We start from the raw sequence: 115,343 nt of genomic DNA, 5'->3' as shown, positions 1-115,343 counted from the left end.
GAGGAACTCTGCCTGCAGGCACGCCGCCGGGGCGCCGAGGTGCTCTACCTGCCCTCGGTGACCGCCGTGCACACCGGTGGGGCCAGCAGCAGCGATCCCACCTGGATCTGGCCCCATCTCTACCGCAGCATGCTGGTGTTCTTCAGCCGGCACCGACCTCGGTCCCGCCACGCCGTCCGGGTCGTGGTGCTGTCCCGGGCCCTGCTCGGAATCGTCCTGGCCGCCGGGCGGCTGTTCCTGCAACCACGAGCCGGTGCCGCGCGAATGCGGGCCTGGACCCGGGTGGGCCGGATCGCGGTCACCCGACTCCACCTCGGAGGTCGACCCTGATGCATGTGCTGATCACCGTCGTCGGTGCCCGTACCGAGCACTGGACGGACCTGTTCGACGTGCTGTGCGAACGACCCGGCCTGCGACTCACCGTGCTCGCGGCCGACGTGTCGCCCGCCACGGAACGAGAGTTCGCCCGGCTCAGCCAGCGGCACGCCGGCTTCTCCGCCCGGATCCTGCCGCACCGGATGGGCGAGGGTAGGACCGGCCACATGGCATCCATCATGATCCGGCTCGGCGGACGGGCCGGACCACCGGTCCTGCCGCCGCCCGACGTCGTACACATCATCGGCGAGGCCGCTTACCTGTCGACCTGGCAGGTGCTGCGTACGTGTCGACGGCACTGGCCCACCGTACCGACGACGCTCTACGCCGCACAGAACGTCGTCACCCGTTTCCCGATGCCGTTTCCGCTGGTCGAACGCTACGCCTACCGCCACGTCGACATGATTCTGCCGATCACGCCAGCCGCCCGTCAGGTGCTGCGTGCCAAGGGTTTTCGCGGCGCGACGACCACTGTTCCGCTGGGCGTGGACACCAGGACGTTCCGGCCCCGCGCCGCAGCGGACCACACCCGCCCGTTCACGGCCGGGTTCGTCGGCCGGTTCGAGCCGCACAAGGGGGTGCCCGACCTGCTCCGGGCCGCCGAACTCGCCGACTGCGACGTGGTGCTGGTCGGCGACGGGAGTCTGGCCCCCGACATCGACCGCGCCGCGCGAGCCCGTCCCGGCCGCGTCCGGCGGTACGGGTGGTCGGGTCACACCGACCTGCCGGACCGGCTGGCCCAGCTGGATGTGCTCGTGCTGCCCGCCGTGGAGATCGTGCAGCGCAACGTCCTGCCGTGGGTCGGGATTCCGCTGCGGGAGCAGTTCGGTCGGGTCCTCGTCGAGGCGATGGCCTGCGGCATCCCGGTGATCGGCAGTGACGTCGGCGAAATCCCGTACGTCGTCGGCGACGCCGGACTGATCTTCCCGGCCGGCGACGTGGCCGCACTCGCCGAGCGGCTCGGCCAGTTGCGTGACCGGCCGGCGATGACCCGCGCGATGTCGACAAGCGGGCTGAGCAGGGCAACCGGCGAATTCGCGTGGCACCGGATCGCAGAACGACTCGACCGGCTGTGGCGACAGCTGCACGAAGACCGGACAGGTGTTCCGGTGCGGACGCCGGTCGGTCGACAGACCCGCGCCGAGGCGGACCGGGAGGTGCCCGCGTGAGAAGCGCCATCGACGGACGTGAACTGCTGGACGTGACCTGGCGCCGGATCGCGTTGCCGTTGCTCGGGCTGTGTGCCGGGCTGGCCGCCGCTCAGCTGGCGACCCCCCTGCTGCCGGTGCGGTACGAGGCACAGGCGTCGGTCCTGGTCGTCGCCGACACGCCATCGGGTGACCGGCCGGCCGAGTTGGGTGTCGTGCTCGCACAGAACCTGGCACCGACCGTCGCCAAGCTGATCAGTTCCCGGGAGGTGGCTCTCGCGGCAGCCCGCGAACTGGGGCTTGCCGAACATGTGGTCGCCGGTCACGTGCACGGCGAATTCGAACCAGGGCTGCAGATCGTCCTGGTCCGCGCCGACGCCACCTCGGCCGCCGACGCCGCCGCCATCGCCGACGCGGTGAGTCGTGTCACGGGTGGACAGCTGGAGCGCCTACGGCTCGGTGGAGACGCGGGGGTCACCACCCGGGTGGTCGACACGGCCGGCGTACCGTCCCAGCCGGCGTCTCCGAAGCCGCTGCTGAACAGCGCGTTGGGTGCACTCGTCGGGCTGCTCGTCGGCTGGGGTGCCACGGTGCTCAGGGACCGGTTCGACAGACGGCTGCGGGACACCAGGCAGCTGGAGTCACGTCTCGGTCTGCCGGTCGTCGGCTCCCTCCCGCAGCTGCCCAGGCCATCGGCCCGTCACCACGCCCGGGCGCTGTTCGGCCGGCGGGAGGTGGCGGTGTCGGCTCGGGCGACGATCTGCGCAGTCGATGTGCTCACCACGTCGGCACGGCCACGCCTGCTGGTGCTCGGCGCCCACGACGACGACGGTGCGGCGGCGGTCAGTGCACTGCTGGGACTCGCGCTGGCGACCGAGCGACGACGGGTCGCCGTGGTCGACGCCGCCGTTCGCGATCCCGCGCTCGCCGGGCTCTTCCCCGGCACCCTGTTCACCTGGCAGCAGATCCGGGCCGGTTTCCACCGGCCGGCGCGGATCGCCGGCCTGCCGGACCTCACGGTGCTACCGACCGAGCCGCAGCAGAGTCTCACCACCGGACAGGCACGCGACCTAGGGGAACTGCTCGACGTCCTGGCCGAGAGCGCGGACTGCGTGATCGTCCACGGGTCGCCCGTACTCGCCTGCTACGACACCGCCGCACTGGCCGAGCATGCCGACGCGGTGCTGCTCGTGGTGGCGGCGGGCCGGACCGACCCCAACCAGGCGGCACGGGCGGCGCGGCTGCTGCGGCGACTCGACCTGCCCCTTGTCGGCACCATCGCCGTCGGGGCGATCGACCGGCCCGCCGAGCGGGACACCGACACCGCAGTGGCGGCGGTGTTCGACCCACCGCCGCCGCCCGATCGTGCGCCGAACAGCCGATCGGCCCCCCGGCCCCTACCGGCGTCCGCCGTCGGGTTCCCGTCACGCGGCGGTGCGACCGTACCGGTGGAGGTGGTCGCCGGCAGGTGGTCCGGCCACGACCGGGGCGACCACCGGTCGCCGGCCTCCCGGAACGAAACCTCCGGCCGTGTCTACCGGTCCGGCACCGGTCCCCTACCGGACGCACCGGTGCCGGAGCGGGACCCCGCCGACATGCCCGTGGCCACCTGAGCCGCCCCGGTCGTCCGTTGCCGTGCGACGACCAACGCCGAAGTGGTACCTGCCCACGAAGGAGAACCCGATGACCGACACACTCGCCCACCTGCCATCGACCGACAGCGACCCCCGCATCATGTACTGCGACCTGCTGAAGCGGGCACTGACCCGGTACGTCTTCCAGGAGACGTGGATGCCCTACCAGCCCCGGGCCGCTTCGCTGCATGGTCGGATCTACAACCGCTACAAGCATCTGCTACGCAATCGTGGTCTGGAACTGGTGCTGAGATTCCCGTTCGACGCCGATGCCCGCGCCAACGGCCGTGACTGGCCACCGGAGGCGGACACGATGATCGGCCTACGTCGGTTGGACAACCTCGAACGGTGCCTCCGCGACGTGCTGGACCAGCAGGTGCCCGGAGACCTCATCGAGACCGGTGTTTGGCGCGGCGGTGCAGTCATCTTCATGCGTGGCATGTTGCGGGCGTACGACGATCAGGACCGCTCCGTCTGGGTGGCGGACTCCTTCCGGGGCCTGCCGAAACCCGAAGCGCACCGGACTGAGGACGTCGAGGACGCCCTCTGGACCCAGCCGTTCCTCGCGGTCTCCCTCGACCAGGTCAAGAACAACTTCCGGCGGTACGGGCTTCTCGACGAACGGGTGCAGTTCCTGCCCGGCTGGTTCCAGGACACGCTTCCCACCGCTCCGGTCGAACGGCTGTCCCTCATCCGGCTCGACGGTGATCTCTACGACTCGACGATGGTCGCACTGACCAGCCTGTACCCGAAGTTGTCAGTCGGCGGTTACGTGATCGTCGACGACTACCACGCGGTCCGGGGCTGCAAGCAGGCGGTCGACGACTTCCGCGCCGAGTACGGCATCACCGACGAGTTGCACCGGGTGGACTGGACCTGCCGGTACTGGCAGCGGACCAGGTGACCCGACCCGACCGATCCGTCAGCTGACGGCCGGTGCAGACCGTCAGGGCGTAACGCACCTCGCGGCGCAGCGCCCACCGACCATGCCGCCTCCTGCGGCCACAGCAGCAGATCCGGCACCTGGGCACCGTCGACATCCGCACCTCGGCGGAGTCCTTCCGTCGCCTCGTCCCCCACCCGACGTCCTCACCGGCTGACGGACCTACGGCCGACGCCGGCCGACCGCCTGGATCTCGATGAGCAGGTGCGGATGCGGCAGCTGATGCACGGCGACGGTGGTACGGGTGGGCCCGGTCTGGTCGAAGTACTCGGCGTAGACATCGTTGTAGCCGCCGAAGTCGTTCATGCTGACCAGGTAGCTGGTGACCTGGACCAGGTCGGTCAGCTCCGCGCCGACGGACCGCAGGATGTCGCGGATGTTCTCGATGACGGCGCGGGTCTGCGCCCGGATGTCCAGATCGGTGACACCCATCGCGTCCACGCTCGCCCCGACGATCGTGTTGTCCGGACGCCGACTGGACGTACCGGACACGAAGATCAGCTCACCGACGACCCGGACGTGCGGGAACCTGCCACGCGGGCTGGCCATTCCCGGCACGACGCCGTGGTGACTCGTGGCCCCGCTGCCGTCGGTCACGGCCCGACCCGCAACGACGCCCTGCCCAGCTTCTCGACGGTGACCCGTACGTCGGATCCGGCGCGTAGCGGCACGGCGGCCGTCGCCGCGCCCGCGAGCAGGATCGAACCGTCGGCCAGGTCGACCCCGGTGGCGTCGGCGAGCCGGACCGCGTCGGTCAGGGCCCGGCGGGGATCACCGAGGATGGCAGCCGTCGATCCGATCTGGACGGCCCGACCGTCGACCTCCAGCAACACGCCGAGGTTGTCGATCCCGTAAGGCACCGGCTGCCAGGCGCCGAGTACGAACCGGGCCGCCGAGGTGTTGTCCGCGATGACCTCCGGCAACGTGAAGCGGAAGTCGACGAACCGGGAGTCGATGATCTCGACCGCCGGGGCGACCGCCGTGACGGCACCTGCCTCGACCAGGAAGGCGACCTCCGGTTCGGCCTTCGGGTGGATGTGGTCGCCCAGGCTGACGGCGCCGCCCTCCGCGATCCGCATGCCATCGGTGAGCCGGCCCCAGATGACCTCGTCGACGCCCATCTGCGTCATCTTGGCCCGGCTGGTCAGCCCCAGCTTCAACCCCACGGGACGTTCGCCGCGGGACAGCCGGCGATCGACCACCGCCTGCTGCACCCGGTAGGCGGTGGGCACGTCGAGCCCGGCCCCGGCCGACGGGATCGCGACCCGGCTGGTCGCCGCGACGTCGAGACGTCCGGCGAACTCGTCGACGAAACTCATCGGTCTCCTCCGGTCCGGGCACCCGCCGCGACCAGATCCAGCGCGACATCGACAATCATGTCTTCCTGACCGCCGACCATCTGGCGGCGGCCCAGCTCGACGAGGATCGAGCGGACGTCGACCCGGTACCGTCGCGCGGCCCGTTCGGCGTGCCGGAGGAAACTGGAGTAGACGCCGGCGTACCCGAGGGTGAGGGTCTCCCGGTCGACCCGTACCGGCCGGTCCTGCATCGGGCGGATCAGGTCGTCGGCGGCGTCCATCAACGCGAACACGTCACAGCCGTGCTCCCACCCGTGCAGGTCGGCCACGGCGACGAACACTTCGAGGGGCGCGTTACCGGCACCGGCACCATGCCCGGCCAGGGAGGCATCGACCCGGGTGGTGCCGTGTTCGACGGCGGCGACGCTGTTCGCCACCCCGAGGGACAGGTTGTGATGCGCATGGATGCCGATCTGGGTGCCCGGGTCGAGCACCTGCCGGTACGCGTCGACACGCTCGGCCACGTCCCGGGTCAGCAGCCGGCCGCCGGAATCGGTGACGTAGACACAGTGGGCGCCGTAGGACTCCATCAGCCTGGCCTGCTGCGCGAGTGCCGTCGGGCCGGTCATGTGCGACATCATCAGGAATCCGGAGACGTCCATGCCGTTGTCACGCGCCCACCCGACGTGCTGGGCGGAGATGTCCGCCTCGGTGCAGTGCGTCGCTATCCGCACACTTGTCACACCGAGATCCCGGGCGGCCCTCAGGTCGGCGATCGTGCCGATGCCGGGAAGCAGCAGAGTGGTCAGTCGCGCGGTGGTGACCACCTCCGCCGCCGCGGCGATCCACTCCGCGTCGCGGGCGGCTCCATGCCCGTAGTTGACACTCGAACCGGCCAGGCCGTCGCCGTGGGCGACCTCGATCGCCGCGACCCCGGCCGCGTCGAGAGCGGCAGCGGTCGACCGGACCTGATCGACGGTGAACTGGTGCCGGACCGCGTGCATGCCATCGCGCAAGGTCACGTCCTGGATGTAGAGCCCGGTCATGCCGGCACCTCCCGCCCGATCCGAGCCGCCACCAGCCGCTCCGCCGTCCGCAGCGCGGCCGACGTCATGATGTCGAGGTTTCCCGCGTACGCGGGCAGGTAATGCCCGGCTCCGGACACCTCCAGGAACACCGACACCTGCACCCCGGTGAACCGCCCACCCGTCACCGGCAGGTACGTGTCGACGTCGTCGAACTGCACCCGCTGCTTCAACCGGTAGCCGGGCACGTACCCGGCGACGGTGTCGACCATCGCCTCGACCGACGCCACGACAGCCGCCCGGTCGACGTCCCGGTCCGGGCACAGGCAGTAGACGGTGTCCCGCATCATCATCGGCGGCTCCGCCGGGTTCAGCACGATGATGGCCTTGCCGTGCCGGGCACCACCGACCACCTCGATCGCCCGTGCCGTCGTCTCGGTGAACTCGTCGATGTTCGCCCGGGTGCCCGGACCCGCCGATCTCGACGCGATCGACGCCACGATCTCCGCGTACCGCACGGGTGTCACCCGGGCGACCGCCGCGACGACGGGAACGGTCGCCTGACCGCCGCAGGTCACCATGTTCACGTTCGGCTCGGTCAGGTGTTCGTCCAGGTTCACCGGCGGCACCACGTACGGGCCGACCGCCGCCGGGGTCAGATCCACCACCAGCCGGCCGAGGTCCCGCAGGAGCGCGGCGTGCCGGTGGTGGGCTCCCGCCGACGTCGCGTCGAACACCACCTGGACATCGGCGAACTGGGGCATCGCCAGTAGCCCGTCGATCCCGTCGGCGGTCGTGGCCACCCCGAACCGGCGGGCCCTCGCCAGGCCGTCGGAACCCGGATCGACACCGGCCATCGCCACCATCCGCAGCGACCCCGACAACCGCAGCACCTTGATCATCAGATCGGTGCCGATGTTGCCCGACCCGATCACCGCCACCCCTGTGGTCATGCCGTCTCCTCCACCTCGAAACAGGCTCGGACCGAACCCAGACCGGAGATCCGTGCCTCGTAGGCGGCACCGGCGACCGCCGGCACCATCGGCCCGAGCGCCCCGGACAGCACCACGTCGCCAGCGGTCAGGGGAGCACCCGCAGCGGCCAGCGTCTGCGCCAACCAGGCCACCGCGTGTACGGGATGGCCCAGACAGGCGGCGCCCGCGCCGACGGACACCGGGTCACCCGCGTGTTCGAGCACCATTCCGGCCAGCCGCAGGTCCACCTCCGTAAGCTTCCGGGGCCGGTCGCCGAGCACGAACAGGCCCGACGAAGCGTTGTCCGCGACCGTGTCCACGATCGCGACGTCCCAACCGGCGATCCTGGAGTCCACGATCTCGATCGCCGGCAGGACGTGGTCGGTCGCCCGGACGACGTCGGCGACCGTCACCTGCTCGAACGGCAGATCCGAACCCAGCACGAACGCCACCTCGGCCTCCACCCGGGGCTGCAACAGCCGACCGGAGTCGATCTCGGCACCGTCCGGCACCGCCATGTCGGCGAACAGCACCCCGAAGTCCGGCTGGAAGACGCCGAACGCTTGCTGCACCGCCACCGAGGTCAGCCCGACCTTCGCGCCGACTCGGCGGCGTCCGGCCGCTTCCCACCCGGCGACCTGCGCCTGCTGCACCTGATACGCCGCGTCGACGTCACCCACCGGCAGGACCGCGCCGCGCAGCGGCGCCACCGGTGTCCCGGTGTCGTAGGCGGTGCGGAGAAGATCCACGGCACGGGCGACATCGGTCATGACAGCTCCACGCAGACGTTCGTCAGTTCCGAGTAGAAGTTGAGTGAGTGGACGCCACCCTCCCGGCCGACACCGGACGCCTTCACCCCACCGAACGGTGTGCGCAGATCCCGCAGGAACCAGGTGTTCACCCAGACGATCCCGGCGTCCAGACGCCCGCCGGCCCGATGCGCCCGGCCCACGTCCCGCGTCCACACGGTGCCGGCGAGGCCGTACTCGCTGTCGTTCGCCAACGCGAACGCCTCGTCCTCGTCGTCGAACGGCGTCACGTGGCAGACCGGACCGAAAACTTCCTCCCGGTTGACCCGGGCGTGTGGGCCGAGGCCGGTCAGCACCGTCGGTTGAGCGTACGCGCCGCCGTCGCGGGCGTCCCCGAACCCCGGGACACCCCCACCGGCCAGGACCGTGGCACCCTCGCTGCGGGCCAGGTCGTAGTAGCCGAGGACCTTCTCCCGATGCTGGTGGGAGATCAGCGGCATGGTGGCCGTCGCCTCGTCCGCAGGCCAACCGAACGGCAGCTCGCTGGCCCGCTCCGCCAGCCGGGCCACGAACTCGTCGAACACCGGCCGCTGCACGAACAACCGTTCCGTGCACAGGCACACCTGTCCACCATTGGTGAACGACGATCGCACCGATCCCTCGACCGCGGCGTCGAGATCCGCGTCCGCGAAGACCAGGCCGGCGTTCTTGCCACCGAGTTCGAACGACACCGCCTTCACCCCGTCTGCGGCGGCCCGCATGATCGTACTCCCGGTCGCCGACTCGCCCGTGAACGTGATCGCGTCCACCTGGGGATGCCGGGTCAGGAACTCCCCCGCCGATCCTGGCCCGAACCCGTGCACCACGTTGAAGACGCCGTCGGGCACCCCGGCCGCCGCCATCACCTCCGCCAGCAGCGTCGCCGACGACGGCGTCTCCTCCGACGGCTTCACCACCACCGCGTTACCGCAGGCGAGCGCCGGGGCGACCTTCCAGGTCAACAACAGCAGCGGCAGGTTCCACGGCACGATGACCGCCACCACGCCGACCGGCTTACGCACCGCGTAGTTCAGCGCGCGTCCGCCGTCGGGCGTCGCCGACATGAACGACTCGGCCGGCGTGGTCGAGACGATCTCCGCGAAGGCTCGGAAGTTCGCCGCGCCGCGCGGGACGTCGAGTGTGCGGGCCTGCGTGATCGACTTGCCGGTGTCACCGACCTCCGCCGCCACCAGGTCGGCGAACCGGCGTTCCAGTTCGTCGGCTATCCGGTACAACACCGCCGCCCGTTCCCGCTCACCCGTTCGTCCCCACGGTCCGCGTACCGCCGACCGGGCCGCGGCGACCGCCGCGTCCACCATGGACCGGTCGGCTTCGGCGACGTACCGGATGGTGTCCCCGGTGACCGGGGAGAGTTTGGCGAAGTGCGTGCCGGAGGCGTCGAACTCGCCGTCGACGAAGTTCGGCAGCACGGTCGGCTCGCCGGCCGGGTGGCCAGCGAGCAGGCTGGGGGACCAGAGCCCGTCGGTCATCAGGCGTACCTCCAGCTCAGGCGGTGAAGGGCGCGGGATCGGGGGTCCCGGTGTCGGCGAGCAGGGCGACGACAGCGGCATCGACGGTGGACTCGCCGGCCACCGCGGCTGCTGCCTCGTCGGTGACGACGAGCACGGTGGTGCCGACGCCGACGTTCAGCGGGTCGACGGCGACCAGGTCGGGGCCGTCCGGCCGGACCCGGACCAGCACGAGTCGCCGACCCTGCAACGGGGACAGGATCCGGTCGGCCCACACCTTGCCGACGACCTCGCCGAGCACCATCAGCTCGCTCCGGGCAGGCCGGCCATGACCTCACGGATCCGGGCGGTTTCCGGGTTGTCGAGCAACGCGGCGGTGTTCGGGTGCGGCTTGGGGTAGACCTGCGAGCTGCGCAGCTCGCCGTGGGCACGGACGGCGGCCTCACCTGCGGCGACGGCCTGCCGTACCGCGGCGAGGGTGCCGCGTACGGCGACGGCGAGGTAGCCGCTGGTGACCCGTTCGACGCCGACACACCGTACGTCCGCAGTCTTGATCATGGCTTCGATGCCCGCCGAGAGGGCCACGACACCCCTGGTCTCGACGATTCCGATCGCGATGTCGGAGGACATGTCTGGTCTCCTTACCGGTGAGTCAGTTGCCGACGAGTTGGGGATCGGCCGCCAGGGCGCTGACGGCGTCGCAGGGACTCGCGAAGACGATCGAACGCACCGAGCGGCTCTTGGCCCGGGCGGTCTCCTCGCCGATGTCGACGGCTTCCTCGACGGTCGCGAGGTCACCGCGGACGGCGACGGCGACGATGCCGCCGCCGAGTCGGACGACCTTCGTCACCTCGACCTCGGTGGCCTTCACCATCGCGTCGACCGCGTCGAAGATGGGGGTGAAACCTTCGGCTTCGACGAAGCCCACAGCCATGTTCCGCATGCTGTCTCCTCTAGTGGTGATCTGGCAGGTTCCAGGACACGACGGCACCGCCGGTGCCCCAGATCGGGCCGTAGGCGTGCAGGTGTGCCGGGCCGGTGGTCGCGTCGGCGCCGCTGGCGAAGGCCAACGCCCGGAACTGACTGTCGGCCTGCGCCTGCCGGGCGAAGTCCTCGCGGACGGCGAGGACCTCGTCGACCTTGCCGGCGGTGAGCAGGTCGAGGATCCGGGTGTTCCACTGGTCGTGGCCGGGTGCGCCGATGCGGTCCTGACCGGGTTCGATCCACTGCTGGATCAACCCGGAGGACATCCCGGTCACCACCACGACCGCGGCACGCAGGCCGGCGTCGCGGGCAGCGGCGGCGCCGGCCCGGCCGACGTCGGCGAGGGTGTCGGCGTCGGCGTACAGGTTGCAGGAAACCTGTGACCAGCGCAGTTTCCGGTCCGGGTCGAGCAGCGCGGAGGTGACGATGGTGCCGGTGTCGATCGGAAACCCGTCGTAGCGGGTCCGGCGGGCCTGCACCCGCGCGGCCTGCACCCGCGCGGCCCAGCGTTCGGTGAAGTCCACGTCGAACCGCAGGTCGTAGTCGAGCAGACCGTAGTCGTAGGCGTACCAGTTCTCGTCGACGTGCTGGCCGCGCGGGTTGGGGTCGCACTGGAACTGGTGTCCGAGGACGGTGAACCACTGCGTCGACAGCAGCAGCACCACGTCGGGTTCGAGACGGCGTAGCCGGGTGCCGACGTCACGGGCCGCGTCGGCCAGCGCCGACCAGCTCGGTGCCGGCTGCTCGGCGAGCAGGTGGGGCATGCCGGGCAGCAGCGCCCCGGCGAGGATTCCGGTCCGGTCAGCCACGACGGCTCCCCTCGGGCAGCCACTCCACCACCGCGTTGCCGGTGCCGATGATCGTGCCGTAGCCGAGCACGTCGCCGCCGACCTTGGGCCAGCCCATCGCGGCGAGCATCCAGGTGAGGCTGCCGGCCTTGGTCTCCGAGGCGGTCGCCTCGATGTGTTCGGGAATCAGGTCGCGCAGCGGCGCGGTGGGTCCGCGCCGGATCGCCTCCAGCAGTTTCATGTCCCACCGGTACTGGTGGTTGTTGTACGGATGCTCCCGTTCCATGTCCTCGGGCAGCTCCGGTTCCTCGTGCCAGTGCAGGTGCGACAGCGAGTTGGAGGCGAGCAGGACCGCCCGCCGGCCGGTGGCCTCGACCGCCCGCCGGGTCGCCTCCCCCAGGACCTCCATCTCCTCCAGCGAGGCGTCGGAGTAGAAGTACGGGTTGTTGTTGGCTGACAGCGAGACCACCGGAATGTCCCAGGCCGGGTTCGCCAGGTGCAGGGCGCCGATGGTGGCGTAGTCGACGCGTACCCGTGGGTCACGCAGCGTACGGGTGACCAGCCCGAGTCCGCTCGCCTCGTCGGCGATCGCCTCGCCGAGTTCGACGTCGGAACGAAAGTCGTAGTGGTAACGGAACAGGTGCGGGAAGATCGGTTCGACGGAGGTGCCGCGCGGATTCGGTACGCAGTTGACGTGGTGACCGACCATCGTGATCCAGTGCGGGGCGTGGACGATGAGCACGTCGGGTTTGTGCACGTCACGGATCCGGGTTCGCAGCCGCTCGTACGCCCAGCGCAGTGTCTCCCAGCCGCCGGTGGAGCGGGGTTCGTTCTGCGGCGGGTTCTCGGCGTAGATGAGGTGTGGTGGGTGTGGGCTGAGGCAGCCGGCGACGATGCCGCAGCGCGGCGTGGTGGCGCTCGGCTGCGGTGTGCGTGGGGCGGTGGTGGCGCCACCCCGGGCGGGCGGCAGCGGCACCCGGAAGACTTTGCTCATGTCCATCCTTCCCCGGCGAGCACCCGCACGTGGGTACGGTCGTGCGGGGCGACACCGAGAATCTGCAGCCCGTCGTCGTCGAGGGCGAGTTCGTCAGCGGCAAGTGCCGTGTCGTGCCGCAGCCAGGCCCGTAGCGGGGCCGGGTGTGCGCCGTGGACCTCGATGAGGGTGTCCTCGGCGAGGTCGCTGCCGGCGGCGACGTACGCCAGGCGGCGCTGCCCCCGCTGGCCGGTGTAGGCCGGGTTCGCGGTGACGACGGTCCGCAACCAGCGCCGCTCGTCGCGCAGCCGTCGACGGTTGGTGGCGGTCGCGGCGGTGTCGACCCGGCCGGTCGGGCCGATCTCCACCCCGTAGCGTCGCCGGGCCTCGGCGATGCTCAGGTATTCCTGGGCGACGTCCTCGGCGACGTCCTCGGGCAGCCGCTCCAGCGGGTCACCCCACCCGCCGCCGCCGGCCGACTCCATCACCAGGACGTCGCCGGTGCGCATCGGGAAACCGGCGACCTTACCGGGGGTGGCGAAGTCGACCCGCGCGCCGTCCGCGCGCCGGACGTGGGTCACGGTGGGGGCGCCGGGCCCTCCGTTGCGCAGCCCGTACGGCGGGACCGTGGTCCGGTCGGTCTGCACCGAGTAGGACCCGCCACTGGCCAGCAGGCGGGTTGCCCGGCGGCTGCCGAGCCCACCCCGGCGGGCCCCGTCTCCACCGGAGCCGGTCCGCAGCTCGCACGATTCGACGAGGATGGGGATCTCGGTCTCCAACCGCTCGACGGACTGGATGGTGGAGATGTCGCCGAGGTCGACGGGGTTCATCGCGCTGGGCCCGTCGGCTTCGAGGAATCCGCCGTTGCCACCGGCCGGATAGTCGTAGTAGAGGTAGGGCCGACCGGTGTGCTCGTCGACGCCGCCGATGAGGTTCTGGAAGGTGGTACCGAACTGGTCGGCGGCGATGAGGTCGGGTGCCACCTGACTGAGGGCGGCCATCACGGCCGAGATGACCCGTTTGCGGACCTCGCTGTGCGCGTTGGCCGGCGCCGGGTAGCTGACGTGCACGACGGTGCCGGGCTCGGTGAGCACCCGCAGCGGCCGGAAGGCACCGTGGTTGACCAGGCCGCCGGGGTCCAGCGCCGACTTGACCGCGATGAAGACCCCGGCGACGGTCATCGCCCGCGAGGAGTTCACCACGGCCGCCACCTGTGTCGACGAGCCCCGGAAGTCGGCCTGGATCTCGTCGCCGTCGACGCTGAGCGCGCAGCGGACGATGGCGGCGTCGTAGCGGCCGTCGGTGTACAGGTCGAGGTAGTCCTCGTAGCGGTAGGTGCCGTCGGGCAGAGCCCGGATCATGGCGCGCAGCCGCTGCTCGGTGCGGTCCATGTTGGCGGCGACGCAGGTGTCGACGAGGTCGGTGCCGTGCCGGGCGACGAGTTCGCGCAGCCGGCGTTCGGCGGTGTGGCAGGCGGCGATGCTGGACTCGAGGTCACCGCGGCGCTCCTCGGCCATGCGCACGTTCGCGAAGACGATGTCGAACGCGGCCCGGTTGGGCCGGCCCTGCTCGATCAGCTTGATCGGCGGGATCCGCAGCCCCTCTTGAAGGATTTCGGTGGCCTGGCCGGAGACGCTACCGGGGGTCATCCCGCCGATGTCCGCCCAGTGCATGCGGACGCAGGGGAAGAGGAAGAGCCTCCCGTCGACGAAGACCGGGCTGATCAGGGTGACGTCGTTGAGGTGACTGCCGCCCCGGTAGGGGTCGTTGACGATGTAGAGGTCTCCCGGGCGCATCTGGTCGGCGAAGTCGGCGAAGATCTCGGCGACCGAGGCCGGCATGGCGATGACGTGACCGGGCATGTCCCGGCCCTGGGCGACCATCTGCCCCTGCGGGTCGAACAGCGCGCAGGAGAAGTCCTGCGCGTCGGCGATCACCGGCGAGTGCGCCGTACGGAAGATCGTCTGTCGCATCTCCCGGACGATCGAGATGAGACCTTCGGTGACGATTTCCAGGTCGATCGGGTTCACGGTCATGCGGATGCCTCACTGCTTCCGGCTCGATCCCGGCGGCGGGAGAACGGCCACCGGAACGGGTCACCTCGTCGGGGACCCACATCGCGTTGGACCATATTGTGGTCCTAGAGTTATATTGTGAAACCTAGCAACCGAGAAGGTGGGAAGCAAGATGTCGTACGCCACTGACCCCGGCCCGGAGGACGGGCCGGCGCCCCGCGAATCCGGCACGCAGGCCCTGGACCGCGCGCTCAGCGTGCTGCTCGCCTTCCGTGGCGTCGACGCCGAACGCAAGGTCAGCGATGTCAGCCGCGAACTCGGCCTGCACAAGTCGACCGCCAGCCGGCTGTTCCGCGCCCTGGCCGACGCCGGCTTCCTGCACCGCAACGAGGAGAACGGGAACTACCGGCTCGGAGTGACCGTCTTCGAACTCGGCGCCCGCTACCTGGCCGGCCTCGACCTGCACGCCGTCGCCCGCCCCCTGGTGCACCGGCTGGCCGAGGAGGAGGGCGAGAGCGTCAACCTCTCGGTCCTGGAAGGGCTCGACGCCATCTCGATACATGTCGTGCAGGGCACCCGAAACCTGCAGCTCGTCTCCCGGCTCGGCCGCCGCATCCCGCTGTGGTGCAGCGCCGCCGGCAAGGCACTGCTGATCGACCAGGACGACGCACAGCTGCGCAGGACACTCGCCGGAGCACCGTTCACCGCCCTCACCGACAACACGATCACCGACCTGGACACGTTCGTGTCCCGGATGGCGATCGTCCGGCAGCAGGGCTGGGCGCTCAACGACCAGGAGAGCGAGCAGGGACTCCGGGTCGTCGCCGCGCCGGTCCGCGACCGCCGCGGCCGGGTCACCGCTGCCATCAGCGTCTCCGGCCCGATCTTCCGGCTCGACGGGCCACGGGTGACGGAACTGGCCACCGCAGCCCGCCGCACCGCCGACGACCTGTCCCGGCAGCTCGGACACGGCTTCGGTGACGTCTGGGGCGACTGACCCGCTCAGAACTTCTCCTGGATCACGTCGGGGCGTACCCGCACGTGGAGCACGGCCGGCCCGGACAACGGCAACACCTCGTCGAAGGCGGCCTGCGCACCCGCGTCGTCGGTGACGGTCCACGCCGGCAACCCGAGCGCGCGGGCCACCGCGGCGAGATCCCGGCCGGGGAACCGGGCCAGGTCCGGGTCGGCCCCCCGTGGGGCGAGCTTGCGCACCTCCGCGCCGTACGCGGCATCGTCGAGCAGCACCAGCAGCACCGGTGCCCCGACCCGGGCGAGGGTGTCCAACTCGCCGAGTCCGGTGAGCAGGCTGCCGTCGCCCTCGAAGGCGACCACCGGCCGGTCGGGACGACCCACGGCGGCACCCACCGAGAACGGCAGCCCGACACCGATGCTGCCGAACTCCCACGGCGCGACGAACGACCGGTCGGTGGCGACCGAGTCGAGCAGCAGGTTCGGCCAGCCGCCGAAGTGACCGACGCCGACCACGGTGGTCCGCTCGCGTGGCAGCCGCTCGGCGCAGATCCGGATGAACGCCCGAGGATCGATCCGGTCCGTCGGGGACTCGATGCGCAGGTCCGCGAAGGGGTCGGCGGCCGCCAGCTCGGCCGGCAGGTCGGCGCTGCGCCAGTTCGGCCGGCGCGTCGGTGCCAGTACCGCCGACACCGCTCTGGCTGTCTCACCGGCGTCGCCGCGCACCCCGGCGGCCACCGGCCAGCGGGCCCCGATCGCCGCCGGGTCGACGTCCACGCTGACCACCACAGCCTCGGGGAAGAGGGCGCCGTGGTCGGTGGTCCAGCGGTTGAGCCCGGCGCCGAAGGTGACCACCAGGTCCGCACCGGCGAGCGTCCGCCGGGTCAGCGGCCGGGACAGCCCACCGGCCACCCCGAGGTCGTACGGGTGCCCGGTGAACAGGCCGGCGGCCATCAGCGTGGTGGCGAGCAGCGCCCCACTGCGGTCGGCCAGCTCCCGGATCGCGGTTGCCGCCGACTCCGCTCCCCGTCCGGCGAGCAGCACCGGGCGTCGCGCCGACCGCAACCGTCGGGCCAACGCGTCGACGTCGTCGGGGTCCGGCACCAGTGGTCGGGGCACCCGGGGCACCACGGACACCGGCGCCACCGTGCCGGGCGGCACCGTCTCGTCCGCCAGGTCGATCGGCACGTTCAGCACCACCGGGCCGGGCAGCTCCCGGGCCGACCGGAACGCCAGCCCGACGTCACGCACGGCGGTCGCGGCGGCGGCGACCGGCACGAAGGTACCCGCGGTGGCCAGGGCGTACGGTTGCTGGTCGAAATGCTGCACGTGCAGCGGATCACCGGGCGGGGTGTCACCGGCGATCAGCACCAGCGGGGTACGGGCCTGCCGGGCAATGGTCAACGCCGTCCCCGCCACCGCCAAACCCGGTCCGTGGGTGACGGTGGCGACCCCGCACCGGCCGGTGACCCGGGCGTAGCCGTCTGCCATCATCACCGCGGCGTTCTCGTTGCGGGCCGCCACGAACCGCACACCGTGCCGGTGCACCAGGTCGGCGACCAGGAACATGTTGGCGTCGCCGAGCAGGCCGAAGATGGTGTCGACGCCGTGCGCGACGACGGCGTCGCAGATCGCCTCGAAGACCTTCACCGCGTCCCCCCGTCCAGGTAGCCACCGGCCGGACGCAACGCCACGCTCAACGCGCCGAGGTAGGAGTCGTTGGCCGCCGCGTCGAAACGTGGACCGGCCAGCCGGGCCGCGCGCTTGGTCATCGACCGGCCGACCGCCGAGGTGGCGAGCAGCCGGTCGGTGACACCGGCCACGGCGGCCGGGAGTTCGTCGGCGTCGACCACGGCGGTGACCAGGCGCAGAGCCAGCATGTCGGCCGGCTCGACCCGCTCACCGAGCAGCAGCCACCGCTTCGCCAGGTCGGCACCGACCAGATCGGCGAGGATCGCCATACCACTCCAGGTCAGCGGGATACCGAAGGTCACCTCGGGGAAGGTGAAGTACGCGCTCGCGGCGGCCACCCGCAGGTCACTGGCGAGCCCCAGCACGGCACCCGAGCCGATCGCCGGCCCGTTGAAGGCAGCGACGGTGGTCTGCTCCAACCGGTACCAGCGTTCGACGAGTTCAGCGGTACGCCGCTGCACGTGCATGGTGGTTTCCGCGTCGAGACCGGCCAGCTCGTGCAGGTCGGTGCCGGCGCAGAACGCCGTGCCCGCGCCGGTCAACACCACCACCTCGACCGTGCGGTCGCGGCCGAGCTCGTGCAGCACGTCCTCGAAGCGGGAGAGCATCGCGAGGTCGAAACTGTTGCGCCGGTCCGGCCGGTGCAGGACCACCCGGGCCAACCGGCCGTCCCGTTGCAGCAGCACCGTCTGTTCACGTGTCATGGGGACTCCGAAGTCAGGAGGGCTCGGTCGACGAGCGCGGCGGCGTGGCCGACGTACGACACCGGGTCGAGCAGTCCGGCCAGGTCGGCGCCGGGCAGAGCGGCGGCGACCTGCGGATCAGCCCGCAGCACCTCGGCGAACTGCCGGTTCTGCTCCAGGCTGTCGCGGACGATCCGCATCACCAGGTGGTGGGCCTGCTCCCGGCCCAGTGATCCGGCGAGTCGGAGCATGACCGCCTCGGACAGCACCAGCCCGCCGGTGACGTCCAGGTTGGCGCGCATCCGGTCCGGATTGACACCGAGATCACCGAAGACCTCGACCAGCCGGTCCAGGCCACCGCCGATGAGGATGAAACACTCCGGCAGCAGCTTCCACAGCGTCATGCCGACGCCCATGTCGCGGTCGTCCTGGGCCACCATCGTCTGTAGGGCCAGGGGCACCTGGGCGCGCAGGGTGCCGGCGGCGGCGATCACGGCCTCACACCGGATCGGGTTGCGTTTGTGCGGCATGGTGCTGCTGCCCACCTGGGTGGCCCGCTGCGGCTCGTACGCCTCGCCGACCTCGGTACGACCGAGGAAGTAGATCTCCCGGGCCAGCTTCTCGGCGCTGGCGGCGACCATCCCGAGAACCATCAGGCACTCGGCGAACCGGTCCGAGGTGGCGTGCCACGGGGTGTCCGCGACACCGAGACCGAGTTCGTCGGCCACCGCGCGCTCCAGCGCGAACGCCTGCGGCCCGTACCCGGCCATGGTGCCGGCGGCCCCACCCATGCTGGTCACCAGCAGTCGTTCGCGAAGCTGAGCCAGCCGGGCCCGGTGCCGTTGCAGCTCGCCCTGCCAGACCGCGCAGCGCAGGCCGAACGTGGTCGGCAACGCCTGCTGACCGTGCGTACGGGCCGGCATCGGGGTGGCACGGTGGCGCAGGGCCAGCCGGCGCAGGATGCGCACCAGATCGTCCACCTGACGCTGTACGACGTCCAGACCGGCCCGGGTCCGCAGTACGAAACCGGTGTCCATCACGTCCTGGGTGGTCGCGCCGAGATGGACGTACCGGCCGGCGTCGCCGTGACACGCGGCGGTCAGTGCCCGGATCAACGGCACCAGCGGGTGCACGGTGTCGGCGGCGTCGGCGGCGAGCACCGCCGTGTCGAGCCGGTCGAGCCGGGCCGCTTCGGTGATCGCATCAGCCGCCGCCGACGGAATGATCCCGAGACCGGCCTGGGCACGGGCCAGCGCCGCCTCGACGTCGAGCCAGGACTGCATGAGCTGGCGGTCGTTGAAGATCCCGCGCATCTCGGCGTTGCCGAAGAAGCTGGTGACGGTCAACGAGTCCAGGAAGCACGATCCGAGCTGCATCAGTGTTCCTCCTCGCCGGTGAGCAGGCCGAGCGCGGCACGCCTGTCGACCTTGCCGGACGGCAGCAGCGGCAGGCCCGCGACCGTACGGACACGTGTCGGCACCTTGTGTCGGGCCAGCCGGTCGGCGGCCACCCCGGCGAGCCGGTCGGGGTCGATCCGACTGCCCGCGACGGCGACGACGAGGGCACCCACCTCCTCGCCCCAGCGGGGCGACGGCACGCCGAGTACGCACACCTGGGCCACGGCCGGATCGTCGAGCAACGCCGCCTCGACCTCGGCCGGGCTGACGTTCTCGCCACCGCGGATGATCAGTTCCTTGACCCGGCCGGTGAGGGTGAAGATCCGATCGGCGCTGAGCGCGCCCAGGTCACCGGTGCGCAACCAACCGTCGCCGGTTAGCGTGGCCCGGGTCGCGGCCGGATCGTCGACGTAGCCGGCGGTCACCGACTCACCGCGCACCAGCAGCTCACCGGTTCGCCCGGCGGACAGTTCGGTCCGGGTGCCGGGAGCGACCACGACAGCGGACAGGTCCGGCACGATCCGGCCGACCGTGTCACCGGGGTGGCCGCAGGTTCCGTCGCCGGGATCGACACTGATCGTCGGTCCGGCCTCGGTCTGCCCGTAGACCACGGCGACGCGGTCCAGCCCGAGCACCCGCCGGGTCCGGGCGAGCAACGCCGGTGCGCAGGGCGCGCCGCCGAGGAATCCGACCCGCAGTGAGGTCAGGTCGTAGCGGTCCGGTGCGGCCTCGACGGTGTCGGCGAGCATCGTCGCCATCGTCGGTACCGCCTGGAGCACGGTGCAGCGGAGCCGGGCGATCTGGTCCAGCACCGGGCCGGACCTAAACCGGCGCGCCGACACCCACAACGCCCCGGTGGCCAGGGCCAGGACGGCACCGCTGCCGAGGCCAGCTGCGTGTGCCAGCGGCAGCGGCGAAGCGATCCGGTCGCCGGCACCGAGGCCGGCGGCGTCGGCCGTCCACCGCGCGTTGGCGATCAGGTTCCGGGCGCTGAGCGCGACCATCTTGGCCGGGCCGGTCGAACCCGAGGTGAACTGGATGTTGAGCACGGCGTCGGGGTCGCCGGCCGGTACCGGCACCGAGCCCGCCGCGTCACCCAGCCCGGCCAGGTCGTCGCCGAACGCATGCCAGCCGTCCGGGCGGGCGTCGGGCCGCAGCCCGGCGACGGCCTGCTCGGCGGTCGCCGGGCCGTCGCGGTCCCGTACCTGGTCGGCGACGAAGAGCCGGCGTGGGTGACTGCGGGTCAGCGCCGAACTCAGCTCCGCGGTGCTCAGACCGGGGTGCAGGGTGACCAACGCGGCACCCCGCCACGCGGCGGCGGCCAGCAGGACCAGCCAGCCCAGGCTGTTCTCGGCCCACACCGCGATCCGGTCACCGGGACCGACCCCCAGCGCGGCCAGCGTCGCCGCTGCCCGGCCCGCCAGGTCGGCGAACTCCCCCGCCGACACCTGTCGGTCCAGCTCGTCGAAGGCGTACAGCGGACGCTCCGGTTCCCGGGCGGCGCGGTCCAGGACGAGGGCGTCGAGGGCGAGGGGTGTCACCGGATCACTCCTTGACCAGCAGCAGGTTTCCGTGGTCGTCGACGGTGGCGGTCCAGCCGGCACCGACCACCGTGGTGCTGCCGTTCTCGCGGATGACCGCCGGTCCGGACACCGCTTCGCCGCCGGCCAGGTCGGTACGCCGCCAGACGGTGGCGTCGACCCAACCGTCCGAGCCGTAGATTCGGGTGCGGTCAGGCTGCGGCGTGGAACCCGACGGGGATGCGAACCGTACGGCGGGTCGGGGGCCGAACGCGGTCAGCCGACAGTTGACGATCTCGGCGGGGTGTCCGGACCGGGCGTACGCGTACCGCTCGGCGTAGGCGGCGTGGAACGTCGCCACCAGCTCCTCGGCCGTCGCCGGCAGCTCCTCGACGGCTACGGCGAGGTCGAAGGACTGGCCCCGGAAGCGCATGCCGACCGACAGGCCGAAGGTGACCTGGTCGGGTTCGACACCGTCCTCCGCCTTGAGCTGTGCCCGCGCCGCGTCGCGCAGTTCGGCCACCACGGCACGCACCGTGCCCAGCCCTGCCTCGTCGGCGGGGACCAGCACCGTTCGGACGTAGTCGTGCCGGGCCTGCGCGGTGACGAATCCGAGCGCGGAGAAGTTGCCTGGCACCGGTGGCACCAGCACCCGGCGGATGCCCAGTTCGTCGGCGAGTGCGGTGGCGTGCATCGGCCCGGCGCCGCCGAAGGGCAGCAGCACGAAGTCCCGGGGATCGTGACCACAGGCGACCGAGATCTCCTTGATCGCACTGGTCATCTTGGTGGTGGCGATGGTGATGATGCCGTGGGCCAGCGCGAGGTCGTCCAGCCCGAACTCGACGGCGAGGCGGTGCACGGCGGCCCGGGCGGCGGCGACGTCGAGGCGTACCTCGCCACCCAGGCTCTCCTGTGCGTCGAGATGACCGACGACCAGGTGCGCGTCGGTGGTCGTCGGCTCGGTGCCGCCCCGCCCGTAGGCGGCGGGTCCGGGGGTCGAGCCGGCGCTGCGGGGCCCGATCCGCAGTTCACCGCCGAGGTCCCGCCAGGCGATCGAGCCGCCACCGGCACCGATCGTGTTGATCTCGACCTGGAAGGTGCGGTTCGGGTAACCGGCGATCTTCCCGTCGTTCGTCATCAACGGGGTGCCGTTCTTGATCAGGCAGACGTCGGTGCTGGTGCCACCGATGTCACAGGTGATCACGTTCGGGTAGCCGGCCAGTCCGGCGACGTGGACACTGGCGGCGACTCCCCCAGCCGGACCGGACAGCGCCAGGTTGATCGGCAGCCGGCCGGCCTCCTCCGTGGAGACGATCCCACCACTGCTGGTCATGATCGAAAGCGGGTGGGCGTAGCCGCCGGCCGCGAGCGTGGTGCCCAGCTGCCGCAGGTAGTCGGCGACCGTCGACCGGACACTCGCGTTGAGCAGGGTGGTGGTGAACCGCTCGTACTCACCCTGCTCCGGCACCACGTCGGAGGAGATCGTGCAGACCAGACCGGGGTGCCGCTCAGCGAGCCGGGAGGCCGCCGCCCGTTCGTGCGCCGGGTTGCGGTAGGAGTGCAGCAGGCACACGGCGACGGCCGTCGGACCGGCGGCGGCCACCCGGTCCAACACGGCATCGAGGTCGGCGGGGTCCAGCGGCTGCACCACGCTGCCGTCGGCGCCGATACGTTCCCGCAGCACGTGCCGCAGCCGTCGCGGGGCCAGCGGAGGACGTGCCACCTCCTTGACGCTGTAGAGCTGCGGCCGGTGTCCCAGGCCCATCTCCAGCACGTCACGGAAGCCCTCCGTGGCCACCACGCTGACCGGCTCACCGGAACCCTCCAGCAGCGCGTTGGTGACCCGGGTGGTGCCGTGGACGAACCGGCCGACCTCGTCGAGGCGTACCCCGAGCTTGGCCAGGCCCTCGAAGATGGCCGCCGCCGGGTCGTCCGGCGTGGAGAGGGTCTTGGCCTCGGCGAGCCGGGCGGTGGCCGGCTCGTACACGATGACGTCGGTGAAGGTGCCACCGATGTCGACGCCGATGCACAGCATGGCGAGCCTTTCGGTAGTGACGGGCGCGCTGAAGCGGGCGGTGTGGCCGGCCCCGTCGTCGAGGCCGGCGTGGGTCAGAAGGTGACGCCGTAGCGACGCAGGGTCCTGCTGCTGACGACCCGGAGAATCCAGTCGAAGAGGTAACCGAGCATGCCCAGGGCGATGATGCCGACGAAGACCCACTCGGTCTTGGCGTAGTTACGGGCGGTCCAGATCAGCGAACCGAGGCCGCTCTGTGCGGCCACGATCTCGGCGGAGACGATCGTCAGGAACGAGTTGCCCATCGCCAGCCGGGCACCGGTCACGACGTGCGGCACGGTCGAGGGCAGCACCACCGACACCAGGGTGCGGGCCGGGTTCGCGCCGAGCGCCCGGGCGGCGCGCAGCCGCAGCTCGTCGACGGACAGAACCCCGGCGAGCGTGTTGAGCGCAACGATGAAGACGGTGGTGTAGAAGATCAGCGCGACCTTCGACGCCTCGCCCGGCCCGAGCCAGATGATCGCCAGCGTGACGAAGGCGATCGGCGGCACGAACCGGAAGAACTGGATGTACGGGTCCAGCATCAGCCGCAGCCACGGCACGCAGCCCATCAGCAGCCCGACCGGCACACCGATGACGACGCCCAGCGCCCAGCCGGTCAGGATCCGGGTCGACGAGGCGCTCACCGAGTCCCACAGGGTGCCGTCCTGGACCAGCTCGACCGCGCCGCGCCAGGTGAGCAGCGGCGACGGCAGGAAGAACGCCGTGTAGTTGCGGCTCACCAGGTCCCAGACGACGATGCCGAGCACCACCGACAGAACCGACAACGCCACCCGCGCCAGCCGGGGCCGGCGCCGACGGGCTGGTCGGGGCGCGGTCGGGTTGGTCTTCTCCGCGACGCTACGGACGTCCACGCTCATCGTCGTGCCTTCCTGTCGCCACCGGCGTTCCGCTCACCGCCGTTGCCGGGTCCCGTTGCGTCGTGCCCGTCGTCGAGGCCCTGTGCCCGCAGGGTCCGGGCCACCTCCGCGCCGATGTCCTCGCGCAGCCGGCGGAAGAGCGCGGCGCTCGCCGGGTCGGTCAGGTCGCGCGGCCGGGGCAGGTCGCACGGATAAACGTTCTTGATCGCCGCCGACGGGCCGGCGGTCATGGTGACGATTCGGTCGCCGAGCAGGATCGCCTCGCCGATATCGTGGGTGACGAAGACGATGGTGGCGCCGGTGTCCCGCCAGATCCGGTCGAGTTCGACCTGCATCACCAGCCGGGTCTGCGCGTCCAGCGCCCCGAACGGCTCGTCCATCAGCACGATCGACGGCTCGTTGGCCAGTACCCGGGCCAGCTGCGCACGCTGACGCATGCCGCCGGAGAGCTGGCCGGGGAACCGGTCGGCGCTGTGGCTGAGCCCGACCATGGCCAGGTACCGGTCGACTGCGGCGGACCGCTGCGCCCTGCCGACGCCGCGCATCCGGGGGCCGAAGTCGACGTTCTGGCGCACGGTCAGCCACGGGAAGAGCGCCTCGGCGCTCTGGAACACCACGCCGCGGGACACGTCGGGGCCGGTGACCCGCGCATCGGCGCAGGTCACCTCCCCGCCGACCGGCTTGACGAAGCCGGCGATGGCGTTGAGCAGTGTCGACTTCCCGCAGCCGCTGGGGCCGAGCAGGCAGACGAACTCCCCACCGGCGATGTCCAGGTTCGCCTGGCGGACCGCCACGAAGTCGTCGAAGCGGATGTCGACGTCGCGTACGGAGACCGGGGAGCCGGAGCGGTTCACACCACTCCCCTGACCATGACCGCCGCCGGGTCGGCCTTCTGGTCCACAATCTTGCTGTCCTGCTGGAACTGGGCGATCTCCTGGTAGCGCGCGATGTCCTCGTCGGTGAAGTCCCGGACCTGGCACTGCACGCCCTCCAGCAGGGACTGCGCCTCGGCGGCCGGTACCTTGATCGCGGTCTCGGTGACCGTGCCGGCCTTGGCCGGATCGGCCGTCAGCTGCTCGCACGCCTGCCCGATGGTGTCGACGACCTTCTTCGCCGTTTCCTTGTTCGCCTCGTACCAGGCACCGTCGACGCCGACGATCAGGTTGTAGACGTAGCCGATGTCGCCGCTTGTCAACAGGACCGTGCCGCCGTTGGCGACGCCGCGCGACGGCCACGGCTCCCACATGATGTAGCCGTCGACGTCGCCGCGTTGCAGCAGTGCCGGCATCTCGGCGGGCGAGGCGTTGACGAACTCGACAGCGTCCCGGCTGATGCCCTCACTGGCGAGCACCTTGTTGGTGGCGTACTCGTTCACGGTTCCCGGCACGACGCCGTACTTCTTGATACCCGCGACGTCGCTGATGCCGGACCGGGCGACGAGCTTGATGAAGCTGGGCGACTGGGAGAAGACCGCCAGCCCTTTGATGTCACCGCGGGTCGCCCGGTTGAGCAGGCTCGACTCGGTGCTGGCCGTGACCTGGCCTTGTTTGGCCAGGATCGCGTCGAGCCCGCCGGTGCCCTCCTGGTACTGGGTGACGGTCACGTCGATTCCGGCCTGGTCGAAGAGGTTCTCCTGGTCGGCGAGGTAGATCGGCGAGTAGGCGGGGTCGACACCGACACCGAAGTCGACGGCGGCGGCGGGGGCGGCGCTGTCGCTGTCGGGTTCCCCGGAGGGGGTCTGGTTCTCGGAACATGCCGCCACGGAGACGGTCATCAACAGGGCTGCGGTCGCGGCCCGCACTCGCATTCTCATGGCTACCCCAGACTTAGCGGCTCATATTGTGGTCTTGGTTTCTTAATATGGGACGCTACTGTGAGGCGGTTGACATCGTCAAGGGTGTCGAGCACCGGGCTATCAGCACAGACAGTAGCCAGCTGCAGCCGGGTGTCCCCAGCTCGCCCATCCCGACGCAAGCCGACCTCGACCATGAAGTGCCTGAAAGAACCACTTGGTACGGCGAATCCGAAATCTCGTCGGTGACGCCGTCCAACGAAGGTCAGTCACGGAACGTGTCGGTGCCTTTCGAGACCGAAGTGGCCTTCGACCGGACGGATGATCCGCGCGCCGGCACCATCAGCCGAACTCGGCGACGCTCGCCCCACAGCCACCGCCAGGGCCGCGACCGGTCGACGACGCTGCCCGCGGAGCCCGATGCCCGCGCAGCGCGTAGCCGACCCCAGCGGCGGTACGCGGCGTCAGCCGACCGGCGACCGGACGAGTGACGCGACAGACTGGTGGGTGCGCGGCGACGAAGGGGATCCGGCGGTACGGCGAGGGCGAAGCAGGTCGTCGTGTCCGCCGGTCGCCACTTCCTCGATCAACCGGGCCACCACGGCGCCGGTCCACTGGTTCGACGGCCGGTCCACTTCGACGACCGGGACGGCACCAGCCAGGGCTGCCACCCAGCGCAGATGCGCCTCACGCTGGAGGATGCAGAAGTAGGGCCGCAGCGTGTTGGTGATGAGAGCCGTGAGGGTCGCAGGGCCCGTCGCACCGTGGACGGCCGGTGCCACCTCGCCGGGCACCGGGCGGAGGACGACAACCACGTCCAAGGGCAGCTCGTCGTGCGCGGTGGCGACCAGGGGAAAACCGAGCTTGCCCGTCCCGATGATCTCCTCACCGCCGGCGTGGCCCAGGCCGAGACGCTCCACGGTCTCCCGCCGCAGTCTCAACCGACGACCGGACGGGCAGACGGTGGGGACGACGCCCCCCTCCCGAACGACGAGGTCGACCGCGGTCACCTCGTCGGTGACGATGGCGTGGCCCCGGCTGGCCAGGAGCGCGGCGGTCGTCGACTTGCCGGCGCCGCTTGACCCGGCCACGGCCACCAGGCGCCCATCGACGCGGACGGTCGAGGCGTGCAGGGCGAATCGACACTGCTGGATCAGCACGAGCGAGGCGACCATACCTTCGAGCCACATGCGGATCACCGAGGCCGGCACCCCGGACATCGCCTCGACCCGGACGCGGCGCCCCTGCCAGACGTGGAATCTGGCGGCTCCGGGGACTTCCAGCACCGCCTCCGACGCATCCGCCGTCAACCAGGGCGTGGCGATGATCGGCTCCGGAACCCGACGGTCCACCCGACCGGCGGTCACCTCCGCCCCGAACACCGCCGTTTCCGCCGCGAACGGTCGACCCAGATGCGCCTCCATAGCCCCTTTTCTAGCATATAAGCGACATACAGCCTTTAAGGTTACAAATATGTTCCGGGGTTCGCGCCGATCCACGGCGGCCATCAGCGACTGGTTCCGCTCCGCCCATGCGGACGTCCGCTCCGGTGGAGTCAAGCTCGCCGCACTCGCCGGCCTGGGCCTCGTCAAAGGCATCGTCGAAACAGCCCTGATCATCCAGCTGGTGACGCTGGCCGTGGCGGTGACCGACGACACCGGCAGATCCACGACGCATCCCCTCATCGGCCTCTACCAGCTCCCACTTCCCTACGCGGTGGCCGCCCTGGCCACGTCCACCCTGCTCGCGGGCTACCTGCACTGGCTGTCCGAACGCCTCATTTCGGCCGTCTGCACCGAGGCCACCGTCACCGTCCGGTCACGACTGCTGTCCTCGTACTGCGCGGCGGGGTGGCACCAGCAGGCCACCGAGCGACCCGGATCCCTCCAGGAACTCGTCGGCAACTGTGCCGTTACGGTCAGCCAGGGGATGCTCACCGCATCGTCAGCGCTCGTCGCCACCGCGCAGCTGGCCGTACTCACCGCCGCCGCCGTGGTAATCAGCCCGGTGGCCGCCCTCGCCATCGTCACGGTCGGCACGGCAGGCCTGGTCGTCGCCCACCCGTTCCGGGTCCGGACCCGTCGGCTCGCGCGCGACGCCGTCCACGCGAACGACGACCTGACCGCCATCATCGGCGAAACCACCCTGCTCAGCAGGGACATGTGGGCCAACGGCGTGCACACGATCGGTCCCCACAGGGCGCGCGGACCGATGGAACAGGCCGCGCGGCTCACCGCCCGTGTCCGGTTCGAATCGAGGATCGTACCCGCGTTCTCCCGAGACCTCACCGTTCTCGGCGTGGGTTTGGCCCTTGCCGTGGTCAGCCAAACCTCGGTGATCACTGTCGGCTCGATCGGCGCCATCGTGCTGTTGGTGGTGCGGGCGGTCGGTTTCGGACAACAGATCTCCACGGCCCTGCAGGGTCTCTCCGACCGCCAGGCCAGCCTCGACCGGATCAGCACCACGGTCGAGCGCTACCGGCGGGCCGCACCGACCACCGCCGGGTGCCCCGCGCCACGCCTGGAGGTGGTGCGGTTCACGGATGTCTGGTTCACCTACCCGTCGGCTGGCGAACCCACCCTGACCGGGGTCGACCTGACGCTGCGCCCAGGGGAGGTGGTGGGCATCGTCGGCGGCAGCGCCGCCGGCAAGTCGACGCTTCTCCACCTGTTGCTCCGGCTCGCCCAACCCACCCGAGGCCGGATCACCGTCAACGGGGTCGACATCGGCGGCGTCTCACTCGCCAGCTGGCTCAGCCAGGTGTCGCTGGTACCACAGGACCCCGGTCTGCTCGACGGGACGATAGCGGAAAATGTTCGCTTCCTCCGCAGCGACATCAGCGACGCCGACGTACGCAGGGCCGTCCGGGCCGCCGGCCTGGACGAGGATCTCCGCAACTGGCCGCAGGGACTGGCGCAGCAGGTCGGCCCCCTCGGTCGGGCACTCTCCGGTGGGCAACGCCAGCGAGTCGCCCTGGCCCGCGCGCTGGCGGGTCAGCCACGACTGCTCGTACTCGACGAACCGACCAGCGCACTCGACGCCCACACCGAGGCGATCGTGCGGCACACCATCGAACAGGTCCGCCAGCACGCAGCGGTGCTCGTCGTCACCCATCGCGCCAGCACCCTGTCGGCCTGCGACCGGGTGCTGGAGTTGCGGGACGGACGTCTGACCGAGCAGGCCGACACCACCCACGACGACGGCGTACTGATCGACGGATGACGGAGCAACCGACTCACCGGGCCCACGAGCGCGCGGCCCGCCGCCAGGCGCGGACCGCCGCCGGCAGCTGCGCGGCCATCCAGACCGGCCGAAGCAGATAGCACACGACGAGCCAGCGGGAGCCCCGGGCGGCGAGCGGCATCGACCGCCGCAGCATCGCCCTCGACGGAAAAAGACGCTGCACGACAAACAGGGGACGTCGCCACGCAGGGACGCTGCGCAGTGCGTTCAGGGTGCCTGTGCCGCGCACCTCGGTCAGGGCCCGTACCGCCAGCTCCGCCGGCACCCGCACCCCCGAGCCGAACTCCGCCGCCAGGCTGGACGCCTCCGAAACCAGGCGCAGCCCCGCCACGAACGTGGGCATGGCGCCGAGTTGCCGGGCCAGGGCCGCCGCCATCCGCATCGTGTCGTCGCCCAGCAGCTGCAGACCGCGCCGGAGGTCGCCCAGTGGCTTGGTGTCCTTCAGGCCGGTACGCCCTGCGTGCATCGCGAGGTGACAGGCGAGCGCCACGTCGTCGAGCACGGCCACCTCGGTCGTCCCGATCGTCGATCGCCGACTGTGCTGCCGCAGCAGCGACCAGACCCTCACCGCAGGCGCGTCGCAGCCGGCAAGTGTGACGTGCAGGTCCACGGTCGCCCGGTCGGAGACCCGGCGCCAGGTGGAGGCGTGTAGCGAGCGCTCGCCGCTTCGGGCACCGGCCATCAGGTCGACGAAACCCAGGTCCGTCAGGATGGCCTCGGCGTCGGCGTACTGCCGTGGGTCGACGAGCAGGTCGACGTCACGGTAGCTGCGGTTGACCACCTTGCCGTCGTACAGCCGGTCCACGATGCTGCGTCCCTTGAGCAGGATCGAGTCGATTCCGTGCTGTCGGAACTCCGCGACCAGGCGCGCACCGACCGCGTCCAGCATCAGGCACCGCAACAGTTTCCGATCGAGGAACATCGCGACTGGGACTGTCTTGTCCGGATCGGTTCGAGGTATGTGTGGGTGATCGTGCGTCTGCATCTTGAATGACCTTTCACAGGTCGCCGCCGGGATGGCCGAAACCATGATCTCGACCATCCTGGCGACACCTATGAACGAGATTCGCACCAGCTCCGGCTTGACCGCATCCCGCAGTCACGGCCTCGGGAACGCAGATTCAAGCCACCGGCCGGGACTAGGAGTCCAGGCCGATCAGTGAGTCGAGGATCAGCAACACACCGCTGGCCGTGGCGCCTGCCGCCAGGCGATCCAGGCGCGGTGTCGACCAGACCCGCCTGCCCTCGCCGCTCGACAGACCGTTCTCCGGTTCACGTGGATGTGACATGCTCATCTTTCCTCCTGCTGCATCTGCGGCTCGAATAGCCCGCTTCCCGATTCTTCGGCGTTGACGCCACTGCGATTCTGACATTCCACATCGACCTTACGCAGGAAATTCGCCAGCCCGTAAGACACCGAATTTCCCAGATCGAACAGGGCGGGTCGAGGTCGAGAATGCCGTCGCCGAACGACCTCCGGACGCCACTTTCCGGCGCTTCTTGACGGCGGTGTCGGCTGACCGACCCGAGCATTCCACCCTCGCCGAAGGCGAAGGTTCCTCCGCTACGAACAGGGTCACGGCGCGAGGTGCGGTGCCCGGCTACGGAACTGCGACGGACGCGCCGCGACGGTTCGTGGGCGAACCGTTCGGTGGTGATCCAGCCAACGGAGGTACTTGCTCGTCGCCAGCGCTCGGGGTAGCAGCAGGGTGTAGTCCCGCACCACCGACGGATCGCCAGCCCGATCGGGAGTTGGCCAGTCGCGTACGAGCGCGTCGAGACGCGACAGGTCCATCAGCTCCTGGGTGGCCGGGTCGGCCCGCGCGGCGGCGAACTCGTCACGGATCTCGTCGCGCCGATCGGTGAGCCGGTCGTACCAGTCGGGCAGTTGGGCACCGCGGACCTCACGCAGTCTGATGCCGTCCGGCACCCGCCCCGCCATGCTGGCACGGGCGCCGGCCCGGCCCCGTCCACGGTGACGCCGTGCCCAGCCCGGCTGCCCGGCGGAGAGCTCGATCAGGGCAAGGTCGGCGGTGGGGTCCACGACGCGCCCACCGCACCGCACGTCGAGGGTGGCCATCACCTCCGCGTGTTGGGCGTTGTCGTCGAGGAACCGGCCGAGGCCGGAGATCCTGCGGTAGGCGTCGATACCGCCGGCGATGCGTGCGGCGAGCGCGGTCGTGGCCAGGTGGGGCCGCAGCGGACTCGCGGCCAGCCACTGGGCCGCCACCGACCGGGAGCCACGCCGTACCTCGATCAGGCGCTGCACGGGATCGGGCAGCATCGGTCGCACCACACCCTGGATCAGGGTCTCGCGCCAGCCGCGCCGAGCCGACCAGGCGGTTGCCTCGCGCCACGTCTCGACCAGGCGCCCGGCGCGCATCAGGTCCACCAACCACCGAGGCTCGTCCCGGGAGAAGGTCAGGTTGCCGATGCCGCCGGTGAACAGCACGGAGACGTTGTCGGCCGCGGCACGGTGGTGGATGGCCCTGACCCACATCATGTTGAGCGTGTTGCGGACCGGTGTTCCCCCGGCCGCGAAGTAGGCGTCGTCACCGTCGACGGCGTAGGCGCCGACGGCGTCGACGAAGCTCGGTTCGACGTGCGGATGCACGTCGGACAGCAGCCGGACCAGGACGGACTCGTCGGCGTCGCGTCCGTTCGCCGATCCCGCCCAGCCCACCGGCGGCACCGAGGTGTAGGTCCGAATTCGCGCCGAGGAGACCTGTTCGGCGAGGGTCGCCGCCACGGCGGTCGAATCCAGGCCACCGCTGAGCATCACACCTAGCCCACCTCGGTGCCGAAGCTGGGCGCGTACCGCCTGGTCCATGGCGCCGCGCAACTCCTCGGCGTGCTCGGCGGCGGATCCGGACCGCCGGGGCGTGACGTCAAGCGACCAGTAGCGTCGGTGCTGCGTCCGCTCCCGAGTGATCCAGACGGAACTGGCCGCCGGTACGGGAGTGACGTCCCGGATCCAGCTGCGCCGGGTGTCCTGCGCGACGGCCAGGAACTCCACGGCCCGGTCGAGGTCCGGTTCCAGCGGTACCTGTGGCGACGCGGCGACTGCGAGCGCGGTGCTACCGAAGCCGAGCCAGCCGACCCCCCGGTACAGGTGCAGCGGTCGCCGTCCGAGGTGGTCGCGGGCGAGGAGTACTCCCCCGCGCCGCCCGTCGATGACCGCGAAGGCGAAGTCGCCGCGCAGTCGGCGGCAGCAGTCGGCTCCCCACCGGGCGTAGGCGCGGGCGATCAGCAAGGAGTCCGGTAGCGCCGCCGCACCGTGCAGGTGCAGCATCCGGCACAGCTCCGCCCGGTTCGTCAGCACCGCGTCGGCGACCACCACCGTCCCGGTTTCGGCGGACACCCATGGTTGATGGTCGTCGTCGTCCTCGGGAACGCGGTGGTGCACGACCGACGCCACTGCCGCCGTGAGCGCACCTGTTCTACCGGACCAGCCTCCGTACGCGTCCGCACCGAGCGCGGTCAGCACCGTGGCCGCCCCATCCAGGTCACGCTCGCCGTACGGTCGGCCGTCCAGCCCTACCAGGCCCGCGAAGCCCGTCATACGTTCACCCGTCTTCACCCGAAAGGCGCGCTTACCCGAGCGACGGTATGGCACTATTTGTCCCGTGTCAGTCACTTTGTCATCTGAGGTCGTGCGCAGTTCCGCCGCGCTGACCGCCACCGTCAACGACGAGATCGTCATGCTCGACCCCGAGCAGGGTGCCTACTTCGGTCTCAGCCCGGTGGCCTCCCGCATCTGGGAACTCATGGCCGAACCCACCAGCGTCGAGGGCATCTGCGCCACCCTGCGCACCGAGTACGGCGTAGAGCCGGACACCTGCCACCAGGACGTGACCGCGTTCCTGGACGACCTGGTACGGGCACGTCTGATCACCGTCACCCCGTGACCAGGCCGAGCACGGTCGCCCTCGCCCTGGAGGCCGCCGCCCGGCTCACGAGCGCCCAGATCCTCGTCGCCGTGTGTTCGGGACCACGACTCATGCGCCTGCTCGGCACGGTCGCCCGGTCCGCCGACACGCCGAAGGACGCCGACCCACGCTGGCCTGCGGCACGCCGTGTCGCCCGCGTGGTGGACCGGGTCGGGAACCTGCTGCCCTGGCACCCCGTGTGCCTGCCACGGGCCATGACCACCCGGGCCATGCTGCGGCGCCGCGAAATCCCGTGCGAACTCCACCTCGGTGTCACCAGCACAGCGCCCCTGGCCGCCCACGCCTGGGTGACGGTCGGCGGCCGGGTGGTCCAGGGCGGGCCGGTCGCCAAAGTCACGCCGCTGGCCACACTGCGTTAGCCAGCCGGACCGGATCCGTGACCTTCCGCACCGCAGGCGGCAGCTCTGTCGGCCGCCCTCGCTATGGTGTCCGCGCTGTCAGTCCACAGTGGTAGATCCGGACGGACCGCGAGCGCGTGTCGTCCGGTGGGAGGTCCTCCGCGTTCAGCACCAACAGCTGGATCTGCAGTCCATCTCCAAGCTGGGGTTCACTCACAGTAGAACGCCGGGGGCGCGGTGGGCGATCTTCGTACCGCCCACCGCGCCCCTCGACCAGCCTCCCGGCGTCACACCGGCCCCTGCCACACGCCCCGGGACCGGGGTGAGGTCAGCCGACGACGACGTCGCAGTCGGCCTGCCCGGTCGCCTTAAGCGCGTCGTAGCTGACCTCGATGAACGGCTCGTACGCGCCGGCGTTGAGGCTACGGGTCTTCTTGCCCGGCACCCACCTGGTGCCGGTCGACTTCCGCAGGTCCGACGAACCGAGCGTCAGGTCGCAGATCCAGTGCGCGTTGCGGCCGAGCAGGTTCCCGTTCCGAGCGTTCGCCTCGATCGCCCAGTTGCCGTCCCGGTTGATCGTGAACGCGATGTTCCCGCTGACATTGCGGCTGCTGTCGCTGGTGGTGAAGGTGACGGAGTTGCCGTCGGAGGCGACCGTCTTGGTGGTCGCGTTGGCGTGCGCCGGCACGGCTCCGAACAGCACGGCGCCGCCCACCGTCCCGGCCGCGACGACGAGTGCCAGGCTTCGAGCGCGACGGAGGACCGCGGCCGTACCGGAGTTGTTGTTCTGCATTTCACTACCCCACTTCTCTGTCCCACGACGGATGTCTACTGCTGTCGCGACGCTTCCTACCGCCATCGACATGAACCAGTATCCGGCCCTACGTGGACCTATCCATGAGGGAGAAATGAGGAAAAGAGAGGGAATCATTGAGATCACACGAACGCGCCCAAGTACGACAGCAACTCGGACCGAAACCCGACAATCACAGACTTGACCTGTGCGGGAGGCGTCGACTAGGCAATTCAGACGGCAAGGGAGATGGATTTCAACGACAGGTATTCGTCGATACCTTCCGGGCCACCTTCACGCCCGAAGCCGGACTGCTTGACCCCACCGAACGGCGCCGCCGCACTGGACACCATCCCCTGGTTTATCCCGACCATCCCCACATCGAGACGTTCGGCGATCTGGACCGCCCGTGATAAATCCCGAGTGAACAGGTACGCAGCCAGGCCGTACTCCGAGTCGTTGGCGATCGTGAGCGCCTCACTCTCAGCGGTGAATGTGGTGATCGGAGCGACCGGGCCGAAGATCTCCTTGCGAGTCAGAGTGGTGTCGGCGGGTACTCCGGTGAGCACTGTCGGGGCATAGAAGTAGCCGTTCTCGCCGATCGCGGAACCTCCGGTCAGCACCGTCGCCCCCCGGTCTCTGGCGTCGTCGACGAGGTCGGCGACGCGCCGCCGAGCGGCGGCGTCGATCAGCGGCCCGACAGTCACCCCCGCGTCGGTGCCCCGACCGACGACACCGGCGGCCATCCTGGTCGTGAGCTGTGCCGCGAACTGCTCGGCTACCGACTCGTGCACCAAGAATCGGTTCGCTGCCGTGCATGCCTCCCCCATGTTGCGCATCTTCGCCAGCATCGCCGCGTCGACAGCCCGGCCGAGGTCCGCGTCCGCGAAGACCAGGAACGGGGCGTCGCCACCAAGTTCCATCGAGGTTCGCAACAGCGTCCCGGCGGCCTGTCGCATCAGGTGCCGGCCCACCGCCGTCGATCCGGTGAAGGTGAGCTTGCGCAACCGCGGATCGGCGAACAGCGGGGCGGTCACCTCGGCCGCGCGGGTGGTGGCGACGACGTTCACCACACCTGGGGGTATCCCGACGGTGGTCAGCAGATCCGCCAGCGCGAGCATGGTCAACGGAGTCTGCGCGGCCGGCTTCACCACCATCGTGCAGCCGGCCGCGAGTGCCGGGGCCATCTTGCGGGCTCCCATCGCCAGTGGAAAGTTCCACGGCGTGATCATCAGTGTCGGCCCGACCGGGTGTTTCGTGGTGACAAGTCGGCTGGCGCCTTCCGGAGCGAGGCCCCAGCGACCAGAAATCCGCACCGCCTCCTCGGAGAACCAGCGGAGGAACTCCGCCCCGTAGGTGACCTCGCTCCGGGCCTGAGCCAGTGGCTTACCCATCTCCAGTGTCATCAACAGGGCGAACTCCTCCGTCCGCGCGACGAGTTGCTCGTATGCGGCTCGCAGCAACTCCGCGCGGTACCGAGGTGCGGTGGCTGCCCAATCCGTTTGCGCTGCCACCGCGGCGTCCAGGGCAGCGCGACCGTCCATGGCGGTGCCGTCCGCAACGGTGCGTAGGATCGCTTCGGTCGCCGGGTCCTCGACGGGGAAGGTTCGGCCGTCGGCGGATTCGCGCCACCGGCCGCCAACGAACACCCCGCAGGGCACATGGTCGAGCACCGCGCGTTCCACCGGATCGTCGACAGTGGACCGGCTCGACGTATCGGGCGCTGCGGACGACCACGCCGGGTTCATCGGGCCTGCGCCCCGTGAAGAGCGGCCTCGAAGATGCCGAGGCCTTCCTCGAGGACCGTGTCGGGCGCGTCCAGGGGCGGTAGGAAACGAAACACGTTGCCGTAGGTGCCGCAGGTCAGGGTTACCAGACCAGCGCGGTGGCAGCGGGCGTTGACCGCAGCGGTGAGCATCGGGTTCGGGGTCAGGTCGTCCGCACCGGTAACCAGCTCGACCGCCAGCATCGCACCTCGCCCACGTACCTCGCCGATGACGCCGTACCGTCGCCGTAGGTCCTCCAGGCGGGGGCGGAACAGACGTTCCACCTGCCGGGCGCGACCGCACAAGTCCTCGTCGATCATGGTTTCGATCGCGGCGAGCGCGGCGGCGCACGCGATCGGATTGCCCCCGTAGGTGCCACCGAGCCCGCCCGGGCTGACAGCGTCCATCACCTCGGCACGGCCGGTCACCGCCGCCAGCGGCAGGCCACCGGCGATGCCCTTGGCCGTGGCGACGAGGTCCGGTACGACCTGTTCATGCTCTGCGGCGAACCAGTCGCCGGTCCGGCAGAAGCCGGTCTGGATTTCGTCGGCGATCAGCAGGATGCCATGTTTTCGGCACCACTCGGCCACCCGCCTGAGCCAGCCCACGGCCGGCACGATGAATCCACCCTCGCCCTGAATCGGTTCGACCATCACGGCTGCGGTGCGGGAAGCGCCTACCTGCGACTCGACTAGGTCGACGAAGGCCGCGAACGCCTGCTCGGCACAGGCTTGCGCACCTCCCGGCCAGCGCAGCGGATACGCCATCGGCGCCCGATACACTTCCCCGGCGAAGGGGCCGAATCCGTCCTTGTACGGTCGGGCCTTGGCGGTCAGGGCCAGGGCCAGGTTGGTCCGGCCGTGGTAGGCGTGATCGAAGGTGACGACCGCAGGCCGACCGGTGGCGTAGCGGGCGATCTTGATGGCGTTCTCCACCGCCTCCGCGCCGGAGTTGCACAACATCGAACGCTTCTCGTGACCGCCCGGGGTCAGTGTGTTGAGCTGCTCGCAGACCGCCACGTACCCTTCGTACGGGGTCACCATGAAACAGGTGTGAGTGAAGTTGGCGGCCTGGTCGGCCACTGCGGCGACCACCCGGGGAGCCGCGTTGCCGACCGTGGTCACGGCGATGCCGGAGCCGAAGTCGATGAGCTGGTTGCCGTCCACGTCTACGAGGACCCCGCCACCGGCCCGGGTCACGTAGACCGGCAGGCCGATACCCACTCCGGCGGAAACGGCCGCAGCCGTGCGGCGGTGCGCGAGGACCGAGTTGGGACCGGGTATCTGGGTGCGGAGCAGGCGGTTCCTCGGGGCAGCGGTCATGCGCTCATCCTGTGCGGCCGCTGCCATGTTGTCGAATGCCTGTTCCGACTAGGGTCCATGCTCTCCAGGCATAGGGAGGGCGCCTCGTGGAACTGCGTACGCTCCGATACCTGCTGGCCGTGGTCGACGCCGGATCGGTCTCGGCCGCAGCGCGGCAGGTGCACGTCAGCCAGCCGGCGCTGTCCCGGCAGTTGCACAGGCTGGAGCAGAGCCTCGGCATCCGGATGTTCGACCAGCGGGACGGCCGGCTGACCCTGAACTCCGCCGGGCTGGAGTTTCTGCCCATCGCCCGGGACCTCGTCGCCCGCGCCGACCTTGCCTTGCAGGCTGCGGCGGCGATCCGGACGGGCACGTTGACCAGCGTCACGATTAGCTGCCCGGGTACCACGTTGACCGATGTGATCGCACCGTTCCTGGCCACCTGGGACTCGACAGATCCACTGCCACGGGTGTGGGAGGAGTCCCCGCCAGCGATCTACGCCTCGCTGCAGCGGGGCGCGGATCTGGCGATCGGCACTGAGCCGCCTCCGCGCGAGCTTTCCTGCACGCCGATCGCGACCCTGCCGGTCTGGGCGTACGTGAACGGCACACACCGGTGGCGCGACCGCCAGGTCGTCCAGGTGGTCGACGTCGTAGCCGAGCACCTGCTCCTGTTGTCTCCGGCGCAGCACGCCCGACGGGCCCTGGACCGGGCGGTCGGGTCGGCCGGGCTCGGCTACCGGCAGGTCACCGAGTTCGGCACGCCGGAGGTGGCGCAGGCCGTCGCGGCGGCGGGGCGCGGTGTCGCGGTGGTCTCCGACGACACTCGGTTCGGTCTTCACCCGGTCGCGATCGCGGCGGGCCGTGCCCGGCTGAGTATCAGCCTCTACGCCGCCTGGCCGCGTGGGCACCACGCCGACGCCGCGCTCCGGCTGATCGCCAACCGGCTGTCCGGCTTCTGCACGTCCCGCTACCGCAGGCCTGCCCACTGACCTGCGTGTTTCTGAGGTGTAAAACTCGCGTCCGGCTGGTGGACCATCCACTGTTGGGATGTTGACACCCTCACCTGGCTCGTGCATCTTGGATCCAATCTCCAACCAGCCGGGCTACCCCGCGGCTGACAAAGGGGTGGGAGGTGGGTCCTTGACTTACGCCATCGGTTCCCCATGCATCGACGTACGCGATCGCTCTTGCGTGTCGGTCTGCCCCGTCGACTGCATCTACGAAGGTACGCGGAAGCTTTACATCCAACCCGACGAGTGCATCGACTGCGGTGCATGCATGACGGAGTGCCCGACCGGCGCCGTCGTGCGCCTCACGGATGCCACCGGCCACGAGGCCGAATTCGCCCACGACAATCGTCGGTTCTTCGAAGACGTTTTGACCGGCCGCGACCAGCCGCTCGGCTCACCCGGAGAAGCAAGCTCCACCGGGCCGATCACCAGCGACACCGAACTCGTCCGCGCATTCAGACGTGCACCTTGAGGAGAAAAATAGTGATCAGGACAAGTGACGCGCTCGGCGGTGGCCGTCGGGCCGTCGTCGCCGCGGTTGCGACGCTTCCGCTGCTCGCCCTCGCCGCCTGTCAGGGCAGCGACGCCGAGGCTGACGGTGGGCCGATCCGCATCGGCGTGTTGGCCCCGACCAGCGGCAGCGTCTCCGCCGACGGCGAAGGGATGGTCCGGGCCAGCCAGCTCGTGGTCGACCGAGTCAACAACGAGGGCGGCATCGGTGGCCGGCAGGTCGAATTGGTGGTAGCCGATGATGCCTGCGAGGCGCAGGCCGGAACCCAGGCCGCCCAGAAGCTGATCAACGACAAGGTCGTCGCGATCGTCGGCGGCTTCTGTTCCTCGGCGACCCTGCCCGCCATCGAGTTGTTCCACCGCAACGGGGATCTACCCTTCGTGGTCGCCGTCTCCAGCAACCCGAAGGTCACCGACGCCGGTTATCCAAACATCACCCGCTACATCGGCCGCGATGACCAGGAAGCCCCTGTCGCGACCCAGTACGTCCTCACGCAGCTGAAGAGCACCAAGCTCGCGATCATGAATGACAACTCCGAGTTCTCCCGCTCGGTGGCCGAAAACGTGACGACGAACGTCGCGGCCGCAGGCACCGCCGAGATCGTCTACAACGACTCCATCCAACCAGGTCAGAACGACTACCGTGCCGCCCTGGAGCGGGTCCGGACCACAGGTGCGGACACTCTGCTCTACACCGGTTTCTACCCGGAGTTCGGCATCCTCGCCAAGCAGTGGAAGTCCCTCGACCTGCCGTACCAGCTGGTCGGCGGCGCGTCCTCCATCGACCTCAGCGTCATCGAGTCCTCGCCGGAGGCAGCTCGGGACGACCGGTTCAGCATCGTCACCTACCCGACCGCCTCACTACTGGACAACCCCAACGCCACCGCGTTCCGGGAGGCATACCAAAAGCAGTACAACGCCGAACCGGCACAGTACGACGTCTTCCAGTACGACGCCACCGAGGGACTCGTGGCCGCACTCAAGGAGGACCCGGACGACCTGTCCACCGAGGCGCTCAACGAGCGGCTACGGGCGCTGACCTTCGAGGGCGTCACCGGCCAGATCTCCTTCGACGATCGGGGAGACCGTAAGGCATTCCCGTTCCTCGCCGTCAGGGCCGGCACCGACGGCACCTTCGCACCCGTCTTCCAGTTCGCGCCGAACGGCGGCTGGGCCGCGGTGGGCCAGTAGGCAATCAGACGGAACCGGACTGATGGAAACACTCGTGCAGGTACTGATCATCGGCGGCACCGTCGGCTCGTTCTACGCACTGGTCGCGCTGGGCTACACGATGGTGTACGGGATCGTACGTCTGATCAATTTTGCCCACGGTGATCTGGTCATGGTGGCCTCCTTCATCGGCTGGGTGATGCTCGAACAGGCGTGGGTCCAGGCGATGCCGACGCTGCTGGGAATCCTGCTGGCCGCGGGTGTTGCCATCGCTGGGACCGCCCTACTGTCGTTGACCCTGCTCCGCCTGCTGTACGCCCGCCTCATCGGCCGCTCGACCCTGGGATTCCTGCTAGTGACGCTGAGTGTGGCGTTCGCCATGGAGGAGATCATCAAACTGATCTTCGGCGCCCGGGAACGGGCCTACCCGAACTACTCCCTGGCCACCGAGACGATCACCATCGGTGCAATTCGCCTCGCCGGCATGGACCTGGTCGTGATCGGGCTGGCCGGCACGCTGATGGTCGGAATGATCTGGTTCGCACAGCGGACCATGACCGGCGCCGCGATGCGGGCCCTGGCCATCGACCACGACGCCGCCAGGTTGATGGGTGTCAATGTTACTGCGCTCATCGCTGCGGCGTTCGCCATCGGCGCGGCGCTGGCCGCGGTGACCGGCGTGTTGTCCGGGGTGTACTACGGCCGGATCTCCTTCGACATGGGCTTCATGTTGGGCCTGAAGGCGTTCACCGCGGCCGTGGTCGGCGGTATCGGCAACATCGGCGGCGCGGTTCTGGGCGGGCTGGTCATCGGGGTGCTCGAAGCGCTCGTCCAGGGCTACCTCGCCGGGGCCTGGTCGGACGCCTTCATCTTCGGCGCCCTGATCCTGGTGCTGTACCTGCGACCGCAGGGCATCCTCGGCGAACGGGTGGCGGTGCGGGCCTGATGACACGAACCCTGCTGAACCGGTCGCGGCGACACGTCGCCACCACCTGGCCCACTTCCGTGCTGGCCATCCTCGGCCTGGCGCTGGCCGGCGTCGCCCTGTTGAACGCCTACGGCTCGGACTACGTCACCACCGTCGCCGTCGGTGTCGCCACCTACGCGGTGCTCGGACTCGGCCTGAACGTAGTGATGGGCTACGCCGGCCTGCTGGACATGGGATACGCCGCGTTCTTCGCCATCGGCGCGTACACCTCGGCGATCTGCGGCGTGCACCTCGGCCTCGACTTCTTCGCCTCCATCCCGATCGCCATCGCCGTCACTGCCCTGGCCGGGGTGTTGATCGGCTATCCCACCCTGCGACTACGCCCCGACTACCTGGCGATCGTCACTATCGGCTTCGGAGAACTGGTCCGGACCATCGCCAACAACTGGGATTACGTCGGAGCCAGCCGCGGCCTCTACCCGCTGCCCATCCCGGAGCTGTTCGGGTTCACCTTCCACAGTCCGATCCGCCAGGCACTGCTCGCGTTCGCGCTACTCGCTGTCGCGGTCGTGTTGGTCAACCGGCTCGGTCGTTCGCACATCGGTCGGGCCTGGCGGGCGATCCGGGACGACGACTTCGTCACCGAGTCGGTCGGCCTACCCACCCTCCGTCTCAAGATCGGCGCCTATGTCGCCGGCGGCGCGGTCGGCGCCCTCGCCGGATCGATCTTCGCCGCCCGGTCGGTGGCGATCGACCCCACCAACTTCGAACTGATGCTCTCCGTTCAGTTGATCATGGTGGTGGTCCTGGGTGGCCTTGGTAGCACCGTCGGTGTTCTCGGCGCGTCCCTGGTCTTCGTCGCCCTGCCGGAGATCCTGCGTTCCATCCAGGACTATCGGCTACTCGTCTTCTCCGTCGCCGTCATCATCCTGATCGAACTTCGCCCGAGAGGGCTGGTCCCGGAACGATCCGTCCTCCCGCCGGCCGCCGCCCTGGCAGCAGCGAGAACGACGCCCGCCACTACGACCAGCCCTCCCTCAGCGGCCGCGACGCAGGCCACCACCGCCACACCCGAAGAACCCGCACCACTGCTGAGGGCGACAGGCATCACGAAACGCTTCGCCGGGCTCGTCGCGTTGGACGACGTCAGCCTCACCGTCGAGGCGGGCCGGGTCGTCGGCATCATCGGACCCAACGGCGCCGGCAAGTCGACGCTGATCAACGCGATCACCGGAGTGCACCGCGCCACCAGTGGTCGAGTCGAACTACGCGGCCGCGACATCACCCGACTCGCTCCACACCGCATCGCCCGGCTGGGCGTGTCCCGCACCTTCCAGACCACCCGGTTGATCGACCAGATGGCCGTGCTGGACAACGTCACCGTGGCCGCCTACGCGACCACCGACCTCGGCCTACGGCACGCGTTGTTCGCCCCCCGGACGGTGCGCCACCGCGACTTCACCGCCGCCGTCCGGGCCTGGCACCAACTCGACCAGGTGGGGCTGACCGAGGCGGCCGCCCGTCGCCCCGGCAGCCTCTCCTACGCCGACCGTCGCCGGGTCGAACTGGCTCGCGCCATGATCATGGAGCCCAGCCTGCTGATCCTCGACGAACCGGCGGCGGGTATGAACCCGAAAGAGAAGGCCGACCTGACCCGGCTCCTACGGACCGTGGCCGCCTCCGGAGTGGCCGTGCTGCTGATCGAACACGACATGCCACTGGTAACCGCTGCCGCCGACGAGGTGGTCGTGCTCGATCAGGGGCGGATCCTCGCCACCGGCGCCCCCACCGAGGTCCTTGCCCTGCCCGAGGTGATCGAGGCATACCTCGGGCACCCGACCGACGACGAGGAGCCCGACCGATGACGATCCTGTCCGCTACGGGCCTGCATCTGGGCTACCACGGCCTGGCAGTCGTCCACGATGTCAGCTTCGACCTGCGGCGCGGCGAGGTAGTCGCGCTACTCGGCCCCAACGGCGCCGGCAAAACCACCATCATGAAGGCGATCTCCGGTCTCATCCGGCCATCACACGGACGCATCCTGCTTGATGGGATCGACCTCGCCGGCCTGCCGGCGCACCGGATCGTCTCACTCGGACTCCGCCACGTACCAGAGGGTCGGCGGGTCTTCGGGTCGATGAGCGTGGCCGAGAACCTGCGCCTGGGCGGCTACACCATGCGTCGTCACCCCGCCGACATCCGGGACCGCATCGACGAGGTCTACCAGCTGTTCCCGATCCTCGGGCAGCGCGCACAGCAACTCGCCGGCACCCTCTCCGGCGGAGAGCAGCAGATGCTCGCCGTCGGCCGGGCCTTGATCACCCGTCCACTGGTGCTCGCACTGGACGAACCATCCCTCGGCCTGTCCCCTCGGATGTCCCAAGAGATCCTGTCCACCGCCCGACGACTGGCCCGGAACGGCACAGCGGTGCTGCTGGTGGAGCAGAACATTCGCGAGGCGCTGCGCATCGCCGACCGTGCCCACGTGTTGGAACTTGGTCGGATCGTGCTCAGCGGCACCGGCGCGGACCTGGCCCGAGACCCCCGGGTCGAGGCCACCTACCTGGGTGGACAGTCAGCCGGCGACGTCAGTCCCGGCCCCGACACCACACCGGAGGAACCACGATGAGCACTGTGACCGTCGCCCTGGTCGGCTGCGGTGGGATGGGTCTGCGCCACCTCAAGGCGTACGCCGCGCTGCACGCCGCCGGCAACACCGACGTCCGGTTGACCGCGCTCTGCGACGGTGACGAGCACCGCCGGGAAGCGGCCGTCACCGAATACCTCGACCTGACCGGAGAAACTCTGCCCAGCGTCGCGGCCATCGAGGACCTTCCTGCCCTGGGGCAGCAGGTCGACGCGGTGGACATCGCCGTCCCGACCCATCTGCACGCACCGCTGGCTGCCCTGGCCTTCGACCAGGGCCACCACGTCCTGGTGGAGAAGCCCATCGCGTTGACCATCTCCGACGCCCGTGCCATGGCCACGGCGGCACAGCGAGCCGGCCGGGTCCTCGCCGTCGCAGAGAACTTTCGCCGGGTCGCCGGCAACCGCGCCGTGCAGGACTTCATCGCCTCTGGCCTGATCGGCACGCCGTACTTCACCACCGCACAGTTGTCACTGCCGGCCTCGCTGCTCCACCCGCAGGGCGGCGGTGAATGGTACCGCGACCGATCGAGGTCCGGCTCACTCGTCGCGCTGGAGATGGGCGTGCACGAGATGGATCTGCTCCAGTACTGGTTTGGTCCGGCGGTGACGGTCTCCGCCTCGGTGCACACCTACGAACCGCAGGCCGTCCTGGCGGACGGGCGTCGGGTGCCGGTCACCAGCGAGGACAGCTGCTTCGGTCACGTCTCGTTCGCCGCAGGGGTGCACGCCCAGATCGTCCTCACCATGGCCGGTCACGGTGAGGTGATCGGTAACCGCCTGTTGGTGGGCTCCACCGGCAGCCTCACCTCGACCTGCTGGGAGAACTGGCAGGGTGGCTGGCTCACCACCGACGACGGTTCCCGCCACCGCATCGACGACCGCATCCGGCAGTGGGTCGCCACGCTACCCGCCGGCACCCGGACACGCCTCTTTCCCACCGGCACGTGGAACCCGGCGGACCTCACCGTCGACGTGACAGATCCGGTCCGATACGGCATCGCTCACGAGATCGTCGACTTCGCGCACGCGATACGCACCGGCAGCCCACCGGAGACCGGCGCACCCGAAGCCATCCAGGCACTCGCGGGCGCTGTCGCTCTCCTTGAGTCATCGGCCGCCCGTGCCGAGGTCGCCGTCGCCGATGTTCTCGACGGCACCGTCGCGGCCTGGCAGCGGTCACTGGATCGCATAGCCATCCCAACCGTCTGACCCACTGGGCCGCACAGCGGCCACCACCCTCACGGAGCCCGAGAATGTCAAGCCCCTCACCGGAATCCATTGCCGGCTACCTGTCCGCGATGCGACCGTTCTGGCACCCGGTCCTGCGGTCGGTGGATCTGACCGACCGACCCATACACGTCGTCCTACTCACCGAGTCGATCGTCCTATCCCGGCTCGACGGCGAGGTCAGCGCGCTGACGAACGTGTGCCGGCACCTCGGCGCGGCGCTGACCCTCGGCGACATCGTCGACGGTCGGGTGTTGCGCTGCCGGTACCACGGTTGGCAGTACGACCGCACCGGCCGCTGCGTGGACATCCCCCTGCGCGGCGAGGAGAAGATCCCCGCTCAGGCCCGTGTCCGGCGCTACCACGCTCAGGAGCGATACGGCCTCATCTGGCTCTGCCTGGCCGACGAACCACAGGGCGACCTGCCGCCGTACCCAGAGTTCGAGGATCCCGAGTTCCACCGCAACGAGCTGGTGCAGCATGCCGAGTGGCGGGCTAGTGTGCCGCGCCTGGTGATGGCGGCCCTCGACGACACACACTTCTCCTGGGTCCATCCGGACGTACTGGGCCTGGCCGGTCAGCCCCGCCTGCCCCAGCGGTTGGGCGACCGACCGGTGGTGGTGTCCGAGGCAGGAGTGCTCACCTCGCGGTACCGCACCAGCATGCCGGAGAGCCCGATGGTCGCCGAGAGCCGAGCCGATCGCGGTCCACTACGCACCGTGGACGTCGAGTTCACGAACGTCGCCACGGTGAACTCGATGAAGAACGTCATCTACTCCGATGCCGGTGTCTCGGTCACCTGGAACGTCTACCAGCCGGTGTCCCACGACCGGACCATCTCCTTCACCCAGCTGTCCCGCACCTACGACCAAGACCCGGCCCACGACGGGCTGTGGGAGGAGTTCAACCTCGGCATCAAGGAACAGGATCGGGCGATCGTGGAAAGCCAGCAGCCCTGGCTGCTACCCCCACTCAAGGCACAGATGATCCTCTACCTGCGCCCGGAGGACATCCCGTTGGTCGAATTCCAGAAGCTGATGGAGCGGCTCGATGTCCCCCAGATCTGAACCGCCGATCACCGCTCTGGTCCTCCGCGGTGGCCAGGTCGCCACAGAGCACGGCACGGCGCGAGCGGACGTACTCGTGGTCGGTGACCGGATCGCGACGGTCGACGCGGACCTGGGCCGGATCGACCTGCCCGGAGTTCCGGTCGTCGAACACGACGTTACCGGCAAGCTCGTCCTGCCCGCCCTCGTCGACCAGCACTCCCACCCCACCGGCGGGGGCGGTGGAGGCGGTCCCCACACCCAGAGCCTGCCGATCCTGTTCGATCGCTACACCATCGCCGGCATCGGTACGGTGGTCGGCTGCCTGGGGCACGACACCGTGGTACGCGGCCACGAAACGCTGCTGGCCCGGGTTCACGCGCTACGGGCACAGGGCCTCAACGCCTACTTGTTCACCGGCGAGATCGGTCACCCGCCCAGGACCCTGACCGGCACGATCCGCCGCGACCTCGCCCTGTTCACCGAGGTACGCGGAGTCAAGGCGGCCGTCGGTGAGGTCGGTGCCGTCGGCACCGTCGACGAGTTGCGGCTACTGGCCGGTGAGGTCGCCCGGGGCAGCAGAACCGGCGGCAAGCCCGCCGTGCTGCATCTGCACCTCGGTGCTGAACCGGCCGCCGTCACCTTGATCAGCCGGGCAGTCGCCGACGGTACGGTACCCGCCGCGATGCTCACCGTCACCCACGTCAACTGGAACCCGCGGGTGCTCGCCGCAGCGACCGACCTGGCGCACTGCGGCGTCAACGTCGATGTCACGGCCTGCATCACCCCGGACTATTTCCCCGGTGCGGTACCCCCACACCGCGCCGTCGCTGAACTTCTCGAACAGGTGCCGGCGGACCAGATCACCGTGACCTCCGACGCCGGAGGCTCACACCCGCACGACGGCACCCTGGTCCCCCACCAACCGGCTCTACTGCTCGACGTACTACGCCGCTGCCTCGCCGAACGGATCGTCCCGGCACATGTGCTGGCCGGCATCTTCGCCGGCCACGCGGCCCGCCGGCTGGGCCTGACCGGCATCGGAGCCTGCGTACCGGGCTCCCGCGCCGACCTGCTCGTCCTCGACGACACCGGCCAGCACCCCATTTCGCTGCTGCTCGCGGGGCGGCTGGTCGTGCGGTGCGGTGTCGCCACCGTCACCGACCCCGTCGGAGAGGCAATCTCACCGGAAACCGCGGAGGCCATGGCATGACCGACGAACCGACCCGGACTGTCCCGGTACACGTGTACCAGGACCGGATCGCGCGCATCCGGAGGGAGTGTGCCGAGCAGGGACTCGCCGGCCTCCTGCTGGTCGACCAGGCGTCGCTGTTCTACCTGTTCGGCTATGACCAGATCGGCTATTGGGTCTTCCAGGTCGTCTACCTGCCGGCCGAGCAGGCCCTGCCTCCTGGAGCGATCTGCCGCGCCCCGGACGAGCACATGATCCGGGGCACCGGCCTGATCGACGACGTGCGCGTCTGGTACGACGAGTCGCCACGGACCCCCGGGCAGCTCGTCGCCGACCTGTTACGCGACCGGCAGGTTCCGTCCGGCGCGCGAGTCGGCATCGAGCTGTTCAGTCACGCGCTGCTGCCCGGCTACCACGAGGACCTCCGCCGGTACCTCGACGGACGCATCGTGCTTACCGACGCCTCACGCGTCGTGGGTGACCTGCGAGTGATCAAGGACGACCATGAGATCGCCTGGTTCCGGCAGGCCGCCCACCAGCTCGACGCGGCTTTCCGGGTCACCGGCAACGTAGTAGGTGCCGGCGTTCCGGAGACTGAGGTGCACCGCGCCATCGTCGACGAACTGTACCGGCTCGGGGGTGACCCACCAGCGATTCCACCACCAATCGCCTCCGGCCCCCGCACCCTGACCCAGACCCACGGGGCGGCTACCACCCGCCGGATTCGAGCCGGAGAGTCGGTAGTGGTGGAGATCGGTGCGGCGTCCAATCGCTACCATGCGGTCGGCGCCTTCAGTTACTGCCTCGGCCCACCTGATCCATCGGTCGCACATCTGCACGACGTCATGGTGGAGTCCCTCGAAGCCGGTTTCGCCGCGTTCGTACCGGGACAACCGATCGCAGAAGTCAGCCGACTCGTTCAAAGCCAACTCACCACGCGAGGTGTGTCCCGTGCCGGTCGGCACGTAGGCTACGGCACCGGCGTCGGATTCCCGCCCACCTGGCTGGAGAACCTCCGGATCAAGGTCACTGAATCACGCGTGTTCGCGCCAGGCATGACCTTCTTCTACTTCATCGGACTGCCCGGCCCCGACGGAGGCAGCCTCTACATCGGAGAACCGGTGCTCATCACCCCGACCGGTCACGAACGGGTGGCACCGCTGGACTACGAGAACTGGATCCGGTGAACGACGAGGTCACGACACGCCGCGCGGTGCACTCCGTACCCGAACCGGGGTTCGGCGAGTACCAGACCACCTGCCTGATCGCGGCACGGCTGGGTGAGCTCGGCGCCGACATCGGGCTCGGGTGCGAGATCCTGGTCCCCGAGCTACGCATGGGAATCCCCGACGATGTCGACCGGCGGTGGCAACAGGCCCTCGACGACGGCTGCGACCCGGAGATCATGGCGGCGCTCGTGGGCGGCTTGACCGGGGTGGTCGGCACATTCCACGGCCAACGGCCAGGTCGCGTCGTAGCGGTGCGCGCCGACATCGACGCGTTGCCACTGACCGAGAGCGACAGTGACGACCATCTCCCGCACCGGCTCGGGTTCGCCTCCACCCGGCCGACGGCCATGCACGCCTGCGGACACGACGGCAACACCGCTATCGTTCTCGGCCTGGCCCGCCGACTCGCCGACCGGAACTTCGCCGGCACCATCAAGCTGCTCTTTCAACCCGCCGAGGAAGGTTTACGGGGTGGTCGTGCGATGGCCGCATCGGGTGTGCTCGACGACGTCGACGATCTCATCTGCATTCACCTGGGACTTGGTGCGGCAACCGGCACCGTGTATCCACGAACCGACGGAGCGCTCGCCTCGGTCAAGCTGCGGGCCACCTTCACCGGCATCGCCGCGCACGCCGGCCTGGCCCCGGAAAGGGGGCGCAGCGCCCTACTCGCCGCCGCAGCAGCAGCATTGTCGGTGCACTCCGTCGGCCAGCACGGCCGCGCCACCACCCGGGTCAACGTGGGAGCATTGCACTGTCCGGGCGGGTCGAACATCGTGCCGGCGACAGCCACGCTGCTGCTGGAGGCACGCGCCGACGACACCGAGGCCTGCGACCTGTTGGTCACCCGCATCACCGCAGCGCTACAGGGCAGTGCGACGGCCTACGGGGTGACCTGTGCGCTGGAGACCGTCGGGCAGGCCCCAGCGGTGCGCTGCGACGCCGACCTCGCCGCTCGGGTGGCGGAGGCAGCCCGACAGGTCTCCAGCGTGACCCGGGTCGGTGACTCCCTCACCGACCGGGCCAGCGACGACGCCGCCTGGCTGTTGGACCGGGTTCGAACCCATGGCGGGCGCGGGACCTACGTCGTCATCGGCTCAGACCTGGCCGGCGGTCACCACGAACCCAGTTTCGACTTTGACGAGTCGGCGCTGCGGATCGGTGTCGACTTGCTTGACCGGGTGGTCCGGACGCTGGGCGAGCCGTGACCACCCGGCTCCGGCCGGGCCACCGGCACCAGCGCGATCTCTGCCGTTCAGGTGGTCTCGACCGTCCGGCCCGCGCCCGCCATAGCCCGCCACCTGTTGGCGGACAGTTCCTGCGCACCGGGGAAACGATCAGCGAGCATCCGCAGCAGGGCCTTCAGCTCGCCGTCTCGGTGGGCGTTCTGCAGCAGGACGACCCGCGCGACGTCACCCTCGGCGGCGGCGTCAACGATCGCGTCGTGCTCGCTGGCGCTTGCTGCTGCGCTGTCGAGATCCCTCAGATAGAGGGCCCGGTACGCATCGGCGTTCCACGCCTGCCGGATCGAGGTCACCAACTGCTCGTGTCCGGGCGACTCGAACAGCCGGAAGTGCAGTTCACGGTTGGCGTAGGTGGCGGTCACCCGGTTGCCCTCTGCAAGCGCACGGGTCACCACCTCGGCCGAGGCGCGCAGTCCGGCAATGTCGGCCGGGGTGAGCGTCGGCACGGCGAGCGCGGCGGCTTCCGACTCCAGCAATTCCCGAATGCGGTACAGGTCGAAAAGGTCCTCCAGGCGCATCTCCGGGACGCAGTAGCCCCGATGCGGCTCGTAGATGACCTGCTGCTCGCCCTCAAGAATGCGCAGGGCATCACGGACCGGTGCCCGGCTAACCCCGAGCGTCTTGGAGATGCCGTCGACATTGAGGCGAGATCCGGCCGGATAGTCACCCTCCAGCAGCGCCCGCCGCAGCTCCGACAGCACCGCCTCGACCTGGGTCGGCGGCTTCTGGAAGGGCCTGCTCGACATCGGAACTCCTCCAATTGATCGACGACGCAAGATTGAATCCTGGATCCAAAGGAGCATATCAGTGAACAGCGATAGAGTCGCCCTCCGAGTCGCCGATATGAGCTTCGACGCCATTCCGCAGGCCGCCCGTCAACGTGCCAGGGAACGACTGCTAGACACGATCGGCACCGCCCTCGGTGGCGCCGCCACCAAGGCCGCCCGGATGGCTGCTGCAGCCATGACCGATCCGGGCGAGGCGAGTACCCTCATTCCGGGTGCTCCGACTCGGACCGAAACCGCCGCCGCCTTCGTCAGCGCCGTCTCTGCCAGCGCCCTCGACTACGACGACGGGCACTACCTGGGCGGGGCTATCCACCCCTCGTCGGTCATCGTCCCCACAGTTCTCGTGGCGGCCTCCACGCGCCCGGTGGACCTGCCCACCTTCCTCGCCGCGCAAGTCGCCGGCTTCGAGGTCGCGGTCCGTGCCGCGCATCTGCTCTGGCCGCGCCACGAGACCAATCGCTGGTTCTGCACCGGTACCGCCGGGGCGGTGGGCGCGGCGGCGGCAGCCGCGAAGGTACGCGGCGGCGACGCCGACACCATCCGCCGCGCGATGCTGATCGCCTGGGCCCACGCCCCCATCTCGGCACTCCAGTGGCCAACGGTCAAAGAAGCGATCGGGTGGTCCGCCGCGACCGCGGTCACCGCGTGCCGGTTGGCCGAACAGGGTTGGATGGCGATACCGCACGAGACCGCTCCAGCCCTCGCACCGACCATCTTCCCACCCACACCGTTCGACGAGCCACACGCGGCCGGCGACCCGTTCGTGGACTCCCTCGGCAGCACCTTCGAGATCGAACGCTCCTACCTGAAACCGCACGCAGCCTGCCGCTACACCCACACCGCCGCAGATGCGTTGAACGACCTGCTCGCCGACGGGCTACGCGCCCACCACATCCACTCCATCAGGGTGGCCACCCACCACTGGGCCACCTTCCTCACCCACCGCCGTCCACCTTCGCTGGAACACGCGCAGTACAGCTACCCCTTCGTGCTCGCCGCACTCGCCGTCCACGGCCAGGCCGGACCGGACCAGATCGCCGAGCACCGCCTCCACGATCCAGCGATTCTCGACATCGCCTCCCGGGTCAAGGTCGTCCACGACCCGGAGCTCGACGTTCACCTGCCCCAGCACTACGGCACCCAACTCGACATCCATCTCACCGACGGCACGACGATGCGGCTTGAGCCTCGTCTGGTCGCCAGGGGCGATCCCGCCGACCCGATGAGCACGGCCGAGCAGGACGACAAGTTCGCCGGCCTGGTCACACCACTGTCGACTGTCGCGACGGACCGCCTCCGGCAGGCCCTCGCCGATGGCAGCGACACCACCGTCTTCTGGCGCGCCATCGCCCGTGCCGGGCGCGAGCAGTGAGCACGCTGCGCCTTGCCGTCGTGGGCGCCGGCCCCGCCGGCGCCTACACCACGGCCGCGTTGCTCGCTCAGCTCGGCGGTGACCTCGAGGTCGACCTGCTCGACCGGCTGCCCACCCCCTGGGGGCTGGTGCGTTCCGGTGTGGCCCCCGACCACCCGCAGATTCGAACCGTCAGCCGGGTCTTCGAACGCACCCTCGACCACCCCGCCGTGCGGTTCCTCGGCGGCGTCGAGGCCGGCCCACTGCTCACACACGACGATCTCCGTGAGCACTACGACGCCGTTGTCTACGCCACCGGCGCACCCTCCGACCGGCAGCCAGACATTCCCGGCGTCGAGCTGCCCGGCAGCATCACCGCCGGCCGCCTCGCCCGCTGGTACAACGCACACCCGGCCGCCGCAGACGAACGGCTCGACCTCGACGTCGACCAGGCCGTCGTCGTCGGCAACGGCAACGTCGCGCTCGACTGCGCCCGTATCCTCGTCCGCGATCCGGTCCAACTGCAGAGCACCGACATCGCCGATCCGGCTCTCTCCGCTCTCGCCGGTAGCCGGATCCGGCACGTGGTGGTGCTCGGTCGCCGCGCTCCCGCCCACGCCGCATTCACCCACGCCGAACTCCAGGAGTTGGGCCGGCTGCCCGGTGTCGACGTCACCATCGACGCACCGTCGCTCGACGGCACCGGCCCGTCGCTCGACACCCTGCGCGCGCTCGCCAACCGGCCGGGCTCTCCCCACAACCGCCGACTCACCCTGCGCTTCCAGGTCGCACCGGTCGCGGTCCGCGGAGACGCCCGTGTCGACGCCCTCGACATCGTCCACACCGAACTACGCGACGGGCAGTTTCATCCCACCGACAGAACAGAACGGCTTGACTGCGGACTTGTCGTGCACGCTGTCGGATTCCGCGGCCGCCCAATTCCCGGCCTGCCCTTCGACGACCGGCTGGGCCGGATCCCACACACCGCCGGCCGCGTCGCCCCTGGAACCTACGTGGCGGGTTGGGCGAAGCGGGGTCCGGCCGGCGTCGTCGGTTCCAACAAGCGCTGTGCCGTCGAGACCGTCGCAGCCGTCCTCGAGGACCTGCGCACCGGCAACCTTCGCGCCCATGGCCACGACCGGGAAGTCACACTCGCGTTCCTCCGGGACCGCAACCCCTATCTGACCACCCGCGAGGGCTGGCGGCGCATCGACGCGGCGGAGGTGGCCGCCGGGGTGAGCACCGGCCGACCCCGGGTGCGTTTCCCCACCCTCTCCGGGCTGCTGGCCGCTGCCGGGCGCTACTAAGAGGTCGCGCAGATAGGTGGTTCATGGCCGGCGGGTGGGGCGGGTGTCCCACCGGTACAGGATCCACGCTTGACGGATGAGGCCACGGATGGTGATGACGGCGTCCAACTGGGTCCACTCGTCGCGGCGGTTGCGGATCGTGGTGGCCGAGCAGGTCGAGTGATGAGATCCAGGTCTGCCCATGCATCGATCCACCTCCGTTCTCACCCGCGCCGAGTAGCACCTGGGCGCGACGGTCTCGCCGTGGTCGAGAAACCAGCACGTCATCTCGGTGCAGTCCTCAGGACACAAGAGCATGCTCGTTCCATTGCCGAACGTCCATGGCCACTGATAGCGTTGTTCCCACCTCTACAGTAAATCGATACACTGCGGAGTTGACCTCGTGCACAAGAGACCTGCGGCTGCTGTGGCAACGACCTGGGCGGTCGGGCCCCCGGTGACGACCCGCGCGGTTCGACCCGGTCGTCGTGAGGTCCCGGCACACCACCACCACACCAGAAGGGCAACCACCCCGTGAGAACAGCCCGAATCCGGACGCGGCTCGTCGCGCGCGCCACCGTCATCGGTCTCCTCGCCACCGCCGCGTTCGGCACCATCGCCACCACCGCCAACGCCGGCACCGTCACTCTGGAGAACCCCGGCTTCGAGCAGGGCTACTTCGCTGGCTGGCAGATCGGCCCACCCGACGACGTCGCCCTGTCCGACGTCGGAAGAACCGGTGACCACTCGGCGAAGATCGACGGTAGGCGCGGCCAGATCCGACAGGAAGTCGAGGTCACGCCGCGCACCGACTACACGCTGACCGCCCAGGTACGCGGCCGAGGGATCATCGGAGTCACCGTCGGCGGCCAGGACGTCACCGCCTCCGGTGGCGGTCGCGACTTCGAGAAGGTCAGTGTCGAGTTCAACTCCGGCAACGCCGGTTCCGTCGTGGTCTTCGCGGCCTACGGTGGCAAGACCGGGCGTTTCGACGACTTCACCCTCGACGCGGGCGGCACGGCCCCCACGCCGACGCCCACGCCGACCCCGTCCCCGGGCACCGGCTTCGACCCCACCGTCTGGGACGACTCGGAGGCGGGCGACTACATCCGGTCCAGCGATCCCTACGTGCTCAGCTTCGACGGGCTGGAGCAGTTCACGGTCACCGGCAGTGGCGGAGGCCCCCGCGACGAGCTGAAGACGCCCCAGGCGGCCCGCGTCGCGTCGGATGAGATCTACGAAGCCTTCTCGGCCGACATGACCTTCGACCTCGACGCCGGGGTCAAGCTCATCGCCCACCAGATCCACGCCGGCACCGGCGCGGGATTCTCCACCCAGTTCAAGCTCTACGTCCAGGACTCCAGCCCGCTCGGCATCTTCAAGGGAGAGGGTGAGGGCGGCTTCAGCATCGCCGACTACCCCCTGCTCGAGGGCATTCCCAGCAACGGCGTCTTCGACGTGTACGCCCGGGTGCAGATCCCGGGCTTCGTCAGCGGCGACGGCGAGATCAACGAGGAGATCATCGACCTCGGCACCATCAACAGCGGCGACACCATCCACTACGACTTCGTCAACGACCACGGAGTGATCACGGTCGGCTCGACGATCGGCCAGACGTCTGTCACCTTCACGTACGACATGCAGGATTCTGCCGCGTCGTACATGAAGTTCGGTAGCTACGTCCAGGCCCAGGACGCCGAGAGCGGCTGCAACGTCACGAACGACCTCAACTGCACCTACCCGGGCTGGGAGCCGTACGGCACCGCCACCAACCCGGCGGAGGCAGAGGCGCTGTGGCGGGAGTACTTCGCCGACTCCGACATCGACCGTGCCCAGGTCACCTTCCGCAACGTGGTGCACCGGGGAGGGCCGCTGCAGTAGCGGGCCAGGACAGATGGTGGGGGCGGCGCACGGCACCCGCTTCCGTCCCCACCATCGGCACCCGCCGGTCGCATGCCACGACGACCGCTGGAAGTCGGCACCACCGCCTCTGACTGACTGGGCAGTCAGAGGCGCCCGGCCGTCGTCGACGGAGCCGATGATGGGCTACGGTAGCCGGCGTGACGAGACGTTCCGCCGAGGTACGCCTGGACTCGTTACTGCGAATCGCGTGCGACGTCTTCGTGGAACGCGGCATGGCCAACACCCGCACCGCCGACGTGGCCCGGGCCGCCGGGGTGAGCCAGTCGCTCGTCTTCTACCACTTCGCGACGAAGGAACGTCTGCTCGCCCAGGCCTTCAACTACGCCGCCGAGCAGGAGCTGGCCCGGCTCGAAGAGGTGGTCGTATCCAGCGCCGCGCCGCTGGCCAAGCTCCGGAAAATCCTGAAGCTGTACGCGCCGACCGGCCGTTCGAAGGCCTGGGCGATGTGGATCGACGGCTGGGCGGAGTCGCTGCGGGTGCCGGAGCTGGAGAAGGTGTCCCGGCGGCTGGACCTGCGATGGAAGGAAGCCCTCGAACAGGTCATCACGGCCGGTGTCCTCGACGGCAGCTTCACCTGCGACGATCCGAACGGCGCTGCGTGGCGGATCAACGCCCTCATCGACGGACTGGCCGTCCAGGTCGCCGTCCACGAACGGGTCGTCTCCCGCAAGCAGACCGCCGCCTGGGTACGGCTCAGCGTGTCCCGCGAACTCGGGCTGGCACCCGAACAGCTCGGCTGACCTGGGGTGTCCCGGTCGCCCAACTGCTCCGGCACCCGGTGCGCACCCGACCGGCGCGATCCGGTTGACCTGGTCACAGCCGGTCAGGCCGGCACCGCCCGGTCCGCCGCCGGTCCCGCGTCGGCCGGATCCACCGAGCCGTCAGGTTCGCTAGAGCGGGCCAGCAGGCACGCAGCCGTGTGACCGGCCGCTGCCGGCAACATCCGCAGCGGTTCGGAGCGGCACCGGTCGGCGATCCCCGCCCGGCCGGCCGACCCGTCGCCGAGCGCCGGGCAGCGCGGATGGAACCGGCAGCCGGACGGCACCCGGCTCGGATCGGGTGCCTCGCCGCGTAGGACCACCGGCGCCCGGTGGGTCGACTCGGGAAGCACCGACAACAACGCGCCCGTGTACGGATGCCGGGGCGCGCCGAGGACCTGCTCGGTCGGGCCGGACTCGATGATCCGGCCCAGGTACATCACGGCCAGCCGATCGGCGATGTTCCAGGCCAGCCCGAGATCGTGGGTGACCACGAGCACCGAGAGCCCGAGCTGCTCACGCAGGGACAGCAGCAACGCCAGAATCTCCCCACGGACCGAGGCGTCCAGCGCGGAGACCGGCTCGTCGGCGACGATCACCGCCGGGTCCAGCACGAGCGCACCGGCGATGACGACACGTTGTCGTTGACCACCGGAAAGCTCGTGCGGGTAACGGCTGAAGAAGCGTTCCGCGGGACGCAGCCCCGCCAGTGAGAGCGCCCGGGCCACCTGGTCCCGTTCGTCGCCGGGCAGCCGGTGGATGCGCAGCCCTTCGGCGACCGCCTCGTAGACCGTCCGGCGGGGGTTCAGCGCGCCGCTGGGATCCTGGAGCACCAACTGCACCTGGCGGCGGTACCCACGCAACGCGCGGGTGCCGTACCGCAGTGGTTGGCCGTGCTGGAGCACCTGTCCGCGCCATGGTCGTTCCAGGCCGAGCAACGCGCGGGCCAGGGTGGTCTTCCCGCAGCCGGACTCACCGGCGAGCGCGACGATCTCCCCGCGCCCGATGGCCAGTTCGACGCCGTCGACCGCTCTGATCGGTGGCTGCCCGCTCCGGGTGGTCGCGCCGAACCCCACGTGCAGGTCACGCGCCTCGATGACCGCGCCGTCCGAGGCCGTGTCGACCTGCCGGCTTCTCATCGGATGCCCTCCCTCTCCTGCGTCACGCCGACGTGCACGCAGGCCGCTGTCCGGTCCGGCCCGGCTTCGCGCAGCCGTACGTCGGTTTCCCCGCACACCACCACCGCGTCCGGGCAGCGCGGGTGGAACGGGCAGCCGGACGGCAGCTCCCGCGGGTCGGGCGGATCTCCGGGCAGACCGCGCGGCGCCATCCGGGACGCCGGGTCACCGATCACCGGGAACGCGGCGGCGAGGGCCCTGGCGTACGGGTGGGTGGCGTCGGTGAACAGCCGCCCGCCCGGCCCCTGCTCGACGACCCGGCCGGCGTACATCACGGCCACCCGGTCACACAGGTCGGCGAGCACCGACAGGTCGTGGCTGATCATCAGCAGGCCGACCCCGCGTTCCCGAACCAGGTCGCGTAGCAGGTTCAGAACCTGCGCCTGGACCATCACGTCGAGCGCGGTGGTCGGCTCGTCGGCGACGATCAGCTGCGGGTCGCAAGCCAACGCCATGGCGATCATGACGCGCTGGCGTTGGCCACCGGACAACTCGTGCGGGTACGACCGGACCCGCCAGGCCGGCACGCCCACCTGCTCCAGCAGCTCCGCCGCGCGGGCGGCAGCCCGTCGCGTACCGGCTGCCGGCTCGTGTACCAGGATCGGCTCGGCGATCTGCTGCCCGATCCGGCGGACCGGGTTGAGGCCGTGCATCGCCGCCTGGAACACGATGGAGGCGGTGTTCCAACGCACCGCGCGTAACCGCCCCCACGACATGCTCAGCACGTCCTCGCCGGCCAACCTGACCTGGCCGGTGACCCTCGTCCCGTTCGGCAGCAGCCGCAGTACGGCGCCGGCCAGGGTGGACTTCCCGCAGCCCGACTCCCCGGCGATGCCGACCGTCTCACCGGCCTGTACGTCGAGGTCGACGCCGCGTACGGCGGGCAGGTCCTCGCCGTTGATGCGGTAGGACACCCGAAGGTCCCTGATCTCCAGCAGGTTCATGCCCGTCCCTTCAGCCGCGGGTCCAAGATGCGTTCGGTGGCCCGGCCGCAGAGGTTGAACGCCAACACGGTGGACGCCACCGCCACGCCCGGGAAGATCGCCCACCACCAGGCACCCCGACTGATCGCACCGGCGGAGTAGGCACCGTCGAGGACGGTGCCCCAGGACGGGCGCAGCGGATCACCGAGACCGAGGAAGGACAGGGTGGTTTCGGCCAGGATCGCCAGCGACACGCTGAGCGTGGTGTTGGCGAAGACCACCGGTAGGACGTTGGGCAGCACGTGCCGGGCGATCTGGTGCCAGTGGCCGCCGCCGAGGGCCCGGGCCCGCTCCAGGTAGGGACGTCCCTCGACCGCCATCGCCTGAGCGCGGACGAGTCGGGCCGTACCCGGCCAGGAGGTGATGCCGATGACCACGATCACCGCGATGACCTGCGGCACCGTGGGCCAGCGCACCCGCAGCACCGTGGCCAGCACGATCGCCAACGGCAGGAACGGGATCACCAGGAAGAAGTCGGTGACCCGGTCGAGCAGGCCGCCGGGCCGGCCACGGAAGTGACCGGCGGTGACTCCGACCAGGGTGCCGATCACCATCGAGATGACCGTGGCGGCGAGACCGACCAGCAGCGAGACCCGACTGCCCCAGATGATCAACGCGAGCAGGGACCGCCCGTCCTCGTCGGTGCCGAGCGGATGGTCCACCGAGGGTGCGGCCAGCGGCGGCCCGGACGCCTGGGTGACCCGCAACGACTCCGCGTCCACGAGTACCGGAGCGGTGAGCGCCAGGACCACCCAGCCCAGCATGAGGACCAGGCCGATCATGCCCTCGACGTCCCGACGGTAGGCCGTCCAGAAATGACGAAGGGCGGCCCGGCGACGCTGCCGGGCCAGGGCACGCGCCGTGGGCGGCACGGCCGGCGCGGCGTTCACGACAGCCTGACCCGGGGGTCGAGCAGCGGGTAGAGCAGATCGGCGAGCAGGTTCATCAGGATCACCGTGACCGAGAAGACGAGGAACAGCCCCTGCAGCAGCGGGATGTCCGGGCCGCTGAGCGCCTCGTAGGACAACAGGCCCAGACCGGGCCAGCTGTAGACGGTCTCCACCGTGATCGCGCCGGAGACCACGAATCCGAGGCTGAGGAAGAACAGGGTGAGGGTGGGCAGCAGCGCGTTGGGCAGCGCGTGTCGGGTGAGCACCTGGTCGTCGCGCAGCCCTTTGGCACGGGCGGTGGTGAGGTACTCGGCGTAGCGCTCGTCGAGCACCGACGAGCGCATGATCAGGGCGTACTGGGCAATGTAGACAAGGGTCAACGTGGTGCACGGCAGCACCAGATGCCAGAGCGTGTCCAGGACGGGATCCACCCCGCCACGCGGGTCGGTCATGCCGCCACCCGGAAAGATGTTCAGTCCGGCGGGTGAGGCGAACACGAGTAACAGCAGCAGCCCCAGCCACCACTCGGGTAGCGAGTACAACCCGATCGCCACACCGGTACTGCCCTTGTCGAACGCCTGGCCGTGTCGCCAGCCGGACCGGGCCCCGAGCCAGATGCCGACCAGCGCAGCGAGCACCAGGGCGGTGCCGGACAGCAGCAGCGTGGGCCACAGCCGGTCGGCGATGAGCTCGACGACCGGTCGGTTGCCCTGGGACCAGGAGTCGCCGAGGTTGCCCCGCAGCGTCTCCCGGAGGTACTTGCCGAACTGCACCGGCCAGGGGTCGTCGAGGCCGAGTTCGTCGCGTAGCTGCGCCAGGCGCTCCGGGTTGGCCTGCCGCCCACGCAGGAAGGTCTTCGCGGGGTCGCCGGGCATCATCCGGAACAGCACGAAGTTGAAGACCAGGACGAAACCGAGGGTGAGGCTCGCGCCGACGAGTTTGCGCAGCACCCAACGGCCGGTGCCGGCCCGGAGGCGACGCCGTGGGGCACCGCCTCCGGGCTGCGCGCCGGGAGCCGCGTCGGCGTCGGTCGCCGTGCTCGCCACCGGCTACTCCCGCTCGTCCGCGCTCGCCCGGCGACGGTGCCGCAGCAGCCAGACGACCGCTCCGGCCAGCACCACCGCCCCGGCGCCGAGGGCGAGATGACGGCCGAGGCCGCGGTCACCGTCCCCGCCGGTCGCGGCGACCGGCTCGATCATTCGGTATGTGTACGTGCCGTGCTGGAAGGCGATCGAACCACCGTCGGTCGGCTGCCGTTGGAAACCGGTGAACCGGTCGTCGCGGTACGCCTCAAGGTTGTCGTACGACCAGATGACCGAGTAGACGACGTCGTCGTAGAGCAGCTTCTGGGCGGCCCTGACGACATCTGCCCGGGCCTCGGGGTCGAGGATCGTCTTCTGCTCGACGTACAGCGCGTCGTAGTCGGGGTTGCAGTAGAAGCTGTCCGACCAGCCGGCGGCCACCTCGCCACCGTCGGTGTACGAACGCTGGTCGCAGGTGAAGACCGAGAGCTGGAAGTCGGGGTCGGGGTCGACGACCCATCCCCACTGGAACATGTCGTACTCGCCCTGCCCGACCAGCTCGGTCAGGTTGTCCTCGGACATGATCTGCACATTGACCGTGATGCCGATTTCGCCCAGCCAGTCACGCACGTACTCGACGGTTTTCTTGCTCTCCTCGGAGTTCTCCCGGCCGAAGAGGCGGAACTCCAACCGTCGGCCGTCCTTGGCCCGGACTCCGTCGGCGCCCCGGGCGTAGCCGGCGGTGTCGAGGATCCCATTGGCCCGGGCCAGGTCGAAGGGACGCTGGTCGGGACCGGGGTCGTAGCGCAGGTTCGGGTAGATCGGCGGAATCACGCTGGCGGTCGCCGTGCCGTGGTTGTGCAGCACCTTCTCCAGCAGTGTCTGCCGGTCGATCGCGTGGTCGATGGCGAGCCGGACCTGCCTGTCCCGCAGCGCCGGGTGTCCGTCGCCGATCGCCGTACCCTCGACGGTCTCGGCGCCGAGGTTGTAGGCGATCTCGGCGAAGCCGGAGTACCTCGACGAGCTGGCGGTGATGCCCGGGACGTTCTCCAGCGACTCGAAGACGCCGGAGTTGATGTCGTTGAGCATGTCGATCTCGCCCTTCTTCAGGGCGTTGGCCATGGCCTCGTCGTTGGCGAAGACCCGGATGATCAGCTCGTCGATCTTCGCGGGCCCGTTCCAGTAGTTCGGGTTCGCCGCGAACCGGTAGTACTGCCCCTTGTTCGCCTCGACCAGCCGGAAGGGGCCGCTGCCCACCGGCGACTCGGTGTTGGCGAAGTCCTTGACCTGCTCTGTGGGGATGTCCCGCCAGACGTGCTCGGGCACGATCGGCAGCCCCATGCGCAGCATGTTCGGCGTCGGTTCGCTGGTCTGCACCACCACCGTCGCCTCGTCGGGCGCCTCCACCGAGGTCACGGTGGTGACGAAGTTGCCGTACGCGGTGTTCTCCTGTTCACCGTCGGTCACCCGGTTGATCGAGTACGCGACGTCCCGGGCGGTCAGCGGCTGCCCGTCGGACCAGGTGACCCCGGAGCGGATGTGGAAGGTCCAGGTCTTGCCGTCGGCACTTGTCTCCCACCGCTCGGCCAGCCCCGGCTCCGGCGAGAAGTCCGCCTGGCTGGTGCCGGTGAGCTGGTCGTACATCAGCTGGTACGCCTCGAACGCCGAGATGGTCAGGCCGACGAACGGGTTGAGTGAGTCGATGTCCTGCTTGATGCCGAGCACGAAGGTGGTGCGTGGGGCACCGCCACCGTCGTCGGCAGATGGTGCCGGTGTCGCCGTGACCGGGCCGGCGGGCAGGAACAGCGCGGTGGCGACGAGTACCGCCACCGCCACCCGCCGCGGCCACCCGCGCCGGGAACCGGGGCGGGTGATTCGGATACTGGCTGACTGGGCAGTCAGCCCATTAGGTGGAAGGCTGCTCATCGGTTCCTCCGTTGGACGGCCGGGTACGGGCCGTTAGGGTCCGGTCATGCCGGACGACACCATGCCGAACGATCTCGTCAGCCTCGCTGCCCCACCGGTCGCCCCCACCGTCCGCACCGTCCGTGAGCTGCACGGACAGCGATGGACCGACGAGTACGCGTGGATGGGTGATCGCGACAGCCCACGCCTCACCGCTCACCTGCGCGCGGAGCGCCGGCACTACGACGACGCCACCAGCCATCTGGAGGACCTCCGGGGTGCGCTGTTTGCCGAGGTGGAGCGGCGCATCCCGTCGACTGATTCATCAGTCAGTTGGAAGCGTGGTGACTTTTTCTACTACACGCAGACCATCGCCGGTAGTGAGTACGGGCAGTTCATGTCAACCCGTGACCCACGGCAGCCGGGCACGGTCCTGCTCGACGAGGCCCAGCTGACCGAACCGGGCGGCTACGTGGAGATAGGGGTCCGGGAGATCAGCCCGAACGGCCGATTGCTCGCCTACTCGGTCGACAACCTGGGCGACGAGGTCTACCGGCTCCGATTCCGGGACCTCACCACCCTGACCGACCTACCGGACTCGGTACCGCGCACCTACTACACCGGGGCGTGGAGCGCGGACTCGGCGACCTTCTTCTACACCGTCCACGACGATCTGTTCCGCCCACACCAGGTCTGGCGACACGCCGTCGGCACCTCCACCACCGAGGACGTGCTCGTCTACACCGAGGACGACCCGCGTTACGCGGTGACCGTGCACACCACCCACAGCGGCGCCTACATCATGATCCAGAGTGCCTGCCGCGACACCACCGAGGTGCGTCTGGTCCCGGCGGCCGACCCGACCGCCCCGGCAGCCGTGGTCCGACCCCGTCGTACCGGCATCGAGTACCGCGTCGACCACGCACCGGAAACCGCCGAGCTGTTCATCGTCACGAACGACGGCGCCGAGGAGTTCCAGCTGATGCGAGCCCCGGTCAGCGCCACCGACGACAGCGACTGGCGGGTCGCCCTGCCGGCGCGGGCCGGTGAACGGCTGCACGCCTGCCACGTTCTCGCCGACGTCCTCCTGCTCGACCTGCGCCGCGACGGCTTCCCCTTGCTGCGGATCGTCGACCGGGCCACCGGCGCCGAGCGGGAGGTCACCGCCGGAGTCCCGGCCGGCACCGTGCGCCTCACCCGGCCCGTCGAATACGACGCCGACGCCATCACCGTCCAGGTCGAGTCGCTCGTCGAACCACCGGCGTGGTACTCCGTCGAGCTCTCCACCGGCGAACGGACGCTGCGCCGCCGACAGACCGTCGGCGGCTACCGACCAGCGGCGTACCGCACCGAGCGGCGGCACGCCACCGCACCGGACGGCACCCGTGTGCCGTACACCCTGGCCTGGCGGGCGGACACGCCCCTGGACGGCACCGCACCGGCCCTGCTCTGGGGTTACGGCGCCTACGAATCGTGCGACGACCCGGCATTCGACCCGATGCTGCCGAGCCTGCTCGACCGGGGAGTGGTCTACGCCCTCACCCATCCACGCGGCGGCGGCGAGAACGGCCGCCGGTGGTGGCTCGACGGTCGACTCAGTCGCAAGACGAACACCTTCACCGACCATCTGGCGGTGGCCGACGCGCTCGCCGGTGACCATCCGGGCGGTCTCCCCGTGGTCGACGGCGCGCGGATCGCCACCCGGGGCCTGTCCGCCGGCGGCCTGCTCCAGGCGGCCGTGCTCGCCGCCCGGCCGCAGCGCTGGCGCGCGGTGGTCGCGGAGGTCCCTTTCGTCGACGTCGTCACCACCATGCTCGACCCGGACATTCCGCTGACCGCAAACGAGTGGGACGAGTGGGGCGACCCACGACAGCCGGCTGCATTCACCTGGATGCGGGCGTACTCACCGTACGACAATCCACCTGGCGGACCGCGACCGGCGATGGTGGTGACCGGGGCGATTCACGACCCGCGGGTGATGGTTCACGAACCGGCCAAGTGGGTGGCACGACTGCGCGCGACTGCGAAACCCGACGACGGGCCGCTGCTGTTCCGTGTCGAACTCGGCGTCGGATCCCACACCGGCCCGGCCGGCCGGTACGCCCACCTGCGCTACGAGGCCGAGATCCTCGCCTTCGTGCTCGACCTCCTCGTGTCGGACGCTGGTCGACCCGCGGTGGCGATCGGGCGTCACGGTGCAACCGGTAATGCCGACGCCGCCGCAGCTGACGGCGAATCGCTGCGGCAATAGCCGATACATTTGCAGAACGACGGCTTTCGCATGCGAATGACGACAGGCGAAGGAAAGTCTTACCTAAGGAAGGTAAGGCTATCTTCACCAGCGTGGCGACAGAAAGAGTGCGACCGACCGGGCGCCGACGACCTTTCATTGCTAGAGTGGTCGCGATTGGGGAATCAGCCGTTCGAGGTTTTACTCTCGCCTCGAAGGAAATAAGAGTCTGCACAGTCGAGTTCGCAGTGCTGGGCGATCCATCACCCGGCGACCCTCACGGTACGGAGGCACCCATGAAGACCCTGTTGCAGTCACCGCCGGTACGCGAGTGCGCCGCCACCGCATGCAGTTTCAACGACAGTGGCTGTCACGCTCCGGCCATCACCGTGGCATCGACCGGCACGGCCGCTTCCTGCGCCACCTACGTCGAGTCATCGATGCAGGGCGGAATGGCCGAGATCACCGGCTCGGTGGGCGCGTGCGCGCGTTCCGAGTGCGTCTACAACACCAACCTGGCCTGTACGGCCGAGTCCATCACCGTCGGCGCCGGCGCCACCGCCAGCGACTGCCTCACCTACCAGTCGGCCTGAGCACGGCCCCGAGAGGCGGTCGGCTCGACCCGAGACACCGATGGGCCACCTCTGGGTGAATCCACCCGGAGGTGGCCCATCTTGGCAAGGTAAGGCTTACCTACTAAGGTCACCCTTGGGCACATTCACCTGCACTTCGATGCCGAGGGGACTGGTATGGCGTTCCATCCGGCCGGGCGGCCAGCGGACCTGACACCCGCGGCGCCCGCCGTCGACGGGTCGGCAGCAGCGGGCGGTCACGCCGACGCCGTACTGGCACGCTCAGCCCTGTCCACCGCCTCGTCCCTGCGGCTGCACCTCGACGACACGGCCGTCGACCTCATCGCATCGCACGCCCTACTTCCCGACGGGACGGTGGTCCTCGCCGTCGATGCGATGACACCGACCGGTGGTCTGCTGGTCGCCGCCCGTGGGCGGCCGGGGGCGACGCGGATCGACGTGACGCACCTCATCCCTGTTGCCGCACGGTCCCGGGTACGAGCCAAGATCTACATTTTGGGGACCGCACGTCGCTTCGACCCCGCGAGCCTGGACTTCTCCGACAGCGACACCGCCATGTCCCTGCTCGACCTGCCGCCCGTCGCGCTGTGGGCGGTCGAACCGGTCCGGGTCGGCCTCACCCACGACGGCGCCGACACCACGATCGGCATCGGCGCCTACCGCACGGCCCGACCGGACCCGCTCGCCGCCGCCGAAGCCGGCCACCTTCAGCATCTCCAGCAGCGGCACGGCGACCTCCTGGGCCGGCTCGCGAATCTGCTCGATCCCGCTTTGACCGCCGCGTCGACGCGGATCCTTCCGGTCGCGGTCGACGCCGACGGCATCGTGTTACGCGCCGAGGAACCACACCGGCACACCGATGTCCGGCTGACGTTCCGCCGCCGCGCCGCCAGCAGCTCCGGTCTCGCCGAAGAACTACGTACGCTCCTTGCCCAGGCGGCGCCACACCGACAGCAGGGTTCGGTCCGCGCAGTCGACCCGCAGCGCACGGCGATCGCCGCGTGCCGGTGCGACCTGCACTCCTGGTGACCCGCCACTGATGGGCGGCCACCGGGGAACGGCAGTGGTCGCCACCGACACGCGGCGGCGTCCGGCACCGGTCGGTGGGGCACGGCGGTACCCGCCTCCTCGGCAGCGTCGCCGGTGCTCCCCGGTCGCGGTCCCTGGACGGTGACCACCACCAGCAGCACCGCCAGGACGCCGACGCACCGCAGTTGCGGACACACGAGGGCTACGACTGGGTCTACGTCCTCGACGGCACGCTCCGTCTCCACGTCCGCGCCGCCCCGCGGGCGCGCTGACCGGAGAACCGTGTGGACGCGCCGTTCGCGTGACGACGTGGCAAAGTCGAACTCGATGTCATCCGCCGATCCGCGGCCGGTGTAGGGTGTGCGCCCGTGGCGGTCCGCATCGACGTTGAGGCGTTTCGTGATTCGATCCCCGAAGCGGTCGGGAAGTCGGCGGCGCGGTTGCTGAGCGGCGGCGGTGTCGGCGAGCTGGAGTCCTCCGGTGGCGGGGTCCAGGCGGTGGTCCGCGACCGGGGCGGCTACTTCCAGCCCTGGGTGGGCATCGTCGGGGGGATCTTCATCGGCGATTGTGACTGCGGGATCACCGGCGACGACCTGTGCGCGCACGCGGTGGCCACCGCGCTGACCGCGTTCGACGTGGGGACCACCTTCTCCGGGGCCGCGACGCCACCCGGTGCCGCACCCGTCGAGCCCGACCATGCCCACTACCGTCAGGCGGCGGCGCTTCTGTCACCCCGTCAACTCACCGAACTGGTGGCGGGTCACGCGGTCCGGGACCGTCTGTTCGCCACCCTGCTGCTCGGCGAGGCGGGCATGCTCGCCACCGCCGACACGTCCAGTCTCACCGACTTCCGAGCCGCCGTCGCGGATGCCGCCGCAGCGACCAGCGGCAGCAGGTGGCAGATTTCCGACGTGGAAGCCGCCGGGCGCCGCCTCGTTGCCGAGGTCGAGATCCTGTGCGCCCATCCGGCGAGCACCGAGACGCTCACGCTCGTCGAAGAGGCCATCGTCGTCTGGGACGAGTTGTCCGGGCATCTGCGCGACGCGTACGACATCACCCGGACCGAGCCGGAGGAGATCGCCGAGCCGCTCGTGGATACGCACCGCGACCTGTGTGACCGCCTCGACCTGGACCCCGACGACGTCGCTGAACGACTGAACCGGCTGCTCGCACGCTGCCACTACGACACCGTGGACGTCGACCTCTACACCGACCTGCTCGGCGAACACGCCAAGACACTCACCGCACCCACCCGCTGGTAGCCGATCGGCGGACACGGTGGTCGCCACAACGACTCCCCCGTACCAGACGTCGGCCGTCATATCCACAGTGGACACCTCACCCACAAAGTTCTCTAACTCACTGCGACCAAGGGCTAGCGCATTGCTCTCCGTCGTTGGATGATGGCCGCCAGCGCGATTCCGATCCCCGGGGCCGGCGCAAGACGGAGGGCTTGTTCTGTGAAGCACGACCATTCACCCGTCCTGCCAGGTCACGGCGCCACCGACTATGCGCGTTACATGCGAACGGACACTCTGCTCGATCTGCAACGGTCGGCAGACGAGGCAATTCATCGCGACGAGCTCCTTTTCCAGGTGGTGCATCAGTCGACCGAACTGTGGCTGAAACTCGCGACGGCGGAGCTGACGGAGGCGAGCACCGAAGTGTCCGCCGGTCGGTTGCCGGTCGCGGAGGCTCTGCTGGCGCGGGCGACGCTCGCGGTCCGCTTGGTGACCGACCAGCTGGAGATGCTGAGCCATATGTCCCCAGTGGACTTTGCAGCCATGCAGCCCGCACTCGGCAACGGTACTGGCGCGGAGTCGCCGGGATGGCGGGGCGTCCAGGCCGCCAGCCGACAACTCGGCCGGGCGTTCGACGGACGACTCACCACGCAAGGAATCACGGTGGCGGACCTCCACCCGGCGGGTACGGCGGATCCGCTGGACCGGCTCGCCGAGGCGATGGTGGAGTGGGATGAACGAGTGTCGGTGTGGCGGGTCCGCCATTACCAGGTGGCACTGCGCACCGGTGGCTACCCCCCGGCCGGCCAGCCCGGCACCCCCGCGAACATGCTCGCAAAACTCGCCGAGCACCGATTCTTTCCCGAGTTGTGGCAGGCGAGGATCCGACCCTCCGCCGCGAGATAGTTCCGCCCGACCCCGGTGTCTCAATTCGGTTCGCCTCGAGCGAATCGTCAGGTCAATGTCGAGGGGTGGCACGTGCAGGCGTTGATTCAATGGTTGTCCGGCCCGGCTGTACCGAACACCTTTCCGTACTCACCGGTGCTGCACGAATTTCACCTGTCCGGGAAACACTTCGTCGACAAGAGCCTCCTGTCGCTGCTGGACAGTGCCCGGCGGACAGTCGCCGGCCAGCCTCCGGGCAGCGACGACGCCACCAGTCGGGAGCTCACCGACTTCCTGGACGTCGCGCTCGACAAGTGGGACGGCCGGTACGACTACCGCAGCTACCTGGCCCTGCGCCTGCTCCGGCTGCCCTGCGGAGCAGGTGAGCAGACCCTCGGCGCGCAGCCCGCGGACGCCCGGCGGGCCCGGGATCAGCTGCTCGTCCGCCTGGTCGCCGACACGCTGGCGTTCGAGTTGGCCGCCGCCGCGCACACCACCGAGCTGCTTCCACAGGACAGACCTGGACCTGAGGTGGTCGTCAAGCGCTGCCGACTGGGCATCCGGGCCGTCACCCCGGCGCTTACCCGTCTCGGTGTCGCCGACTCGATCGCCACCGGCCACCCGACCGTGGTCGCCGCCAGCCTTCACACCATCGCCGATGACCTGGCGGGCCCAGGTGATCCGTCACTACGGCTGAGCATGTTGCCGGTCCACGTCACGCACGACGAGTACCTGTTCATCAGGGTGCTCCAAGGCTACGAATGCCTGTTCGCCGGAGTCGCCGACGAACTCCGCGCGGCAGTCACCACGCTGGCCGGGAAGACGCCGTCGGCCGCCGCCGACCGGCTCGGGTACGCCAGTGACCTGCTGCGCACCGCGGGTCCGCTCTTCTCCCTCCTGGCCACCATGCGGTCCGAGTCGTTCCGTACCTTCCGCCAGTACACCGAAGGGGCCAGCGCGATTCAGTCCCGCTCGTACAAGATGATCGAATCCCTGTGTCGTGCCCCGCAGGCGGAACGGCTGGACTCGGTGGCTTACCTGTCGGTGCCGGAGGTACAGGCCCAGGTACGTGGTGGCCAGCCGACCATCGACGAGACGTACCGCTCAGCGGTGTCCGACGGCCGGCTCACCGGTGCCGCCGACATCCTGGTGCAACGGCAGATGGCTGCCTTCGCCGATGCGTTGACACAGTGGCGTCGTACGCATCTCCGGGTCGCTGTGCGGATGCTCGGTTCCCGGCCCGGGACCGGCTACACCGAGGGCACGCCCTATCTGGCAGCGGTCAGCACCCTACCGGTCTTCACCACCGTCACCACCGAGAAACCCGGCGCCGACCAGAGCTAGAGGCATCGCCCGTGAGTCAGCCTGACCCGCGTCCCCATGTCTCGACGCCGACACCCACGCCGCCCTCCGCGCCGAGTTTCCCCTGCTGGACTGGGCGTGCGGCCGCTACGGCGCACAGCTCGACGTGGTCGGCACCGGTGGTCCTCACCTCGACCAGGACATGCTCGAAGCCAGGATTGACGAGCGGACGCTGCTGGTGTGTGTACCACCGGGTGGCAGTGTTCGCCGGCACCTGGGAGGTCGTCATCGCGTACAAGCCGACCCGGTGACGGCACGAACAGGAACGAGACGGCCGATGCCCGGTGGTGGGCGTGTTCCCCACCACCGGGCATCGGCGTCGTTGCTACTTGCCGCCGGTCAGGGCGACCAGTGCGCTGGCGGTGCGGAAGTACGGGTTGCGGCCGAGATCGCCGACCGTGGTGATGTTGAAAGCATCCTTGAGCAGCTTGGCGTCGCCGTCGCTGACCCCAGCGAGGGCGGACACCGGGGCATCGACGATCTCGGTGAGGTTCTTGTCCTGGTAGGCCTTGTCGACCAGCTTGGTGAGATCGGCGGTGGCGGGCATGCACACTCCTTCACGATCCGACCGGAATATCCGGTCAGAGATGGACAAACCTGATGAATTAGATCATGACTTACTCTGCAGGTCCACTGTGGACCCTGGGCGTCAGCCTTCCTCTTCGCCGCCCTCGTCGTCACCGAAGGAGTCGAAGACCTCCTCGGCCACCATGCCGCCGACGAAGCCGAGTGCAGCGCCACCGACCACACCGGCAGCCACGGCACCCATACCGGAGCCGCCATGGTCGTCGTGGTGCTGGTCACCCTTGTAGTGGCCACCGGGGTGACCGTAGCCGGGCGGCGGGTAGCCGGCAGCGCCGTAACCCGGCACAGGCGGGGCGTAGCCGTGGCCGGCACGCAGACTCTGGTAACCATCGAGAGCCTGACGGATCCACGCGTCGACCTGGGTCACCCAGTCGACACTGTCGGCGTCGGCGTGCCCGGCACGGTAACGGCCGAAGGAGTCGTGCCCGCCGGTGAACAGACCACCGTGCTTGTCGAACTCCAGCACGACGTCCACACCGTGCTCGTTCGCGACGAAGGTCAACTCGACCTCGTTGACCCCGTGGGCGTACTGCGGCGCGGCGTAGAACTCGATCTCCTGGTAGAACGGCAGCGTCTGGTGCACCCCGGCGATGTGGCCGCGCTCGAGATCCGCGGCCTTGAACTGGAAACCGAGCCGACCGAACGCGTCGAGGATGCGCTCCTGCACCGGCAGCGGGTGAACGTGCACCGGATCGAGGTCACCCTTGTCCACCGCGCCACGAATGGCCACCTCGGTACGCAGGCCCAGCGTCATCCCGTGCAGGTGCTGCCCGTACAGGTTGGTGACCGGCGTTTCCCACGGGATCGGCATCTGGAACGGCAGCGACAGGTGCTGCCCCTCGCGCAGGATCAGGCCACCCGCGACACCGACGCGGTGGAACTCGATGAGGGCGTCGTACTCCTCCTCCGCGCCGTCGATCTCCACGCGGGTGACCAACCCGACGGTCACGTGCTCGATCTCCACATCATGGCTACCGCCAGTGAGATTCACCTGCCCACCGAGCATCAGCCCCGGTCGGGTACCCGGATTGGACAGGATCGTGTCGACGCTCGGACCGCCCACACCGAACGCGCCTAGCATCTTCTTGAACACCACGCACATCTCCCTCGACAACCGCACACACGACACGTGGCGCCTCGTGGAACTTCCACGTCGAACCCTTGTGTCGCAACACAAACGGGCCCGTCCATACTGGACTCCGTCGAGGGCGAAACCTACCAACCCCAGCTGAGTAGTTGCTGAGAGTATCCACACAACTACCCGGCGGCAAGACAGCGTCCACGACCTGCGCGGGCGGCAACTGCCGGAGTCAGCCCTCCTCGACGACCTCGACGTCCTTCCAGAACGCGACCCGGTCGCGGATCATCTCCGCTTCCGGCAGCGGCTGCGGATAGAACCAGACCGCGTCCGCGCTGCTCCGCCCGTCGTGCGCCAACGTGTAGTACGACGCGGTGCCCTTCCACGGACAGACCGTGTGGGTGTCCGATTCCCGCAGCAGGTCCTCACTCAGCGCCGAACGGGGAAAATAATGGTTGCCCTCGACCACCACGGTGTCCGCGCTCTCGGCGATGACCAGGTCGTTCCAGATAGCTTTCGGCATGTTGCCAGACTATGCCGGCTGCGGCCTACGTGGCACTCGGTGCAGAGTGACCGCGTCGAGTCGCCCGTCGGCCACCACGGCGGTGAGATAGGTAGCGTGCGGCTGGCGACGCCGGTCAGTCGGCGAACCGGGGTTCAGCAACCGCAGGCCACCAGGGGCCTCGCTGTCCCAGGGGATGTGGGAGTGGCCGAAGACGAGCAGGTCGCAGTCGGGAAAACGGGCCGCGCACCGCCGTTCCCGACCACCTGCCGGCCCGGTATCGTGCACCACCGCGGCAGGTGGGTGTCCGCCATCAGGAGCAGCCGCACCCGGTCAGCGTAACCCTGCCCGGGTGCGGACGGTGCGCCCTTCATGCCGCCGGTCGCGCACCGGACTGCTCGCCGAACAGCACACCGCCGTAAAGGGCGGTGAGGACGCGGTGGCGCAAGATCTCGTACTGCTGGCGGCAGCGTCGAGGTGGGCCCGGCGGACGGTGCTGGACCTGGCCGCCGACAACGACTTCCGGGTGCTGGAACTGGACCGCTGTCAGATCGACCTCGCGGCCGTCGGCCAGTCGATTCCAGTAGTGGTAGCCGACCTTGACGTCTTCAGCGTGAACCTCGCCGAGGATCAGCTCCCCGCCGAGCAGATCCTGAACGATCAGCGCCGTCACCCCGCACTGGCCACGTGCGGCGTTACCGGCATGCCAGTCCCGCGCATCATGCGGATCGCAGGTATCCGCTCCCCAACTGCTACGCAGCACCGGTCCCAGCACCTCCAGGTCGATCGCGACAGAGACAGATCGTGAATCGCACTCTTCGAACGTCATGCAGCAAGAGTCGTCCCTCAGGCAGGTCGAGAGTCAAGGACCTCCCCCGCCCACGGATCGTCGCCGAGCTGATCGACGCGGCCCGGGAGTGGGGAGTTGCCGTCCTGGCCGGCCACCGATAGCGCTCCGGTTCAGGGAAGTTCGAAGGGCAGGGTGATGCCGTCCAGGCTGTGCGGGCACGGGCAGCCGCGCTGCACCGGGAGTGCGGCGACCGCGTCGAGCAGCAGGCCCCGCAGCCGTCCGGTGTTCTCGCCGAAGACCCGGAACACCTCCTGCTGGGTCACCCCGTGGCCGCGCTCCACCCCGGCATCCAGGTCGGTGACCAGAGCGATCGAGCTGTAGCAGAGGGCCAACTCCCGGGCGAGGACCGCCTCGGGATGGCCGGTCATGTTGATGACGGAGCCCCCGATCGCCGTGTACCACCGGGACTCGGCGCGGGTGGAGAAGCGTGGCCCCTCCACCACCACCATGGTCCCGCCGTCGTACGCGTCCACCGACCGGCCGTCGGCAGCCGTCAGCAGACTACGGCGCCCGACCGGGCAGTACGGGTCGGCGAAGGAGACGTGCACCGCCCCCTGCTCGTAGTACGTCTGCACCCGGCCGCTGGTCCGGTCGATGAGCTGGTCGGGTACGACGAACGTGCCGGGCCCGAACTCCGGCCGCAGACCACCCACCGCGCACGGCGCGACCACCTGGCGTACCCCGAGGGACCGTAACGCCCACAGGTTGGCCCGGTACGGGATCCGGTGTGCCGGGTGCCGATGGTCACGGCCGTGCCGGGGCAGGAACGCCACCGTACGCCCACCGACCTCGGCGATCGTCACCGCGTCGGAGGGAGCGCCGTACGGCGTCTGGACGACGTGTTCGGTGGCGCCGTCGAGCAGCGCGTAGAGACCCGAGCCGCCGATGACGGCCAGTTCTGCGGTAGGGGACACGGTCACCTTCCCATCGTTCGAAGCGGACCGCCTACCAGGTCGTCAGCAGCAGGTGGTTGATCGCGAGGGCGACCGCTGCCTGTGCGGTGAGCCAGGTCCGACGGTCGGTGGCGGGGATGAGGGCGGCACCGGCCATCAGCCACCCGGTGAAGGGCAGCCAGATGCGTTCGACCTCGGCCTTGCTGTAACCGGACAGGTCCGCGGCGACGATCGCCGCCGCGGCGGCGATCGTCAGCAGCCAGCAGGCGTGAGCGGCGCTGCCCCCGGGGAGCCGGAAGCCGGAGCGCGGCCGCAACGACGAGACCACCGGCCATCCGGCGAGGGCTGCCCGGCGCAGGATGACAGCGGCCGCCGGTCCGGCGGCGACGGTCAGGATCGCCAGGTTGGCCCACACCCAGTAGCCGTACGCGCGTCGACTGGCGATGCCCTGGTAGTAGCGCTCGATAACCAGGTCGTAGCCGGTCAGCCAGTCGAATCCGGCTACCGTGAAGGCACCCACGACCAGCATCGCACCCCCGAGGGCCCACCCGACGACGGACCGGTGCCGGTGGCCCAGGATCACCACGGCAACCGCGATCGGGACCAGCAGCACCAGACCGTAGGACAGGTAGCAGCCGAAGCCGAGCAGCACGCCGCCCGCGAACCCGCCGAGCGCGCTGGCCCGGGCCAGGCCGTACGCCAGAAGCGCGACGCCGGCGGCGGTCACCCCGGCGAACAGGCCGTCGGCGGACACGCCGAACCAGACCGCCCCCGGGAACACCACCGTGAACGGCAGTACCGCCCGCGCCGCGTCGTCGCCGCCGAGCAGCCGCACCGTCTGTGGTATCGCGACGGCGGTGAGTGCCGCCGCCAGGATGCACAGGACACCCGCCCAACCGCCACCGCCCAGTCCGGCCCGGTCGAGCCAGACGAACACCAGCAGCGCGCCGGGCGGGTGACCGGACACGTGGGTGGTCCAGGAGTCCGGTTGGAAGTCGAGAATCCGGGTGGTGAAGGTACCCAGCATCGCGGGAACGTCGGTGACGCCGGGAACCTCGTGCAGGTATTCGTGACTGGTGACCAGCCGGCCGGCGATACCGCGCTGCCAGCCGTCGATCAACGCCAGCGACAACGTCCAGGCCACGGCGGTGACGTAGGACAGGACCAGCAGCCGCCGCCAGGGCAGCCGCGCGGCGAGCGCGGGTCCGCGCCAGCAAACCAGGACGGCCACCGCCACCGCCAGCGGGGTGCCCCAGCCGACGTGCGGCCGCCACTGGGCGAACAGCGGTGCCGCGCTGGCGTGCACCGGCCGCCCCAGCAGGTGCAGCAGGGCACCGACAGCGGCGGCGGCGGCGAACAACCCGACGGCGACCAGGACGGCGATCCGGTCGGCCCGGGCCGTGGTGCGCCGCGGCCGGGCGAGAACCAGTGTCCTCATCCGCGCAGCGGTGCGTCGGCGAACTCCCTGACCCCGTCGGCCAGGTGCACCGCCGCGCGGAAACCGAGTTCGGTACGGGCCCGCACCGGTGAGGCGATGACGTGGCGTACGTCGCCGAGGCGGAACTCGCCGGTGACCACCGGGGTGGGCCCACCGGTGACCCGGGCTAGTTCGGCGGCCATCTCACCGATGCTGGCCGGACGGCCGGAGGCGATGTTGTAGGCCCGCCAGCCGGTGCGGCCACCGGTGGCTGTCACCGCGGCGACATTGGCCGCCGCCACATCGTCGACGTGCACGAAATCGCGGCGCTGCCGGCCATCCTCGAACACGCGCGGGGCACGTCCCGCCGCCAGCGCGGACCGGAAGATCGCCGCGACGCCACTGTACGGCGTGTCACGCGGCATGCCCGGCCCGTACACGTTGTGGTAGCGCAACGCCACCACCGTGCCACCGGTCTGCCGGCACCAGGCGGCCGTGAGGTGTTCCTGGGCCACCTTCGTGGCGGCGTAGACGCTGCGCGGGTCCAGTGGCGCCTCCTCATCGACGAGGCCCGGTTCCAGAGCGGCACCGCAGGCGGCGCAGGCCGACTCGAACCGCCCGGCGGCGAGATCGGCGCCGGCGCGCGGGCCGGGGCGTACCGGGCCGTGTGCCGGGCAGGTGTACGCACCTTCGCCGTAGACGACCATCGAGCTGGCCAGCACGAGGCGGTGGACGCCCACCCGAGCCATCTCGGCGAGGAGTACCGCGGTGCCGAGATCGTTGCAGCCGACGTACTCCGGCAGGTCGTTGAGGTCCACGCCGAGCCCGACCATGGCTGCCTGGTGCACGACCACGTCGACGCCGGTCAGGGCGTCGGCGACGGCGTACCGGTCGCGCAGGTCGACCCGGCGCAGCGGCGCACCGGCGACCGTGTCCGGCGGTGGTGCGCGGTGCGCGCCCGGGTGGCCGACGTCCACGACGGACACCTGGTGACCGGCACGGTGCAGGGCGACGACGACATGGGTCCCGATGAAACCGGCTCCGCCGGTGACGAGTACGTGGGTCACGCGACGACGCTAGAACCAGCCGGGCACCGACGGCGGCCGTGACCGGTAGCCGTCAGCGTCTCGTAAGACTTCATCATCGGCTGGTAATACCTGCCCCGCGCGAACCTGGTTAGCGTCCGCGACATGACCGATGTGGTTCTTCCCTGCCGCAACGAGGCACCGGCACTGCCCGGCCTGCTGACCCGGATACCGGCCGGCTACCGGGCGATCGTGGTGGACAACGGCTCGAACGACGGCACGGCCGAGGTGGCTCACGCCCACGGCGCGGAGGTGATCAGCGTCGCCGAGCCCGGCTACGGTGCCGCCGTGCACGCCGGTGTACTGGCGGCAGCACCCGCCGACGGGGTGGTGTGTGTAATGGATGCCGACGGCTCGTTCGACCCGGCGCAGCTACCCGCGTTGGCCGACCACGTGCGTACCGGTCAGGTGCACTTGGCCACCGGCCGGCGTCGACCGGTCGACCGGAAGGTGTGGCCGTTGCACGCGAGGGCCGCCAACGCCGTCCTCGCCCACCGGCTGCGTCGCACGACCGGCCTACGCGTGCACGACATCGGCCCGATGCGGGCGGTCCGCCGCGACGACCTGTTGGCGTTGGGACTGACCGACCGCCGGTTCGGCTACCCGTTGGAGTTGCTGATCGCCGCGGACCGGGCTGGCTGGCGGGTGGTCGAGGTGGACGTCGACTACCACCCGAGGGCTGCCGGCACCCGCTCGAAGGTGACCGGAACCCTGCTCGGCACCGCCCGTGCCGTCCGGGACATGAGCACGGTGCTGGCCCGGTGAGCGCCTTCCAGATCCTGGTGCTGGCCAAGGCGCCGAGGCCCGGACGGGTCAAGACACGGCTCTGCCCACCCTGCACTCCGGAGCAGGCGGCCCGGGTCGCCGCCGCCGCCCTGGCCGACACCCTCGACACCGTCAGCAACGCCGCCGCGAGTTCACGCGTGCTCGTCCTCGACGGCGACCACCCGGCACCGCCGGGATGGGCGACCCTCCCCCAGCGTGGAGATTCCCTCGGCGACCGGCTGGGCAACGCGTTCGCCGACGCCCGCCCGACCGACGGCCCGGCCGTGCTGATCGGCATGGACACTCCACAACTGCCCGTCACGCACCTCGACGCAGCCCGGGTACTGCTCACCGCGGCGGGCGGCCCGGACGCGGTGCTCGGCCCCGCCACCGACGGCGGATGGTGGACGTTGGGCTTGCGTGACCCGGGCCACGCCGAGGTACTACGCGGCATCGCCACCTCCACGACGACCACCGGCCGCTGCACCCTGGCGGCCCTGCACCGTCGTGGACTGCGGGTGCACCTGCTACCTGAGTTGTCCGACGTGGACACCGCCGACAACGCCCGTGCCGTGGCCACCTGGTGCCCACCGGGCAGCCGGTTCGCCCGCGCCGTCGCCACCGAAGTCCCGCAGCCCGCATCGGTCGGCCGGTGAACGCCGTCGCGGTCTTCGACACCGCGATCGACCGGGCCGCGTCCGGCATCCCGGCCGCCTTCACGGCCCGGCACGCCAGCGGCGGGGTGCACCGGTTCGATCCGGCCGCCTGGTGCGGTGACGTGATCGCCGGCGACGATGCGCTCATCGGGTGCTGCACCGGCAGCACCCTCGATGTCGGCTGCGGCCCCGGCCGGCTCACCAGCGCCCTCGTCGGCGCCGGGCTGCCGGCCCTCGGCATCGACGTCAGCGCCAGTGCGGTGAGGCTGGCCCGCCGTCGTGGCGCACCCGCCCTGCGACGCGACGTCTTCGGTCCGGTGCCCGCTGCCGGGCGCTGGCGACACCTGCTGCTGGCCGACGGCAACATCGGTATCGGCGGTGACCCGTACCGGCTGCTTCGCCGATGCCGCCAGCTGCTTGTCGCCGACGGGCGCCTGCATGCGGAGCTGGCACCGGCGGGTACACCGGCCTGGTCGGGAACCGCGACGGTGCAGGCCGCGGACGGCACCGACCGGGCGTTGCCCTGGGCCTGCGTGCCGCCCGACGATCTTCCGGTGCTGGCCGACGGCACGGCGATGCGCGTGCTCGACACCTGGACGGAGGCGGGTCGATGGTTCGCCACCCTGGCCCCCCGGTGACCGGCGGCGTGGCGGTGCTGCGGCGCCTCGTCCGGTGGTGCCTGGCACCGTTGCCGGAACCACCGACGGCACTACGACGGGGACCCATGCGCGCCGGGGTGTTCCGGTCCCGGCTGCGTTCGGCCCGGCTGACCAGTCAGCTCGGCGTCGCCCTCGGTGTGGTGTTCGGCAGCTGCTTCGTCACCGGTCTGCTCAGTCACCTCATCCAGCACCCGCCGGGTTGGTTCTGGTGGCCGGCCCAGCCGGTCGGGCTCTACAGGTTCACCCAGGGTCTGCACGTGGCGACCGGACTCGCCTCGGTGCCGCTGCTCGGCGCCAAGCTGTGGTCGGTGTACCCGCACCTGTTCAGCTGGCCACCGGCCCGTTCCGTGGCGCACGCCGCCGAGCGGGCCGGCACCGGGCTACTGGTCGGCGCGGCACTGTTCCTGCTGGTCAGCGGCGTCCTCAACGTCGCCCGTTGGTACGCACCGATGCCGTTCTTCTTCACCGCCGGGCACTACTGGGCGGCCTGGCTGTCCGTCGGCGGGCTCCTGGTGCACATCGGCGTACACCTTCCAGCGGTCCGCGCCGCGCTCGCCCGTCCGACCAGCGAGTCACGGCCGGACGGGCTGAACCGGCGGACGCTGCTCGGTGGCGTCGCCGCCGCCTCCGGGTTGATCACCTTGACCACGGTCGGGCAGACGTTCCGACCGTTGACCGGTGTCGCCGTGCTCGCCCCGCGCCGTCCTGACGTGGGACCGCAGGGCCTTCCGGTCAACCGGACCGCGGACGGTGCCGGAGTGCGCGCCGCCGCCCTCGATCCGGCGTACCGGCTGCTGGTCGTCGGACCGGGCCGCAGCGTCAGCCTGGACCTCGCCGCCCTCAACCGGCTTCCGCAGTACACCGCGGAGCTGCCGATCGCCTGCGTGGAGGGTTGGAGTGCCACCGGGACGTGGACCGGCGTCCGGCTGGGCGATCTGGTCGCGCTCGTGGGTGCCGATCCACGGCGCTCGTCGGCCCTGGTCGAGTCACTTCAGGTCGGCGGACGATACCGGGCCTGTACGGTGCCGCCGGAACACGTGGGTGACCCATTGAGCCTGGTCGCGCTGCGGCTCGGCGGCGAACCGCTGCACCTCGATCACGGCTATCCGGCCCGGTTGATCGCACCCAACCGTCCCGGCGTGCTACAGACCAAGTGGATCAGCCGGATCACCGTACCGGGGTCACCGTGAAGACCCGTACGGTGCTTGTCGCCGGAGGCTGCCTGATCATGGCGTACGCCGTCGTCGGCGCCGGGACCGACGCGGACCTGGCATCGGGCGGGGCGCTGCTCTTCCTCGCCGCCGTACTGGTGGGCCACGACGTGGTCTGGATGGCGGCGGTGCTGACCGTCGGCGCCGCACTGACCCGCCTCCCGCTACGGTACGGTCCGCCGGTTCGCGCCGCCGCGATCGTCGCCGCAGCAGTCACCGTGGTGGGGCTTCCCCTCGCTCTGGGCTTCGGCCGCCCCGCCGACAACCCCTCGGTCCTGCCACTGCCGTACGGCAGGAACCTCGTCGCCGTTCTGCTCGCCGTCGCCGGTGCGGCCCTGCTGTCCTGCCTGCTCCGGTGGCGCAGGGCGGTGGCCGGCCGTAAGAAGTCCGAAAGGCTGTCCGAAGGACGTCCCGTCGTCCCCGGTCGATAGCGTGGTGGGAATGGGACACCGAGTGCTAGTGGTCGACGACGACCTGACGGTCAGCGACGTCGTTCGGCGTTACCTGGAACAGGCCGGCTGCGACGTCGAACTCGCCACCGACGGCGCCGACGGTCTGGCCGCCATCGCGGCCCAGCGCCCCGACCTGGTGGTACTCGACCTGATGATGCCCGGCATCGACGGCCTTGAGGTTTGCCGCCGCATCCGGCGGCAGCTGCCCGACCTTCCGGTGATCATGCTCACCGCGCTCGGCGAGGAGGCCGACCGGGTCCTCGGTCTCGAGGTCGGCGCCGACGACTACGTCACCAAGCCCTTCTCTCCCCGTGAACTGGTGTTGCGGATCCGCTCGGTGCTGCGCCGCGCCTCCGCCCACGCCGCCCACCCCACCGCCTCGGCGAAGCTGACCGACGCGACGCTTACCGTGGACGCCGCCCGCCGCGTCGCGACCATGGGTGGCGCACCGTTGTCACTCACCGCCCGGGAGATCGATCTTCTGATCTTCTTCATGCGCCATCCGGGGCAGGCATGGTCCCGCAGCGACCTGCTGGACAAGGTCTGGGGTTGGCAGTTCGGCGACCAGTCGACGGTCACCGTCCACGTCCGGCGGCTACGCGAGAAGATCGAGGACGATCCGGCCGATCCACGGCGCATCCGCACCGTCTGGGGTGTCGGATACCGCTACGACCCACTCGATGAGGAAGCTGGCACATGACCGACACGCTGCTCATCGGGCTCTACGCTCTCACCGCCGGCGGCGTCGTCGGTTTGGCCGGCGCCGCGGTGCTGCGGCTGCTCCACGGTCGGTCGATCCTCGTGCACATCCTGGTGTTGCTCGCCGTCACCGTCCTCGCCGTGGTCGCCGGAGTCGCCACCGTCGCACAGGCGATGTTCCTGTCGGCGCACGACCTGTGGGTCGTCCTCGTCACGGTCAGCGCCTCTGCGGTGATCAGCCTCGCCGTCGGGGCCGTCTTCGGTAGCCGGCTGGCCGCTGCCGCGGTGTGGGCCCGCGCCGCCCGGGAACGCGAACGCCGACTGGAGGCCGGCCGCCGCGAACTCGTCGCCTGGGTGTCCCACGACCTGCGTACCCCCCTGGCTGGGCTACGGGCCATGGCCGAGGCCCTCGAGGACGGCATCATCCACGACCCGGCCGTCGTCGACGAGTACCACAGGCGGATCCGGGTGGAGACCGACCGGATGACCCGACTCGTCGACGACCTGTTCGAGCTGTCCCGCATCAACGCCGGTGCGCTACGGCTCATGCCCACCACGGTGCCGCTGGGTGACGTGGTGTCCGACGCCATCGCCGGCGTCGCGCCGCTGGCCGCCCATCGCCGCATCCACCTGTTCGCGGCGGACAGCGGCTGGCCCAAGGTCCGGGCCGGCGAACGTGAACTCGCCCGGATCGTCAGCAACCTGCTGATCAACTCCGTCCGTTACACGCCCGAGGACGGCAGCGTGCACATCGCCGCCGGCCACGAGACCGACAACGTGTGGTTGGCCGTCTCCGACACCTGCGGAGGCATTCCCGGCGAGGATCTGGACCGGGTCTTCGACGTCGCGTTCCGTGGCGCACGCGCCCGCACCCCCGAAGCGGCCGACTCAGGCGGCGGTGGCGGGCTCGGCCTGGCCATCGTGCGGGGTCTCGTCGAGGCGCACGGCGGTCGGGTGAACGTCCGTAACACCGACCGCGGCTGCCGATTCGAGGTACGCCTACCCGCCACCTGAACCACGTCGCTCCTTCCGATGGCCGATCCGCGTCAGCCCTGTCTGCGCCCGGCACGCTCGTGGCGGTCCACCGCCCGAGCGTGCGCTATCGCCAGCAGCCGGTCGATCTCGGGCAGCATCTGCGGGCCGGGCATGATGATGCTGCCGAAGCCGTACCGTGCGTAGCCGGGATTCGGCACGAGGGTGTCCAGCCGGGCGTAGTCGAACTCGTGCCGGTGGTCCTCGAAGTCCCCGGGCGGGAAGCCGAACCGGCTTTCGAACTCGACGCGGCCCAGTTCCAGGTTGAGGCGGAAGACACCGGGGCGGTCGAGCTGGGAGGCCTCGTCGAAGCCAGGGACGTCGTGTTCGACGATGGTGGCGAAGGGCTGACGACGGTCCGGGCCGACGTAGAAGAACCGATCACCCCACGAACCCTCGGGTGACCCGTTCTCCTCGCTAGCCACGATCTGCTCGACGCCGGGCAGGGCGAGTATCCGGTCGGCGAGCCCAGCGGCGTCGACGCCGGTCGGAACGTGCAGCACCGCGTCGGCGTGTTCCACGGTGGCCTGGGTCAGCGGGAAGTAACGGTAGTCGTGGGTACGCTGCTCGCCAGCCGCAATGTCGGCAGCCCGGACGTAACGGGGAAGGGCGCTGCCCTGTTGCAGCCCGCCCTCGAAGGTCGACGGCGGCGGTGCCGGGATGCCGAGCACGGGGCTCGCGCCGAGGCTACCGACGCACACCGCGTACCGGTCGTGCAGCAGCGACGCGACGATCGCGCCAGCGCCAGCCCACGAGACGTCCGTCCCGGCCATGGTCATCGTGGCCGGATGGCGCTGCAGGTGTGAGTTGTGCGCGAAGACCAGCGTCGGTCCCCGGTGTGCCTCGATCGACCGGATCGCGAGCAGATTCTCTGCCATCAGTGCGGCGCGGACCCTGATCAGCCGGGCGAGGCGCTCTTCCTGCTCCAACGGCGCGGCGGCTGCGGCGTGGTAGCGCAGTACCGCGACCGCGGCGGTGGCCCGCACGAGCGCCGCCTGCCAGCCCTCGGATCGGCGGGCTGCCTGCACGTACAGTTCGGTCAGCAGGTCGTCGGCGATCACCCGCAGGCGCTGGGCGTCGGTCGATCCTCCGATCGACCTGCCGGGCTCCCAGATCGCCGCAGTGTCGCTCCACCGGGCCTCGTCGCCGACCAGGTCGTCGATCTCCCCGGACCGGTCGAGATCGAGGAAGTCACAGACCTGGATGAGGTGACGCCGTGGGCTCGGGACACTCTCGATCTCCAGCGGCGCGTCGAAGCCGTGGAACGTCAGGCGCTCGGCGGCCGACCGCCCGTCGTTCCACTCGCGCATCCGCACCAGCAGGTCGCGGTTGGCCGGGGCGGTACCGGATCCGTGGCTGAATCCCTCGGTGAGCGCACGCTCCAGATCGACGGTGGCGCGACCTCGGACGAACTCGTCGACGATCAGTCCCGCCGCCCGGTCGCTCTCCAGCGCGATCGACCGGTAGCCCCGCTCGGCCAGCGCCATGAAGGTGTCGTTGCGGATCTGCAGGAAGGCGGACTCGCCATGGGTCGGCTCGCCGAGCGCAAGCAGCGTCGGTGGTGCGGCAAACAGGTCAAGAAGGTTCGTCATTGCATCAACCGTATCGTTGAACCAGCGGTTGAGACCTGCAGGCAATGGAGCGCGATGGCAGCCAGTAAACCCTCAAACCACAGGTTCCGACGACCGGTCGACCTCGCACGTCGGCACGGACTCTGCGCGCAGGCAGTGCGCAACTACGAACGAGCCGGTTTCCTGCCGCAGGCTGAGCGCAGCCCGGCCGGGTACCGCCTGTTCACCGACGTACACGAAAGGGCGCTGAACGCCTACCTCGCCCTGATCGCAGGCCACGGCTACGCGGCCAGCGGCGACATCATGCGTGCGGTCAACCAGGGCAGGATCGACACCGCACTACGCACGATCGACCACAGCCACGCCCTGCTGCAACGCGACCGGGAAACCCTCGACGCGGTCGAGTCGGCCGTCGCTGTGCTCACCGGCACGCAGCGACGACCGCAGAGCAGCAAACCCGTACCGATCAGCGTGCTGGCCCACCGCCTCGACGTCCGGCCCGCGACCCTGCGCAAGTGGGAGCGGGCTGGGCTCCTGCGGCCGGCACGCGACCCGGCCACCGGCTATCGAAGCTACTCACCGGCTGACGTCCTCGACGCCGAACTCGCTCACCTGCTGCGCCGGGGCGGATACCGGCTCGACCACATCGCCGGGGTGCTGGGCCAGGTACGCGAGGCCGGCGGCAGCGAACCGCTCGCCGCCGCACTGCGTCGGTGGCGGGAACAGCTCACCGGACGCGGCCGGGCCATGCTCACCGGGGCCGCCCGGCTCGCCGAGTACCTCGAATGCCAGCCCGACGGCGCAGGCCTGCTCGTCGGTACCACCGGACCCCGACACGACGGTCTCAGTCTGTCGAGTTCCAGCCCGCGCCGCTGAGAGTCAGCCGGTACGTACGTACGCTGTCGCCGTCCGGTGTGGGTCGCTCATGACCCGCGTCCCACCCCAGCCGCTCGTAGAACCCGGTCGCGCCGAGTGGCCCGGTGGAGGTCTGTGCCTCGGCCCACCTCGCGCCGGCACGGCGCACCGACTCGACGAAACGTGCGGCCAGCAGTACCCCGATGCCGCTCTTGCGCCAGTCCGGCCGCACCGCCAACGCGGTCATGACCGCCACATGTGGGGTCGACGACGGCTCGGCCCTCGCCCGTGCGGGTGCGGTGGCGCGACCGGGCACCACCCGACGGGCCCACGGCCGGACCCGTGTCCGCACCACCCGCAGAGCGGCCCGGGGCCGCAGCAGCAACGCGACGAGCCCGGTGAAGGCAAGGGCGGCCATGGCCCGCCGGTCGTTCGTGAGCGCGGTGGTGTATGCGGCCTGGTCGGTGGTTCCCAGCACGAACCCGACAATCTTCTCCGACGCGGCAGCGGTGTCGACGACCACCACGCCCACCCCGTACGGCGAGGTCAGGAACGTGCGATGCCAGCGACGCACGAAACGGGCACCGAGCGACGGGAACAGCCCGATCGGGAGCAACTCGACGTGAGCGCGGGACATCGCCGGAAGATCCTCGCGTCGGGCCGGCCGCAGCACGAGCCGGCCGGCGGTGTGATCGGTGGCCGACGGCACGACCACACTCCCCCGCAGGTCGTTGATCATGATTCGAGGTACACGCATGGCATCAGCCCCACTGTCGGGGGCAGGAACCCTGCCCGAGAGCCCCGACCGCGCTCCAGGTGACCCGGTGACCGTTCGTCGCACACGACCCTGTCCGGCGCGGACCGGGACGCCGCCTCGGCGGTCACCACGCGGGTCGGGGAGGACCACTGCACCGATCGCAGCCCGTCCTCGGCAACGTCTACCCGTCCAGCACGCCGCGACACCCGCAGCGCCTGCGTTCCGCAACCCGTTCGGCGATCACCGGCCAGGCTCGGGGCCAGCAGGTGCGAGCCGCCCCCGGGACCGGCCGGTTGCGCCTCCGTCCCGGACCCTGTCGCTCGTGCCGTGACGCCGACCAACCAGCCCGCCTCAGGCGGCAGTACGTCGAGCGGTTGACTCCCGCTCATACCACGGTGGGAGCGGGGTCTTCCGCCCGAGCCGGTTGTGTCCTTTCAGGATCTCCGCGAGCATGTCGGTATGCCACGCCCTCTTCGGACCCTGAAGATCCTGGTCACCAGCGTCGCGCTGGTGACCACCATAGCCGCCGTACCCGCATCCGCCACCGCGCGGCCGGACCCGTCGAGAGGGCCCGCCGCCGATCGAACGGCACTACGCGCCGCCCTCGACGCGGTACCCGAAGCCGGCGTACCGGGGGTGCTGATCGCCGTACGCGACGGCCAGCACGACTGGCGTGCCGCCGCCGGCCAGGCCACCCTGACCGGTCCTCGACCGATGCGACCACAGATGCACCACCGGATCGGCAGCATCACCAAGACGTTCATCGCCACCACCGTGCTCCAACTCGTCGACGAGCAGCGGCTGGGCCTCGACGACCCCATCGGGGAGTGGCTGCCCGACACCGTCCCCGGTGAATCCGGCAACCGGATCACCGTCCGGATGCTGCTGAACCACACGAGCGGCATCGGCAACTACACCAACGCGATCATCGACTCGTACGCGGCGATCAGCCGGATGCAGGTCACCACGTACACTCCGCAGGACCTGGTCGCCATCGGTCTGGCCATGCCGCCGACGAACGCTCCCGGTGCCCGGTACAGCTACTCGAACACCAACTACATCCTGGCCGGAATGCTCATCGAGGCGATCACCGGCCAGGATGCGGCGACCGAGGTGCAGCGACGCATCCTGCGACCGCTGAAGCTCACCGGGACCTCGTTCCCCGGCACCGACCCGAAGATCCACGGCCGCCACGGCGGCGGGTACTTCGCTCCGTTCGGCGTACGCGACATCAGCGAGTTCAACATGAGCTGGGCCGGGACGGCGGGTGAGATGATCGCCACCACCGAGGATCTGAACACGTTCTTCCGGGCGCTGCTCGGCGGCGACCTGCTCGGCCCGGCCACTCTCGACCAGATGCTCACTGCCGTGCCGGTACTGCCGGGACAGCCCGCCGCCGGCAGCTACGGTCTGGGCATCTTCTCGCTGCCCACCCCGTGCGGCGAGTTCTGGGGCCATGACGGCGCGGTCCTCGGTCACCTGGCGTTCTCGATGCACAGTCGCGACGGCGTTCGGCAGGTCTCGTCCGGCATCACCATCAGCGGCTACCAGATCGGTCTGCCCGATCCCCACCCGATCGACATCGCCTGGAGCACGCTGCTGCTCACCGCGATGTGCCCGACCGTCGAGGTGAGCGGTCGCTCGACGGTAGTCGTTCCGCCGCTGCCGGGTACGACCCGGACGCCGGGCAACGACGCAGCGGTGGCGGTGCCCTGACCCGGTGCTCCCCTACTCGGCACGGTCCTCCCGTAACCGTACCGGCAATGGCCCGAGTTCCGGCCGCTACGCGTTCCGGTGGGCGGTGACGGTCTCTAGCATCGGGACATGCCCACTATCGACACTGGTGCACCGCCCCGATCGACGGTCGCGACCCGGCAACCGGCACCGCCCCGGAGCAAGCCATGATCGCAGCCATCCTGCCGGCCGGCACCGTAGCGGTGGACACCTTCACCGACGCACCCGGCACGTTCCTGTTCCCCGAGGAGGAGAGCATCGTCCGCGGGGCAGTCGACAAGCGGCGGCGGGAGTTCGCCACCGGCCGCTGGTGCGCCCGACAGGCGATGGTCCGCCTCGGCCGGGCTCCGACGCCGGTACTGCCCGGGCCGCGGGGCGAGCCGCGATGGCCGGCCGGCCTGATCGGCAGCATCACGCACTGTGACGGCTACCGCGCCGCGGTGCTCGCCAACTCCGATGTCATCACCACCATCGGCATCGACGCCGAGCCGAACGCACCTCTTTTCGACGACGTACTGCCGGCGGTGTCGCTGCCTCAGGAGCGAGACCGGATCGAACTGCTCCGACGCACGCATCCCGACGTGTGCTGGGACCGGTTGCTGTTCAGCGCGAAGGAAACCGTCTACAAGGCCTGGTTTCCGCTCACCGCACGCTGGCTGGACTTCGAGGACGCCGACGTCACCTTTGATCCGCTGGCCGGCACCTTCGACGCCCGGATCCTGGCGGTGGGAGCGCAGCTGCACGGCCGCCGGCTAACCGGCTTCAAGGGGCGCTGGCTGGCGAGGCAGGGCCTGGTCGTGACCGCCATCGCGGTGGCGTCCCCGCACCGACCGCCAGGCGTTCCGCACCTTCGACCACCATGGCAGAAGGTCGCACCCACTGAGTGCGACCTTCCAGCTGCCACCGGTCCCGCCGCTCAGACGCTAGCCGAATAGTCCGGGCTCAGGCTCGCCGGCAGATCGCCACGGCGGGCGACGTTCAACTTACGGTACGTACGGGTCAGGTGCTGCTCGACGGTACTGACCGTGATGTAGAGCTTCTCGGAGATCTCCCGGTTGCTGTAGCCGGCCGCCGCCAGGGCGGCGACGCGATGCTCGGCCTCGCTCAGGACTGCCACCGCCACGATCGGACTGATCGCATCCGCGCTTTCCTCCTCGTCCCAGCCCGCCTCCATCTTCAGCCCGTTGAGCAGCGGTAGCGCACCCACCTTCTCAGCGGTGGCACGGGCCCGCCGGGCGATCAGGCGGACCCGCCGCGACTCACCGAGTGCCCGGAGCGCCTCAGTCAGGTCGACAAGCGTACGGGCCAGCTCGTAGTCGTCACCGCCGTTGTGCAGATCGGCGGACTGGCGCAGGAACATCGGCCGGTGCCGGAGTTCACCGCAGGCGGCGTACAGGCGCAGTGCCATCGCGCGTACCCGCGGCTGTCCGTCCCCGCACCGGTTCAGTTGCTCCGCGACCAACTGCTGAGCCTGCTCCGGCGAGTTCATCCGGAGCAGTGTCTCGGCCGCGTCGACCCGCCACGGCACCAGGCCAGGCGTGTCCATACCCCACTGGGCAGCCAGTTGGCCGCAGCGCCTGAAGTCGCGCAGCGCCAACGGCAACTCGCCGATGGCGAGGCTGTGACGGCCCCGCGCGTACAGGTAGTGCAGCCCGAACCTGGTCTGGAACATCTCCTCCGGCACCGGCTGGTCCAGGTGGTCGCGGACCGTACCGAAGTCACCGGTAGCGGTGTTCGCCATGATCAGTACAGCGAGCGGGCCGCCGACCGCGACACCCCAACTACTCGATGGCAGCACCGTCAACGCGTCGGTGGCGCGCTGCCGCGCCCCGACCAGGTCACCCAGGCGCATCGAGATTTCCGCGCGGATGGCGGCCAGCCGGGCCTGCCGGCTCGGCGAACGCCGCATACGCGCCTCGTCGACGAACGTGTCGCACCAGCCCGCTGCGCTGGCCGGGCAGCCACCGTAGGTGAGCGTCAGTAGTGCACTCTCCACCGTGTCCAGGCTCATCTCGTCCAGACGCGAGTTGCGTAGGATCCGTTCGGCGACCGTTGTCGCCCGCTCCGACGGGCCGTCACGCAGCACCCCGGCCAGCGCGGTGGCCGCCGAGAGCCGATGGCTCGTCGACACCGTCGGCATCGCCACCGGCGGCTGCGTGCCGGGGTGCAGCAACGGCCGGAACGACGGGTACGTCGCCAGCATCAGCGGCCGGGTGATGACCAGCTCGGCACGGGTCTCCGCGTCGGCATCGCCGTGGTGCGCACCGATCAGCTCGAATGCCTCCCGGGCTTCGGCGAACTGGCCGTGCCAGAGCAGCGCCTTGGTCAACACCAACGCGTCCACACCGCGCAGCTGCCCACCGCGCAGGGCGGCGGCCAGCTCCGGCAGATAGCCGGTCGGCGCGCTCGGGTTGATCCGCCATTCGGCGCGTACCAGCGCCGCGGTGATCCGCGCGCGACGCTGGCTGTCGGTGCAGGCCCGCAGCGCGAGTTGCAGGTAACGCACCGCAGCGGCCACCTGGCCCTCCCGTAGTGACTGCCGGGCCGCGTCCTCCAACACCGGCAGGGCCCATACTCCGTTCACCTCACCGGCACCGACCAGGTGCGCGGCGACCACCGTGCTGCAGGCACCACCGCGGTGGGCGAGCACGGCAGCCCTGCCGAACAGATCGACGCGGTCCAGCTCGTCGAGATCGGCCAGCACCGCCGCGCGGGCAGCCGGGTGTCTGAAGGCCCCGCCGGACAGCACGCCGATGGTGGTGAGTGTGCGTACCGCCTGACTGATCTGTGCGTCGTCGACCTGGACCAGTTGATCGAGCAGCGTGACATCGGCGCAGACCGCCAGCCCCTGGGCCACCCGCCGCACGCGAACGTTCGTGCGATGCAGACAGGAGACGACAGCCCGGGCGAAATGCTCCCCGGTCACCGGCTCGCTGCCGGCCGCAGTTACGGCAGCGGGCGCCTCACGGTGATCGTCGAGCAGGCCGCGCAGCAGCATCGGGCTACCACCGCTGAGGTGCTGCCAGGCCGGTACCAGGCGCTCGGCGTCAGCTTCGCCGACCTGGCTGGCGGCCAGTTCCCGTACCGCTTCGGCCGACAGGGCCGGCAGGACGATCCGCGAGCCGTGCGGCGGTCGCCAGAGCGCCTCCATCTCGAATCCGATCTCGTCGCGGCGGCCCTGCTCGGTCTGGGTGAACAGCAGCAGTATCGGCGCGAAGCGCGCCCGCCTGGCCAGGTAGGACAGGCAGACGAGGGACTGCCGGTCGGCCCGGTCGATGTCGTCGACCGCGACGATCAGTGGATATCGGTGAGACAGCTCCAGCAGGATCGTGCCGAGGGCGTGCACGATCTGCGGGTCGATCTTGTGGTCGCAGTCGTCGGCGCGGGCCCCTTCGTACAGCAGGTTCATCGCACGTTGTTGCTCCTCGGCAACCAGCGGTGCGTCGAGGAGCAGCTGGGTGAGCACACCGAACGGCAGGTCGCGCTCGGTGTCCGCACCGATCGCGGTGATCGCCAGGGCATCGCGGTCCACCGCCCGGTCGGCGTACGTGTGCAACAACTCGGTCTTGCCGGACGCCACCGCACCCGCTATGACGGCGATCCGTCCCTTGCCGCAGACGGCGGAGGCAAGGAGGCCGTCCAGCGTGGCGATCGCATCCGCGCGCTCGACCAGCTTCATGATCATCCTTTCGTTACGATCGCGGCTCCGGCTCGCTGACCTGGACCAGGCCGGCACCCCGGACGCTACGGACGGCCGCTGTCGTACCCCTATCGGCACGCCATCCGCCGGTCACGCTCACCCGACCCGGGCGTAGCGCGACGGGACGACGGATGCCGGTTGCGGTCTCGCCACCGGTGCCGTCGCGGTCCGGCCGACCCGGGCCGCCGCCGAACGGACCGCGGCCGACACCGCCGCCGACAGCTCGGCTTCGACGCCGACACCCCACGATGTCTCGTCGCCGACCCGGAGCTCCGCGTACGCGACCAGGCCGGTGGAGTCGGCCAGGCCGGTGCCGGTACGGTGCACCGCGCGTACCTCCACGCCCCAACGGGCCAGCCCCCGCCCGATTCGTTCCAGCGTGTCGGTACGGTGCCCCCCGACGACGAACGCGGCACCGTCGATGTGCAGGTGGACCGGCACCGGGTGGGCGGTCGCCAGCGGTACCACCGTCAGAGACCGGGACACGTACTCGTCGCGGAACAGCGCACACACCCGCTCGGGGGCGATCTCGCCGCCCTCGGCGTCGGCACGGGACTGCACCAGGCCGGCGAACTCCACCTGCAGGTCCCGCGGCAGGTGCAGCCCGAGCCGAGAACTCAGCACGTACGCCACCCCACCCTTGCCGGACTGGCTGTTGATCCGCACGACACTCTCGTAGGCACGGCCCACGTCCCGCGGGTCGATCGGCAGGTAGGGGATCTCCCAGGCGACCCCGTCGACCGCGGTGCCCCGCTCGCCTGCCAGCCGGCTCTGCTCCGCGAAGCCCTTGTTGATGGCGTCCTGGTGGGAACCGGAGAAGGCGGTGTAGACGAGATCCCCGGCGTACGGATGCCGGGGGTGGACGGGAAGTTCGGTGCAACGCTCGACGGTCCGCCGGACCCGGTCCAGACCGGAGAAGTCGATACCCGGGTCGACTCCCTGACTGAAAAGGTTGAGCCCGAGCGTCACCAGATCGACGTTGCCGGCCCGTTCACCGTTGCCGAACAGGCAGCCTTCGACGCGCTCGGCACCGGCGAGCACCGCCATCTCTGCAGTGGCCACGCCGGTCCCCCGGTCGTTGTGCGGATGCACCGACAGGCACAGGTGTTCCCGACGACTCAGGTGCCGGTCCATCCACTCGATGCGGTCGGCGAAGACGTTGGGCATGCTGCGTTCGACGGTGGTCGGGAAGTTCAGGATGATCGGGCGGCCGGGTTCCGGCTGCCACACGTCCATCACCGCTTCGCAGACCTCCAGGGAGAAGTCCGCCTCCGTGTCGTTGAACAACTCGGGCGAGTACTGGTAGCCAAGGTCGCAGTCGGGAAGGCTTTCCTCGGCGTACTTCATCATCAGCTGCGTGCCGTGCACGGCGAGTTGCCGGCACCCGTCCCGGTCGACACCGAGCACCATCCGGCGGAACAGCGGTGAGGTCGCGTTGTAGAGGTGCACGGTGGCACGGGGCGCGCCGGCCAGACTCCGCACCGTCCGCCGGATCAGGTCGTCGCGGGCCTGGACCAGCACGGTGATGCGGACGTCATCGGGAATCAGGTCCTTCTCGATGAGCAGCCGCAGAAAATCATGGTCGTCCCTACTCGCCGCCGGGAATCCCACCTCGATCTCCCGGTACCCCATTTTCACCAGCAGCCGGAACATCCGCAACTTGCTCATCGGGCTCATCGGGTTGACCAACGACTGGTTGCCGTCGCGTAGGTCGGTCGAGAGCCAGCGGGGAGCCGCCGCAATGACCCGGTCCGGCCAGGTGCGGTCCCGCAGCGGTTCGTGGGCGGCCGGCTGGTATCGCTGCACCGCGGTGCGGAAGGAATGCACGATGTCCTCCTCAGTCGTCGCCGCCGCGCGAGGGTCGCCGCGGCGGTTCAGCTAGATGACGCGCGTGGCACACGCATGGGGTTGCCAGCTGCAGGAGCCGACGATCATCGAGCACGAGTACGGCGCCAGCAGTGCCTGGATCTGGTGGACGTCCGTGAACTAAGATCCCCCACCCTGCGGCGATCATCTGATCGACCGTTATCACCGCACATTCGAATGTCTATTGCCGCGACCGTCAACCAGATCGACCGCCAGAAAGAACTTCGATAATGCGTTAATGGGCCCGGCACGTAACTTCGTTCCCAGACCCGCTACCGCACATCGAGGAGGTAGCCGGTAATCCACTACGGAACGAGGATTCATTATGCGTTCACCCGCCGCACACGTCGCAAAAATAGCCGTCGCCGGTGTTGTCGGTATCGGCCTGACCCTGATCGGTGCCTCCGCCGTACACGCCGACAGCGCACCCACCACCGACGAGACGGTCACGCTCTCGACCACACTGGACAACTGGCCCTGGACCTGATCGCGACGCACCCCAGAACGGAATGCAGAATCAGTTCACGGTCAGCTCGCGGTGGGCCGGCATGGTCGACGCCTCGCCCACCGCCGCTTCGGCGCACGACTGGCCGCCACCACCCGCAGCCGCGTACGCCTCGCTGAGCGTTGCCAGCACCTGGGACTCGAAGATCGGCGCCTGGATGCTGCGGAACAGGTGCAGCGCACGGTGCAGGTGCACCACCGCCTGCGGTGCCCTACCGGCGGCCAGGTCCAACTCGCCCAGCGTGCGCTCGACCCGCGCCTCGATCAACCGTTCGCCGGTGCTGGAAGCCAACGCACACGCTGCGTGAAGTGCGGTGGCTGCCTGTGCGTGGTCGCCGCGGTTGAGGTGAGCCAAGCCCAGCCCGTGCAACGCGTACGCCTGGCCGATCGGATCAGCCAGCTCACGGACCACCGTCAGGGTCTCGTCGAAGACCGCCACCGCCGCCGCGTGATCCCCGACGCCCAGGTGCGCGTCGGCCAGCCGGTGCAGCACCTGCGCCTCGACACGCCGGCTACCGGCCCGCCGGCTCAGCTCCAACGCGCGTGGCAGCATCCGCTTGGCCTCCTCGGGACGGCCACGTTCCAGCGCGGTCTGCGCCATGCTGTGCAGAACGTAGGCTGCCGCGGTCAGGTCCTCAGCGGCGAGCAGCACCTCCAACGCACTCTCGTACCGGCGCGTCGCGTTCTCGAAGTCGCTGCCGATCCGATCCAGGTAGGCCAGTTGACGACTGACCAGGGCGACCCCGTGCTCGGCACCGATCTGCCTGAACAGCGACTCGGCCTGCTCCAGGCTCAACCGCGCGTCGTTGAAGTGTTTCTCGACGATCCCCAACGAACCGGTGGAGTAGAGCATCACCGCCTCGCCGCGCTGATCGCCGACGGATCGACACGCGGCCAGGGCCACCCGGTGGGTCTCCCGCCAGTCGTCGAGGTAGATCCGCGACTCGAACAGGGTCACCGCGGTGAACGCGAGATCCCAGCACAACGCGACCAGGCCCGCCTTGACGGTCTGCCGCACGGCGGCGACCAGGTTCAGGCGCTCGCGCTCCAACCAGCTCAACGGATCACGGATGACCCGCGTCACCACCTCGGGGGCGAACGTCCACCGCTCGGCCTGACTGTGCAGCTGCGGGCTGTCCGTGCCGTGCAGTCGTCCGTGCGCCTGCTCGGCGAGGTAGAGAAGTCCGCCGAGCACCCGCGACAGTGCCGCACCTCGGTCGGCGGCGCCCTCCTCCGCTGTCAGCCGTTCCCGGGCGAAGACCCGAATGAGATCGTGGAGCCGATATTGGGTACGCACGCCACCCTCAGCGCCGGTGATTTCGACCAGTTGGGCGTCGACCAGCTCGTCGAGTAGGTCCTGCGCGTCGACGAGCGGCTGGTCGAGCAGCGCGGCACTGACCCAGCCACCGAAGGCCGGGAAGTCGAGCAGGGCCAGCCGGCGGAACAGCCGGCGCGCTTCCTCGGCCAGATTGTCGTACGTGAGCGAGATGCTCACCCGTATTCCGAGGGCGCCGTGCTTGAGTTCGTCCAGGCGGCGTGACTCGTTCTCCAGTCGGCTGGCGAGTTGCTCCACCGTCCAGTGCGGACGTGCTGACAGTCGTGCGCCGGCGATACGCAACGCCAGCGGCAACTGCCCGCAGAGCTCGGCCAGCTCGGCTGCAGCGTCCGCCTCGGCCTGTACCCGGTCGCCCCCGGCGATCCGCGACAACAGCGCGATGGACTGCACCGAGTCGAAGACGTCGACCTCGATGTGCACCGCGCCCGGCAGCCCCGCCAAGCGTCGCCGGCTGGTCACCAGCACCGCGGCGCTGGGGTTGCCGGGCAGCAGCGGCAGTAGCTGCGTCTCACTGCCGGCGTTGTCCAGCACGACCAGGATGCGTCGGTCGGCGAGCAGGCCACGGTATGTCTCGGCGCGCTCCTCCAGGTCGTCCGGGATCGCGTTGCCCGGCAGGCCGAGGGTGCGCAGGAACCGTTCCAACACCTGTGTCGGGCTGGCCTGTCGGGAGGCTCCGCCGTGCAGGTCCGCGAAGAGTTGACCGTCCGGATAACGCCAGGCGAGCCGATGCGCCACGTGTACGCACAGCGACGTCTTGCCGATACCGGGCTTGCCGGCCACCACGACGATCGGTACCGCCAGCTGTGCCGGGTCCTCCGCGGCTTCGGCGAGCCGCTCCTGGATGTCGCATATCTGTCTGGTGCGGCCGGTGAAGTCCGCGATGTCGGTGGGCAGCAGGCTCGGACCAGCGTTGACCGACGGAACCGAGTTGTCGCCGGGGACCGGCAGGCTCGGGCCGACACCGGTGACCTGCGCCTGCTCGGTGATCGCAGCTGGTGGTGAGAACGCGACCGGCTCAGCCGCAGGGGGTGTGGCGAACCCGACCGTCGGTGGCATCGGCGCGCTCAGCCCGACGTCGGACCCGAGGATGGAGCGTTCCAACCGTTGTAGCCGCTCGCTGGGTTCCAGACCGAGATCCTCGATCAGGATCCGGCGGGCCGAGCGGTAACAGTCCAGGGCCTCGGCCTGCCGGCCACACCGGTAGAGCGCGAGCATCAGCTGTCCCCGCAACCGCTCGCGCAACGGGTGGGCGGCGACCAACCCGGTCAACTCGGCGATCAGGTCATCGTGCCGGCCGAGGGAGAGCTCGAAGTCGATGCACTCCTCGATGGCGGCCAACCGGCGCTCGACGAGCCGGTCGGCGGCCACCCGCAGCGGTTCGCTGTCCAGGCCCTCCAACGGCATGCCGCGCCACAGGCGCAGCGCCTCGCGGTAGAGCCGCACGGCCTCGTTCTTGTCGGTGGCGGCACCTGCCCGGGAGAGCAGCGATTCGTAGCGCTGCAGGTCGACCTCGTCGTCGGGCACCTCCAGGGCGTACCCCTGGTGACGGGTGACGATCGCCTCCGGTCGCCCGTGGACGGTCAGCAGCCGGCGCAGCGCCGAAACGCAGATCTGCACCTGGGCGCGGGCGCTGTTGGGCAACCGCTCGCCGTAGACCGCGGTCACCAGTCGTCCGACGGAGATCACCCGCCCGCACTCCAGCGCAAGGCTGGCGAGCACGATGTGCTGACGATGGCCGCCCAGGTCGATGCGGCGCCCGTCGTCGTCGACCGCTTCCAGCGCACCGAGTACCCGGAACTCCATCAATCCGCCATCCCTGCGCCACCACGGCGAATCCGTCCCGCTGGGATGGCAATACTCACGGCTCGTCGACGCCCGCACTTCGAATCAGCATATTTTCCCCCATTCCGGCGGCCAAAGCCACTATCAACTCCCACCCCTGTGTCACACAAAGGTTACGAACATGTCCACCGGCGCCGCTACCCCCGGCCACGGCGCTTCGTCCAATCAGGACTGTCCGTTCAATCGATTGCGCCGGCAGCAGAGGACGCGGACCTACCGACCTCGCCCGTCCTGATCGCTTGATTGCGGCAGCGAACCTGAATGGAAGCCGTAAACCCTTAGGAGCCCCGAATTCTCCGCCAGGCGGTAAAAAGGGGTGCCACCGGCATCAGACCCGCACTTAGCGTAGCGGTCATGCAGGATCAAACGGCGACAGCTCTCGTGGTGCGGTATCTCAATAGCGTGGCCGATCCACACGGTGCCGGTCAGGTGACCCGCGACGACGTCGACACCGCGATGCGTCTCGGGGGCGGCCTGCCGCAGGGTCCACTCGCCGGTCTCGACGAACTCGGCATCGACGTCGCTCTCGCCTTCCTCGGCGAACCCTGTCTCGTTCCCCCGCCGGCGCTGACCGCACATGTCACCGCCGGTCGGCTCGGGCGCGAGACCGACTGCGGTCTTCTCAGCGGACTTCACCGGGAGCAGGTATCCCCGACAGTGGCGACCGGCACCGCCGCCGCGGCGAGAGACGCCCGATGAACAGCCACTTCGCCGAAGACGTCGTCGCCGCCCCGAACGCCGCCGCGGTCACCGCGCTGCCGGTGCCGGAGTACCACCGGGCTGCCGTACTGCTCGAAGAGGACCAGCACATGTTCGACGACGTCCCGATCGCCGATCGTGAGCCGACCAAGGCACTGCACCTGCGAGACGTACCGACCCCGCAGCCAGGGCCGGGTGAGGCGCTCATCGCGGTGATGGCCAGTGCGGTCAACTACAACACCGTGTGGAGTTCGCTGTTCGCACCGGTGCCCACCTTCACCTTTCTGCGCCGCTACGCCCGCACCGGGGATCTCGCCGCCCGGCACGCCCAGCCGTACCACGTCATCGGCTCCGACCTCGCGGGAATCGTTCTGCGCACCGGGTCGGGTGTGCAACGTTGGCGCCCGGGCGACCGGGTGGTCGCGCACTGTCTGTCGGTACAGCTGCAGCATCCGGACGGCCACGACGACAGCATGCTGGATCCCGAGCAGCGCATCTGGGGATACGAGACGAACTTCGGCGGGCTCGCGGACCTGGCGTTGGTGAAAGCGAACCAGCTCATGCCGAAGGCGGCCCACCTGACCTGGGAAGAGGCCGCATCGCCCGGTCTGGTCAACTCGACGGTCTACCGGCAGTTGGTGTCGCCACACGGTGCCGGTATGCGCCTTGGTGACAACGTGCTGATCTGGGGCGCGGCGGGCGGGCTCGGCTCGTTCGCCGTGCAGTACGCCCTCTGCGGGGGTGCCACTCCGATCTGCGTGGTCTCCAGCGCCGAGAAGGCCGAGGTGTGCCGGCGCATGGGCGCGGAGGCGGTGATCGACCGGCAGGCCGAGGACTACCGGTTCTGGCGCGACGAGACCACCCAGGATCCGCGCGAGTGGCGCCGGTTCGGCCAGCGCATCCGGGAACTCACCGCCGGGGAGGACGCCGACATCGTGTTCGAACATCCCGGGCGCGACACGTTCGGCGCGTCCGTCTACGTGGCCCGGCGTGGCGGCACGATCGTGACCTGCGCCTCGACGAGTGGCTACGAGCACCAGTTCGACAACCGTCACCTGTGGATGAACCTGAAGCGGATCGTCGGGACCCACTTCGCCAACTACCGTGAGGCGTGGCAGGCCAACCGTCTCATCGTGCGGGGCCGCGTCCACCCGACACTGTCCGTCACCTACCCGCTCGACGAGGTCGGCCGGGCGGTCGACGACCTGCACCGTAACCGACACCAGGGCAAGGTTGGCGTGCTCTGCCTGGCTTCCGCCGAGGGAGGTGGGGTCGAGGACCCTGAGCTGAGGGAGCGGCATCTGACGGCGATCAACCGGTTCCGGTCACCGGCAGGATGCTCAGCATGAACGGTCCCGACACGCGTTGGTTGAGGCGATACCACCGTAGGGCGCGAACCGAGGTCACGCTCGTCTGCCTACCGCACGCGGGCGGCTCGGCCAGCTTCTTCTACCCGTTCTCGGCGGCGCTGTCCGACTCGGTCGACGTGGTTGCCGTGCAGTACCCGGGCCGCCAGGACCGCCACGACGAGCCGCAGGTGGGCAGCGTCGCCGCACTCGCCGCGGCGGTTGCCGAACAGGTGGCCGCCCTCGGCCGGCGACCGGTCGCGCTGTTCGGGCACAGCATGGGCGCGCTCGTGGGCTACGAGACCACTCTGCTTCTGGAACAGGCGGGCCACCCACCGACGCACCTGTTCGCCTCCGGCCGGCGGGCTCCGTCGACGAGCCGGGCGGAAACCGTCCATCAGCTCAGCGACGACCGGCTGGTCGCTCACGTCCAGCAGCTCGACGGCGACGCCAACATCGCCGAGGCGCTGAACGATCCCGACGTACGCACCATGGCACTGCCCGCGCTGCGCACCGACTACCGTGCCGTGGAGACCTATCCGGTCACGACGGGTCCACCGGTGCGCTGCCCGATCACCGTGCTCACCGGCCGCGACGACCCGGTGGTCAGCGCCGCCGAAGCGGCCGCGTGGATGGGCCACACTCTCGGCCACTTCGAGTGCCTGATCTTTCCCGGCCGCCACTTCTTCGTGGCCACCCATCGGGAAAGTGTCGTCACCGAGGTCGAACGCCGGCTCGTGGCGGTGCCGAGCACACCCGGCTGACGCCGCGGGGGCCGCTGGCGACGAGCCGCCTGATCCGGGTTGGTGGGGGCCGCGATGCTCAACAGTCGTGGTCCCGGTTGGCCTCGATCCTGGTGTGCAGGATCTCACGGGCCTGACTCGCCGCCCGGGCGATGTTCTCGGAGACGAAGTCGACGAAGCGGGCGATGTTCTCCAGGCGGGTGGCGGCCGGTGTGCCGCGGCCCAGCACTTCCACACCCTGCCGGGCGATCTCGCCGAGATGGGCGGTGGCCCGGGCGCTCGCCATCACCGACTCGTACAGCACGTCGTCGTCTACGACGTAGCGTTCACGACGGCGTTCGTCGCGTTCTCGACGTACCAGGCCCTGACTCTCCAGAAAGGCTACCGCTTTGGAGACCGACGCCGGACTGACCCGCAGGCGCCCGACCAGCTCGGAGGCGCTCAGGCTGCCGGTGTCGGTCGTGTAGAGGCAGGCCAGTGTCCGGGCCGTCATCCTCGGCAGGCCCGACTGCATGAAGACCGCGGCGAAGGTCTCCTCGTACTCCTGCACGGCCGCGAAGTCACGACCGTGCGGCTGCGGCGGTGTGTCGGCACGTCCGGGTGTGGCGCTCCGGCGGCGCCGGATCCGGCGCTCGGTGGCGTGGTGAGCGAGGTCGGCGCGGTAGGCGGTGGGGCCGCCGTTGCGCATGACCTCACGCGTGATCGTCGAGGTGGGACGATCGAGGCGCCGGGCGATCGCTGCGTAGGCCAGGCCGTCGGCCAGCCCGAGGGCGATCTGCTGACGCTCGGGCTGGGTGAGCCGGCCTCCTGGCATGGCGGCTTCCTCCAATGGTCGGTGGTGCGCCCCAGCATAGCGTTCACCCACACTCCATTGCAACGAATGCGAATCGCGCGTTGCGTTGAATCTCTCGCCATTGCAATGAAAAACCAGCATTGAGCTGGACAAACGCGGACTCGATGCAACATCGTCGTTGCTGGATCAATGAAGGCAACGTAGTGTTTCCTACACAGGAAACAGCAGACAAGAGGAGTCAAGATGCAGAAGTTCGACACCCCCACCGCGATCTCGGCCGTACTCGACATTCCCGCGGGACGTATCCAGCTCATCGCGGCCGACCGCACCGACACGACCGTCGAGATCCTGCCCACCGACGGCGCCAAGTCCCGGGACGTGACGGCGGCCGAGCGCATCAAGGTCACCTACGACGCCGGTGTCCTGCGCGTGCAGGCGGCCGAGCCGGCGAGGCGGTTCCTCGGCTCGTCCGGCTCCGTCGAGGTAACCGTGCAACTGCCCGCCGGCTCACGGGTCGAGGCGGAGGCCGCGAGCGTCGAGTTCCGGGGCGTCGGACGCCTCGGAGACGTCACCTTCGACGGCGCGGACGGCGCGGTCAAGCTCGACGAGACCGCTCAGGCCCGCCTGACCCTGCAGTCGGGGGACATCACCGTCGGACGCCTGAACGGCCCCGCACAGATCAGCACCCAGCGAGGCAACCTGACCATCACCGAGGCCGTCGCCGGCGCCGTCACCCTCCGCACCGAGCAGGGCGACATCACGATCGGCGCCACCCGCGACGCCTCAGCCACCCTCGACGCCGGCACCACGTACGGCCGCGTGCGCAACGAACTGAGGAACACCGACGGTGCGGGCGCCGGACTGGCCATCAAGGCGACCACCGCCCACGGTGACATCGTCGCCCGCAGCCTCTGACAGCGCCACCACTGTCCACTTCCCCCGCCCGGCGGCGTACCCCGACACCACGGTCCGGGGGTACGCCGCCACCGGCGCCTCCAAACGTCGATCGAGGCCCATTTTGCTGCTCAGGCTGCTCCGGGCACCAGCAGGCGGGCCGCTGCTCGCGGCCCCGGGTCGGCCACCAGCGCCCGGGCGAAGGCACCGACGAAGGCGTCGGCCTGCTCCTCGGTGAGCACCAGGGGTGGTGCGAGCCGGATCACGGCGGGCTGTACCGCGTCGACCAGGAACCCGGCCGCCCGCAGCCAGTCGGTCACCGGCACGGCGACCGGTTCGGTGAAGGCGATGCCGAGCAGCAGCCCCGCACCGCGTACTTCGTCGAGAAGCGGATGCGCAACCGCCTCGATGCCGGTACGCAGTCGGTCACCGATCCGCTTGACGTGGTCGAGCAGACCCGTCCCGGCAATGGTGCGGACAACAGCCAACCCGGCCGCGCAGCTGAGCGGGCTGCCACCGACCGTCGTTCCATGGGCACCGGTGGCCAGCAGGTCCGCCGCCGCCCCGAACGCCAGGCAGGCTCCGAGCGGCAAACCGCCGCCGAGCCCCTGGGCAAGGGTCACGAAGTCCGGCGCGATGCCTTCGCTCTGATGGTGGAACCAGTGACCGGTGCGCCCCAGGGCCGTCTGCGCCTCGTCGAGCACCAGCAACGCCCCGGCCGCCGTGCAGATCGTCCGGGCCGCCGCGAGGTATCCGGGCGGCGGCACCACCACACCGTTCTCCCCCTGGATCGCCTCCAGGATGACCATCGCCGTGGCGTCGCTGACAGCGGTGCGCAAGGCCTGCACATCACCGAACGGGACCTGGGTGACCGTGTCCGGCAGCGTCCGGAACGGGTGCGTCGATCCTGGCTGACCGGTGAACGCCAACGTCCCCATCGTCCGGCCGTGGAAGGCCCCGGTCGTCGCGACGACCTGGGACCGCCCGGTGAGTCGAGAGACCTGGAACGCCGTCTCGTTCGCCTCGGCGCCCGAATCGGTGAACACCACCCGCCCCGGCCCGGTCAAGGCCAGCAGTAGTTCGCCGAGCAGAACGGTCGACTCGGCCACGTCCCGGCTGGAGACCTGACCGAGCGTCGCGGCCTGGGTGGACACCGCGTTCACGACGGCGGGATGGGCATGCCCCAGCACGTTCGCCAAGCCGCCACCCACCAGGTCGAGGTACGACCGCCCGGTGTCGTCGACGACCGTCGCGCCGGCGCCCCTGACCAGTGCAAGTCCGGGCGTGCCGTAACTGCTGCCCGTCGTACGCGACCAGCGTTCGGTGAGTGCTCTACGACCACAGTCGTCATCGCGAACCGCCATCACGGCCTCCCCGCGCCCCGAACCCGCGCCAGGTCAGCCAACAGCCCGGCCTCCTCGTCCCGAAGGTAGAAATGCCCACCGGGAAACACCCGGAGCCGGAAGGGACCGCGGGTGACGTCCGCCCACCCGCGCATCTGGTCCGGGCTGATCGCGGTGTCCTGCGCACCCAGGTAACCGAACACCGGGCAGTCGAGCAGCGGCCGCCGCCCGCCACGGTAGTTGTTGACCAGTTCGAGGTCCGCACGGATGGCCGGCAGCGCGAACTCGCGTAGTTCAAGGTCGGCGAAGACCTCGGCACGACTCGCGTCATGGCGGACGACCTCCGCGATGATCTCGTCGTCGCTGCCGGTTATCGGTGGCTGGTCCGCCAGCGCCGTAGGCGCAAGCCGGGCGGACACGCACAGCGCGGCCGGCGGACGCCCTCGTCGGTGCAGGCGCACCGCCACCTCGTGCGCCACCGACGCCCCCATACTGTGCCCGAACAGCACCACCCGGTGGCCGACCAAGGCGTCGAGCACGTCGGCCACGTCGTCCGCCAGCGCCTCGATGCTCGGCGGGAACGGCTCATCGAGCCGGTCCTCCCGTCCCGGATACCGGATTCCCAGCACACCGACGTCCGCCGGCAGGCTCGCCGGCCACGTGCGGTATGCGCTCGCCCAGCCACCCGCGTGGGGAAAACAGACCAGCTTCGTCGTGCACTTTCCGTCATCGTGGAAGCGGCGTATCCACCGCTGCCCGGTCAGCGTCCTCATCGAACATCTCCCTCCGTACCGCAGCGGCCGTCGGCAACGATCAGGGCGGCTCTCCCGAGTCGCGTCGAACCGCGCGGAGACCACGCGGCGATCCGGCGCGGACGGCGAAGAATCCGCAGGACCGGGCGCGCCCCGTCACCGTTCGGACACCGCGCTAGCGCAGGCCGGCGGCCCCGGCGTACAGCGACCGCTGGTAGTCACCTCCGGCACCTCGGGCGACGATCGAGTCGACGATCTCACCGCTTCGTACGGCGATGTTGGACAGCAACGATGAGCTGAGGCCGTGGGTGTGCTCCGTGCCGCCCTGGAGGTAGATGCCGCACGGCACATCCGGCGTGGTGACGACGCGGTAGTCGCGTTCCATCCGAAGCCGGCCGGCTTCGTCACGCAGACAGTGCTCGTCGAGATCACGGAGCAGTTCCGTCGGCTCCATGGAGTCGTAACCGGTCGCGCAGACCAGGGCATCCACGTCGATCTCAGCCTGCTCGCCGCCCGGACCCCCCTGAAGATGGACACGGGTCTCGGCGCCGGCACGTTTCACCCCGTCGACCCTCGTCAGGTTGAGGAAACGGAGCCGATCGGTGCCGCGTACCTCGTCGTCGTACGCCCTCCGGTAGAGATCCCGGATGACCTCGTCGTCGACGACCGCGTAGTTGGTGTTGCGGTGATACCGCCAGAACGCCTCACGCGTCTGTTCGGAGCCGAAATAGTAGTGGTCGACAGCCCTCGGGTCGAAGATCTGGTTGGCGAACGGGGTGGCGTCGGCGATGGAGTAGCCGTAGGACGGGATGATCGCGCAGACCTCGGCCTGCGGGAGTTCGTCGTACAGGAATCTGGTGATCTCGGCAGCGCTCTGGCCGGCCCCGACCACCGCCACCCGACGCAGCTCACGCGGATCCATGCCGCGGAACTTCTGAAGGAACTCCGAACTGTGCCAGACCCGCTCGTCGCTGACGACCCCATCGAGCATCTTCGGCACCAGGCCAGTCGAGATCACCACGTTTCGGGCCTCGACCCTCCGGCAACCCTGACCCGTGACATCCGCGACGGCCAGTTGCAGCCGGTCCGACGCCGCCCCGGTGGAGGCCAGACGGAGCGAGGTCACGGCGGAGCCGTAGGAGACGCGTGCGGCCACCCGTGCCTGCGCCCATTCGAGATACTGGTGGAACTCCCGACGGGTCGGAAAGAAGTCCTGGTTGTTGACGAACTGCGGTAGCCGCCCCACCGCGTGCAGGAAGGAGATGAAGCTGAAGCTCGACGTCGGGTTACGGAAGGTCACCAGGTCCTTGAGAAAGGAGATCTGCATCGTCGCCGAGGGCAGCAACATGTCGCGGTGCCAACCGAAACGCGGCTGACGCTCGAAGAAGTGATTGCTCAGCGCACGTTCCGGTTCGTCGAACGCGCGCTCCTCCAATGCGATGGAAAGCGACAGGTTGGACGGTCCGAACCCGATGCCGACCACGTCGTAGATCTCATGTTCCCGATTCGTCATGGATACTCTCCCGCTGGCATGGCCGCACGACGCGCTGTTCGTGTCTCGGCTGGCGATAGTGGCTCTGCGGGATCCCCGGCGAGCGACCGCCCGCCGGGGATCCCCGGTGTCAGTGAGCGAAGTTCGGTACCTGACAGGAACTGACGAGCAGCGACGACACGTTCGTCACCTGACGCAGGACGACTCGGACACCACGCTGGCTCCACCCGCCGCGGCGCCCAGGCTCACCGCCGCCTGCACGGTGAAGGCGTTCCTGGCGGTCTTGGTGATCGTGGTGGTCAACGGAAGCGAGGTACCGTCCGGCTGGATCAGGACACCGGTCGAGGTCAGCACGTTGCCGACCCAACCAGGGGTCGTCTGCGCGCCGCGCTGTCCGGAGTTGTCGAAGCGGTCCGCCGTGAACTGGCCCTGCTGGGCGTCCCAACCCCAGATGTACTCCGCCGAGGCGATCGGCGTACCGTCGATGCTGTTCGTTTCCTGCCAGCGCATGAAGTTGCCGTCAAGGATGAACCTGGCGGTCGAGGAGGTGTCGAACGTCAGCTGGCTGCCGTCCGGAAGAGTAGTCGTCCCGGTGCAGGTCCAATTTCCGGTCAGCTTCCGCAACGGCTGGAGCGCGGAGGTGGGTGCCACTCGCTGAGCCGACAGACCGGACGATACCGTCGCCTGGGCGACGGCCGGGCTCAGCACCGCCGCGGTGAGGAGCGCCAGGGCTGTGACGGTAGCTGTGGTAGGAGAAATCTTCATTCGCATCACGTACTCCTATGTTGTAGCGCCATCGTGATGTCGATGTCGCTGGGATGTGATCCGAATGAGCGGACAAATACCCGCTCAGACGATTGCTCCGCCTTTCGTCCGCCGGCGCAGTGCGGGCCTGCTCGACTTGTTGAGGTTCTCCCAACGCTGCGACAGGCCGGCGACGGTGCGGGCGGCGAACAATGTGCGGATGGAAACTTCCAGGTGCAGCTCCGCGCGGATCAACCCGACGAGTCTGATCGCCCGCAGGGAGTTGCCCCCGAGGTCGAAGAAGTCATCGTCGATTCCGACCCGGTGGAGATCGAGCACGTCGGCGAAGAGCTTCGCCAGGACCTGCTCGGTATGGTTACGCGGTGCCCGGTAGGACCCGTCGCGGAAATCGGGCTCCGGTAGCCGGGTCCGGTCCACCCGCCCACCGGCGGTGACCGGCAGTCGGTCGAGCAGCACGAAGGCCGAGGGCACCAGGGACTCTGGTACCCGCCCGGCGACGAACCGGCTCAGTTCCTCATGGAAGCTGTCGGTGCGACAGCCGTCGGATCCGGCACACGTCGCATCGCGTTCAGCCAGCGGGACCACGTACGCCACCAGGCGCTGCCGACCGGTGGGATCCACACCGACGGCCACGCACGACCGGGCGAGTCGCGGATGCTCGGCGAGCACCTCCTCGAGGTGGCTAACGTCGACCTCGACACCGCCGACACGTGCCGGGCCACCGGCCAAGCCGACGTACTCCAGCCGGCCGTCGGCGCCCCACCGCACCCGGTCCCCGGTGCGGTACATCAGCCCGCCCGCCGGACCGAGCGGACAGGCCACGAACCGCTGCGCGGTGTGCCCGGGCCGCCTGTGGTATCCCCGGCCGACCGCCGACCCGGCCACGTACAGCTCGCCGACCACACCAGCCGGGACCGGTGCCAGCCCGGGACCCAGCACATGGCAGACGGCACCGTCGGTCAGTCCGGCGACGGCGGCCGGGGGCCGCTGCTCCGTCGCCCCGCCGCGGGCACGGAGCAGCGTGGTGGTGCCGACCGGACCATGCCCGTTGACGATGGACAGTCCGGGGCAGGCCGCTCGTACCCGCTGTACAGCGGTCACGGTCACCTGGTCCGCCGGGGTCCACACCTCACGCACGCCGGCCAGGACATCGGGACGCCCGGCGGAGACAGCGCAGAACAACTCCGCGCTCAGCCACAGCACGGAGATCCGGTGGGCTCCCCGCATCTCGGCGAGCGCGTCGCCGTCCTGCCCGGCCACGACGACCCGGCCACCACGGAGCAGCGGCATCCACAGTTCGAGCGCGAGCGCGTCGGTGGCCGGGGAGGTGTGCCACAGGACGGTGTCGTCACTGTCGCGCCGCCAGTGCCGGTCCAACGCGAACCGCGCCAGGTTCCGATGGGTGACCACGACTGCTGTGCCCGGGTCGGCCGACGCGTGGCCGTACGTCACGGCGACCGCGTTGTCGGGATGAGCCGGAACCGCCTCGCCGCCACCGGGAACGCAGGTCGACCCGCCCCCACCGGCGGCTTCCGCCTCGAGATCGTGGCATGTCCGCACCGACGTGCGCAGTTCGCTCCGGAGTCGTTCGGCCGATGCGACATCGACGATCAGCATGCCGGCTTCGGTGTTGTCGAGCTGGGAGCTGAGCTGCTCAGCCGGTAGGCCCGGCTCGGTGGGCAGGTAGGCAGCACCGGACCTGACCACCCCCAGCAGCGCCACGGCCAGGTCCACCGACGGGGGCATCGCCACCGCCACGACAGTCTCAGGCCCGACACCACAGCCTCTCAGCGCCGCGGCCACCCGAGCTGATCGCTCATCCAGGGCCCGGTAGGAGATTTCCGACTCGCCGGCCACCAGGGCGACGGCGTCAGGTTTCCGGGCGACCCGCTCGGCGAACAGGTCCGCGATCGTCGGATCCGACGTCCTCGTGGAATCCGACGTCGTCGCCAGCCCGACCCACTCGGTGTCGCCGGTCACGGCCAGCGCACCGACCGGCTGCCCACCGGCGGCGGCCACCGCCCGGATGAACCCGATGAGGTCCTCGCCGATCAGGCGCAGTTCCGCCCGCGTGTACAGGCTCTCGGCCGCGTCCAACCGGATGAAGAGATCGCTGTCGGGAGTCCCGTCGCGGTAGACGCCTATCGAGAGTTCGGTGAAGCTTCCGGTCGTCGCTCCGGAGTAGCGCGCCGGGTGGTCGGCGAAGTGAATCTGGTCGACGAAGTCGATGACGTTCATGACGACACCGAAATTGCCGCGTTCACTGGGCGCCGCCGCGATTACGCGTTGAATGTCCGAATAGTGGCGGCGGGTGTGCCCGGAGATCTCGCAGATGTTCTCGACGATCGCGTCGGCCAACTCGACGACTGTCGCGCTCATCGGTACGCGGATCCGCACCGGCACCACGTTGACGGCCAGCCCGGGGGTCGTTCCCGCCGATCCGCTCCGGTTGCCGGTGGCCACGCTGAGCAGGAACTCCGGAAGGTCGCAGCGGTGCCGCAGGAGTGCCGCCGCCGCAGTGGTCAGCATCGAAGACGTCCACACGCCCATCGACTCGGCGGCGGCGGCCCATGCGTCGGCCTCGGCACGCGGGACGGTGAGCGTACGACTGGCCATGCCGATCGCGCCGGCCACCTCGGCCCACCTGTCCGCGCTGCTCACCGGGGCGTCGAGGGCGGGCCGGAGGGCGTCGGGGACGACGATCCGGGGAACCTGTGCCGGTGGAGGCGTCTCCTTCAGATAGTCGCGCCAGAACTCCGCGTCCGCCGCGGACTGCTCCGAGGCGAGGTAGTCGGTGGACATCGCCGCGAACGACTCGGCGTCCCAGCGGTGCGGATTCGGCGGGATGCCGTGCCCCCGTACCAGCGCCGTGTACACCTCGGCCAGACGCCGGGACAACAGGCCGCCGGCGCCGTAACCGTCGGCGACGAGGTGATGGTAGGCGATCACCAGGAGTGAACGATTCGTGGCGAGCCTGACCACTCCCAGCCGGAACAACAGATCCCGCGTCACGTCGAACGGCTGACTGATCATCTCGGCCAAGGCGTCCCGGGCGGCCTGCTCGGGATCGTCGCTGGTCGAGAAATCCAGAAAGAACGGCTGCCAGTCGCCCAGTTCCCGGGGCACCAACCGTAGCCCGTCGCCATTGTCGACGAAATTCACTCGCAGGATCTCTGCCTCGTCGAGAACGTGCCGGAAGGCAGACGTGATGGCTGTCTCGTCCAGCGCACCGGCCACGTCCCACATGGTCAGCGCATGGTTCAGCGTGGCAGAGGACATTCCGTCCGCCAACCACAGTCCCTTATGTGCGGGCGTCGCATCGAACGAGCGCACACGAATCACCCCTCAGCAATGCTCGGGAAGCAAAAATGCCGTCGACCACCCCCACATTCCGTCAGGTGATCCAGCTTTGCAAGACCTCCGGAGGCAGCGGCGGCAAGGGCCGCACCATCGTTCCCGTCGCGTCCCGCCGGCGGGACAATCGTCGACCCCGAAAGTCAGCAGGTACCGCAGAAGCTTACTTCGGATCACCGTTCGTAATCGTGGAGACGATGTGCCCGGCGACCATTCGTGGCGACGGGTGACGCAGCACCAGGTTCGCCCGGAGTTTAATACCGGTCGAGGTGGTGAGGCGCTTACTCAACTCCATGGAAAGCAGCGAATCGAACCCGATCTCCTTGAACTGCTGATCCGGATCGATGGTCGTAGCGCAGCTGCGGCCCAACACGACGGCCACCTTGTCGAGAACGTGTGCGAGTACGAGAGCCGTCGCGTCCTTCGCGGGCAGGGCGGAGATCAGGTCGGACAGCGGCGCCTGGCGGTCGTCGGCCGTCGCCGGCACACTCAACGGCCGCTCCGGCACGGCCTCGTGGCGTACGGAGTTCACCCAGTACCGTTGCCGCTGGAAGGCGTAGGTCGGCAGGTCCACCCGACGCCTCGGCTCGACCAGGGCGGTCCAGTCCACCGGCCCACCCCGGACGTGTAGGTGGGCCAGCGAGCCGAGCAGCGCAGCCACCTCTCCGCGATCACGGCGGGTCGACGACAGGACCAATGCGTCATCGAGATCCTCGACGATCTCCTGCACCGGAACGGTGAGCACCGGATGTGGGCTCATCTCGACGAAGAGGCGGAAACCGTCCTCGGTCGCACGTCGAACGGCGGAGTCGAAGAGCACCCTTTCACGCAGGTTCTCGTACCAGTAACTTCCGTCGAGCTCGGCGGTGTCCAGAAGCGTGCCGTGCAGTGTCGAATAGAGGGGCACCGGGGCGGTCACCGGCGCCACGCCGTCCAGGGCCGCGAGCACCTTCTCGCGGACCCCGGTCACCTGGTGGGAATGCGACGCGTAATCTACGGAGATCCTCCGCGCCTGGATGTCGTCGGCCTTCATCGCGTCGATGAATTCGTCGAGCGCGTCCGGCTCGCCGGACACCACCACCGAGCGGGGGCCGTTGACGACAGCGATACCGATCCGCCCCTGCCACGGAGTCAGGCGCTGCGCCACGACATCGGCGCCGGCCACGACCGAGCCCATGCCGCCGTGGCCGACAAGGTCCACCAGAGCCTGGCTGCGCAGCGCCACGATCCTGGTGGAGTCACGCAGGGACAGGGCGCCACAGACATGAGCCGCAGCGATCTCGCCCTGGCTGTGTCCAATCACCGCAGCCGGTTCGACCCCGCATGATCGCCACAGTGCGGCCATGGACACCATCACGGAGAAGAGCACCGGTTGCACCACGTCGACCCGTTGCAGGGTCGGCGCACCGGCAACACCACGCATGACATCCAGCAGCGACCAGTCGACCCACTCGGCCATCGCCGCCGCGCACTCGTCGAACGCCGCGGCGAACGGCGGGAACGAGTCATACAGCTCCCGACCCATGCCGACCCACTGGGAACCCTGCCCCGGGAACAGGAACACGGCCCCGCCGAGTTTGCCGGCGACACCCTGCACCACGGCTGGAGAGTCCGCGCCGTCCCGTACCGCCGCCAAACCCTCACGCAGTTCGTCCCGGTCCCGGCCCACCACGACCGCCCGGTGCGAGAACTGTGTGCGGTGCGAGAGCAGGGACCAGGCGATGTCGGCGACGTCCACGGCGGTTTCGCCGCCGACGAAGTCCCTGAGCCTGTCCGCCTGCTGCGCGACGGCGGCGGCGTTGCGGCCCGACACCAGCCACGGCACCAGCCGGGCGGACACGACGGCACCCGGCCGGCGGACGGGCGCCAGCGCCGCCGGTACCGGCGTCTCCTCCAGGATGACGTGCGCGTTGGTGCCGCTTACTCCGAACGACGACACCGCGGCCCGTCGCGGCCCGACCGCCCGCTCCCAGTCACGCCCCTCGACGAGTAGCCGGACCGCACCGGAGGACCAGTCGACGTGCGATGACGGTGCGCCGACGTGCAACGTCTTGGGCAGGTACCGGTTGCGCACGGCCAGCACAGCCTTCATGACACCGGCGACGCCGGCCGCGGCCTGGGCGTGTCCGATGTTGGACTTCAGGGAACCCAGCCAGAGCGGACGGTCCGTTGCCCGGTCCCGGCCGTAGGTCGCGAGCAGCGCCCCGGCCTCGATCGGGTCACCCAGCACCGTCCCCGTTCCGTGTGCTTCGACGAGGTCCACCTCGGCGGCGGACACTCCGGCGTTGGTCAGTGCCCGGCGGATGACCTCCTCCTGAGCCCGGCCGTTGGGCGCGGTCAACCCGTTGCTGGCGCCGTCCTGGTTGACTGCGGAGCCGCGGAGTACGGCGAGCACCGGGTGACCGTTGCGGTGCGCGTCCGACAGTCGCTCCAGGAGCAGCACACCCACTCCTTCGGCCCAGCCGGTCCCGTCGGCGCCGTCGGCGAAAGACTTGCACCGGCCGTCGGGTGCCAGCCCGCGTTGTCGGGAGAACTCCACGAAAATGGCCGGCGTCGACATCACCAACGCCCCGCCGGCCAGCGCGAGCGAGCACTCGCCCGCGCGCAGCGACTGCGCCGCCAGGTGCAGGGCCACCAGCGACGAGGAGCAGGCGGTGTCGATCGACACGGCCGGTCCGGTCAGCCCCAGCTCGTACGCCACCCGCCCGGACGCGACACTCAGGGTGCTGCCCTGCAACAGGTAGCCCTCCAGTTCGCTGGGCCCGTCCAGCAGTCGTGACCCGTACTCCGACGAGCTGATCCCGGTGAAGACGCCGACCTCGGTCCCGCGTACCTGCGCGGGCACGATGCCCGCCCGCTCGAACACCTCCCACGACGTCTCCAGCAGCAGGCGTTGCTGCGGATCGACGGCGAGCGCCTCACGCGGAGAAACGCCGAAGAAGTCGGCGTCGAATCCGGCCATGTCGGTGAGGAACCCGCCCTGCCGCACGTACGAGCTGCCGGCGGTGTCCGGATCGGGGTGGTAGATGTCGCGCCATCCGCGGTCGGTAGGGAAGTCCGCCACCACGTCCCGGCCGGTACGGATCACCTCCCACAGTTCTTCCGGTGAGGACACACCGCCCGGATAGCGGCAGGCCATCGACACCACCGCGATCGGCTCACCACGGCCGGCTCTCAGCGCCTCGTTCTCCTGGCGGAGCCGGTCGCGTTCGGCCAGCAGGGTACGAAGCGCCTGTTGGATCCGGTCCCCGCCGACCACGGCCGAACCGTCAGAGGTGTCACTCATGTCAGTTGTTCCTCCCGTCGAGAGCCAGGTCCAGCAGCGCCTCCAGGGCCAGGCCCGCCAGTTCGTCCGGTTCGGCACCGGCCGCCGGGACCTCACCATCCGGTTGGTCCGGTCGGGCGCAGGCCAGGATCTGTTCGAGGATGCCCAGGTCACGGAGCCGGGCGATGGGTACCGTGCGCAGTACCTCGCGGACCGCCTCGTCGTCGTTCCCAGCCTCGTGCGGGTCGGGCGGTGACACCGGGCGCAGCAGGTCGTGCAGGTGCCGACCCAGTTCGTCCGGGGTGGGATAGCTGAACACGAGGGTGGAAGGCAGCCGTAGCCCGGTTGCGGACGCGAGGCGGTTGCACAGTTCCACCGAGGTCAGCGAGTCGAAACCGAGCACGGTGAACGGTTGGTCCGCATCGATGACCGCATCGGCCGGATGACCGAGCACGACGGCGACCTGCTGACAGAGCCACTCCCGTACCGCCGCCTGCGCCCCGTCGGCGTCAAGTGTCGCCAACCGGTCGAGCAGTCCACGAGGTCCGCTGTCGGGAGCACGGCGGGAGCCGGAGCGGACCGGTCGGCCACCGCCGGCGAGTTCCCGCAGTACCGGCGGCGTTTCGTCGAGGGGCCGACCGCGCAGCGCGGTCACCTCCAGTCGCGCCGGGATGAGCACCGGCGTGTCGAGCGCGGACGCAGCGTCGAAGAGGGCAAGAGCCTGCGCCGTCGGCAGCGGACCGACACTGATCCGCCGCAACCGGGACAGATCGGCCTGGTCCAGGTTCTCGGTCATGCCGCTGCGCTGCTCCCACCACCCCCAGCACAGCGAGGTCGCGACGAGGCCACGGGTCCGACGCCACGACGCCAACCCGTCCAGGAAGGCGTTCGCCGCCGCGTAGTTTGCCTGCCCTGCGGTACCCAGCGTGCCAGCGAGAGCGGAGAACTGGATGAACGCCGACAACGGGCGCCCCTCGGTCAGCTCGTGCAGGTGCATCGCACCACCGACCTTGGCCCGGAGCGCCCGGTCGAGGCTGCTCCGGTCCATTGACTCGACGGTGCCGTCCGCCAGTTCTCCGGCCGCGTGCACGACCGCCGTCAGCGGGTACCGGCCCGGCACGGTGGACAGCAGATCCGCCACGGCCCGCCGGTCGGCGACATCACACGCAACGACCCGGACCGACGCCCCGGCGTCTTCCAGGTCCGCGACCAGTTGCCCGACGCCGTCGGCCGCCGCGCCGCGGCGACTCGCCAGCAGCAGGCTGCGTACCCCGTGCTCGGCGACGAGATGCCGCGCCAGCAATGCGCCCACTCCCCCGGTGCCGCCGGTGACCAGCACGGTGCCGCCGCCCATCGCGCCGCCCACCTCAAGGACCAGCTTGCCGACGTGGCGACCCTGGCTCATCTCGCGGAACGCTCGTCGTGCGGCCCGGACGTTGCGCACGGACACCGGGTTCAGCCGTACCCGCCCGTCGGCGAACAACTGCATGACCTTCCCGAACATGTCCCTGATCGCGTCCGGGCCCGCCTCGTAGAGGTCGAAGGCCGTGTAGTCGACGCCTGGGTGCCCGGCAGCCACGCGGTCGGCGTCCCGAATGTCCGTCTTACCCATCTCGATGAAGGTTCCGCCGCGGGACAGCAGCCGCAGTGAGGCGTCCACGAAGTCGTGCGCGAGAGAGTTGAGGACGACGTCCAGCCCACCGCCGCCGGTGGCGTCCATGAAGGTCGTCGCGAACTCCAGATCGCGGGACGACGCCAGGTGCTCGTCGTCGATTCCGAGCGCCCGCAGCGCGGGCCACTTGCCGGGGCTCGCGGTGGCGTAGACCTCGGCACCAACGTGCCGGGCCAACTGCACGGCGGCCATGCCCACGCCACCGGCGCCGGCGTGGACCAGGATGCGCTGTCCAGCGCAGAGCCCGGTCACGTGGAAAAGCGCGTAGTAGGCCGTCAGGAAGGCGCTCGGCACCGACGCCGCCTCGGCGAAACTCCACCCGTCGGGGATGGCGGTGAGCAGGCGGTGGTCCGCCACGGCCACCGGCGCGAAGGCGCCAGGGAAGATGCCCAGCACCCGGTCACCCGGCGCGAGGCCGCTCACGTCGTCCGCCACGTCGAGTACGACGCCGGCACCCTCACTACCGAGCCCGGCGTCGAAGGCGGTTCGTTCCACCAACCCCAGCGCCAGGGTGACGTCCCGGAAGTTGAGGCCGGCGGCCTGCACCGCGACCCGTACCTGCCCACTGGTCAGGGGTGCCACCGCCGCCGGGCCCGGGATCCAGGTCAGGTTCTCGAGCGTTCCGGCGCTGGACATACCCAGCCGGTGTGCCCGGTCCGGTGGCGGTTCGAGCTGTTGGTCCGCCGGCGTGACCGCAGCCACCCGGGGGACGAGACACACGCCGTCGCGTACCGCCAGCTGGTCGTCAGCCACGGCGAGCACGACCGGAAGGCAGATCCGCGAGGCCGGTTCGTCGTCGACGTCCACGATCCGGAACCGGCCGGGGTGCTCCGTCTGGGCGGACCGGACTAGGCCCCACACCGATGCGCCGGGCAGGCTCTCGACCCCCTCGCCGGTGTCCACCGCCGACCGGGTGAGCACCACGAGCGTCGTGGCGGCCAACCGCTCCTCGGCCACGAATCGCTTGATCAGCGCGAGTACGCCGTTGGTCGTGGCGCTGACCTGCGCCACCCGGTCGACACCGGCGACCAGGTCGTCCACTGCGCACACGAGGTGTCGCGGGGCACCGGCCTCGATCGCCGCGTCGATCGACTCGTGCCGGCTGACCCCTTCCTCGACGTCCTCCAGGCGAGCGGCCAGGCCATCCGCTGCCCCCAGCAGTGCCCACCGCCCTCGCTGAGGTGTCACGCCGGACAGTTCCACCGGACGCCACCTGAGTTCGAACAGTGACGGCTGGGCAGTTCCCGCCGCCGAGCGCACCTGCTCCGCGCTGACTCGGCGGAACGTCAACGCGTCGACGTGGGCGACCTCGCGGCCTCGATCGTCGACGACCGTGACCGAGAAGACGCCCTCGCCGACCGGGGACAGCCGGACCCGGACCGCTGGTCCGCAATCACCGCGGAGCCGGACGCCGGACCAGGCGAACGGCATCCAGCCCTGCTCGCCCCGCACCTCGATGGCGCCGCCGGCCACCAGAGCGTGCAGCACGGTGTCCAACAGCGCCGGGTGCAACGCGAACCCGGCACCGGAGGAAGCCGTCGCGGCCTCGGGAAGTGTGGCGGCAGCGACCAGGTCGGCACCGTCCTGCCACACCTCGTCCAGACCCCGAAACGCCGGACCGTAGTCGAATCCCGCGTCGGCGAGGGAGTCGTACAGGTCGTGTAGCTCCAGCCGGCGAGCGCCAGCCGGGGGCCACGACAGGCTGCGGCGAGCTGACGGCGACGCGGTGGCCGGAACCAGTCGACCGAAGGCGTGGCGGGTCCACGCCGCTGCCGGCTGATCGTCGTCGGGACACGAGTGGACGGTCACCGTACGGCCTCCGGCCTCGTCGGGTGCGCCGGCCACCAGCCGCACCCGTACGTCGGCGGCGTCCGGAAGTACCAACGGAACTTCCAGCGAAAGTTCCTCGACCACGGCGCAGCCGAGCTGGTCGCCGACCCACAACGCCAGGTCCAGGTACGCCGTCGCCGGCACGACGACCTGGCCGTACACCGTGTGATCGGCAAGCCACTCGTGGGTACGCGCCGACCACCGGTCGCTGAACATGACCTCACCGGTGTCGGGATGGTCGACCACCGCGCCGAGCAGCGGATGATCTGGTGCCGCCAGGCCGGCGGTGGTCACGTCGGCGCGTGTTCCGGCCTGGAAGTCCAGCCAGTAGCGCCGACGCTGGAAGGCGTACGTGGGCAGCTCGACCCACCGACGCGTACCGACCAGTGGGGTCCAGTCCACGGCGGCGCCCCGGACGTGCAACTGCGCCAACGCGTCGGCCAGCCCCTCCGCCACTCCGCGACCACGCCGCGTCGACGACACCACGAGCGCGTCGGCGACGGCCTCGGCGGCGAAGGCCTCCCTGGTCATGCTGGCCAACGTCGAGCCCGGTCCCACCTCGAAGAAGACGTCGGTGCCGGTGGCGCGGGCCCGTTGGACCGCGGCGTGGAAACGGACCGGTTCGCGTACGTGCTGCACCCAGTGCTCGACGGAGGTCAGGTCGGCCAGGGTGGCTTCCCGGCCGAGCCGGGTCGACAGGACCGGTGTCGTCATCGTGCCCGGCGACAGCTCGTGGACCGTTTCGGCGAACTCGTCCAGGACCGGATCCATCAGCGGGGAGTGAAACGCGTGGTCGACATCGAGCAGCTTTGCCGACAGGCCACGGGCGACGAGCCGGTCGCGCAGGTCGTGCACGTCGGCACGGGTACCGGAGGCCACCACCGAGTCCGGGCCGTTGATCGCGGCGATGGCCACGCGGTCGTAGCGGTCGAGCAGCTCGCTGACGGTGTCCTGGTCAGCGCGTACGGCCAGCATGGCGCCCCGCTCGCGGACCTTCTGCATGATCAGCCCCCGGGCGGCCACGAGTCGGGTGGCGTCGTCGAGGTTGAGCGCCCCGCTCACGTGTGCCGCGGCGATCTCGCCGACGGAGTGACCGATCAGGTGTCTCGGTCGTGGACCGTGCCGGGTGACCAGCCGGTACAGGCTGACCTGGAGGGCGAACAGGGCCGGTTGGGCGATGTCCGTCCGGTGGTGATCCGCGGGTTCCGTCGCGAGGAGAACGGGTTTGAGAGCGAAAGGCAGGTGCGCGTCGAAGTGTGCGCAGACGTCGTCGAGGCTCTGCGCGAAGTCGGGGTAGGTTTCGTACCACTGCCGCGCCACCCCGGACCAAGGCGCGCCCTGGCCGGGGAACATGAAGGTGACGTCGGCGGATTCCGTGGCAACGCCGCGTACGACTGCTGTGGTCTCCGCTCCGTCCGCGAGCGAGTCCAGCCCGGCGAGGAGTTCGGTGCGGTCCCGGCCCAGAACCACCGCCCGATGCTCGAACAACGACCGCGTCGACAACAACGAAAAACCAACATCAGCAACATCCACATCCGGCAAACCCACCACAAAATCCCGCAACCGCCCCGCCTGCGCCCGCAACGCCAACTCCGAACGCCCCGACACCACCCACGGCACCACACCACCAACCACCGGCACCGGACCCACACCCACCACCCCCGACGCCGGCGCCTCCTCCACAATCACATGCGCATTCGTCCCACTGGCGCCGAACGCCGACACACCCGCACGCCGAACCCGCCCCCCACCACCAACCCACGACCGCGCCTCAGTCAACAACTCCACCCCACCAACTGACCAATCCACATGCGACGACGGCCGATCAACATGCAACGTCCGCGGCAACACCCCACGCCGCAACGCCATCACCATCTTGATCACACCAGCCACACCCGCCGCCGCCTGCGTATGACCAA

99 protein-coding genes and 2 pseudogenes (1 of these 101 running past the window's edge) are annotated in these 115,343 nt (G+C 69.9%); 45 read left to right on the top strand and 56 right to left on the bottom strand.

What is annotated here, in order from left to right:
• The 4 genes from HCA58_RS09120 to HCA58_RS09105 all read left to right on the top strand — a co-directional run.
• On the top strand, positions 1 to 330 hold the 3' end of the coding sequence (locus HCA58_RS09120; protein WP_169597337.1) for a glycosyltransferase family 2 protein. The gene continues 618 nt to the left of window position 1, outside the view; only the last 330 of its 948 coding nucleotides appear in the window; its start codon lies off the left edge, out of view; it ends in the stop codon at positions 328 to 330.
• Positions 330 to 1,544 carry a glycosyltransferase family 4 protein gene (locus HCA58_RS09115; RefSeq protein WP_169597336.1) on the top strand — a complete coding sequence of 405 codons (1,215 nt, stop codon included), beginning with the start codon at positions 330 to 332 and terminating at the stop codon, positions 1,542 to 1,544. Before HCA58_RS09120 ends, HCA58_RS09115 begins: the two co-directional genes overlap by 1 nt.
• A complete protein-coding gene (locus HCA58_RS09110) occupies positions 1,541 to 3,136 on the top strand; it encodes a hypothetical protein (protein ID WP_169597335.1) in 1,596 nt (531 codons plus the stop codon). Before HCA58_RS09115 ends, HCA58_RS09110 begins: the two co-directional genes overlap by 4 nt.
• Before the next feature lie 70 nt (positions 3,137 to 3,206).
• Entirely contained in the window at positions 3,207 to 4,061 is an 855-nt protein-coding gene (locus HCA58_RS09105; protein ID WP_205808112.1) for a TylF/MycF/NovP-related O-methyltransferase, read from the top strand.
• Between the two features lie 201 nt (positions 4,062 to 4,262).
• On the opposite strand, the gene HCA58_RS09100 is transcribed toward HCA58_RS09105, so the two are convergent.
• The 12 genes from HCA58_RS09100 to HCA58_RS09045 are packed head-to-tail and all read right to left on the bottom strand — an operon-like array spanning position 4,263 to position 14,435.
• On the bottom strand, positions 4,263 to 4,649 hold the full coding sequence (locus HCA58_RS09100) for a RidA family protein (protein ID WP_169597468.1): 387 nt from the start codon (positions 4,647 to 4,649) through the stop codon (positions 4,263 to 4,265).
• Between the two features lie 44 nt (positions 4,650 to 4,693).
• Complete coding sequence (locus HCA58_RS09095; RefSeq protein ID WP_169597334.1) at positions 4,694 to 5,419, bottom strand: 4-oxalocrotonate decarboxylase; 726 nt, start codon at positions 5,417 to 5,419, stop codon at positions 4,694 to 4,696.
• The gene (dmpG, locus tag HCA58_RS09090) at positions 5,416 to 6,444 is read right to left on the bottom strand and encodes a 4-hydroxy-2-oxovalerate aldolase (protein WP_169597333.1); all 1,029 of its coding nucleotides are present in this window, start codon (positions 6,442 to 6,444) and stop codon (positions 5,416 to 5,418) included. The genes HCA58_RS09095 and dmpG overlap by 4 nt, the downstream gene beginning before the upstream one ends.
• On the bottom strand, positions 6,441 to 7,376 hold the full coding sequence (locus tag HCA58_RS09085) for an acetaldehyde dehydrogenase (acetylating) (protein ID WP_169597332.1): 936 nt from the start codon (positions 7,374 to 7,376) through the stop codon (positions 6,441 to 6,443). The genes dmpG and HCA58_RS09085 overlap by 4 nt, the downstream gene beginning before the upstream one ends.
• Entirely contained in the window at positions 7,373 to 8,167 is a 795-nt protein-coding gene (locus HCA58_RS09080) for a fumarylacetoacetate hydrolase family protein (protein WP_169597331.1), read from the bottom strand. Before HCA58_RS09080 ends, HCA58_RS09085 begins: the two co-directional genes overlap by 4 nt.
• On the bottom strand, positions 8,164 to 9,675 hold the full coding sequence (locus tag HCA58_RS09075; protein WP_169597330.1) for a 2-hydroxymuconic semialdehyde dehydrogenase: 1,512 nt from the start codon (positions 9,673 to 9,675) through the stop codon (positions 8,164 to 8,166). Before HCA58_RS09075 ends, HCA58_RS09080 begins: the two co-directional genes overlap by 4 nt.
• A 16-nt stretch (positions 9,676 to 9,691) precedes the next feature.
• Entirely contained in the window at positions 9,692 to 9,958 is a 267-nt protein-coding gene (locus HCA58_RS09070; protein ID WP_169597329.1) for a EutN/CcmL family microcompartment protein, read from the bottom strand.
• Complete coding sequence (locus tag HCA58_RS09065; RefSeq protein ID WP_169597328.1) at positions 9,958 to 10,284, bottom strand: BMC domain-containing protein; 327 nt, start codon at positions 10,282 to 10,284, stop codon at positions 9,958 to 9,960. The genes HCA58_RS09070 and HCA58_RS09065 overlap by 1 nt, the downstream gene beginning before the upstream one ends.
• Before the next feature lie 22 nt (positions 10,285 to 10,306).
• On the bottom strand, positions 10,307 to 10,597 hold the full coding sequence (locus HCA58_RS09060) for a BMC domain-containing protein (protein WP_093408679.1): 291 nt from the start codon (positions 10,595 to 10,597) through the stop codon (positions 10,307 to 10,309).
• A gap of 10 nt (positions 10,598 to 10,607) precedes the next feature.
• Positions 10,608 to 11,447, bottom strand: a complete 840-nt coding sequence (locus HCA58_RS09055; RefSeq protein WP_169597327.1) for a 2-amino-5-chlorophenol 1,6-dioxygenase subunit alpha — start codon at positions 11,445 to 11,447, stop codon at positions 10,608 to 10,610.
• Complete coding sequence (locus HCA58_RS09050) at positions 11,440 to 12,420, bottom strand: tRNA U-34 5-methylaminomethyl-2-thiouridine biosynthesis protein (protein WP_205808110.1); 981 nt, start codon at positions 12,418 to 12,420, stop codon at positions 11,440 to 11,442. The genes HCA58_RS09055 and HCA58_RS09050 overlap by 8 nt, the downstream gene beginning before the upstream one ends.
• Entirely contained in the window at positions 12,417 to 14,435 is a 2,019-nt protein-coding gene (locus tag HCA58_RS09045) for a hydantoinase B/oxoprolinase family protein (protein WP_169597326.1), read from the bottom strand. Before HCA58_RS09045 ends, HCA58_RS09050 begins: the two co-directional genes overlap by 4 nt.
• A gap of 139 nt (positions 14,436 to 14,574) precedes the next feature.
• On the opposite strand from HCA58_RS09045, the gene HCA58_RS09040 reads away from it, so the two are divergent.
• A complete protein-coding gene (locus tag HCA58_RS09040; protein WP_169597325.1) occupies positions 14,575 to 15,411 on the top strand; it encodes an IclR family transcriptional regulator in 837 nt (278 codons plus the stop codon).
• Between the two features lie 5 nt (positions 15,412 to 15,416).
• On the opposite strand, the gene HCA58_RS24010 is transcribed toward HCA58_RS09040, so the two are convergent.
• From HCA58_RS24010 to HCA58_RS08995, 9 genes are all read right to left on the bottom strand, one after another.
• Positions 15,417 to 17,036, bottom strand: a complete 1,620-nt coding sequence (locus HCA58_RS24010) for a thiamine pyrophosphate-binding protein (protein ID WP_169597324.1) — start codon at positions 17,034 to 17,036, stop codon at positions 15,417 to 15,419.
• On the bottom strand, positions 17,033 to 17,782 hold the full coding sequence (locus tag HCA58_RS09030) for an enoyl-CoA hydratase/isomerase family protein (RefSeq protein WP_205808108.1): 750 nt from the start codon (positions 17,780 to 17,782) through the stop codon (positions 17,033 to 17,035). Before HCA58_RS09030 ends, HCA58_RS24010 begins: the two co-directional genes overlap by 4 nt.
• Positions 17,779 to 19,137, bottom strand: coding sequence for an adenylosuccinate lyase (gene purB, locus HCA58_RS09025; protein ID WP_169597323.1), 1,359 nt, complete (start codon positions 19,135 to 19,137; stop codon positions 17,779 to 17,781). The genes HCA58_RS09030 and purB overlap by 4 nt, the downstream gene beginning before the upstream one ends.
• Positions 19,137 to 20,699 (bottom strand): class I adenylate-forming enzyme family protein, encoded by a 1,563-nt coding sequence (locus HCA58_RS09020; RefSeq protein ID WP_169597322.1) that lies wholly within the window; start codon positions 20,697 to 20,699, stop codon positions 19,137 to 19,139. The genes purB and HCA58_RS09020 overlap by 1 nt, the downstream gene beginning before the upstream one ends.
• Positions 20,700 to 20,703: 4 nt before the next feature.
• Positions 20,704 to 22,713 (bottom strand): hydantoinase/oxoprolinase family protein, encoded by a 2,010-nt coding sequence (locus HCA58_RS09015; RefSeq protein ID WP_169597321.1) that lies wholly within the window; start codon positions 22,711 to 22,713, stop codon positions 20,704 to 20,706.
• A 74-nt stretch (positions 22,714 to 22,787) separates the two neighbouring features.
• Positions 22,788 to 23,612 (bottom strand): ABC transporter permease, encoded by an 825-nt coding sequence (locus HCA58_RS09010; protein WP_169597320.1) that lies wholly within the window; start codon positions 23,610 to 23,612, stop codon positions 22,788 to 22,790.
• Positions 23,609 to 24,466, bottom strand: a complete 858-nt coding sequence (locus tag HCA58_RS09005) for an ABC transporter ATP-binding protein (protein WP_346775924.1) — start codon at positions 24,464 to 24,466, stop codon at positions 23,609 to 23,611. Before HCA58_RS09005 ends, HCA58_RS09010 begins: the two co-directional genes overlap by 4 nt.
• Positions 24,463 to 25,425 carry an ABC transporter substrate-binding protein gene (locus HCA58_RS09000; RefSeq protein ID WP_169597319.1) on the bottom strand — a complete coding sequence of 321 codons (963 nt, stop codon included), beginning with the start codon at positions 25,423 to 25,425 and terminating at the stop codon, positions 24,463 to 24,465. Before HCA58_RS09000 ends, HCA58_RS09005 begins: the two co-directional genes overlap by 4 nt.
• Positions 25,426 to 25,868: 443 nt before the next feature.
• On the bottom strand, positions 25,869 to 26,828 hold the full coding sequence (locus HCA58_RS08995) for a hypothetical protein (RefSeq protein WP_169597318.1): 960 nt from the start codon (positions 26,826 to 26,828) through the stop codon (positions 25,869 to 25,871).
• A gap of 49 nt (positions 26,829 to 26,877) precedes the next feature.
• Between HCA58_RS08995 and HCA58_RS08990 the strand changes: the two genes are divergently transcribed.
• Positions 26,878 to 28,626, top strand: coding sequence for an ABC transporter ATP-binding protein (locus HCA58_RS08990; protein WP_169597317.1), 1,749 nt, complete (start codon positions 26,878 to 26,880; stop codon positions 28,624 to 28,626).
• A gap of 13 nt (positions 28,627 to 28,639) precedes the next feature.
• On the opposite strand, the gene HCA58_RS08985 is transcribed toward HCA58_RS08990, so the two are convergent.
• From HCA58_RS08985 to HCA58_RS08975, 3 genes are all read right to left on the bottom strand, one after another.
• On the bottom strand, positions 28,640 to 29,569 hold the full coding sequence (locus tag HCA58_RS08985) for a nucleotidyltransferase family protein (protein ID WP_169597316.1): 930 nt from the start codon (positions 29,567 to 29,569) through the stop codon (positions 28,640 to 28,642).
• A gap of 217 nt (positions 29,570 to 29,786) precedes the next feature.
• The gene (locus tag HCA58_RS08980; RefSeq protein WP_169597315.1) at positions 29,787 to 29,942 is read right to left on the bottom strand and encodes a hypothetical protein; all 156 of its coding nucleotides are present in this window, start codon (positions 29,940 to 29,942) and stop codon (positions 29,787 to 29,789) included.
• 281 nt (positions 29,943 to 30,223) lie between these two features.
• Entirely contained in the window at positions 30,224 to 32,209 is a 1,986-nt protein-coding gene (locus tag HCA58_RS08975) for an asparagine synthase-related protein (RefSeq protein WP_169597314.1), read from the bottom strand.
• A gap of 91 nt (positions 32,210 to 32,300) precedes the next feature.
• Between HCA58_RS08975 and HCA58_RS08970 the strand changes: the two genes are divergently transcribed.
• Entirely contained in the window at positions 32,301 to 32,555 is a 255-nt protein-coding gene (locus HCA58_RS08970; RefSeq protein ID WP_169597313.1) for a PqqD family protein, read from the top strand.
• Positions 32,552 to 32,956 carry a lasso peptide biosynthesis B2 protein gene (locus tag HCA58_RS08965; protein WP_169597312.1) on the top strand — a complete coding sequence of 135 codons (405 nt, stop codon included), beginning with the start codon at positions 32,552 to 32,554 and terminating at the stop codon, positions 32,954 to 32,956. Before HCA58_RS08970 ends, HCA58_RS08965 begins: the two co-directional genes overlap by 4 nt.
• A 307-nt stretch (positions 32,957 to 33,263) precedes the next feature.
• On the opposite strand, the gene HCA58_RS08960 is transcribed toward HCA58_RS08965, so the two are convergent.
• The 3 genes from HCA58_RS08960 to gabT all read right to left on the bottom strand — a co-directional run bounded on the left by HCA58_RS08960 (position 33,264) and on the right by gabT (position 36,816).
• Positions 33,264 to 33,728: a hypothetical protein gene (locus HCA58_RS08960; RefSeq protein ID WP_169597311.1), complete on the bottom strand. Its 465-nt coding sequence runs from the start codon at positions 33,726 to 33,728 to the stop codon at positions 33,264 to 33,266.
• Positions 33,729 to 33,961: 233 nt separating this feature from the next.
• Positions 33,962 to 35,476, bottom strand: coding sequence for an NAD-dependent succinate-semialdehyde dehydrogenase (locus HCA58_RS08955; protein ID WP_169597310.1), 1,515 nt, complete (start codon positions 35,474 to 35,476; stop codon positions 33,962 to 33,964).
• Positions 35,473 to 36,816, bottom strand: a complete 1,344-nt coding sequence (gene gabT, locus HCA58_RS08950; protein ID WP_169597309.1) for a 4-aminobutyrate--2-oxoglutarate transaminase — start codon at positions 36,814 to 36,816, stop codon at positions 35,473 to 35,475. The genes HCA58_RS08955 and gabT overlap by 4 nt, the downstream gene beginning before the upstream one ends.
• 86 nt (positions 36,817 to 36,902) lie before the next feature.
• Here gabT and HCA58_RS08945 point away from each other — a divergent pair, with 86 nt between their 5' ends.
• From HCA58_RS08945 to HCA58_RS08895, 11 genes are all read left to right on the top strand, one after another.
• A complete protein-coding gene (locus HCA58_RS08945; protein WP_169597308.1) occupies positions 36,903 to 37,787 on the top strand; it encodes a LysR family transcriptional regulator in 885 nt (294 codons plus the stop codon).
• Positions 37,788 to 37,938: 151 nt separating this feature from the next.
• Positions 37,939 to 38,280 carry a ferredoxin gene (gene fdxA, locus HCA58_RS08940; RefSeq protein ID WP_169597307.1) on the top strand — a complete coding sequence of 114 codons (342 nt, stop codon included), beginning with the start codon at positions 37,939 to 37,941 and terminating at the stop codon, positions 38,278 to 38,280.
• Between the two features lie 11 nt (positions 38,281 to 38,291).
• Complete coding sequence (locus HCA58_RS08935) at positions 38,292 to 39,509, top strand: branched-chain amino acid ABC transporter substrate-binding protein (protein ID WP_169597306.1); 1,218 nt, start codon at positions 38,292 to 38,294, stop codon at positions 39,507 to 39,509.
• 22 nt (positions 39,510 to 39,531) lie between these two features.
• On the top strand, positions 39,532 to 40,434 hold the full coding sequence (locus HCA58_RS08930) for a branched-chain amino acid ABC transporter permease (RefSeq protein WP_169597305.1): 903 nt from the start codon (positions 39,532 to 39,534) through the stop codon (positions 40,432 to 40,434).
• Positions 40,434 to 42,281: a branched-chain amino acid ABC transporter ATP-binding protein/permease gene (locus tag HCA58_RS08925; RefSeq protein ID WP_169597304.1), complete on the top strand. Its 1,848-nt coding sequence runs from the start codon at positions 40,434 to 40,436 to the stop codon at positions 42,279 to 42,281. The genes HCA58_RS08930 and HCA58_RS08925 overlap by 1 nt, the downstream gene beginning before the upstream one ends.
• The gene (locus HCA58_RS08920) at positions 42,278 to 43,045 is read left to right on the top strand and encodes an ABC transporter ATP-binding protein (RefSeq protein ID WP_169597303.1); all 768 of its coding nucleotides are present in this window, start codon (positions 42,278 to 42,280) and stop codon (positions 43,043 to 43,045) included. Before HCA58_RS08925 ends, HCA58_RS08920 begins: the two co-directional genes overlap by 4 nt.
• On the top strand, positions 43,042 to 44,274 hold the full coding sequence (locus HCA58_RS08915) for a Gfo/Idh/MocA family oxidoreductase (protein WP_169597302.1): 1,233 nt from the start codon (positions 43,042 to 43,044) through the stop codon (positions 44,272 to 44,274). Before HCA58_RS08920 ends, HCA58_RS08915 begins: the two co-directional genes overlap by 4 nt.
• Before the next feature lie 44 nt (positions 44,275 to 44,318).
• Entirely contained in the window at positions 44,319 to 45,359 is a 1,041-nt protein-coding gene (locus tag HCA58_RS08910) for an aromatic ring-hydroxylating dioxygenase subunit alpha (protein ID WP_169597301.1), read from the top strand.
• A complete protein-coding gene (locus tag HCA58_RS08905) occupies positions 45,343 to 46,551 on the top strand; it encodes a hypothetical protein (protein ID WP_169597300.1) in 1,209 nt (402 codons plus the stop codon). The genes HCA58_RS08910 and HCA58_RS08905 overlap by 17 nt, the downstream gene beginning before the upstream one ends.
• Positions 46,548 to 47,717 carry a Xaa-Pro peptidase family protein gene (locus HCA58_RS08900; RefSeq protein ID WP_169597299.1) on the top strand — a complete coding sequence of 390 codons (1,170 nt, stop codon included), beginning with the start codon at positions 46,548 to 46,550 and terminating at the stop codon, positions 47,715 to 47,717. The genes HCA58_RS08905 and HCA58_RS08900 overlap by 4 nt, the downstream gene beginning before the upstream one ends.
• Positions 47,714 to 48,967 carry an amidohydrolase gene (locus HCA58_RS08895; RefSeq protein ID WP_169597298.1) on the top strand — a complete coding sequence of 418 codons (1,254 nt, stop codon included), beginning with the start codon at positions 47,714 to 47,716 and terminating at the stop codon, positions 48,965 to 48,967. Before HCA58_RS08900 ends, HCA58_RS08895 begins: the two co-directional genes overlap by 4 nt.
• Before the next feature lie 47 nt (positions 48,968 to 49,014).
• Here HCA58_RS08895 and HCA58_RS08890 read toward each other — a convergent pair whose 3' ends face one another.
• Positions 49,015 to 49,749 carry a GntR family transcriptional regulator gene (locus HCA58_RS08890; protein ID WP_169597297.1) on the bottom strand — a complete coding sequence of 245 codons (735 nt, stop codon included), beginning with the start codon at positions 49,747 to 49,749 and terminating at the stop codon, positions 49,015 to 49,017.
• A gap of 61 nt (positions 49,750 to 49,810) precedes the next feature.
• Between HCA58_RS08890 and HCA58_RS08885 the strand changes: the two genes are divergently transcribed.
• Complete coding sequence (locus tag HCA58_RS08885; RefSeq protein WP_169597296.1) at positions 49,811 to 51,163, top strand: MmgE/PrpD family protein; 1,353 nt, start codon at positions 49,811 to 49,813, stop codon at positions 51,161 to 51,163.
• The gene (locus HCA58_RS08880; protein WP_169597295.1) at positions 51,160 to 52,449 is read left to right on the top strand and encodes an FAD-dependent oxidoreductase; all 1,290 of its coding nucleotides are present in this window, start codon (positions 51,160 to 51,162) and stop codon (positions 52,447 to 52,449) included. The genes HCA58_RS08885 and HCA58_RS08880 overlap by 4 nt, the downstream gene beginning before the upstream one ends.
• A gap of 21 nt (positions 52,450 to 52,470) precedes the next feature.
• Here the strand turns inward: HCA58_RS08880 and HCA58_RS23145 are convergent, their stop codons facing one another.
• Positions 52,471 to 52,632: a hypothetical protein gene (locus tag HCA58_RS23145; RefSeq protein ID WP_205808228.1), complete on the bottom strand. Its 162-nt coding sequence runs from the start codon at positions 52,630 to 52,632 to the stop codon at positions 52,471 to 52,473.
• A gap of 330 nt (positions 52,633 to 52,962) precedes the next feature.
• Between HCA58_RS23145 and HCA58_RS08870 the strand changes: the two genes are divergently transcribed.
• Both HCA58_RS08870 and HCA58_RS08865 read left to right on the top strand, forming a co-directional pair.
• The gene (locus HCA58_RS08870; RefSeq protein ID WP_169597294.1) at positions 52,963 to 54,309 is read left to right on the top strand and encodes a hypothetical protein; all 1,347 of its coding nucleotides are present in this window, start codon (positions 52,963 to 52,965) and stop codon (positions 54,307 to 54,309) included.
• Between the two features lie 179 nt (positions 54,310 to 54,488).
• Positions 54,489 to 55,091 carry a TetR/AcrR family transcriptional regulator gene (locus HCA58_RS08865; RefSeq protein ID WP_169597293.1) on the top strand — a complete coding sequence of 201 codons (603 nt, stop codon included), beginning with the start codon at positions 54,489 to 54,491 and terminating at the stop codon, positions 55,089 to 55,091.
• Between the two features lie 83 nt (positions 55,092 to 55,174).
• Here the strand turns inward: HCA58_RS08865 and HCA58_RS08860 are convergent, their stop codons facing one another.
• From HCA58_RS08860 to HCA58_RS08840, 5 genes are read right to left on the bottom strand one after another with little or no spacing between them, the layout of a single operon-like run.
• Positions 55,175 to 56,248 (bottom strand): ABC transporter ATP-binding protein, encoded by a 1,074-nt coding sequence (locus HCA58_RS08860; RefSeq protein ID WP_169597292.1) that lies wholly within the window; start codon positions 56,246 to 56,248, stop codon positions 55,175 to 55,177.
• Positions 56,245 to 57,231, bottom strand: coding sequence for an ABC transporter ATP-binding protein (locus tag HCA58_RS08855; RefSeq protein ID WP_169597291.1), 987 nt, complete (start codon positions 57,229 to 57,231; stop codon positions 56,245 to 56,247). Before HCA58_RS08855 ends, HCA58_RS08860 begins: the two co-directional genes overlap by 4 nt.
• Positions 57,228 to 58,160, bottom strand: coding sequence for an ABC transporter permease (locus HCA58_RS24005; RefSeq protein ID WP_346775923.1), 933 nt, complete (start codon positions 58,158 to 58,160; stop codon positions 57,228 to 57,230). Before HCA58_RS24005 ends, HCA58_RS08855 begins: the two co-directional genes overlap by 4 nt.
• Complete coding sequence (locus tag HCA58_RS08845) at positions 58,157 to 59,206, bottom strand: ABC transporter permease (protein ID WP_205808106.1); 1,050 nt, start codon at positions 59,204 to 59,206, stop codon at positions 58,157 to 58,159. The genes HCA58_RS24005 and HCA58_RS08845 overlap by 4 nt, the downstream gene beginning before the upstream one ends.
• Positions 59,207 to 59,209: 3 nt before the next feature.
• Positions 59,210 to 61,108 (bottom strand): ABC transporter substrate-binding protein, encoded by a 1,899-nt coding sequence (locus HCA58_RS08840; RefSeq protein WP_169597290.1) that lies wholly within the window; start codon positions 61,106 to 61,108, stop codon positions 59,210 to 59,212.
• 46 nt (positions 61,109 to 61,154) lie between these two features.
• Here HCA58_RS08840 and HCA58_RS08835 point away from each other — a divergent pair, with 46 nt between their 5' ends.
• From HCA58_RS08835 to HCA58_RS08805, 7 genes are all read left to right on the top strand, one after another.
• Complete coding sequence (locus HCA58_RS08835; protein ID WP_169597289.1) at positions 61,155 to 63,338, top strand: prolyl oligopeptidase family serine peptidase; 2,184 nt, start codon at positions 61,155 to 61,157, stop codon at positions 63,336 to 63,338.
• A gap of 275 nt (positions 63,339 to 63,613) precedes the next feature.
• The gene (locus tag HCA58_RS08830) at positions 63,614 to 63,910 is read left to right on the top strand and encodes a DUF1540 domain-containing protein (RefSeq protein WP_169597288.1); all 297 of its coding nucleotides are present in this window, start codon (positions 63,614 to 63,616) and stop codon (positions 63,908 to 63,910) included.
• Positions 63,911 to 64,066: 156 nt separating this feature from the next.
• Positions 64,067 to 64,939: a DUF2470 domain-containing protein gene (locus tag HCA58_RS08825; RefSeq protein WP_169597287.1), complete on the top strand. Its 873-nt coding sequence runs from the start codon at positions 64,067 to 64,069 to the stop codon at positions 64,937 to 64,939.
• 74 nt (positions 64,940 to 65,013) lie between these two features.
• The gene (locus HCA58_RS23140) at positions 65,014 to 65,211 is read left to right on the top strand and encodes a hypothetical protein (RefSeq protein ID WP_205808105.1); all 198 of its coding nucleotides are present in this window, start codon (positions 65,014 to 65,016) and stop codon (positions 65,209 to 65,211) included.
• Between the two features lie 96 nt (positions 65,212 to 65,307).
• Positions 65,308 to 66,201 (top strand): hypothetical protein, encoded by an 894-nt coding sequence (locus tag HCA58_RS23430; protein WP_240955783.1) that lies wholly within the window; start codon positions 65,308 to 65,310, stop codon positions 66,199 to 66,201.
• 198 nt (positions 66,202 to 66,399) lie between these two features.
• Positions 66,400 to 67,086 carry a tryptophan 2,3-dioxygenase family protein gene (locus HCA58_RS08810; protein WP_169597286.1) on the top strand — a complete coding sequence of 229 codons (687 nt, stop codon included), beginning with the start codon at positions 66,400 to 66,402 and terminating at the stop codon, positions 67,084 to 67,086.
• Positions 67,087 to 67,158: 72 nt separating this feature from the next.
• Positions 67,159 to 68,409, top strand: coding sequence for a hypothetical protein (locus HCA58_RS08805; protein ID WP_169597285.1), 1,251 nt, complete (start codon positions 67,159 to 67,161; stop codon positions 68,407 to 68,409).
• A 16-nt stretch (positions 68,410 to 68,425) separates the two neighbouring features.
• Here the strand turns inward: HCA58_RS08805 and HCA58_RS08800 are convergent, their stop codons facing one another.
• The 9 genes and pseudogenes from HCA58_RS08800 to HCA58_RS08760 form a co-directional block, all read right to left on the bottom strand.
• Positions 68,426 to 68,656 carry a hypothetical protein gene (locus HCA58_RS08800; RefSeq protein WP_169597284.1) on the bottom strand — a complete coding sequence of 77 codons (231 nt, stop codon included), beginning with the start codon at positions 68,654 to 68,656 and terminating at the stop codon, positions 68,426 to 68,428.
• 96 nt (positions 68,657 to 68,752) lie between these two features.
• Positions 68,753 to 68,974: a hypothetical protein gene (locus HCA58_RS08795; RefSeq protein WP_169597283.1), complete on the bottom strand. Its 222-nt coding sequence runs from the start codon at positions 68,972 to 68,974 to the stop codon at positions 68,753 to 68,755.
• A gap of 102 nt (positions 68,975 to 69,076) precedes the next feature.
• Positions 69,077 to 70,108: a sporulation protein gene (locus tag HCA58_RS08790; protein ID WP_169597282.1), complete on the bottom strand. Its 1,032-nt coding sequence runs from the start codon at positions 70,106 to 70,108 to the stop codon at positions 69,077 to 69,079.
• A gap of 214 nt (positions 70,109 to 70,322) precedes the next feature.
• Positions 70,323 to 70,613, bottom strand: a complete 291-nt coding sequence (locus tag HCA58_RS08785) for a DUF427 domain-containing protein (protein WP_169597281.1) — start codon at positions 70,611 to 70,613, stop codon at positions 70,323 to 70,325.
• A gap of 9 nt (positions 70,614 to 70,622) precedes the next feature.
• Positions 70,623 to 70,886: pseudogene (locus tag HCA58_RS08780) on the bottom strand (metallophosphoesterase family protein); the annotation flags it as partial.
• Between the two features lie 76 nt (positions 70,887 to 70,962).
• Positions 70,963 to 71,421 carry a hypothetical protein gene (locus HCA58_RS08775; RefSeq protein WP_169597280.1) on the bottom strand — a complete coding sequence of 153 codons (459 nt, stop codon included), beginning with the start codon at positions 71,419 to 71,421 and terminating at the stop codon, positions 70,963 to 70,965.
• A gap of 131 nt (positions 71,422 to 71,552) precedes the next feature.
• Positions 71,553 to 72,356 (bottom strand): S-methyl-5'-thioadenosine phosphorylase, encoded by an 804-nt coding sequence (locus HCA58_RS08770; protein WP_169597462.1) that lies wholly within the window; start codon positions 72,354 to 72,356, stop codon positions 71,553 to 71,555.
• A 31-nt stretch (positions 72,357 to 72,387) separates the two neighbouring features.
• A complete protein-coding gene (locus tag HCA58_RS08765) occupies positions 72,388 to 73,773 on the bottom strand; it encodes a hypothetical protein (RefSeq protein ID WP_169597279.1) in 1,386 nt (461 codons plus the stop codon).
• Positions 73,770 to 74,819 carry an NAD-dependent epimerase/dehydratase family protein gene (locus HCA58_RS08760; RefSeq protein WP_169597278.1) on the bottom strand — a complete coding sequence of 350 codons (1,050 nt, stop codon included), beginning with the start codon at positions 74,817 to 74,819 and terminating at the stop codon, positions 73,770 to 73,772. Before HCA58_RS08760 ends, HCA58_RS08765 begins: the two co-directional genes overlap by 4 nt.
• A 123-nt stretch (positions 74,820 to 74,942) precedes the next feature.
• Here HCA58_RS08760 and HCA58_RS08755 point away from each other — a divergent pair, with 123 nt between their 5' ends.
• The 7 genes from HCA58_RS08755 to HCA58_RS08725 are packed head-to-tail and all read left to right on the top strand — an operon-like array spanning position 74,943 to position 80,293.
• Positions 74,943 to 75,602, top strand: coding sequence for a glycosyltransferase family 2 protein (locus tag HCA58_RS08755; RefSeq protein ID WP_169597277.1), 660 nt, complete (start codon positions 74,943 to 74,945; stop codon positions 75,600 to 75,602).
• Positions 75,599 to 76,258 carry a TIGR04282 family arsenosugar biosynthesis glycosyltransferase gene (locus HCA58_RS08750; RefSeq protein ID WP_169597276.1) on the top strand — a complete coding sequence of 220 codons (660 nt, stop codon included), beginning with the start codon at positions 75,599 to 75,601 and terminating at the stop codon, positions 76,256 to 76,258. The genes HCA58_RS08755 and HCA58_RS08750 overlap by 4 nt, the downstream gene beginning before the upstream one ends.
• The gene (locus HCA58_RS08745; protein ID WP_346775922.1) at positions 76,255 to 76,896 is read left to right on the top strand and encodes a class I SAM-dependent methyltransferase; all 642 of its coding nucleotides are present in this window, start codon (positions 76,255 to 76,257) and stop codon (positions 76,894 to 76,896) included. The genes HCA58_RS08750 and HCA58_RS08745 overlap by 4 nt, the downstream gene beginning before the upstream one ends.
• Complete coding sequence (locus HCA58_RS08740) at positions 76,893 to 78,107, top strand: molybdopterin-dependent oxidoreductase (protein ID WP_346775921.1); 1,215 nt, start codon at positions 76,893 to 76,895, stop codon at positions 78,105 to 78,107. Before HCA58_RS08745 ends, HCA58_RS08740 begins: the two co-directional genes overlap by 4 nt.
• Entirely contained in the window at positions 78,104 to 78,559 is a 456-nt protein-coding gene (locus HCA58_RS08735; protein WP_169597273.1) for a hypothetical protein, read from the top strand. Before HCA58_RS08740 ends, HCA58_RS08735 begins: the two co-directional genes overlap by 4 nt.
• A gap of 10 nt (positions 78,560 to 78,569) precedes the next feature.
• Complete coding sequence (locus HCA58_RS08730; protein WP_205808103.1) at positions 78,570 to 79,280, top strand: response regulator transcription factor; 711 nt, start codon at positions 78,570 to 78,572, stop codon at positions 79,278 to 79,280.
• A complete protein-coding gene (locus HCA58_RS08725; protein WP_169597271.1) occupies positions 79,277 to 80,293 on the top strand; it encodes a HAMP domain-containing sensor histidine kinase in 1,017 nt (338 codons plus the stop codon). The genes HCA58_RS08730 and HCA58_RS08725 overlap by 4 nt, the downstream gene beginning before the upstream one ends.
• 32 nt (positions 80,294 to 80,325) lie before the next feature.
• Here the strand turns inward: HCA58_RS08725 and HCA58_RS08720 are convergent, their stop codons facing one another.
• Positions 80,326 to 81,903, bottom strand: coding sequence for a DUF6194 family protein (locus HCA58_RS08720; RefSeq protein ID WP_169597270.1), 1,578 nt, complete (start codon positions 81,901 to 81,903; stop codon positions 80,326 to 80,328).
• A 54-nt stretch (positions 81,904 to 81,957) separates the two neighbouring features.
• Here HCA58_RS08720 and HCA58_RS08715 point away from each other — a divergent pair, with 54 nt between their 5' ends.
• Complete coding sequence (locus tag HCA58_RS08715) at positions 81,958 to 82,758, top strand: TioE family transcriptional regulator (RefSeq protein WP_240955778.1); 801 nt, start codon at positions 81,958 to 81,960, stop codon at positions 82,756 to 82,758.
• Here HCA58_RS08715 and HCA58_RS08710 read toward each other — a convergent pair.
• Positions 82,727 to 83,494, bottom strand: coding sequence for a GNAT family N-acetyltransferase (locus tag HCA58_RS08710; protein ID WP_169597268.1), 768 nt, complete (start codon positions 83,492 to 83,494; stop codon positions 82,727 to 82,729). The two genes, HCA58_RS08715 and HCA58_RS08710, sit on opposite strands and share 32 nt — an antisense overlap.
• A 489-nt stretch (positions 83,495 to 83,983) precedes the next feature.
• Here HCA58_RS08710 and HCA58_RS08705 point away from each other — a divergent pair, with 489 nt between their 5' ends.
• Positions 83,984 to 85,210: a beta-lactamase family protein gene (locus HCA58_RS08705; protein WP_240955810.1), complete on the top strand. Its 1,227-nt coding sequence runs from the start codon at positions 83,984 to 83,986 to the stop codon at positions 85,208 to 85,210.
• A gap of 185 nt (positions 85,211 to 85,395) precedes the next feature.
• A complete protein-coding gene (locus HCA58_RS08700) occupies positions 85,396 to 86,163 on the top strand; it encodes a 4'-phosphopantetheinyl transferase superfamily protein (RefSeq protein ID WP_169597266.1) in 768 nt (255 codons plus the stop codon).
• Here HCA58_RS08700 and HCA58_RS08695 read toward each other — a convergent pair.
• Both HCA58_RS08695 and HCA58_RS08690 read right to left on the bottom strand, forming a co-directional pair.
• Positions 86,145 to 88,907 (bottom strand): LuxR family transcriptional regulator, encoded by a 2,763-nt coding sequence (locus HCA58_RS08695; RefSeq protein ID WP_169597265.1) that lies wholly within the window; start codon positions 88,905 to 88,907, stop codon positions 86,145 to 86,147. The genes HCA58_RS08700 and HCA58_RS08695 overlap by 19 nt on opposite strands.
• Positions 88,908 to 89,024: 117 nt before the next feature.
• A complete protein-coding gene (locus HCA58_RS08690; protein ID WP_169597264.1) occupies positions 89,025 to 90,755 on the bottom strand; it encodes a 2-isopropylmalate synthase in 1,731 nt (576 codons plus the stop codon).
• Positions 90,756 to 91,119: 364 nt separating this feature from the next.
• Between HCA58_RS08690 and HCA58_RS08685 the strand changes: the two genes are divergently transcribed.
• Positions 91,120 to 91,281: a hypothetical protein gene (locus HCA58_RS08685; protein WP_169597263.1), complete on the top strand. Its 162-nt coding sequence runs from the start codon at positions 91,120 to 91,122 to the stop codon at positions 91,279 to 91,281.
• A gap of 30 nt (positions 91,282 to 91,311) precedes the next feature.
• On the opposite strand, the gene HCA58_RS08680 is transcribed toward HCA58_RS08685, so the two are convergent.
• A complete protein-coding gene (locus HCA58_RS08680) occupies positions 91,312 to 94,437 on the bottom strand; it encodes a BTAD domain-containing putative transcriptional regulator (protein WP_169597262.1) in 3,126 nt (1,041 codons plus the stop codon).
• A gap of 393 nt (positions 94,438 to 94,830) precedes the next feature.
• Between HCA58_RS08680 and HCA58_RS08675 the strand changes: the two genes are divergently transcribed.
• Genes HCA58_RS08675 through HCA58_RS08665 form a run of 3 tightly spaced genes read left to right on the top strand, consistent with a single transcriptional unit; the run spans position 94,831 to position 97,285 of the window.
• On the top strand, positions 94,831 to 95,175 hold the full coding sequence (locus tag HCA58_RS08675; RefSeq protein ID WP_169597261.1) for a 3-hydroxyacyl-CoA dehydrogenase family protein: 345 nt from the start codon (positions 94,831 to 94,833) through the stop codon (positions 95,173 to 95,175).
• Positions 95,172 to 96,524: a crotonyl-CoA carboxylase/reductase gene (gene ccrA, locus HCA58_RS08670; RefSeq protein WP_169597260.1), complete on the top strand. Its 1,353-nt coding sequence runs from the start codon at positions 95,172 to 95,174 to the stop codon at positions 96,522 to 96,524. The genes HCA58_RS08675 and ccrA overlap by 4 nt, the downstream gene beginning before the upstream one ends.
• Positions 96,521 to 97,285, top strand: a complete 765-nt coding sequence (locus HCA58_RS08665) for an alpha/beta fold hydrolase (RefSeq protein ID WP_169597259.1) — start codon at positions 96,521 to 96,523, stop codon at positions 97,283 to 97,285. Before ccrA ends, HCA58_RS08665 begins: the two co-directional genes overlap by 4 nt.
• Positions 97,286 to 97,343: 58 nt before the next feature.
• Here HCA58_RS08665 and HCA58_RS08660 read toward each other — a convergent pair whose 3' ends face one another.
• Complete coding sequence (locus HCA58_RS08660) at positions 97,344 to 98,078, bottom strand: helix-turn-helix domain-containing protein (protein ID WP_169597258.1); 735 nt, start codon at positions 98,076 to 98,078, stop codon at positions 97,344 to 97,346.
• 222 nt (positions 98,079 to 98,300) lie between these two features.
• Here HCA58_RS08660 and HCA58_RS08655 point away from each other — a divergent pair, with 222 nt between their 5' ends.
• Complete coding sequence (locus HCA58_RS08655) at positions 98,301 to 98,972, top strand: DUF4097 family beta strand repeat-containing protein (protein WP_169597257.1); 672 nt, start codon at positions 98,301 to 98,303, stop codon at positions 98,970 to 98,972.
• A gap of 179 nt (positions 98,973 to 99,151) precedes the next feature.
• Here the strand turns inward: HCA58_RS08655 and HCA58_RS08650 are convergent.
• From HCA58_RS08650 to HCA58_RS08620, 7 genes and pseudogenes are all read right to left on the bottom strand, one after another.
• Positions 99,152 to 100,315: pseudogene (locus HCA58_RS08650) on the bottom strand (acetylornithine transaminase); the annotation flags it as partial.
• Complete coding sequence (locus HCA58_RS08645) at positions 100,315 to 101,067, bottom strand: alpha/beta fold hydrolase (protein WP_169597255.1); 753 nt, start codon at positions 101,065 to 101,067, stop codon at positions 100,315 to 100,317. The pseudogene HCA58_RS08650 and the gene HCA58_RS08645, both read right to left, overlap by 1 nt.
• 154 nt (positions 101,068 to 101,221) lie before the next feature.
• On the bottom strand, positions 101,222 to 102,559 hold the full coding sequence (locus HCA58_RS08640) for a SidA/IucD/PvdA family monooxygenase (RefSeq protein WP_169597254.1): 1,338 nt from the start codon (positions 102,557 to 102,559) through the stop codon (positions 101,222 to 101,224).
• Between the two features lie 165 nt (positions 102,560 to 102,724).
• Entirely contained in the window at positions 102,725 to 103,309 is a 585-nt protein-coding gene (locus tag HCA58_RS08635) for a DUF1579 family protein (protein WP_169597253.1), read from the bottom strand.
• Positions 103,310 to 103,387: 78 nt separating this feature from the next.
• On the bottom strand, positions 103,388 to 106,636 hold the full coding sequence (locus HCA58_RS08630) for an AMP-binding protein (protein WP_346775920.1): 3,249 nt from the start codon (positions 106,634 to 106,636) through the stop codon (positions 103,388 to 103,390).
• 184 nt (positions 106,637 to 106,820) lie between these two features.
• Complete coding sequence (locus HCA58_RS08625; protein ID WP_169597251.1) at positions 106,821 to 109,943, bottom strand: type I polyketide synthase; 3,123 nt, start codon at positions 109,941 to 109,943, stop codon at positions 106,821 to 106,823.
• A 1-nt stretch (position 109,944) separates the two neighbouring features.
• Positions 109,945 to 115,343 (bottom strand): type I polyketide synthase (locus HCA58_RS08620; protein WP_169597250.1); only part of this gene is annotated, 5,399 nt, incomplete at its 5' end.

The organism is Micromonospora sp. HNM0581 (genome assembly GCF_012726175.1).
Lineage (GTDB): Bacteria > Actinomycetota > Actinomycetes > Mycobacteriales > Micromonosporaceae > Micromonospora.
Note: the sequence above shows the minus strand (reverse complement) of the source record. Positions and strands in the feature narration are given on the sequence as shown.

Excerpts from the sequence above, each read along its gene's own strand:
- HCA58_RS09115 (WP_169597336.1), top strand. The coding sequence starts at position 330 with ATGCATGTGCTGATCACCGTCGTCGGTGCCCGTACCGAGCACTGGACG.
- HCA58_RS09105 (WP_205808112.1), top strand. The coding sequence starts at position 3,207 with ATGACCGACACACTCGCCCACCTGCCATCGACCGACAGCGACCCCCGC.
- HCA58_RS09100 (WP_169597468.1), bottom strand. The coding sequence starts at position 4,649 with ATGGCCAGCCCGCGTGGCAGGTTCCCGCACGTCCGGGTCGTCGGTGAG.
- HCA58_RS09095 (WP_169597334.1), bottom strand. The coding sequence starts at position 5,419 with ATGAGTTTCGTCGACGAGTTCGCCGGACGTCTCGACGTCGCGGCGACC.
- dmpG (WP_169597333.1), bottom strand. The coding sequence starts at position 6,444 with ATGACCGGGCTCTACATCCAGGACGTGACCTTGCGCGATGGCATGCAC.
- HCA58_RS09085 (WP_169597332.1), bottom strand. The coding sequence starts at position 7,376 with ATGACCACAGGGGTGGCGGTGATCGGGTCGGGCAACATCGGCACCGAT.
- HCA58_RS09080 (WP_169597331.1), bottom strand. The coding sequence starts at position 8,167 with ATGACCGATGTCGCCCGTGCCGTGGATCTTCTCCGCACCGCCTACGAC.
- HCA58_RS09075 (WP_169597330.1), bottom strand. The coding sequence starts at position 9,675 with ATGACCGACGGGCTCTGGTCCCCCAGCCTGCTCGCTGGCCACCCGGCC.
- HCA58_RS09070 (WP_169597329.1), bottom strand. The coding sequence starts at position 9,958 with ATGGTGCTCGGCGAGGTCGTCGGCAAGGTGTGGGCCGACCGGATCCTG.
- HCA58_RS09065 (WP_169597328.1), bottom strand. The coding sequence starts at position 10,284 with ATGTCCTCCGACATCGCGATCGGAATCGTCGAGACCAGGGGTGTCGTG.
- HCA58_RS09060 (WP_093408679.1), bottom strand. The coding sequence starts at position 10,597 with ATGCGGAACATGGCTGTGGGCTTCGTCGAAGCCGAAGGTTTCACCCCC.
- HCA58_RS09050 (WP_205808110.1), bottom strand. The coding sequence starts at position 12,420 with ATGAGCAAAGTCTTCCGGGTGCCGCTGCCGCCCGCCCGGGGTGGCGCC.
- HCA58_RS09045 (WP_169597326.1), bottom strand. The coding sequence starts at position 14,435 with ATGACCGTGAACCCGATCGACCTGGAAATCGTCACCGAAGGTCTCATC.
- HCA58_RS09030 (WP_205808108.1), bottom strand. The coding sequence starts at position 17,782 with ATGACACGTGAACAGACGGTGCTGCTGCAACGGGACGGCCGGTTGGCC.
- purB (WP_169597323.1), bottom strand. The coding sequence starts at position 19,137 with ATGCAGCTCGGATCGTGCTTCCTGGACTCGTTGACCGTCACCAGCTTC.
- HCA58_RS09015 (WP_169597321.1), bottom strand. The coding sequence starts at position 22,713 with ATGCTGTGCATCGGCGTCGACATCGGTGGCACCTTCACCGACGTCATC.
- HCA58_RS09010 (WP_169597320.1), bottom strand. The coding sequence starts at position 23,612 with ATGAGCGTGGACGTCCGTAGCGTCGCGGAGAAGACCAACCCGACCGCG.
- HCA58_RS09000 (WP_169597319.1), bottom strand. The coding sequence starts at position 25,425 with ATGAGAATGCGAGTGCGGGCCGCGACCGCAGCCCTGTTGATGACCGTC.
- HCA58_RS08995 (WP_169597318.1), bottom strand. The coding sequence starts at position 26,828 with ATGGAGGCGCATCTGGGTCGACCGTTCGCGGCGGAAACGGCGGTGTTC.
- HCA58_RS08990 (WP_169597317.1), top strand. The coding sequence starts at position 26,878 with ATGTTCCGGGGTTCGCGCCGATCCACGGCGGCCATCAGCGACTGGTTC.
- HCA58_RS08985 (WP_169597316.1), bottom strand. The coding sequence starts at position 29,569 with ATGTTCCTCGATCGGAAACTGTTGCGGTGCCTGATGCTGGACGCGGTC.
- HCA58_RS08980 (WP_169597315.1), bottom strand. The coding sequence starts at position 29,942 with ATGAGCATGTCACATCCACGTGAACCGGAGAACGGTCTGTCGAGCGGC.
- HCA58_RS08975 (WP_169597314.1), bottom strand. The coding sequence starts at position 32,209 with ATGACGGGCTTCGCGGGCCTGGTAGGGCTGGACGGCCGACCGTACGGC.
- HCA58_RS08960 (WP_169597311.1), bottom strand. The coding sequence starts at position 33,728 with ATGCAGAACAACAACTCCGGTACGGCCGCGGTCCTCCGTCGCGCTCGA.
- HCA58_RS08955 (WP_169597310.1), bottom strand. The coding sequence starts at position 35,476 with ATGAACCCGGCGTGGTCGTCCGCAGCGCCCGATACGTCGAGCCGGTCC.
- gabT (WP_169597309.1), bottom strand. The coding sequence starts at position 36,816 with ATGACCGCTGCCCCGAGGAACCGCCTGCTCCGCACCCAGATACCCGGT.
- HCA58_RS08930 (WP_169597305.1), top strand. The coding sequence starts at position 39,532 with ATGGAAACACTCGTGCAGGTACTGATCATCGGCGGCACCGTCGGCTCG.
- HCA58_RS08925 (WP_169597304.1), top strand. The coding sequence starts at position 40,434 with ATGACACGAACCCTGCTGAACCGGTCGCGGCGACACGTCGCCACCACC.
- HCA58_RS08920 (WP_169597303.1), top strand. The coding sequence starts at position 42,278 with ATGACGATCCTGTCCGCTACGGGCCTGCATCTGGGCTACCACGGCCTG.
- HCA58_RS08915 (WP_169597302.1), top strand. The coding sequence starts at position 43,042 with ATGAGCACTGTGACCGTCGCCCTGGTCGGCTGCGGTGGGATGGGTCTG.
- HCA58_RS08910 (WP_169597301.1), top strand. The coding sequence starts at position 44,319 with ATGTCAAGCCCCTCACCGGAATCCATTGCCGGCTACCTGTCCGCGATG.
- HCA58_RS08905 (WP_169597300.1), top strand. The coding sequence starts at position 45,343 with ATGTCCCCCAGATCTGAACCGCCGATCACCGCTCTGGTCCTCCGCGGT.
- HCA58_RS08900 (WP_169597299.1), top strand. The coding sequence starts at position 46,548 with ATGACCGACGAACCGACCCGGACTGTCCCGGTACACGTGTACCAGGAC.
- HCA58_RS08890 (WP_169597297.1), bottom strand. The coding sequence starts at position 49,749 with ATGTCGAGCAGGCCCTTCCAGAAGCCGCCGACCCAGGTCGAGGCGGTG.
- HCA58_RS23145 (WP_205808228.1), bottom strand. The coding sequence starts at position 52,632 with ATGGGCAGACCTGGATCTCATCACTCGACCTGCTCGGCCACCACGATC.
- HCA58_RS08860 (WP_169597292.1), bottom strand. The coding sequence starts at position 56,248 with ATGAGAAGCCGGCAGGTCGACACGGCCTCGGACGGCGCGGTCATCGAG.
- HCA58_RS08855 (WP_169597291.1), bottom strand. The coding sequence starts at position 57,231 with ATGAACCTGCTGGAGATCAGGGACCTTCGGGTGTCCTACCGCATCAAC.
- HCA58_RS08840 (WP_169597290.1), bottom strand. The coding sequence starts at position 61,108 with ATGAGCAGCCTTCCACCTAATGGGCTGACTGCCCAGTCAGCCAGTATC.
- HCA58_RS08835 (WP_169597289.1), top strand. The coding sequence starts at position 61,155 with ATGCCGGACGACACCATGCCGAACGATCTCGTCAGCCTCGCTGCCCCA.
- HCA58_RS08830 (WP_169597288.1), top strand. The coding sequence starts at position 63,614 with ATGAAGACCCTGTTGCAGTCACCGCCGGTACGCGAGTGCGCCGCCACC.
- HCA58_RS08825 (WP_169597287.1), top strand. The coding sequence starts at position 64,067 with ATGGCGTTCCATCCGGCCGGGCGGCCAGCGGACCTGACACCCGCGGCG.
- HCA58_RS08800 (WP_169597284.1), bottom strand. The coding sequence starts at position 68,656 with ATGACGACCTCCCAGGTGCCGGCGAACACTGCCACCCGGTGGTACACA.
- HCA58_RS08795 (WP_169597283.1), bottom strand. The coding sequence starts at position 68,974 with ATGCCCGCCACCGCCGATCTCACCAAGCTGGTCGACAAGGCCTACCAG.
- HCA58_RS08785 (WP_169597281.1), bottom strand. The coding sequence starts at position 70,613 with ATGCCGAAAGCTATCTGGAACGACCTGGTCATCGCCGAGAGCGCGGAC.
- HCA58_RS08775 (WP_169597280.1), bottom strand. The coding sequence starts at position 71,421 with ATGACGTTCGAAGAGTGCGATTCACGATCTGTCTCTGTCGCGATCGAC.
- HCA58_RS08765 (WP_169597279.1), bottom strand. The coding sequence starts at position 73,773 with ATGAGGACACTGGTTCTCGCCCGGCCGCGGCGCACCACGGCCCGGGCC.
- HCA58_RS08755 (WP_169597277.1), top strand. The coding sequence starts at position 74,943 with ATGACCGATGTGGTTCTTCCCTGCCGCAACGAGGCACCGGCACTGCCC.
- HCA58_RS08730 (WP_205808103.1), top strand. The coding sequence starts at position 78,570 with ATGGGACACCGAGTGCTAGTGGTCGACGACGACCTGACGGTCAGCGAC.
- HCA58_RS08725 (WP_169597271.1), top strand. The coding sequence starts at position 79,277 with ATGACCGACACGCTGCTCATCGGGCTCTACGCTCTCACCGCCGGCGGC.
- HCA58_RS08720 (WP_169597270.1), bottom strand. The coding sequence starts at position 81,903 with ATGACGAACCTTCTTGACCTGTTTGCCGCACCACCGACGCTGCTTGCG.
- HCA58_RS08715 (WP_240955778.1), top strand. The coding sequence starts at position 81,958 with ATGGCAGCCAGTAAACCCTCAAACCACAGGTTCCGACGACCGGTCGAC.
- HCA58_RS08710 (WP_169597268.1), bottom strand. The coding sequence starts at position 83,494 with ATGCGTGTACCTCGAATCATGATCAACGACCTGCGGGGGAGTGTGGTC.
- HCA58_RS08700 (WP_169597266.1), top strand. The coding sequence starts at position 85,396 with ATGATCGCAGCCATCCTGCCGGCCGGCACCGTAGCGGTGGACACCTTC.
- HCA58_RS08695 (WP_169597265.1), bottom strand. The coding sequence starts at position 88,907 with ATGAAGCTGGTCGAGCGCGCGGATGCGATCGCCACGCTGGACGGCCTC.
- HCA58_RS08685 (WP_169597263.1), top strand. The coding sequence starts at position 91,120 with ATGCGTTCACCCGCCGCACACGTCGCAAAAATAGCCGTCGCCGGTGTT.
- HCA58_RS08680 (WP_169597262.1), bottom strand. The coding sequence starts at position 94,437 with ATGGAGTTCCGGGTACTCGGTGCGCTGGAAGCGGTCGACGACGACGGG.
- HCA58_RS08675 (WP_169597261.1), top strand. The coding sequence starts at position 94,831 with ATGCAGGATCAAACGGCGACAGCTCTCGTGGTGCGGTATCTCAATAGC.
- ccrA (WP_169597260.1), top strand. The coding sequence starts at position 95,172 with ATGAACAGCCACTTCGCCGAAGACGTCGTCGCCGCCCCGAACGCCGCC.
- HCA58_RS08665 (WP_169597259.1), top strand. The coding sequence starts at position 96,521 with ATGAACGGTCCCGACACGCGTTGGTTGAGGCGATACCACCGTAGGGCG.
- HCA58_RS08660 (WP_169597258.1), bottom strand. The coding sequence starts at position 98,078 with ATGCCAGGAGGCCGGCTCACCCAGCCCGAGCGTCAGCAGATCGCCCTC.
- HCA58_RS08655 (WP_169597257.1), top strand. The coding sequence starts at position 98,301 with ATGCAGAAGTTCGACACCCCCACCGCGATCTCGGCCGTACTCGACATT.
- HCA58_RS08645 (WP_169597255.1), bottom strand. The coding sequence starts at position 101,067 with ATGAGGACGCTGACCGGGCAGCGGTGGATACGCCGCTTCCACGATGAC.
- HCA58_RS08640 (WP_169597254.1), bottom strand. The coding sequence starts at position 102,559 with ATGACGAATCGGGAACATGAGATCTACGACGTGGTCGGCATCGGGTTC.
- HCA58_RS08635 (WP_169597253.1), bottom strand. The coding sequence starts at position 103,309 with ATGCGAATGAAGATTTCTCCTACCACAGCTACCGTCACAGCCCTGGCG.
- HCA58_RS08625 (WP_169597251.1), bottom strand. The coding sequence starts at position 109,943 with ATGAGTGACACCTCTGACGGTTCGGCCGTGGTCGGCGGGGACCGGATC.